This window comes from Lacticaseibacillus sp. YLM2-1, assembly GCF_056583465.1.
Window position 1 is genome coordinate 1,383,469 of record NZ_CM152617.1, and the last position, 115,343, is coordinate 1,498,811.

Here is a 115,343-nt window from a genome sequence, read left to right on the forward strand (position 1 = left end):
GGATTCAGGATGAGGTGCATCGTTTTGCGATTACCTTCCATCGGCAGCTGCACGCTAAGAACTCGTTGGCCTCTCGATTAGAAGGTATCAAGGGGGTCGGACCCAAGACGCGGCTGAAGCTGTTACGGAAATTCAAGACGATCAATAAGATTAAAGAAGCTCCCCTCGAAGATATTCAGGAGCTAGGGATTTCTAAAAAAGTTGCGCAGGCATTGAAGCTGTCGCTGACGGCAGAGCCGACACCAGCGCGGCGGGTTTAATCAAATCGTAGGAGCGTTTAGGACATCGTTCATAACCATCAGTAAGAACAAACAATTTTGAGATTTAAAGATCTAGTGCCAAGGCGAAGCAATCGTAGGCCAGATGGGGCTCAGCCGTGCAAACAACACAGCGACGGGCTCTGGAGCTGATGTTGTTAGGCGACTTCGAGACCGCGGGCTTTGCGGGCTCGAAGCGCCGTCTCCGCTCTAGCTACGCGTCGCCACCTCATCTGGTCGGAGATTGCGGAGTTTGGCACGGCAAGCGAATTTTTTGGCTAGGAATTTAACGCACCACAAGCTCTTATGTGGAATTCCGGTTCGGTCTCACAGCACAAAAAAGCTTGGCGACATTGATCGCCAAGCTTTTTGCTTACTTATTTATTTTCTTTTGCGGCTGGCCGCCAGAAGCCGAGGATTAAGGCGGCAATGATGGTCCCAATCAGAAGTGACATGATGAAGCCAAGTTTCTGGTTGGTTAGCAGCAAGGCAACAACGCCACCATGAGGAGCAGGGACGTTGACGTGCCATAACTGGGTCAAACCGCCAGCAATAGCTGAGCCGATGACTGAGCTGCCAATGATATGCAGCGGGTCAGTAGCAGCAAATGGGATCGCGCCTTCAGTGATGAAGGTCAGGCCAAGTGCATAGTTAGAAAGACCAGCGTTGCGTTCTTGCAAGGTGAATTTCTTCGGGAAGAAGGTTGAAGCAACCGCAATGGCCAAAGGTGGAATCATGCCACCAATCATAACCGCGGCCATCCACCGACCATCTTTAAAGCCGGATGCTTGATAGACACCGATGGCAAATGTATAAGCGGCTTTGTTGAAAGGACCGCCCATATCGATACTCATCATGGCGGCTAGAATGACGCCAATCAGAATCGCATTACCAGTACCCATGCCTTCAAGGAAGCTGATCAATGCGCCATTGATAGCGGCGAAAATCGGGTTGATGATGAAGAACATCAGCAGACCCATGATGGCAAGGCCGATGACTGGATAGAGCAGGATCGTGCGCATACCGTCAAGTGAATGTGGCATTTTGCTGAGCAGCTTCTTCAAGCCAACGATCATCCAACCAGCTGCGAACCCAGCAACCAGACCGCCTAAGAAGCCAGCTGGGTTTTGAGCCTTCACAACGGAGGCCGTTGCAACCGTGGCCATATAACCACCGACGAACCCAGGCATCAACGCAGGCCGATCGCCAATTGATTCAGCAATATAGGCCGCTAAAACGGGTACTAAGAAGCTAAAGGCAAAGGTTCCCAAGTTGTTGGTGAAGGTGAACCACATCGATGTCTTGCCCAGCCATTGTTCGAGGATGAACGAGATCGCCATGATAATCCCACCGCCGACAACAAATGGCAGCATGTTTGAAACACCATTCATCAGGTCTTTGTAGATGCGATTCCATAAAGTGCCGCCAGAAGCTTCTTCACTGGCCGCATCACTGTTATCGGTGCCTGCAGCATGAAAGACTTGGCCTTTGCCTTGAAGCGTTTCTTCAATTAATTCTTCAGGCTTTTTAATGCCGTCAATGACCGGCCGATTGAGCAACTTTTTGCCGTTAAACCGATCCATTGCTACCTTTTTGTCGGCAGCGACAATGACACCAGCTGCTCGATTGATATCGGAATCGGTCAGTTTGTGCTTAATACCTTCAGAGCCATTTGTTTCGACTTTGATATCGACACCGAGCTTTTCCGCTGTTTCTTTCAAGGCTGCCTCAGCCATGTAGGTGTGGGCAATCCCTGTTGGGCAAGCAGTGACCGCTACGATAAATGGCCGTTCCTGGCGCTTTTCTGCCTTGAACTCCGCTTGCTTGTCAGCTTTTTCTTGTTCTTCCTGAGCCTTTTCCTTGGCTTCTTCAGCTTTATCTTTAGCCTCTTTTTCAGCTTGCGCCTTACCAAACAAGGCTAAAACATCATCCGGTGTCTTCGCTTGTTTAAGATCTGCCACGAGCTTCGGGTTGATGAGCAGGGAAGATAATGCTGCAAGTGCTGCCAGATGTTCGTTGTTGGCACCTTCAGGGGCAGCAATCATGAAGAATAAGTGAACCGGCTGGCCGTCTAAGGCGTTAAAGTCAACGCCCTGATCGCTTTTGGCGAAAAGAACGGTTGCTCGAGTAACCGCACTGTCTTTGGCATGCGGCATTGCAATGCCTTCGCCAATCCCAGTAGTTGATTCGGCTTCACGCTTCAGAATATCTTGGCGATACTCGTTTTCGTCGGTCACAATACCTTCTGCATGGTATTTAGCGACCATTTCATCAATCACAGCCTCTTTGGACGTTCCTTTGAGGTCCATGATCATGACATTTTTTAGTAGTAAATCACGAATGTCCATTTTGTCCTCCTAAACTTCAGTTATACTAATTGTTTGTTTCACTTCAGCGATTTTGTCAGCGGTGGCAAGATCTTCAGAAAAAGCGGTCGCGGAACCGCAGGCAATGCCGACTTTAAAGCTTTCCAACGTGTCATGTGTCTGCGCAAATGTGCCGGTAAAACCAGCTAACATACTATCGCCTGCGCCGACGGAATTAACCGCTGGCTGCTTAGGAACGGTGCCATGCCAAGCGTGATCTTGGTCGATCATTAAGGCCCCGGCCCCCGCCATGGAGATCAAGACATGCTGAGCGCCAAGACCAAGTAGGCGGCGACCAGCTTTGATGATGGCATCTGTGCTTGTATATTCTGGATCGCCGAACAATGCTGCTAATTCATGGTGATTAGGTTTGACGACAAGGGGATGGTCAGGCAATGTGTCGAGTAACGCTTGACCAGTGGTGTCGATGACAAAATCAGCCTTGTGGGCATGAATCACCGGAATCAGATCCCGATAGAAAGTGTTAGGCAAGCCTTTTGGTAAACTGCCAGACATGACGACGACATCGCCGGCTTCAAGTTTGTCTAATTTGTTTTTGAAGGCGGCAATTTCAGCAGCGTCAATGGTAGGACCGCTTGCATTGAGTTCAGTTTCGGATGCTGCTTTAAGTTTGACGTTGATTCGTGTATCACCAGCAGTTTTTGTGAAGTCACAAGGCATGTCAATCGCATCGAGCCGATCTTGGATAAAGGTACCGGTAAAACCGCCCAAAAAGCCCCAAGCAGTTGTTGGCAGGCCTAATGTTTGCAAAATTCGACTCACATTGATGCCTTTGCCGCCTGGTAATTTAACGGCGTGCGTAAGTCGATTGACAGCGCCAAGTTCAAGTTCCGGTAACTCGATCACATAATCAATCGAAGGGTTGAGCGTTACTGAATAGATCAAGAATGAACCTCCTTAATATTTTCAAATCGCTGATAACTGGTTGGGAGTCCTTGTAATGAACTTGTCAGGATCGTGGCATCGGAGATATCAGCAAAACGGACGAAACTGACTTGCTCAAATTTACTTGGATCCGCCAGAATGACAGGTTTACTGGCTTGGTGAATGGCCAATCGCTTGATCACAGCTTCTTCTGGATCAGGCGTAGTGAGACCAAACTCAGGATGAACGCCGTTAGTTCCAATAAAGGCAACATCAAACCGATAATGGTTCAAGGCTTCAGCCGTCGTGGCGCCAATCAACGCTTTGGTTGTGGGCTTGACCATGCCGCCCAGCATGAGTGTAGAGATTTGATAATCAGCTAACAAAGAAGCGTTATCAACCCCCGTTGTAATGACTGTGACACCAATGTCGGCCAAAAAAGGAATTAATTGTGCTGTTGTGGTTCCAGCATCTAAAAAGATCAGATCATCGGGCTCAATCTGACGAACGGCTGCCTGCGCGATCGTTTGCTTGGCGCGCAAATTCTGTGCAGATTTGCTCGCGACATCCGGTTCATCGCCGAGGCCATTGATGCGCTTGGCGCCGCCGTGAATGCGTTTGAGCTCACCTGCTGCCTCTAGCTCGTCCAAGTCGCGGCGAATCGTGGATTCAGAAGCATCAAGAGCAGCCATAAGTGCCTTAGATTTGATGACGGTATGCTGTTGCAATTGGGCAAGAATATATTGCCGACGTTCTTCTGTAAGCACTTTCGTTTCACCTCGTTCTTCATTATACTGATGAAACCGTCAAAAGCAACCTAAAACGTGCAAAAACATTCAACAACTGTCAGTACCCCAACTGACGCGGCATATTGGCAATGTTTTCTAATTCTTGTGCATGAAGGGTGAGTACCGGCTTGGGACGTGTTAAAATAGTTGAGGTATGCGTTACGCTGTACTGAAATATAAACATCGCGTATAATCAAATGACATGTTTTTCTGAAAGGAGATCGCCAATGTTTGTCGATCAGGTTCAAGTAGAGGTTCAGGCGGGCAAAGGCGGCGACGGTATGGTCGCGTTCCGGCGCGAAAAATTTGTACCGTTTGGCGGCCCGGCCGGCGGTGACGGCGGTCATGGCGGCAGCATCATCTTATACGTTGATGAAGGTTTGCGCACGTTAATGGATTTCCGTTATCAACGGCATTTTAAAGCGTCAGCTGGTGGCAATGGCCAAGGCAAGCAAATGTATGGCCGCGCTGCTGAAGATCGGCGGATTGCAGTGCCGGCTGGTACGACAGTTACCGATGCTGACACAGGCGAGGTTTTAGGCGATTTAACTGAGCCGGGTCAAACTTTGGTTGTTGCTAAAGGAGGCCGCGGTGGTCGCGGTAATATGCACTTTGTTTCGCCCAAAAATACGGCGCCGGAAATTTCCGAAAATGGCGAACCGGGCGAGCATCGTTTCATCAAATTGGAACTGAAGGTGCTTGCGGATGTTGGGTTGGTTGGTTTTCCTTCTGTCGGTAAATCGACACTGTTATCAGTTGTAACCCAAGCCAAGCCAAAAATTGCGGCTTATCAATTTACGACGTTAGTACCCAATCTTGGTATGGTTCAATTAGATGATGGTACCGATTTTGTGATGGCTGATTTGCCCGGTTTGATTGAAGGGGCTTCACAAGGTGTCGGTCTTGGCATCCAGTTCTTGCGGCATGTTGAACGCACTCGTGTGCTACTGCACCTAGTTGAGATGGATCCTGATAATGGACGCGAGCCGCTTGATGATTACGATCAAATTCGTAAAGAATTAGGGGCTTATGACGATAACATTTTGAAGCGGCCTGAACTCGTGGTCGCGACCAAGATGGACTTGCCCGGCGCGGCTGAACGATTTGCTGATTTTAAGGCAGCGTTACTTGCTCGTGGCGTCGCGGCGGATCATATCTTTGAAATTTCTAGTCTGACGCATCGTGGCGTGACGCCACTCATGCACAAGACAGCCGAAGTACTCAAAACAGCACCGCATTTTGAGCCGAAACAAGCGGCGGTTAAAACGGCTGATTATAAGTATCAACCAGAGCCGGCTTTGAAAGTAACCCGCGATAGTGACGGGACGTTTGTGCTCACTGGTGACAAGATTGAGCGGGCGTTTAAAATGGCCAATCTTGATCATGAAGATGGTGCGATGCGCTTTGCTCGGCAATTACGCAGCATGGGGGTTGATGATGCTTTGCGTGATGCTGGTGCTGAAAGCGGCGATTTAGTCGCCATTGATGATTTTACATTTGAGTTCGTTGAATGATCTTCGGCTGAACGGCTGGGGAAGTTATTTTTAGACAGAATGGTGGGGCCGCAATTGAAACAGACGCGTGGACGAAAGCGCCGGTACATTCATGGATTTGATGGTTTAAGAACAATCGGGGTTATTGGTGTTATTTTGTATCATTTACGCCCCGAGTTGTTTCGGGGCGGATATTTAGGCGTACCGATCTTCATGGTCGTGTCCGGCTATTTGATAACGGATGGGTTGTTGATCGAATTTGACCGCAATCATCGGATTGATTTTAAAAGTTTTTTTATTCGACGATTTAAACGCCTATATCCTGGGTTAATTACCGTCCTCTTTGGGACAGCAGCCTATATCACGTTATTCTCGCAAAACTTGCTGCATAATTTGCACATGATGGTATTGACCAATTTACTTTATGTGTACAATTGGTGGCAGATTTTGAACGGGCAATCCTATTTTGCTAGATATGCAAATGGGGAATCCCCATTTACGCATTTGTGGACGTTGTCGATTGAAGGTCAGTATTATCTCATTTGGCCTTTTCTTGTGTTGGCGCTGTTACTGTTGGTTAAGAGCCGGCATCAGATTGCGAACATTGTGCTGATTCTTGCGGCTGCCAGTGGCGCTTGGATGGCAATCTTGTATATGATGACCATTGCCCATGTACAGCCAGCAGCGTTTGATCCAAGTCGGCTTTATTACGGCACTGATACCCGTGCATTCTCAATCCTATTCGGAGCAGCGCTGGCCTTTATTTGGCCAAGTGGCCGGCTTTCGCAACACTTAGGTAAAAAATGGGTGATTGGGCTTGATCTTCTCGGTACTGCCAGCTTTCTCGGCTTACTAGTCATGGTCTTCACAATTGATGCCCAGAGCAGCTTTCTTTATGAAGGCGGAATGGTATTGTTCTCAATTGTGACAACGATTTTGGTGGCAGTGGTAGCGCATCCGGCAGCTCATTTTGACCGATTGTTAAGTAATCCGTTGTTCAGCTATATCGGCAGCCGTAGTTATGGCTTGTATTTGTATCAGTTTCCCGTCATGATCTTTTGGGAGAATCGTTTTCGTAACATTGCGGATCACCCAGTATTATATCCGGTGATTGAAGTGGTGCTAATTGTTGTTATCACCGAACTTTCTTACCGCTTCATTGAACAACCGGCGGCACATTTTAATTATCACAAGACTTGGGCATTCCTAAAGGGCTTAGCTAATCCTAAAATTCGTATGGGGAAAACGCGCTGGGTTAGTTATGTGGCGCTGATTATCTTAGCTATTGGCAGTGTTGGATTAGCCAAAGCGCCTTCTGTTAAAGCAGAAGGTGACAACTCGCCTTTAGCACAGCAGTTAAAGAAGCGTGGTGTTTCCACTAAAGAGAAAGAAAAGCGGTTGGCAGCAATGCGTTCCAGTATTGCTGCACAAAAGAAGGCTGACAAGAATAAAGCGGCCGAAGAATCAAGTTCCAAGGCGCTAGAAGCCAAGTATGCTTCTCAAGCTAAAACGCATCCAGTCAATCGTGAGTATGAACAATACGGCTTGACCCAGATTCAATTGCAACAGGCACAAGATATTGGACTCACTGCTATTGGCGACTCTGTCATGCTTGACGGTGAAAATGGGCTTCAACAGCTGTTCCCTAAAGCTGTGATTGACGCAGCTGTCTCTCGGCAAATGATCAATAGTATTGATTTGGTCCGCAGTTACGCTGACCGCGGTGTGCTGGGCAATATCGTTCTGATTGGGTTAGGAACTAACGGCCCATTTTCAGATGATCAGCTAGCGCAAATGATGCAAGCCATCGGTCCTGATCGGCAAGTCTTCTGGATTAATGTACGTGTACCAACGCGCGCTTGGCAGAATGATGTTAATAGCAAATTAGCCGCAGCCCAGAAGCAGTATAAGAATCTGACGGTGATTGATTGGTATGACAAGTCTAATGGTCATCCTGATTGGTTCTACAACGACATGGTTCATATGAATCCGAATGGCAATCCACAATATGCGGCATTAGTTGCGAAAACGATTCTGGACAAGGTGAAAAATTAAGCTTCCGACAGCTGATTGATTGCGTTGATGAGACAAATATGTCGGTTGATTTCATGAGGCTGAGCGGCATCAAGTCGCTCAGTTTTTTTATTAGCGGTTGCAGTTAGCCGTCCACCTTCGTCTTTTTTAAACCTTGCAAATCTCGGCTTACCAACATTGAAACCGCGAAAATGGCGAGGAACTTGTGGTAGACTACAAAGTGAAGTTCGACAGAATAGGAAGTATGGTATGGAAATTCAATTTTTGGGCACAGGCGCAGGGTCGCCTTCCAAGTCCCGGAATGTTAGCAGTTTAGCCTTAAAATTACTTGATGAGCGCAATGAGGTTTGGTTGTTTGATGCCGGGGAAGGCACACAACATCAGATTTTACAAACCGCTATTCGACCACGAAAAATTGCCAAAGTATTTATTACTCACTTGCATGGGGATCATATTTTTGGCTTGCCAGGGTTTTTGGCCAGTCGCTCCAACCAAGGCGGCACAGATCCGTTGACGATTTACGGGCCTTCTGGCATTGAGGATTTTGTAAAAACCAGTTTGAAGGTTTCTCAAAGTCATCTCAGTTACCCGTTAAAATTTGTTTTATTACAGCATCCAGGCGTGGCTTTTGAAGATCAAACTTTCAAAGTCACTTTTGATCGCTTGGATCATCGAATTACGAGCTTTGGTTTTCGGATCGAAGAAAAACCGCATCCTGGCGAGTTGTTGATTGATAAGGTACGTGCCGCTAAAATTCCTTCTGGACCGGTTTATGCGGCTTTGAAGGCCGGCGAAACTGTAACCTTGCCAGATGGCCGGATTTTTGACGGCCACGATTTCATTGGCCCTGCGCAACCTGGCAGAACGGTTGCCATTTTCGGGGATACCCGCATGTGCAATCGCGCGCTGCCTTTAGCAGCAGGCGCTGATGTGTTGGTTCACGAAAGTACCTTTGGACCGGATGAAAGCCAATTGGCTAAGCAGTATTATCATGCGACCAATGTACAAGCAGCGGCGTTGGCTAAACGTGCAGGTGTCGGGCGGCTCTTGCTGAACCATATTTCGGCACGATATCTGAGTCCCGGGGTAGCGATGTTGGAAAAAACGGCGCGGCAGATTTTTCCAAATACGCATGTTGTCAAAGACTTCGAGGAAATTAACATTCCATTTCGGAGTGAACAATCGGAACCTGCTGTCACAGTTAAATCATAAAGCTCAGCGGTAGCAAGTGAATATCAAAACAGAGGAGGAAATCATGATGAACCAACATCCGACGGTGGTTATTTCTGGAGGATCGTCAGGCTTAGGCAAGGCGATTGGACTTGAGGCAGCAAAGCAAGGCGCAACCGTTGTCTTTTTGGCGCGGCGGCGGGAGAAATTACGTCAAGCACAGGCAGAGGCCAGCACGCTTTCCGGCCGACCAGCTTATGCTTTCCCTGTTGATGTTGCTGACCCAGTTGCAATTGAAGCGACCGTTGATCAAATTCACGAAACGGTTGGGCCAGTTGATATTCTGGTGAATGCCGCTGGGTTTGGTCATTTTGAAACAGCCTTCGATACCGATATGCAGGTAGTAGAGCGCATGTTTCGGGTGAATGTGCTGGGGATGATGTATCTGACGAAGTTGCTGGGTCGCGATATGGTCACGCGTCAGCAAGGACAAATCATTAACATTGCTTCAATGGCTGGAAAAATGGCGACGCCTAAGTCAGCTATCTACTCAGCAACCAAATTTGCGGTGCTTGGGTATAGTAATGGCTTACGTCTTGAATTGAAGCCATTCGGTGTTAAGGTGACCACGGTTAATCCGGGACCAATTGCCACGAATTTCTTTAGCGAAGCCAATGCGTTAGACTATTTGGCTAGCGTTTCTTGGCTGGTTTTGGATCCAGATAAATTAGCGCGGCGAATTGTAGCGACATTTGGTCGACCAGTTCGGGAAATCAATGCACCGTGGTTTATGAATCTTGGCGCAGATTTTTATACCTTGTTCCCGCATTTGGGCGATTGGTTAGCTGCTGGTATGTTTAATAAGAAGTAAAGGGGTAGGTCGTATGAAGGGTCAACAACGTTTTATTATTGGGTTAGTTCTGGCATTGATTTTAATTGTTTTTGCCTTGTTGAATGGGCAAGACGTTTCGGTTAATTTCTTCGGTATTCAGCTAAAGTGGCCGTTGATAGTGATTATTGCGGTTTCCGTGTTGATAGGTGCCGTTGTGACCTGGTTGATCTCAACCAGTGCCGTTTCGAGTGCTAAAAAACAGATTCGTGAGTTGCAACAGCGGATCACGGAGCTGACAAAATCCAATAAAACTGACAAGCCAGCCCCTAAGCCAGTTCAAGCACCAAAAGAGGAACCGTCCACGGATGCGACGGATACCAAAAAGTAGACCTTTGAGGATTGAACTGTCGTACCTAGCTGTCAATAGAGTAGCCCGTGACAAAATTCTCAGTCAGACAAATAAACAAATAAAAGGAACAATTTTTCGATTGTACGATTGGAAAATTGTTCCTTTTTGCCTTCGCATAGATTATTTAATGCGATTTTAAAGACCGTAGTGCCAAAACGGAGCAATCTAGGCCACCTGAGGCTCAGTTGTGCAAGCAACACAGCGACGGGCTTCCTACGATTTTTTTAAATCATCATGAAATTTAAAAAATAGTTTGACCTTAACTGACCAATGTCGTATTGTGAAAATGAAAACTATAATGTAAGACGATATTTTTCAGGGAGGCATCCGTATTCATGAACCCAGATAATTTTACGCAAGCCGTTGCCGAAGCACTTGGCGCGGCACAACAAATTGCCCAAGTTCGCCGTCATCAAGAAATTGACATCCCACATGTCATGAAAAGCCTGGTGCAGCCTAATCAATTGGCTGAACAGATTTATCGTGAAGCCGGTGTGAATGTGCAGGGCTTGAATGCTGCGATTGATGCGGCACTGGAAGCAGAGCCTGTCGTTGAAGGCGCTAGCGCATACGGACAAAGCATGTCCCAAAACCTGTCGCAGTTACTGACAGATGCCAACAGCGTGAAGGATGAATTTGGCGATACCTATATTTCTACAGAAGCAGTCTTGCTCGCCCTTTATCAACAACGCTACAACCCGATCACCCAATTCTTGTTGAACGATGCCAAGGTTGATGCAAAGCGATTACGACAGGTGATTGAGAACCTGCGCGGTGGTGAAAAAGTAACCAGCAAAAATGCCGAAGCCTCTTATAAGAGTTTAGAAAAGTACGGTACCGATCTTGTAAAAGAAGCGCGCAGTGGCAAGATGGATCCCATCATCGGACGTGATGAAGAAATTCGCGATGTCATTCGTATTTTGAGTCGCAAAACTAAAAACAATCCAGTTTTGATTGGTGAACCGGGGGTCGGCAAAACCGCCATTGTAGAAGGTTTAGCCCAGCGGATCGTCAAAAATGATGTACCTGACAATCTGAAGAATAAAACTATCATCTCACTTGATATGGGAAGTCTTGTTGCCGGTGCGAAGTATCGCGGTGAGTTCGAGGAACGCTTGAAGGCGGTCTTAAAAGAAGTCAAAAAGAGTGAAGGCCAAATCATTCTTTTTATTGATGAAATTCACAATATTGTCGGTGCTGGTAAGGCAGAAGGCTCCATGGATGCTGGTAACTTGCTGAAGCCGATGCTGGCCCGTGGTGAATTGCATCTGATCGGTGCCACGACACTGGACGAGTACCGGGAAAACATCGAGAAAGATAAAGCCCTTGAGCGTCGGTTCCAACGGGTGCTGGTTCAGGAACCTAGTGTTGAAGATACGATCAGTATTTTGCGGGGACTGAAGGAACGATTCGAAATTTTTCATAAAGTTCGGATCCATGATACCGCGTTGGTCGCTGCAGCTACTTTGTCCAATCGGTATATCACGGATCGGTTTTTGCCTGACAAGGCGATTGATTTGGTGGATGAGGCTTGTGCCACAATTAACGTGGAAATGAACTCCCGCCCGACTGAGCTGGATGTGGCAGAGCGCAAACAGATGCAGTTGGAAATTGAACAGCAAGCACTGAAGAATGAAACTGATCCTGCCAGCAAGAAGCGATTAGCAGATGCTGACGCTGAATTGGCCAACTTAAAAGAGAAAACAAATAAGCTCAAGGCTCAGTGGGAAGCAGAAAAGAAAGATATTCGTCAACTTAACGAGAAGAAGTCGGCGATTGATAAAGCCAAGCATGAATTGGAAGATGCCCAAAGTCGCTACGATCTTGAAACTGCTGCACGCTTGCAACATGGCACGATTCCACAGTTGGAAAAAGAGCTGCAGACGATGGAACACAGCGATCGTCCGCAATCTTGGCTAGTTCAAGAAAGCGTGACAGCCAATGAAATTGCTGCGGTGATTTCGCGGGAAACCGGTATTCCAGTAGCGAAGTTGGTTGAAGGTGACCGCCAGAAGTTATTGCATTTGGCAGATAATCTGCACCAACGTGTCATTGGCCAAAATGAAGCCGTCAGCGCTGTCTCGGACGCTGTTTTGCGATCCAGGGCCGGTTTACAAGATCCAAGTCGGCCACTTGGCAGCTTCTTGTTCCTTGGTCCCACTGGTGTCGGCAAAACAGAGCTTGCTAAAGCATTGGCAGAAGATTTATTTGATTCAGAAAAACACATGGTGCGAATTGATATGTCCGAATACATGGAAAAAGCCAGTGTGTCGCGATTAGTCGGGGCGGCCCCTGGTTATGTCGGCTACGAACAAGGCGGCCAGTTGACTGAAGCAGTTCGCCGCAACCCATATACCATTGTTTTGTTAGACGAAATTGAAAAAGCTAACCCGGACGTTTTCAATATCCTCCTACAAGTTTTAGATGACGGTCGTTTAACAGATGGTCAGGGACGTACCGTCGATTTCAAAAATACGATTATCATCATGACGTCCAATTTGGGCTCCGAGTACCTGCTTGACGGTGTGCAAGAAGATGGTACCGTTAGCCAACAAGCCAAGGATAATGTGCGGCAATTGGTCGGCAAAGCCTTTAAGCCTGAATTTTTGAATCGGATTGATGATATTATCATGTTCAACCCACTATCATTAGCAGATGTTGAAAAGATCGCTGTGAAGGATCTTAAGCAATTAGGCACGCGGTTGGCCGATCAACAGATATCGCTTGATATCACACCGGCAGCGCAGGAGTGGTTGGCCCATAAAGGGTATGAGCCAGCGTTTGGTGCCCGGCCACTGCAGCGGTTAATTACGAGTGCGGTTGAAACGCCGCTGGCTAAAGAATTGATTCGCGGGACTGTGATGCCGGGTCAAGAAGTCGTCATCACGGTTGCGGACGATCAGTTGCAATTTAAGGCAAAAACAGTACCGGTCAAAGCTTAAACCGGCTGACAACTGATTTTTTCTGTAAAGACCCTTGCCTTGACGCACCTTTTCATGTATGATTATCGTTGCTGTGACAGATAGCATTCTGTCCACGCGTGATGATGATTGGACTTGCATTTTGATCATCAACCGTATAAAGTTGTTTAGAAATCTTACTAAAAAAGGGGTTTTCCGCTCATGGCAGTTCCAGCACGCAGAACGTCAAAGACCAAGAAGCGTATGCGCCGCGGTCATATCAAGTTGAATGTGCCTAACTTGCAATTCGACGCAGCGACCGGCGAATACCGCATTTCCCACCACGTTTCACCTAAGGGTTACTACAAGGGTGCACAAGTGGTTAAGAAGTCCGACGATAACGCAAATGCATAATCAAAAGCCAACATCTTAGGTGTTGGCTTTTTGTGTGAGCGCTCGCCAGCCCGTTTAGAAACCGGCGTTCAGGGCCACTTACACGCAGGTTTCTGGGCTGGCGAGCGCGTTATGGTGAACGGAGTAGGTTTCTGGGCAGGTGAGCGCGTTATGGTGAGCGTGAGTACGAGCAGCTAGAAGTCGGAACATAAGCGACCTTACCAATGAAGGCTGTACTTTGATCATTAGGTAAAATATTAGCATCAATCGGTCCACGAATGGTTATCAAGTCTAGCTCACATGGTATACTCTTCTTGAAAGAGGTGGCAGCATATGGCTGATAACGAACAATTTGCCGATTATCTAGGGCAACTTCAAGAGGCGCAGTTTCCGCGCTGGACTGATCTGCCCCAATTTGACTTGTATATGGATCAAGTGATCCAGTATGTCAATGATATTGTCACACCGCTGGGGTTTGGCGAGATCACATCCACGATGGTCAATAATTATGTTAAAAAGGGGGTTATTAAAGCCCCGCTTAAGAAAAAGTATCGTCCAGAACAATTAGCCAATATTTTAGTCATTGCGATGCTAAAGCCAGTTTTTGCGTTGGATGCTATTGCGGCAGGTATTCAATTTTCACTTGCCAATCGGCCGGTTGCGCAAGCTTACGATGCGTTTATTCTCACTTTTAGCAGCGCAATTGAGCAGGCAAATTCGGATTTTAGCGATGGCTTAACCATTAGCCGCGTCAATAAACCAGATATGACGACAACCCAGCATGCCATTGTGACAATGGCCATTAATGCTGTTTTACAAAAACTGTTAGTTGAAAAAATGATTGATCTGGCTGCTGATGATTCGGAAAAGAAAGGGAAAAAATGAAACTAACCATTCTATCGACAAGTGACACGCATGGTTTTGTCTTGCCAACTAATTATGTGAAACGGGATCAGGATTTGCCTTTTTCATTAGCCAAGGCCAAAACGGTGCTTGATGCTCAGAAGGCAGCAGCTGAAGGACCAGTTGTGACGATTGAAAATGGCGATTGGCTTCAAGGATCACCACTGGCCTATTACGTTGCGAAGATCAGCAAGCAGCCAGATCAGTTGACGCGACTGTATAACGAGGTTGGGTATGATGCCGGCATTATCGGCAATCATGAGTTTAATTACGGCAGCGACTATTTGCGGCAAGCGTTGAAGACATTGACCTATCCAACCATCAACGCTAATATCACCGAAAATGGCCAACCAGCATTTGGGGCGCCTTATCAATTGATTGAGCGCTCAGGGGTCAAAATTGCCATTCTGGGTTTGACAACGAACTACATCCCACATTGGGAAGCACCGGCCCATATTGCCGGTTTGGCTTTTCAAGATGTGGTAGCGACTGCCAAGCACTATGTCCCATTGTTGCGTCAACAAGCTGACGTTGTGATTGTTGCTTATCATGGCGGTTTTGAGCGTAACTTGCAGACCGGTCAGCCGACTGAGCCATTAACCGGCGAAAATGTCGGTTATGCGCTGACCCAAGTACCGGGGATTGATGCTTTAGTCACGGGTCATCAACATCGACAATTGGCCGGATTAGTTAACGGTGTGCCGATCACTCAGCCAGGTTACCGCGGGGAAGCGATCGGTAAGATCACACTTGACTTAAATCAGACAGCGAGCGGTTACCAAGTTACTGCTAGCAAAGCCGTGTTAGTCAAAACAGGCGGATCAATTGCGAGCCCAACCATTTTGCAGTCAGCGGCTGATCTGAATCAAACTGTTGAAACTTGGTTAGACCAGCCATTAGCTCATGTTGAAGGGGATATGCGCATTCAGGATCCATTTGCTGCGCGGGTTCATGAGGTGCCGTACATTGAGTTTATTCAAAAAGTCCAAATGGCCAGCACCGATACTGACATTTCGGGCACCGCTTTGTTTAACAATGAAGGGCGAGGGTTTGGCGAAACTATCGACATGCGGGATGTCGTCACGAATTACATTTATCCCAACACGCTAGCTGTGTTGCGGTTAACCGGCGCTGATTTAAAAGCAGCTCTGGAACAGTGCGCCGAATATTTTTCACTAGATGCTGATGGCAAGTTGACGGTGACGCCCCGATTTGAGCGGCCAAAACCTCAGCATTACAATTATGACATGTATCAGGGCATTGATTATACTTTGGATATTCATCAGCCCGTGGGCAGTCGAGTAACTCGGCTGCTTTATCACGGTGCGCCAGTACAGCCCACTCAGACTTATGATGTGGCGGTTAATCAATACCGTGCGGCTGGTGGCGGTAATTTTAAAATGTTTGGTCCTGATAAAGTCATCCGAGAAAATCAAAAAGATATGACCGAATTGATTGCCGATTATTTGCAGGAACACCCATTAATCAAGGCAACTGCTGACCAAAACTTTAATGTTTTACCGTCAATGTGACAGTGAGTCATATTTCGCTTGTCAAGCAGCCAAGGAACGCTTATGCTGTTGGTCGTTATTGAATTGTGCATAGCGAAAGGATTGTTCGGTTTAATGAAAATTTGGAAATATACCATGGTCGGCTTATTGGCATTCGTGCTAGCAGGTTGCGGCCAACAATTAAGCACTACCAAAACCTCATATGGGCGTGACGGACTGGTCGCCATTGTTAAAGGGACGGCCCGCGGTGTGGATCGCGTCAGTTATACAAGTGATGCCGGAAAAGGCAGTGTGCCAGTCAATTCAGGCACGTTTGTGGTCAATGTGCCCGTTAGCGATGTGGCTCAAAAGGTGAACCTAAAAGCCGGTAGCATGCAAACTAACGTCACGGTGAAAGCCGGTCAATCGCTCGGAACTTATAGCACGATTGCGGCAAAGTTTAATCAAATGCTGGCGGTATCCAGTCTACCTAAAGCGGATCAAGCCAAGCTAAAACAGGCACAGGCTGCAAGTGCCAATGCTCAAAAGAACGCTGCGACCATGAGTCCAACTGAGAAAATGGCAATGGCTCAGCAAGCACAGCAATTGAAGACACTGATGGCTCAGGCCAATGCCAATACCAAAGCATCCCAACTGCCGGCAACGGCGAAGACGGGCATTCATTCAATCTTAAAATCAGCAAGCGGCGATTATCGCGCAAGTATTGTTGATGGCAAGGCAATGGGGTTTGCCGTTGTGGTACCATTATCAGTTTTGAAAAACAGCAAGAAGATGCAGACGTTTGCCACTGACTTCGGGTTACTCACAACTTCGGTCGGTGCTGATGCTAAGTCAGTTTTCTCGCAATTTAAGAAATTGACGAAGGATGCTAAGTCTAAAAACAATGCGACGACCATTAGCACAATCAAGAGTCACGGCGTCAAAATTGATGTTGGTTATTCCACCACAGCACTTTACCTGTATGTGACAAAATAAGCTTGCGTCACTCATTCCAAAAACGTCAGCACATGCAAAGTGCCCGGTTATTGTTAGACATGCCAGTCTAGCAATAATCGGGCACTTTGACGTCATTGACGATTTAATTAATGTTCTGGTTTTTCCGCAGGTTTTGCAAAATGCTGCATGATTGGCGGGAAGAAGAATAAAATGACAACGAAGATCACACTGATAATCGCGCTTGTCTTCGGGTCGTAGCTGCCGCCGCTCAAGGCGCTGATCAGGAAGCCGACAACTTGGCCGAGGATCACGCCCCAGATAATAGTAGGTAGATAACGCATGGAATCCCTCTTTTCTGTCGTCATCTTACCACGACCACAAGCGAATTCAACTGAAATTGTGAGTATTTCCGGTATAATAGAAGCGAGGTGGCAAGATGACGTTTACCCAATTACAGGTTCATAGCAATTATACCTTATTACACAGCCCGTTGGCACTGTCGGATCTTATCAGCGCAGCAAAATCACGCGGTTATTCGGCCATTGCCTTAACGGACACTAATGTTGTTTATGGTTTAGTCGAGTTTTATCGACAGGCGAAAGCGGCTGGCTTGAAGCCGCTATTAGGCATGCAGATTGCGATTGATGATGCCAAACTTTTAGTGATTGCCAAAAATAATCAGGGCTACCATCAGTTACTTAAGATCTCCACGCAGATTATGCTAGCAACTTCGCCGGTGGCCTTTGCGGACTTATTGCCTTTGACAGGCTTAGTCGCCATCACCTTACCGGATTCACCATTTTCGGCGGCAGTTGTTGCTAACGATCACGACAGAGCTGTCGCTTTTTTACAGGAGCTTGATAATAAACAGCCGGAAGCGGTGTATGTTGGTCTGGATGAGGCTCATTTAGATACGCCATTGCCGGCATTTGCGACTAGTCAGCAACTTCACCTAATGGCGTTAGGCAACGTTCTGTATCGTGATCCGACTGATGCTTTTACGCAAAAAGTGATGGCAGCGATTGGTGATGGCAGTCAGTTGAATTTTCGTGACCCAGTTTTAACCGATGCTGGGCCATGGTGGTTAAAACCGCCAGCAGATGCAAGTGCACCTTTTGTTGCTGCTGGACTACAGGCGGCAGTTGACAACACGGCTCAGATAGCGGATCAAACGGATGTGACGATTACGTTCAAGCAGCCGCAGCTACCTCATTACCAAACGCCAGATCAGCTTGCGTCTAAAGATTACCTGACCAAACTGGCTCAAGAAGGCCTCGCTAACCGTTTTCACGATCAGCCGATTCCGACAACCTATCAGCAGCGTTTGCAATATGAGCTGGATGTCATTATCAAAATGGGATTTGCTGATTACTTTCTGGTGGTTTGGGATGTGATGAATTACGCTCACAAGGTCAATATTATGACTGGGGCTGGGCGAGGATCAGCTGCGGGCTCCTTGGTCAGTTACGCGCTGGCTATTACAGAAGTCGACCCGATTGCTTATGATCTGCTGTTTGAACGGTTTCTGAATCCTGCTCGAGCGCAAATGCCTGATATTGATTTGGACATTCCTGATAACCGCCGTGGCGAGCTGATTCAATATGTCCATGACAAATATGGCCGAAATCACATGGCCCAGATTATTACTTTTGGGACGTTCGGCGCGAAACAGGCGATCAGAGATGTGGCACGCGTTTTCGGCATGAGTCAGTTTGAAAGTAATACTTGGAGCAGAGCAATTCCAAACTTGTTGCACATGGATTTAAAAACAGCATACGATCAGAGTCAGCCGTTGAAAAATTTGGTGGCTGATTCACCAAAAAATCGCATGCTGTTTCAAACCGCTTTAGCATTAGAGGGGTTGCCGCGACATTATTCCACGCATGCAGCCGGGATAGTGCTTTCTGAAGAACCACTAACTGACACCGTTGCCTTGCAACCCAGTGGCGATGGTCTTGAACAGACGCAGGTACCCAAAGATGATGTTGAAGCACTTGGGCTGCTTAAAATGGATTTTCTGGGTTTGAAAAACCTCAATATTTTAGCCGCCGCCAGTCATTTTGTCACCCGTGATACTGGCCGGACGTTTGATCCAAAACAGATTCCGCTGAATGATCAACTGACACTCGCTTTGTTTGCCCGCGGTGATACTAACGGCGTTTTTCAATTCGAGTCTGCTGGTATCAAAAATGTTTTGCGAAAACTGCGGCCAACTGATTTTGAAGATGTTGTGGCTGTCAATGCCTTGTATCGTCCAGGTCCAATGGAAAACATCGACACGTTCATTGCCCGCAAAAATGGGCAAGAACCGATTGCTTATCCTGATCCGGCCTTGGAGAAGATTTTGAAACCGACATATGGTGTCTTGGTTTATCAGGAGCAGGTCATGCAGGTGGCCAGTGTCATGGGCGGGTTCAGTCTTGGCGAGGCGGATTTGTTGCGGCGGGCCATGAGTAAGAAGAAATCATCAGTGCTGGCAGCCGAACAGGATAAATTCATTGAAGGTGCGGTCAAGCAAGGATTCCCTGAGGCGACTGCCAAAACGGTTTATGCTTATATTGATCGATTTGCGAATTACGGCTTCAATCGTTCTCACGCAGTTGCTTATAGTATGGTCGCATTTTGGTTAGCGTATTTAAAAGTGCATGATCCAGCCGCCTTTTTTGCGGCATTGATGAATGCTAGTATGAATAATTTGCCGAAGCTCCGGACTTACGTACAAGAAGCCAAAGCGCGTCAGGTAGCTTTATTAGGTCCTGACATCAACACCAGCAATGGTGGCTTTAAGTTGAGCGACGGGAAGATTCGCTTTGGACTTTTGTCTGTCAAAGGGATGCGCCGTGACTTTTCCGAAGCCATTTTTACCGCTCGTAAAAATGGCCCGTTTAAAGATTTTCGCGATTTACTACAGCGCCTCGAGCCGAAGTGGTTAAAGGCAGATAATTTCAAACCATTGATTCTTGCCGGTGCCTTTGATAGCTTTGATGATAATCGGGCACAGACAATTGCGAACTTAGATGAATTAATCAACTCGGTTAAACTTGCTGGCAATGATGTTGGGTTATTTTCAGTGCTAGCGCCTAAACCGATTGTGGTGCCGGAAATGCCGGCAGGCGAACGGCTTGAAGAAGAGGCTAATGTTTTAGGCGTTTACCTTTCTGGTCATCCGGTTGACAAATATGCCCCTTTGAAAACGCAATACACATTAGTCAATGTGGTGGATTTAGCAGAAGGTCGCACGGTTGATATTTTGCTGCTGGTTCGACACATTAAGCGGATCCGGACCAAAACTGGGAAGCCTATGGCGTTTGTGGATGGACAGGATGCGACTGGCACCGTTTCGCTGACGGTTTTTCCCAATCTATATCCAACATTAGAAAAAATTGAGACCGACATGGTGGTACTAGTGAACGGGCGAGTTGAAAAACGCAATGACGACTTGCAACTCATTGTGAACCGGATTCAAGATGCCGCACCGTTACTTGAGGCCTTACCAAAAGCACAGTTATTTATTCGCTTGGATGCGGATAATGTTGACGCCAGGACCGATTTACTGAAAAAATTGCAAACTGCCCATGGACCAATTCCGGTTATCACTGTCGACACGACCAGCAAGGAGAGTGTTTTGTTAGATAAGCGATACTGGGTCACTGCTGACACCAGCTTGATGGCTGATCTTGAATCGCGGTTTGGTGCGGCTAATGTGGTGTTGCGAAAACGACAAGAAGAATAGAGAAAATTGTAAAATGTTCTCATTTTCAGGGACTTTGTTTCTGAAAAGTGGTAAACTCAATGAGTATTTGTGATGGGACAAATCGCAAAAGAATATGCATGAGGTGAAATAATGAAACGCATTGGTATTTTGACCAGTGGCGGGGATGCGCCTGGCATGAACGCCGCGGTCCGCGCTGTTGCTCGCAAGGCGATGCACGAAGGCCTTGAAGTATATGGCATCAATTATGGATTTGCTGGGTTAGTTGCCGGCGACATTTTCAAAATGAATGAATCAACTGTCGGTGATAAGATTCAACGCGGCGGGACCATGTTATATTCCGCACGTTATCCACAATTTGCGCAAGAAGAAGGCCAGTTGCGCGGGGTCGAACAATTAAACAAGTTTGGCATCGAGGCGTTGGTCGTCATCGGCGGAGACGGCTCTTATCACGGTGCACTAGCTTTGACGCGTCACGGTTTCAACACCATTGGCCTGCCAGGAACGATCGACAACGATATTCCTTACACGGACTTCACGATTGGCTTTGATACTGCCGTTAATACAGTTGTGGAAGCTGTTGACCGTCTTCGCGATACCGCGGCTTCGCATGAACGAACCTTTGTCATTGAAGTCATGGGTCGTGAAGCTGGGGACATTGCCCTTTGGTCGGGCGTCGCCGGTGGTGCCGAGGATGTCATCATTCCAGAACACGACTTTGACGTTAAGAAAATTGCGTCGAAGTTGCAAAGTTCTCGTGAACGTGGTCAAAAGCATGCGGTCATTCTTTTGGCAGAAGGCGTGATGCACGCTGATCAATTTGCCAAGGAATTAGCCGCACATGGCGATTTCCAATTACGTTCGACAGTTCTGGGACACATTGTTCGTGGCGGTGCACCGTCCGCACGTGATCGCGTTTTGGCTTCACAAATGGGCTCATACGCGGTTGAACTTTTGTTGCAAGGCAAAGGCGCTTTGGCTGTCGGCATTGAGAATAACAAGATCACGGCACATGATGTTCGGACCTTGTTTGATGCCAAGCATCACGCAGAACTTTCGCTCTACACCTTAGCGGAAGAGTTAACATTTTAATCTCGTAAACAAACGACATTAACGTCTGTTTAAATAATTTCAAGGAGCGATTTCACTTATGAAAAAAACCAAGATCGTCAGCACGCTTGGACCTGCAAGTAACACCACTGATATCATCGTTAAGTTGATTGAAGCGGGTGCCAACGTTTTCCGTTTCAATTTCTCACATGGTGATCATGAAGAGCATTTGGCACGGATGAACATGGTTCACGAAGCTGAAAAGATCACGGGTAAGACCGTTGGTATCATGCTGGATACGAAGGGTGCCGAAATTCGGACAACTCTTGAAGATACCCCGAATGGTAAGATCGATTTTCACACCGGTGACAAAGTTCGCATCTCCATGGATGCAAGTCTGAAAGGCACCAAGGAAAAAGTTGCTGTTACCTATCCTGGCCTTTATGATGACACTCACGTTGGCGGCCATGTTTTGTTTGATGATGGCTTGATTGACATGAAGATCACCGAAAAGGACGAAAAGAACCGTGAACTCGTTACCGTTGTTCAAAACGACGGTGTCCTTGGTGGTAAGAAAGGTGTCAACGCTCCTGGTGTTGCCATCAACTTGCCTGGGATTACGGAAAAAGACTCCGATGACATTCGTTTCGGCTTGGACAACGGGATCAACTTCATTGCTGCTTCCTTCGTTCGTAAGCCTCAAGACGTTTTAGACATTCGTGAACTCCTTGAAGAAAAGAACGCACTTAATGTTCAGATCTTCCCTAAGATCGAATCACAAGAAGGCATCGACAACATTGATGACATCTTGAAGGTTTCCGATGGCTTAATGGTTGCTCGTGGCGACATGGGTGTTGAAATTCCATTTGAACATGTTCCGATCGTTCAGAAGCGCTTGATCAAGAAGTGCAACTCTTTGGGTAAGCCGGTTATCACGGCTACACAAATGTTGGATTCCATGCAAGAAAACCCACGTCCTACTCGTGCCGAAGTAAACGACGTTGCCAATGCCGTGTTTGATGGCACCGATGCAACGATGCTTTCTGGCGAATCTGCTAATGGTGACTATCCGGTTGAATCCGTTGCTGCAATGGCTCGGATTGACGAATACACCGAAGCAGCGATGATGGATCAGGATGCCTTCGCATTGAAGGAATACAGTAACAAGAACGTCACCGAAGCTGTTGGCCAAAGTGTTGCACACACGGCTCGCAACTTAGGGGTTAAGACCATTGTTGCTGCGACCGAATCCGGCTACACTGCCCGCATGATTTCCAAGTATCGTCCGAAGGCTGACATTCTTGCCATTACCTTCAGCGAAAAGACCCAACGCGGCCTGATGGTCAACTGGGGCGTTTATCCAATCATTGCTGAAAAGCCTGCTAACACCGATGCTATGTTCGACTTGGCAACCAAGAAGGCCCAAGACCTTGGCTTTGCTAAGGAAGGCGATCTGATCTTGATCACTGCCGGTGTTCCTGTTGGTGAATCTGGCACAACCAACGTAATGAAGGTTCAACTCATTGGCTCCAAGCTGGTTCAAGGCTCAGGTGTCGGCGACGAATCCACGATTGGTAAGGCAGTCATCGCAAGCAACGCTCAAGAAGCTGCTGCTAAGATGCAAAAGGGTGACATTCTGGTTGTTAAGACGACTGACAAAGATTACTTGCCAGCAATCGAAAAAGCAGCTGCCTTGGTTGTTGAAACCGGTGGCTTGACCAGTCACGCAGCTGTTGTTGGTATTGCTATGGGTATCCCAGTTGTTGTTGGTGCTGAAAATGCTACCAGCGTCATCTCCGATGGCCAGATCATTACTGTTGACTCCCGTCGTGGGATCATCTACAAAGGTGCTACCAACGCCCTTTAATCTTCAAAATGACCTGTTAAAGGTTAGGAAAAACTCTCAAGGAAACTTGGGAGTTTTTTTCTTCCAAAAAAACAGTAGCGTTACCTGTTTTGAGCAACTTACTGATAAATGTATGAGCAGAGGTCGTCAGGTGCGTGCGAGTGGCTTATAATAAGAAACAGTATGCAATCTCGTAAGCGATAACGCTGGCAGTTTGGTCAGCATCATGATGGAGGGAACACTTGTGGAGAGTTGGCTTTTTTTACTAGGTATTTTAGCAATTGCAATTGTCGGCAAAAATAAAAGCCTGATAATTGGGGTTAGTGCTGTGATGGTTCTCAAGCTGATCCCGCAAACTCAAAACTTTTTGAAATTGCTTCAGACGCAAGGGATCAATTGGGGCGTGACTGTGATTTCAGCCGCTATCATGGTGCCAATTGCAACGGGTGAGATCGGCTTTAAAGAGCTTCTTAATGTCATTAAAAGTCCGGCTGGCTGGATTGCGATCGGGTGCGGCGTTTTAGTCGCTGTTTTGTCGGCAAAGGGTGTCGGTCTGCTGGCAATGAGCCCGGAAATGACTGTAGCATTGGTTTTTGGCACAATTATTGGCGTCGTGTTCTTAAAGGGCATTGCGGCTGGACCGGTGATCGCCAGTGGCCTCACCTATGTTATCTTGACCGTTTTTAATCTTGTTCCTGGACATTAATGACCGGCAACTATGGCGCTGGTTTAAGGAGAAAAATAAATGAATTTTAATGGCAGTATTGTCACCGCACAAGTGACGGATCACAATGACACGGAAGTCTTTGCTCAGCATGATGGCGTCACTTTGGCCATTGATCGCAGTGAGTTGGCTGAACTTCCAGAAGTTGGCAGTGATGTTGAGGGTTTTGCCTATGAAAATAAGCAAGGGCAGGCTCGGTTAACCACAAAAGTTCCGACAGTTGGCCGCGACCATTACGCTTTTGCGAAAGTAGTCGAAGTGCGTAAGGATCTTGGGGTATTTGTGAACATCGGCTTACCAGACAAAGATATTGTGGTTAGTGAAGACCAGTTACCTGAAATCAGCCGTTTATGGCCGCAAAAAGGCGATCAATTGATGGTTGCCTTAACAGTCGACAAAAAAGACCGGATGTGGGGCAATCTGGCTGATGAAAGTATCATCCACGCGGTTGCAAATCGCGCGAAGCCTGAGCAGATGAATGCTGATGTTACTGCCACGGCTTATCGGTTGAAGATGGCTGGAACGCGTGTCTTGACCGATGATTTTTATTTGGGTTTTATCCATCCAAGTGAGCGCGATGCTGAACCGCGACTTGGGCAAATTTTGCATGCTCGCGTGATCGGGGTTAGTGCCAATGGCGAGCTGAATTTGTCGCTAAAACCACGTGCCTATCAGGCCATCGGTGATGATGCTGGCATGATCTTGGCAGTTTTGCAGCATGATCCTTCAGGAAAAATTGCTTATACGGATAAGAGCGATCCTGAAGCGATTAAGCAAACCTTTGGCATCAGTAAAGGCGCCTTTAAGCGCGCACTGGGCCATTTGTTGAAGGCTGGCTTAGTGAAAGAGGAAGCTGGGTATACGATTTTGACGGCCGCAGCCAAGGCGTCTCGGGAGTAACATCATGCATGGGTTGATCGCGGATTTTATTCATTATCTAAATGTTGAACGCGGATTGGCAAAAGCCACCCAAACTAGCTATCAGCAGGATTTGATCACTTTTTCGGCTTGGCTAGCGGCCCGAAAAAGAAGGACATTTCCTGAGGAGTTCGGTACCATCCAGTCCTTTTTAAAGGAGCAGAATGCCACCAAGGCGCCTGCTTCAGTTAGCCGCATGATTTCTGCTTTACGCAAGTTTTATCGGTTTTTACTGCGTGAAGGGGCAATTTCAGCTGATCCAATGACCAAGATTGACACCCCAAAACGTGCCCAACATTTACCAGCAACGTTGTCGAGTCAAGAAGTCGATGCTTTGATGGCCAAACCAGATACCGACAAGCCATTGGGATTACGTGATCGCGCTATTTTTGAGTTGATGTATGCCACTGGGTTACGGGTTTCAGAAGTTGTTGATTTACGTCTTGATCAATTGCATTTGGCAATGAATCTACTTCAAGTGACTGGTAAAGGGGACAAAGAACGACTGGTTCCCATTAGTCCGCAAGCCACACAATGGGTGGATCGCTATCTGCAAGAGGCCAGACCCAAATTACTCAAACGAGTACAACCTAAAAACGTTTTTGTCAATTTTCACGGTGGGCCAATGACTCGCCAAGGGATCTGGAAGAACCTCAAAGCATATATTGCAAGTATCGGCATTGAAAAAGATGTCACACCGCACACTCTTCGTCACAGCTTTGCGACAAGGTTACTCGAAAACGGTGCTGACCTGCGCGTGGTTCAAGAACTACTCGGCCACAGCGACATCAGCACGACCCAGATTTACACCCATTTAAGCAATCAACATCTGGTTGCGGTCTATCATAAAACGCATCCGCGCGGGTAGCTATTTTGACAGGGTGGTCCTTTCTAAGAATATATTTGATGACTAAGAGATTGTGGTCATCAGCATTGCCATGGGCAGTCTAGCTCGAATACTAAGATAGAAGGCAGAGCGTTGGCGGAGCCAAATCGGACAATAGAATTAAACTTGATTAGCGTAGAACCGAGAAAAACTTGACACATACGTTCATGCTCTGCCCTTTGCTACTGCCGCGTTTCTATGATAGAGTGTTACGAGAGTATCTCTTGGAGGCAAACATGCTGGTTAAATACAAAAACGACTATGAGAAGATCGCGATGGGATTGTTGTCTTTTATTCCGGATCTGAAAGATGTCGGGCATTTAAAGACAGAACTCAAGATGTACACCGAAGATGATTCCCATGCGTTGTATCTATACAAACATAAGAATGATTTTGTTGGTGTCGTTGGCATTGAACTAAGTGCTGACTTTGTTTTGGTGCGGCATTTAAGCTTTTCACCTAATTTTCGTGACCAAGCAACGGCATTTGCCGCGTTGACTGAACTGACTGAACTTTTCCCAAACAAGAAATTGATGGGTGCCCTTGAACATGCACCGCTAATCGCCGCCTTTAACAAGTTTCGAAAAGAGGATGACCATGGCACTGACACTCGTGCTGAATGACTTCTCCGGACCGTTAGACTTGCTTTGGCACTTGATTCGGACGAATGAAGTTGACATTTACGACATTCCGATCGCTGAGATCACCGCTCAATACCTAGATTACCTGCATCAAATGCAGGATCTGGCGCTGGACGTGGCCGGCGATTATTTTGTCATGGCCGCTAATTTGATGGTCTTGAAAAGTCGCCTTTTGTTGCCCCAACCTGAACCCGAAACGATGGCTCCTGATGAGGCGCCAGATCCACGAGCAGATTTAGTGGCACAATTATTGACCTATCAAGTCTACCAAGAAGCAGCAAAGGATTTGAAAGCACGCGAGGCTAAACGCGCACAAGCCTATGCCAAGCCAACCACATTGCCAGACGCCAAAATGGCTGTGCCACTTGCGCCAGGTTCAGTGAAATTAGTTGATTTACAAGCGGCCATGGCGCGTGTGATGAAGGCACAACAAGCCACTCGCCAAACCATTGCCCACATTGAAACCGAACCTGTATCCGTTGAAAAACGAATCGGCGAAGTGCTACAGACATTGCAAAAAGGCGGGCAATGTCTCTTTGCTGATTTACTGTCGGTTCAGTCGGTTGAGCAGGTTGTGACGACTTTTCTGGCTTTGCTTGAATTGATGAAAAATGATCAGGTTATTTGTGAACAAGAGGCGCCATTTGATCCAATCACAGTGACCTTGAAGGAGGCTGCTTAATGGAGCCAGCACTAGAAGCAATCCTTTACACAGCTGGCGAAAGCGGCGTGACGCTGGGCGAGCTGGCCGGCATTTTAGAAATCAGCGAAAGCGCGATGCGACAGCAATTAGACGCGTATCGACAACGGCTGGCTGCTGATGATCAGCGTGGCCTGCAATTGCAGCAGTTTGCGGACCGGTATTATTTACTGACCAAACCAGCGTACGCCCCTGCAATTAAGAAATATTTTGCCGGGCCGCCAGCTGCGGGATTATCGCAGGCTGCGTTGGAAGTGCTCGCGATTATCGCGTACCAGCAACCGATTACCCGGATTGAAATTGACGAAATTCGCGGTGTTCAAAGCTCAGGCGCATTAACTACCTTGGCTGCGCGACAACTCATCAAAGAGGCAGGCCGAAAAGAAGCCCCTGGTCGACCAATTTTATATGCGACAACTCAGTTTTTCCTTGACTATTTTGGGTTGAACCGCCTTGCTGATTTACCACCGCTAGCTGATGCGCCTGCCGATACAGGTGAGGTTGATTTGTTTACGGCATTTCGGCACGATGATGATCAAGAAGAAGCTACTATAGACGAAAAGAAAATGGAGCAAAATCAACAACATGACAACCAAAACTGAACGGCTTCAAAAAATTATCGCAAATGCCGGTATTGCTTCGCGTCGACATGCGGAAACGTTGATTGCAACTGGCCATGTCAAAGTTAATGGCCAAATTGAAACGGAAATGGGCATCAAGATTGGTCCGCATGATGAAGTCGAAGTGGATGGCGTGCCGATTGGCAAAGAGGCTAAGCGCTACTTTCTCTTTTATAAACCGCGCGGCGTGATTAGTGCTGTTCAAGATAATAAGGGACGTGATGTCGTCACCGATTACTTTAAGGATATTGCTGAGCGTCTTTATCCAGTTGGCCGATTAGATTACGATACAAGCGGCTTACTTGTGATGACAAACGATGGCGATTTAGCCAACCATTTGATGCATCCACGTTACGCGCTTGAGAAAAAATATGTAGCCAAGGTTCAAGGTGTACCGAATCGACCTGCCTTGGCTCCGCTCAAAACAGGTGTCGAGGTTGATGGCAAGATGACTGCGCCTGCTAAAGTAGACATTATCTCGACTGATAAGGCTAAAAAAACGGCGATCGTATCTTTGACCATTCATCAAGGCATGAATCATCAGGTTAAAAAGATGTTTAAAGCAGTCGGCTTCCCAGTTCTAAAACTATCTCGGGAAGCGTATGGCAACTTAACTTTGGTGGGGTTACAGCCAGGTGAACATCGGCCAATCAAGCCGCAAGAACTGCAAGCCTTGCGAAAACTAGCGGGTGAATCGGAAAGTAAGTAGTTGGTGAAATTGTTAACGTTTTCAGTGCAAACGCTTGAACTTTTCCGGTGCCTTTGCTAAAGTAAAGCTGTTAATTAAATAATCTTGGTTCGTCTTCAGGGCAGGGTGCAATTCCCGACCGGCGGTATAGTCCGCGACCCGCTTATGCGGTGGAACCGGTGTGACTCCGGTACCGATAGTGATAGTCTAGATGGAAGAAGATGGGGCTTTTTTGAATCTACATTCAATCAAGACCTATTCCCCCTGAAGGAGGAATAGGTCTTTTTAAGTTCCGGAAGACGGCCTCACGGAGGTAATGCTTTATGGCAAGTAGTTCCAAGGTTCACCGTTTGCTTGGTATCGCGTTGTTAGCGGCGATCGGGTATGTTTTGATGATGTTTTCATTTCCGATCATTCCTGCTTTCCCGTTCCTGAAGCTTGATCTATCAGATCTGGTTGTTTTGCTTGGTGGGTTATTATATGGCCCGGCTGGCGGGATCGGCGTTGCATTTATCCGGAGTCTTGTGCATTTTGCTTTAACAGGCGGCGGGGTCGTCAATTTAATTGGTGATCTGGCAGCTTTCATTGCGAGCGTTGGGTTCCTGCTTCCAGTTGTTTACACGATTCGTGGCAAGCACAGCTTGTTGCGGCAAATTGAAGGTCTGGTACTAGGTACCGCAAGCCTGACACTTGTCATGAGTGTGCTCAATTGGCTGGTGATCACACCGATGTACATGGCGGTCTTCAATTTTAACCTTGGTATGTCGCTGACGCGTTACGTTTTAATCGGCGTGGTACCATTCAACTTAATTAAAGGAATTGTGGTCTCGGTTGCATTCTTCGCGATCGCCAAGGCCTTGGCACCGTGGTTAGCTCGGCGTGAGATTCAACCTAGTCATTAATGATTTAATCAATCAACTAAAAAACATCCGTCAGCTTTGTTAAGCGACGGATGTTTTTCTTTAGCGTAAAATCGATTGTCTTGCGACGAATCACGTCAATCTTCGGATCACGTGCTATTGGTTCGCGTAATCTGAAACTATAGCAGTTAAGCTTTCCCCGTCTCAGAAAACGGGCGCGCGTTGAACGGGTGATCGCTACGTTTGATAGCGTGGGTCGGGCAGCGTTGGTAGGCCAATCGAAAGTCGATCGTGGCCTGATCATTTAAAGGCTCAGTGCCGGTGTTGCGATCTGGTTTATAATAAGCAATGCCAGCTTGATCGTAATCAAAAAGGGCAGGTGCCAACATCTGACACAAGCCGCAAGCAATACACTCTGGACGTTCTACTCTGCCATATAAAGCCATATTCAAACTCCTTTATACGATACATAACACTTAAACAGCAATGTTGAGAAATGAGGTGACAAGCTTTGCTGACCGATTTTGTGATTCAATTTTTCAGTGAGCAGCCGCGGCGTGAGCGGGCTGTTTTTGGACTCTTAACTGGTAAGCAGACCATTTCAATCCTTTACGCCGCCTTGATTCACCAACAACTGCAATGGTTGCATCTTTATCCAAGTCTGTCAAAAGAAGCTTTTTCAGCGGCCATCACGACGTTGAAAGTGCAAAGAATGCTGCGTGAAACTGAAACCGGCTTGATTTTAACGGAAAAAGGGCAGCATCTCAAGCAAGCAGCAGTTACCCAGTTACCGTTACCGACACATTATCAACCGTGGATGAACTTACCGGTGTTCGCACCGCGGTTCTTCTTAGGCGTGCAAGTGCTTTCTGAGGCGAGTTATGCGAACCGTGCTTATCAACCAATAAGTGTTAATTGGGCGACACAGCAAGTTGTGAAGCAGTGGTATCAGCAGGTCGATTATCGAGCTGCCGTTATAACATTAAGCAGCCTTTTTCAAAGACTGCCGACTGAATTAGCTGACACGTTAGCGGCTAACATGATTGGCCATGACTACGCCGGACAACTGATGCCAGCAACATTGCAGGCTCACTTTGAACGACTTGATGCGCTAGCGGCACTGGTTCAGCAACTCGCTAATACTAGGAGTATGTGGACGGCGTTGTGGGGCGGACCCCGCGATTTCGTTTCGCGACCGGCGCAGCAGACCTTGGCGCAAGCACGCGCTGGCATGGCGTTGCCAACAATTGCTCATCGCAGCCACCGTAAGCAAAGCACGATTACTGAACATCTGTTGCTCGCGGCAATTATGGGTGAAACGTTGCCGATTGAGCATTTGGTGCCGCTTAAAATTCACCGTGCACTTGATCGGGTGACGCAAATCTACGATCATCAGGCATTGTTGGCAGCCATTCCTGGAAGTACTTTTTTCCAGATTCGATTATTCCAGATTCTAAGTTTTCAAGGGAGGTGGCCGCGTGTCACAACTTGAAGCACAACTTCAACAACATTTTGGCTTTCAAGAATTCCGACCTGGACAAAAGGCTTTGATCCAATCGGTGTTGGATGGACATGACACGCTGGGAATTTTACCTACTGGCAGCGGGAAATCACTCTGTTATCAATTGCCGACTTTGATCAGTAACAAGCCAAGTTTAATTGTTGAACCGCTCATTGCCTTGATGAATGATCAAGTTGGTCGTTTGCAAGCAGCTGGAGAAAAACGGGTCATTGCCTTGTCAGCGCAAATGCCACCGGTTGCTTTTACCCAAATTCTCAAACGATTGGCAAGTTACCACTATATTTTTGTCTCACCAGAAATTTTACAACGCGCTGATGTGCTCATGGCGCTCAAACGACTGGCCCTAGGCTTATTTGTGGTAGATGAAGCGCATTGTATCTCACAGTGGGGGCCAGATTTTCGACCTGCTTATTTGCAGCTGGGACAAGTTCGCCAACAATTGCAAGCAGATGCGATTCTTGCCTTAACCGCAACCGCACCGGAGCCCGTTCGCCGTGACATTGTCCAACATCTAAGCATGCAATCGCCAGCAATTTTGGCTGGGTCAGTCGATCGACCAAATATTTTCCTTGGCGTTGAGACCGGCTTAACAGAGAAGGAAAAGGCTTTAAGACTGGATCAGTTATTGCACGAGGTGGTGGGGCCAACGATCATTTATAGTGCTACCCGAGCCGCGTGTGAGACGTTAGCGATACGATTGCAAAAAGCCGGCCATGCTGCGGCCTTTTATCATGCTGGGTTGGATCGGCACCAACGCGATCTAATCCAGCGACAGTTTCAATCGGATCAGTTGCAGATTATCTGTGCGACGAGTGCGTTTGGCATGGGGATCGATAAGGCAAATGTACGGTTCGTCGTGCATACCTATGTGCCGGAATCGCTTGAAGCTTATTATCAGGCAATCGGACGAGCCGGCCGTGATGGCAAGCAGAGTCTAGCGGCGCTTTTGGTGACCGATCACGATGTTCAGCACGGCGCTATTTTGGCGGGGATGTTGCCAGATGCGGCATTGATTCGGCTCATCTATGCGCATCCTGAGGCGTATCGCACTTTTGACGATCCGCAGATCAACCTGATCGAAGCGTATGTAGACGCTGGCTTTTCGGTAGAGGCTACGCAGCAGCAATTACAGCACAGACTAACTGAGAAACAGGCTAGTTTCGCAGCGATGGCGGCTTTTGTTAATGAATCAGAATGCCGTCGTGCTGTTCTGCTGCAACATTTTGATTCGCCAATTGAACCGCATACGGCTTTGTGCTGTGGCGAGATCACCACTACGATATTGCGCCAACTACAGCCTGAAGTGCCACAAGAACAACCAAAATTAGCTTCTTGGCAGGCAGTATTTCACCAAATCTTTAGATAACCGACGCCCTGACGCTGGTCAATATGATACAATAAGCGCAGTAGTGAGGGGGATCGTGATGGCGGAAAAAGATGAACACCAACATGACAATGAGGATCACAAGCGCACCAATGGTGAGGATCCAAGTAAACCTTGGGAAACGCTGTTTGACGATGATCGTGATGATCAAGGTAATTTGAGCCGCGTTGCCACCAAGAAAAAAAGGCAAGGAAGTTCAAAATTGACCTGGATTTTAGCGATCTTGTTAATTCTTGTGGTTTTGGCACCAATTATTTATGTCAAAATTTCTGGTGATCAAAGCCGCAATGGCGCTAACCTTTCTAATGATCGCGTTGTGATCCAAAGTACTAAAAAGAGTAGTAAAGTTTCAAAATCAAAGAAATCATCGAAGGCTTCCAAAGCGTCGAAGACTTCAGTGGCCTCGTCACAGGCAGCGTCGACTCAGCCTAGTCAAACACCAAGCGTTACTTCCCAACAAGAAGAACAGACCAGTGCATCAGCGCAGCCTAGCGAGCAAGCAAGTGCCAGCACGGCTGGCAGTTCATATACCGTTCAAGCAGGCGATAACCTTTATCGAATTGCTGTCAATCATGGAATGACCTTAGATGAGTTGCTCCAGATGAACGGTATGAGTGCGGGTTCGAGCATTGCACCGGGCACGGTTTTGAAAGTGAAATAATCATGACACGACCCTGTTCTGCATGCGTATAGGCATGAGCAGGGTCGTGTGTTGTGGAGGAAAGTATGCAAATTGCGATCGACGGCCCGGCCAGTGCCGGGAAAAGTACCATTGCGAAACGAGTCGCCAAGGAATTAGGGTTTATCTATTGTGACACTGGCGCGATGTATCGCACCGTGACCTACATGGCCATTAAAGACCAGCTGGGCTTTGGCGATGAGGCGGCTATCATGCAGCATCTCGCCAACATGACGATTCGGTTTGAACCGGGTGATCCTGAACAGCGCGTCTTAATGAATGATGAAGATGTGACCTTAGCCATTCGCGAACCAGACGTGACCAACAATGTTTCGCAAGTGTCAGCGTTGCCTAAGGTACGCACTGAACTAGTGAAACGCCAGCGGGATATCGCAGCATCCAGCAATATTGTCATGGATGGTCGCGACATTGGCACCACCGTTTTACCTAACGCCGAAGTGAAGATTTATATGGTGGCATCAGTTGCTGAACGGGCAAAAAGACGCTACAAAGAAAATATTCAAAAGGGCATTGAGACACCACTAGCTACCCTCGAACAGGAGATTGCCGAACGCGATCGCAAGGACTCTCATCGGGCCGTTTCCCCGCTACGTCAGGCTTCTGACGCGATTAGAATTGATACGACATCAATGACCATCGATGAAGTGGTGGAACGAATTTTATCCCTGATAGGCCAAGTAAAGACGAAATAGTCAAGGGCTTAAAATAATAGGTGGTAATTTGGTTCGTTTTCAAGTACAATAGATCCAGTATACAGCTGCATAGGAGGATTTTTTGGCATGAGTGATAATAACGTTAATGAGAACACCGAAACAATGGCGGACGCCCTTAAGAGTGTCACCACAGTAAAGATTGGTGATACCGTCAAGGCAGACGTTCTTGCCGTTGAAGATAAACAATTGATCGTTGGGATCGAAGGAACAGGCGTCGAAGGCGTGGTCCCGATCAAGGAGTTATCAACTCAGCCAATCGATGACATTCACGATGTTGCAAAAGTCGGCGACAAGCTTGATTTAGTTGTGCTTTCAACGGTTGGCAAAGATAAAGAAAATGGGCAGTTCCTGCTGTCCAAGCGCCGTTTGGAAGCGCAAAAGGTTTGGAAAGAAATCCAAGCTAAGTATGAAGCAGGTGAAACCATCACCGCTCCGGTTACCAGCGTCGTTAAAGGCGGATTGGTTGTTAATGCCGGTGTTCGTGGCTTCGTTCCTGCATCCATGGTTGAAGATCATTTTGTTGAAGATCTTAGCCAATACAAGGGTAAGGAACTTGAATTCAAGATCATTGAAATCGAACCAAGTGAAAATCGTCTGATTCTTTCACATCGTGCGATTGTTGAAGCCAGCAAGGCTGAAGCACGCAAGGAAATCTTTGCGAAGATTCAACCTGGCGACACCGTTGAAGGTAAAGTTGCTCGTTTGACCAACTTTGGCGCCTTTGTTGATCTTGGCGGCGTTGATGGTTTGGTTCACGTTTCAGAGATTTCGTTTGATCATGTTGACAAGCCAAGCGATGTTCTGAAGGTTGGTCAAGAAATCAAGGTTAAGGTTCTGAACGTTGATCCTGATCGCAACCGCATTTCCTTGTCCATCAAAGCAACGTTGCCACAACCTTGGGACGACATTGAAGAAAAGGCACCGGCCGGCTCTGTTTTGACTGGTACAGTTAAACGTTTGACCACATTTGGTGCCTTCGTTGAAGTCTTCCCTGGTGTTGAAGGTTTGGTTCATATTTCCCAGATCTCTCACGAACACGTAGCAACCCCAGCGGATGTCCTTAAGGAAGGCCAAGAAGTGCAGGTCAAGGTTCTTTCCGTTGACCCCGATGCACATCGTCTTGCTTTGTCCATCAAGGCTTTGCAGGAACGTCCAGCAGGCTCTGAAGAAGAATCTCATGAAGGCGGCAACAGCAGTCGTGACAATAGCGACCGTGGCGATCGTCGTCGTTCTTCACGTCCTCGTCGTGGCAATGATCGTCATCAATCCACGTCGATTCCTGCTGAATATCAGCAAGATGATTCAGGCTTCTCACTTGGCGACATCTTAGGCGATGCCTTGAAAGATGCTGCTAAGGGCAATGATGATCAGGATGATAACAAGTAGTCATCTTGAACCTAAAAAGTTGAGCCTTGGCTCAACTTTTTTTATGGGAAATAAATCCCATGACGCCGTCACAGAAAGGAGGCCGTTTTATGGTCTTACCAACATTAGCAATCGTTGGCCGTCCGAATGTGGGCAAGTCAACCATTTTTAACCGTATTCTCGGTGAGCGGGTTTCGATTGTGGAAGATACGCCCGGGGTCACGCGTGATCGCATCTATGGCACGAGTGAATGGCTTGGTAAAGAATTTGCTGTCATTGACACCGGTGGGATCGACTTAGGCGATGAACCTTTTTTGGCGCAAATTAAGGATCAAGCTGAAATTGCCATCGATGAAGCCGATGTCATCCTTTTTCTCGCTGATATTGAAAGCGGGGTAACTGATGCAGATGAACGGGTTGCCCAGATTCTTTATCGGGCTAAAAAGCCGGTCGTACTGGCAGTCAATAAGGTTGATAACCCTGAACGTCGCCAAGATATTTACGATTTTTATTCATTAGGTTTTGGCGAACCCTATCCACTTTCTGGGACCCATGGGATTGGCCTTGGTGATGTTTTGGATGCTGTTTTAGCAGCATTTCCATCCGAAGATAAGTCAGTTGAAGACGATTCGATTAAGTTCAGCCTGATTGGTCGGCCAAATGTCGGTAAATCGTCTTTAGTTAACGCCATTCTTGGTGAAAATCGGGTCATCGTGAGTCCAATCGAAGGCACGACCCGGGATGCGATTGATACGAAGTTCGAAGCAGTTGACGAAACCTTCACGATGATTGACACGGCTGGGATTCGTAAACGTGGCAAGGTTTACGAGAACACCGAAAAATACGCGGTCATGCGTGCATTACGAGCGATTGATCGTTCGGATGTTGTTTTGTTTGTCATCAACGCCGAAGAAGGTATCCGCGAACAGGATAAAAAGGTCGCCGGTTATGCCCACGAGGCCGGTCGTGGCATCATCATCGTCGTCAACAAGTGGGATACAGTTGAGAAAGATAATCACACGATGAAGGATTTTGAAAACCTGATTCGTCAGGAATTCCAATATCTGGATTATGCGCCGATTATTTTTGTTTCTGCCAAGACGAAACAGCGTTTACAGAGCTTGCCAGCCATGATTGTGGCAGTTTCAGAAAATCAAACTCGGCGAATTCAAAGCAGTGTCCTAAATGATGTCTTAATGGATGCCATTACTGTTACACCAACACCGACAGTTAACGGAAAACGCTTGCGGATTTATTACATGACGCAAGTTGCTGTCAAACCGCCAACTTTCGTGGTTTTTGTTAATGATCCCGACCTGCTGCACTTCTCGTACGAGCGATTCCTGATTAACCAATTGCGACAGGCCTTTGATTTTTCCGGTACACCGATTCACATCATCGCACGTAAACGCAAGTAGTTCGGCGATGGCTGAATATTGTCTTTTCATTTAAAAAAATATGTCAAAAATCGTGATTTTCGATAACCGATCCTTGATCAGACAGCAAAAAGTTTGGCAAAAACCTTGTCACAACGGGCTTGCTATGCTATGTTTAAACCTGAAATGGTGATACATATTATCATTGTTTCTTCATTCCTGAGAGGTCAGGAATGGGCATGTTTAGGTGTTAACGCATCTAATCAATATGGAGGTGAAATGTTCATGGCAAACAAAGCAGAATTGATCGAAAGTGTTGCAACCGCAACTGGTTTGACCAAGAAGGATGCAACCGCAGCTGTTGATGCAGTATTCGGTTCTATCCAAGACTCCCTTTCAAAGGGTGACAAGGTTCAGTTGATCGGCTTTGGTAACTTCGAAGTGCGTGAGCGTGCCGCTCGTAAGGGCCGCAACCCACAAACCGGTGCCGAGATCAAGATCCCAGCATCCAAGGTACCAGCATTCAAGCCTGGTAAAGCACTCAAGGACGCCGTTAAATAAGCGGTTCACCTGAGGCAATGATGAAACAACCAAAAACCGAGTCTATCTGGACTCGGTTTTTGCGCGTTTTGGCGTCATTCGCCAGCGACTAGGGGCGGGACGAGCGACAATAGCGGTATGCGCAGTCAAGTGTTGCTGGAGAGCTTTTGATGCTCATCAGTTCGGAATCAGTAAAACGCAATGTTAAACTAGCAGTAACGACAATCTTTAGGCTTTTTATAAAATGAAATCAACGGAGGCAGCCATGAGTTACGCAAAAGAAATGCTTGATGCCATTGAAGCTGGCCAGATGGAAACGGCGAAGCAGCTATTCACCCAAGTATTGGCCCACGATGACGACGAAACCCAATACAACCTTGCCGAAGAACTGTATGCGCTTGGGTTTAACGGTCAGGCTAAGCGGCTTTATCAGGGGCTCCTAGGGCGATACCCTGACCAAGGCGATCTGGCGACGGCTTTAGCTGATATTGCAGTTTCTGACGGAGATACAGACGCTGCCTTGAATTATCTTAGTCGCATTCAGCCAGGTGATCCTGCCTATGTTCAAAGTCTGGTGAGCGCTGCCGACGTCTATCAAACACTTGGTTTATATGAGGTTAGTGAGCAAAAACTGCTTGAGGCGAAGCGTTTGGCGCCAGACGAGCCGGTGGTGACCTTCGCTTTAGGCGAATTCTATTTTGACTGGGGTCATTTTGCCGAGGCCATTAGTGCTTATAACGAGCTGCTAGCGGCCGGTACAACTGAACTTGCTGGGGTTAACATCGAAGCACGGTTGGCGGCCAGTTTAGCGCAAACAGGGCAGTATGAAGACGCAGTGGCTGCTTATGAAGATGTCGGTGTTGATGCACTGGATCTCAATGGCCGGTTCGAATTAGGTGGTTTGTATTTACAACTTGATGATCCGGCTAAAGCGATCACCAATCTTCAAGCCGTGATTGACAGTGATCCAAGTTACGCCAATGCGTATTTGCCACTTGCTCGTGCTTATGAGGCCCAGAATCAGCCTGACAAGGCCTTAGACACGGTTCAAGCCGGCGTCATGGTCGATGATACGAACCCAACGCTATATGCCTTAGGCGGCAAATTAGCGCTTAGTGAAGACAATGTCAAATTAGCCGAGACGTATTTACAAAAGGCTTTGGCGATTGATCCGGAAGATCAAGGTAATATGCTCGCTTGGAGCAACTTTTTGGTGCAGGAAGAGCGTGATCAAGAAAATGTTGACTTTCTTGACCAAATCGATCGTAGTGGTGATGTTGACCCACAAATTTATTGGAATATGGCTAAAAGCTACGATCGGTTGGAGAATATTAAAAAAGCCCGTGAGAATTACCTTTTAGCGTTCAATCGCTTTCAGGATTCCCCGGACTTTCTCCACGATATCATTGATTTCTTCCAGTCGACTGGTGCTCGCGCCGAATTGAAAGCCGCTTTAGTGCGATATTTGAAACTGGTACCTACTGACGACGAGATGCAGGCCCGTTTGGATGAACTCAACGCCGAGACGGATTAATCGTTGCGAATCAATGACCAAATAGTAGTCGGCGGCGTTTTTTCTGGTAGGTGAAGCCTTCGCCCAAGGCCTCATGGACATCAAGGATGCTGATGAAGGCGTGCGGATCAATGGCCTCAATCAGCCGTTTTGTTTGGGCAATTTCAGTTGACGAAACGACAGCATAGACGACCTGCTTGCGATCGTGGGCGAACCCGCCTTCAGCATGTAAGAAAGTTGTCCCACGTTCCAATTCGTTCATAATGGCAGTGGCGATTTCTTGGCTTTTGTCAGAGACGATTAAAAGGCCCTTCGCCGCGTATGCACCATCCAGCGTAAAGTTAACAATTTGTGAGAACACGTAGGCACCAAGCAGAGTGTACATCATGAGTTCGATGTTCAGATACGTCAACGAGATCGTTAGCACAGCGGCATCGAAAACCAACAAGGTTCGTCCCATTGGCACGCCGGTCTGTTGTTCAACTATCCGAGCAACAACATCCGTGCCGCCGGTGGTCCCGCCATGGCGGTAAATCAAGCCGCTGCCAAAACCGCCAAACAGTCCAGCTAAAACCCCGGAGATAAAAAGATCATGATCGAGGTTGATGGTTAAAGGTACCCGTTGCCAGATCCACAGCCAAGCAGAAAGCATCAAGGTGCCAAAAACAGTGTAAGCTAGGGCGTGTTTGCCTAAAAATTTGTAACCAACGATGAGCAACGGAATGTTCAGCAGAATCGTGCTGTATGCCGGATCGAGATGCCACCAATAGCGGATTAGCAAGGTAATCCCGGTGACGCCGCCTTCAGCCAAGTGATTCGCAATATTAATATAAACAAGCCCGAACCCATATAAAGCACAACCAAGAACAATCATTAAAAGATCCCAACAAGTACGCGTGGTGCGTGACATAGGCCGCCTCCCAAAAAAGAATTTAAGCTTATTCTAACAGAAATGTCATATTTCGGCTTAATTGTGGTAATGGTGGTTGCCGGTTTGGAAAAAGGAGTTTGAAATGCGACTAGATTTGACCCAGCCAGATTTTAAGGCAGCGATTCCGATTTTAAAAAAAATCGAAGTTGCTGGTTATGAAGCTTATTTTGTTGGCGGCAGTGTTCGTGATGCGATACTGGGGCTGCCGATTCACGATGTGGATATTGCCAGTTCGGCGTATCCGGCAGAAATTAAGCGAATTTTCAAGCGGACAGCGGATACCGGCATCGAGCATGGCACAGTGATGGTGCTTGATCATGGGACTGGCTATGAAGTGACAACTTTCCGAACCGAATCGCGCTATCAGGATTTTCGCCGGCCTGATCATGTGACTTTTGTGCGCTCCTTAGCAGAAGATTTAAAGCGTCGGGATTTCACTATCAACGCTTTAGCTGTTCGGCATGATGGCACGATCATTGATTTGTTTGACGGCCTGAAAGATTTGCAGCACCACCAGCTGCGGGCAGTGGGTAATCCTCATGAACGGTTTCACGAGGATGCTTTGCGGATGATGCGGGCAGTTCGATTCGAGAGCCAATTGGGGTTCGGCATTGAGCCAGCCACCAAAGCGGCAATCGCCGACAATGCCAAACTGTTAGTGCACATTTCTGTAGAACGAGTCGCCGCAGAATTTAATCGGTTGCTGACTGGGATTGATCGACGTGCTGGCTTGCAAGATTTTATTGAGACTCGCTTGTTTGCCTACGCCCCGAAAATGGCGGCTCATGAAACAGCCTTAACGCAATTTTCTCAGTTGCCTGATACGCAGCTGACCAGTTTGGCAAGCGGCTGGGCGGCATTGATTTTCCTTTTAAGAACACAGCCGCTGGTGATGCTAAAGGCCTGGAAGCAATCCAATGAGCTGATCACCTTGGTCACGCAAACTGTCAAGCTACTGCAGGTGATGCCGAATCCGACTGCTTGGGATCTTTACCAAGCTGGTGAAGCGGCCGTGACAACGGCTAGCGAGGTTCAAAAACTGCTGACGCCTGACTTTGATCAGCAGCAGCTAGCTGAGGCTTACGCGGCCTTACCGATTCATAGTAAAAAAGAATTAGCGCTGACCGGTGCAGATTTGATTAAAGCGGGGGTCCGTCCCGGGCCAGCGATGGGCAAAGCACTCAATCAAATCGAGCAGCGTGTCGTCGCTGGAGCTTTGCCAAATGAACTAAAAAAGTTGTTGCCGATCGCAACTGAAATGTCTCAAGATCGTTTGTGAGTGTGTTATGATGAGCATGTAAGCACATTCAACAACGTCAAACAGGACGATTGATCAGCTGGGCGGCTTTAAAATAGCATAGTTGGCCACCAGTGCGTTTCCAACCCGTTCTGCATGACAGTGAAGGGGGATTTCCAATGGCAGAACATGTTTTTGAGCAATTGATTTTTCATTTTCGTAACGGTGACGAATGGACTGTTGAGCATGATGAACTGGCGGACGTCTGGATCAGTCGAGTAACCACGAGTTACGGACGCATTCACGGCGGTCAGATTCAAGAGATTCATCCTTGCAAGAGCTTTAAGGTTGAGATTTTGCCTGAAGCTGACCACGTCAAGTCAAGCGATATCAACACCGGTTCGCTGGAGATGGGGATGTTTGGTCGCGCCACTAAGTATCAAGATATTGAAAAGATGGACTTGGTCTTTAACGCGGAAGACAAAAAGCGCGTTCAAATCTACTTCCCATTCAAGCAAAAGGATCCAAGCGGGCTTGATAACGAGTACCAGAGTAGCAAGCTTGCAGCAAACGGTCATCTTTATATTGTGATCGATGAAAAACATACCGTGGATGATGAATATCCGCGGATCTAATCGTGATCACGTACGGGTCGGCATTGATGTCGGCCTTTTCTTGTGCGCTGCTTCTTGCTAAGATGGACAACGATACGAGTGAAATGAGGGACAACATGCAGACGCTAACAGCGCAAGGCCTGAGTAAGGCATATGGTGACAAACAATTATTCAATCAGATTGATTTTTTAATTAACGAAGGCGAGCGAATTGGCTTAATTGGGGTGAATGGTGCTGGGAAAACCACGCTTATTCGCGCATTAGCCGGACTTGATTCAGTTGATGCTGGTGAAATTAAAACACCCAAGCAATATCGCATCAGCTATCTGGCTCAGATTCCCGATCTTGATCCTGACTTGGCGATTATGGATGCCATTTATCATGGTGACTCACCGGTTTTTCAAGCGATTCGCCAATATGAACAAGCACTAGCCGAATATACCAAGGATCCTATGAATCCGGAAAAAACTGCCGCTTATACAAAAGCAGATGCCCGCATGACGCAAGAAGATGCCTGGTCTGCAGAAACCGATATCAAAACAATTTTGACGCAGCTGCACATTGATGATTTGAGCATGCGTGTTGGCGATCTTTCCGGTGGTCAGCAAAAGCGTGTCGGTCTGGCCCAAGTGCTGATCGAATCGCCGGACTTATTGCTGTTGGACGAGCCGACGAACCACTTGGATTTCGATTCAATCGCGTGGCTTGAGAAGTATCTCAGCAATTATCGCGGCGCTTTGGTCGTGGTAACGCATGATCGTTATTTTCTTGATCGCGTGACGAACCGGATTTTTGAATTGGACCGCGGCCGTTTATTCCAGTATCAAGGCAACTATCAGGCTTATGTCGCCAAAAAGGCTGAGCAATTGGAGGCCGAAAAGTCGGCTAATCACAAGCAGGCCCAGCTTTACAAGCAGGAACTAGCTTGGATGCATGCTGGTGCCCAGGCACGTTCAACGAAACAACAAGCGCGCATCAACCGTTTTCAGACCTTGCAAGCTGCCAAAGATGCGGCACCGGAAGCAAACCAGCAGTTGGATCCCATTCAGATTGCCAGCGCCCGCTTAGGCAAAAAAGTCATCGAAATGCATCATGCCAGTTTGCAGTTTGACAATCAGCCGATTCTAAAAGACTTTAATTGGCTGGTTCAACCAGGCACTCGCATTGGGATTACCGGCAAAAACGGCGCTGGCAAGTCAACATTGCTGAATATTATTGCTGGCAAACAAAAATTGGACAGCGGTTCTATTGAATTAGGCGAGACCGTTCATTTGGGCTACTACACCCAGATGAGTGCCAATTTGGATCCGAACAAACGCATCATTACCTACTTGCAGGAGGTTGGCGAAGAAGTCGTGCAAGCAGATGGTCAACGCGTGTCAGTGACCCAAATGCTGGAACAGTTTCTTTTTCCGCGCAGTATGCATGGTACGCTGATTGGTCGCTTGTCAGGCGGCGAAAAACGCCGGCTTTATTTGTTACAGGTGCTCATGCGTCAACCTAATGTTTTGCTTTTGGACGAGCCGACCAATGATCTAGATATTGCCACCTTGACCGTACTCGAAGATTATCTGGATCAATTTCCAGGCACCGTCATCACCGTGTCACATGACCGTTACTTTTTGGACAAAGTGGCTGATCAATTACTGATCTTCAATGGCAACGCGCAGATTGACCGAGCGGTAGGCGAGTTCTCTGATTATCTGGCTCAGCAACAAACCAAGCAGCCAGCAGCCAAACCAAAAACATCAGCTGCTGACGCTGTACCAAAAAAAGCCGCGCCAAAGAAGAAAACAAAACTGACATATGCTGAGCAGATAGAGTATGATAAACTCCAAAATGAGCTTGACGAGTTGGACGATAAACTCGCTAAAGTCAAGGCAGCTATGGCCGAAGTCAACGGCGAAGATTATGTCAAACTAGGTGACTTACAAGCCCAAATTGACGAGATCAACCAAACAATTGATAAAAAATTCGACCGATTTGCCGAACTGGATCAGTATGTTTGAACACACGCCCACTGGAGGGAAGAAGACAATGTTAGAGCAGCCATATCTCGATCTTGCCCAAAAAGTATTAGATCAAGGCCACTTCAAGCCTGATCGCACGCATACAGGCACGTACAGTATTTTCGGTCACCAAATGCGGTTTGACCTTAGCGAAGGGTTCCCTTTACTAACAACCAAAAAGGTGCCCTTTGGTCTCATTAAAAGCGAGTTACTTTGGTTCTTGCGTGGCGACACCAACATTCGTTTCCTATTGCAGCACAAAAATCACATCTGGGATGAATGGGCCTTTGAGAAGTGGGTTGCCAGCCCCGATTATCATGGTCCGGATATGACCGATTTTGGTCATCGCAGCCAAAAAGATCCTGAATTTGCCGCCAGTTATCGTGAACAGATGGCCAAGTTTGACGAACGTATTCTCACTGACGAGTCATTTGCAGCTAAATACGGTGATTTAGGATTGGTTTATGGCTCGCAATGGCGGGCGTGGCATACCAGTCGTGGTGACACCATCGACCAGCTGGGGGATGTGATTGAGCAGATTAAGACGCATCCATACTCGCGACGCTTGATCGTATCCGCTTGGAATCCAGAAGATGTGCCAACCATGGCGTTACCGCCTTGTCACACCCTCTTCCAGTTTTATGTCAATGATGGCAAACTTTCCTTGCAACTGTATCAGCGTTCTGCGGACATTTTCCTTGGCGTGCCGTTTAATATTGCCTCATATGCCTTGCTGACCCATCTTGTTGCCCATGAATGCGGGTTGCAAGTCGGGGACTTCATTCATACATTTGGCGATGCTCATTTGTATGTCAATCATTTGGACCAAATCAAAGAACAATTAACGCGGACGCCACGGCAGGCGCCAACCTTGGTCTTGAATCCAGATAAACACGATATTTTTGATTTTGATATGCAAGATATTAAATTGTTGAATTATGATCCTTATCCGGCCATTAAAGCACCAGTTGCCGTTTAAGCGAAGCACGTGCTTGGACTGCCTTGTCGGCGAGAAAGCTTATTATTGGCGATATCGAAGCTGTTTAAGTGACGGTTCTGACTGATTGCAGTACCATCAGACGTATCAAAAACGAGGGGGATTTTAAATGGTAGCATTTTTGTGGGCGCAGGATCGGGATGGTGTAATCGGTAAAGACGGCCATTTGCCATGGCATTTGCCAGATGATTTGCATTATTTCCGGACTCAGACTGAAGGGAAAATGATGGTGGTTGGGCGTCGCACGTACGAAAGTTTTCCAAAACGGCCATTACCAGATCGTACGAACGTGGTTTTGACGCACCAGGCTGATTACCAGGCACCAGGCGCGATTGTCTTGCATCAGGTTGCTGAAGTGCTTGATTATGCGAAGGAACATGCAGATCAGGCATTAGTCATCGCCGGTGGTGCTCAAATCTTTAGCGCCTTTAAAGACATGGTTGATACCTTGCTCGTGACCCGTCTAGCTGGCAGTTTTGCAGGTGACACTAAAATGATTCCACTAGATTGGGATGCGTTTACTAAAACCTCAAGCCGAACTGTCGAAGATCAAAACCCCGCTTTGACGCATACTTATGAAGTTTGGCAAAAGCAAAAATGATCTGACGCGTTTAGCAGCTAAAGAAATTTTTTAAGGAACTTAAATAGTTATGTGCATTTGTAGTTCGTTTTTTTAACTAAAATTGACTCATGTGCAAAAAAGATCGGCTTCTCCGTCTGACGGAGCGAGCCGATCTTTTTTATATAGTTAGCATTAAACGAAAAGGTAAATTGAAATGTACATGCACAGGCTGCCGAGAATGACAAACAGGTGCCAGATGACATGGATGTAGGGGATGCCTTTTTGCAGGTACAGCATAGCGCCACCTGTGTATGCTAACCCGCCAGCAACCAGTAACCAGAAGCCAATCGGTCCTAAGTGATGCCACAGTGGCACCATGCCGATTAAGCAGAGCCAGCCGAGAATGACGTAAATCATGGTTTCCAGATGCTTGAAGCGATTCAAGAAGAACAGCTTGTAGAGGATGCCGCCAAAGCAAAGCGCCCAGATGGCAATTAGCAGGCCGATCCCTAATGGTCCGCCAATCGCGACCAAACAGTAAGGCAGGTAAGAGCCAGCGATTAATATGAAAACGCCGGAGTGATCTAGGACCTGTAAGACATGGCGCGCCTTGCTAAAATAGAAACCGTGGAACGCCGTTGAAGCCGTATATAAGATGATGAGGGAGATCCCAAATCCTAAGTAACTGATTAACTCAAGCTGACTGCCACTATTGGTGCCCTTAATACCCAACGCAATCGTGCCAACCACTGCCAGCCCTAAGGCAAATGCATGGGTTATCGCACTAAACATTTCATTATTAAATTCATAATGCTTTGATTTTGCCACGCGCATCTTCTACCTCCTTGGTGCAACCGGTACAGATTTCTTTACGAGAATTGCCGGGCACGCTTCAATTCACTTACGATTTTAGCATGGTACGTTTCACAATACAACCTAATCTAGTTATGATAACTAGATAATATGTACTGACAATATTTCTGGACTTTGCTATAATGAGTTCGATAAACGAACCTAACAGAAAGCGTGGCTCAGACATGGCAAATATCAAGATCGTCACGGATTCTTCCGTTCAACTGACTCCAGAAGAGATCAGCCAACATAACATTACGGTTGTACCGCTGACCATTATGATTGATAATACCGTTTATATTGATGGCGAAACCATCACACGGGATGATTTTATGGATGAAATGGCTGCGGCGCAAAATCTGCCCAAAACCTCGCAACCAGCTGTCGGTACGTTTGCCGATGTTTTCGACAAACTGACAGCAGACGGCAGCGAAGTTTTGGCAATTCATATGACTGAAACGATCAGCGGAACGGTGAATTCTTCGCGGCAAGCGGCTCAAATTGCGAAAGGCAAAGTGACGGTGATTGACTCGCAGTTCACGGACCGAGCGATGGCTTTTCAGGTCTTAGTCGCTGCTGAAATGGCCGAAGCCGGCAAAGATATGAAAACGATTCTTGATAAGCTTGAGCAAGTGCGAGACAACACGACACTGGTCCTTGGCGTAACGAATTTAGACAATTTGGTCAAAGGTGGCCGGCTTAGTCGTGTTTCAGGCTTAATTTCATCGTTTTTGAACATCAAGGTCATTCTGCAACTGCAAAATGGCGAATTGAAAGCCTTACGCAAAGGTCGGGGGATGAAGACGATTAACAATTTCATCGCCGAAACAATTGCTAAAATGGCCAAACTCAGCAACATCAAAAGTGTTGGTATTTCAACGGCCGGCGCTAAGGAATTAGGTGAAGACATTGGTCGGCGCATCGCAGAAGTGCTACCGAGTGTCCCGATTCTGGTGCGACCGACTGATCCAGTCATTGCAACCCATACAGGGCCAGGTGCGTTTGCAATTACGTACTACGTTGATTAATTTTTAATAAAATTTAACTGGCCGGCGGAAGCGCCGGCTTTTTTAAAGCACGAACACTTGTGGCTTGAGAACGCCGTATGCACGGTTTCAGGCATGATCAAGGCAACGACAGCTGGTGATGCCTAAAACGGTTAGGCGGGCATCTGCGGCTACTTGTGCCCTGATTTTAGAGAGAAGCAAAGCCGGCACCATTTTTGAATCAAACTGGGCGCCCTTGTCGACTGTTTTTGGTCATTGTCAATGATCATTCAGACGGAGCGACTTTGTTAATTTGTACAACGTCAAGTACAATAGCCTATTAATACCAGTCATTTGACCAGAAACACAGGAGGCACCATGGCCAAGTTAAAAAGTTTTCTTATTTCATTCGGCGTCATTTTGCTAGCCGGTATAGCGGCTTTTTTAAGCTGGCAAGTATTCGGCCCTGCCGCTGCGCCCAGTCAAGTCAAACTGACGGCTGATCAGCCGAAGCAACTCAAGCTGACGGCGGTTGGCGATTCGCTGACATACGGCGTTGGTGATGCCACGAATAACGGTGGTTTTGTTGGACTCACTCAGGCCGATTTGGAAGCTACCGGCCAATATCAAGTCACGACGAAAAACTATGGTGTTAGTGGTAACACCAGCACCCAGATTCTTAGTCGCATCAATAAACAGGCGAAGATTCGTACAGATTTGAAGCAAGCCAATATCATTACCGTGACGGCAGGCGGCAATGATCTGATGCATGTGTTGCAGCAACATTTTCTTAGCTTGTCTGAAAAAGAGATCACTGCTGGTAGCACGGCTTTTCAGAAACATCTAACGACCTTACTCACAACTATTCGTAAGGAGAACGCAACGGCACCGATTTATGTTTTTGGCATCTATAATCCGTTTTATGTTTATTTTCCAAAAATGACAGCGATGACTAATAGCGTGAGCGCGTGGAATCAGGCAACGCAAAAGACCTTGCAAGGCTTCCAACGTGTCTATTACATTGACATCGATAAGGTCCTATCAAATGGGGAAACTGTCGCCAACAAGGCTTCTGCAAAAGAGGCTTTGAAGGAAGCAACATCTGGAGATGGCAACCCGCTGATCTTTTCGCAAGATCATTTTCATCCTAATAATGCCGGTTATGCGCAAATGACTAAACAATTGATGACGAAACTAACAGCCACAAAGAAAGATTGGGAGTGATTAGGGTGACAGAAAAGAAACGGCAGCGCAAACAAAAATCGATCAGCTGGTCAATGATTAACTGGTGGAAATGGGCATTTTTAATCCTGATTGGCCTTATCTTGGGTAGCGGAATTTGGTTTACCAAAACCGTCTTAGCGCCGGTTTCACTGAACACAGCCACAGAGACTAAGACGATTTCAAACGACCCGGTTTTCACGGTTAAAGTCACCAAGAGTAGTGCCAACCGAATCATGGCACATTATTTAAAAACCTATCTGAAGGACAGCCCAATTAAATACGCCGTCACCCTTGGCAATAATGAGGCGGCGTTGAATGGTTCGTTCAAATTTCTTGGCAATAATGTCAAGTTCCAATTGACCTTTGATCCGTTGGTACTTAAAAATGGCGATGTTTTGCTAAAGTCAAAGAAATTGAACGTCGGTACATTGCCAGTCCCGATTAGTTTCGTAATGAGCTATATTGGGCATAGTTATAAAATCCCTAGCTGGGTCAGTCTTGATAGTAAGGCAGGAAACGTTGTGCTAAAATTGAGCCAATTTAAACTCCAAAATGGCATGACGCTTCGGGCAACTAAACTAGATCCGACGAACGATGACTTAGAGTTCGCAGTTTACCTCCCGGATAATCAGTGATCATTGGAAAGAAGCTGAATATTTTATGAAAAAAGAAACAGCTATTTTTGCTGGGGGATGTTTTTGGTGTATGGTTGAACCCTTTGAAGAGCAGCCGGGCATTTTGAATGTAGTGTCCGGCTACACTGGCGGCCATGTCGCCAACCCCACCTATGAACAGGTTTCGTCTCACACCACTGGACATACTGAAGCCGTAGAATTCACCTTCGATGCCGACACCATTAGCTATCCGCAGTTGTTGGACATCTATTGGCAGCAAACCGATCCGACAGATGCTATGGGTCAGTTTCAGGATCGCGGCGATAATTATCGACCGGTGATTTTCGTGAAGGATGATGCCCAACGCGAAGCTGCAGAGGCTTCAAAAACGGCCTTAGCTGCTAGTGGGCGCTTCAGTGGTCCGATTGTGACGCAAATCGAAGCTGCCAAGCCGTTTTATCCGGCTGAGCCTGAGCACCAACAGTTTTATGCTAAGAATCCCCGCCGTTATGCATTAGAACATGCACAACGGCAGGCTTTTATCGACAAAACATGGAAGGATCAATAATGCATCGGACTTTTTACGAATATCTCATGACCCTGCGTAACCCCAATGACCATAGTGAAATTGCTGAATTTGCGAAAAATGCCTTTTTGGATCAAAGCTTTCCTAAGCAAGAAAAGGATTACCATCGACTAAGCGATTATCTGGAACTAAACGGCAATTATTTGCCAAGCATGGCCGTTTTTGACGAAACGTATCGCGCCTATGAGGCGAGTGAAAGCACAGGAGGCGATTCGTATCAATAAACGTAGATTACCGTGGTGGGCCGTTTTGATAATTGTCATCGTCGCACTTGGCGGTGGTGTCGCAGGCGGTTACGCGCTTTCTTATCAGCAAGCGCAACAAAGTGTTTTGAAAACAAGTGTCCCCAAGGAACTAGCACCCGTTATTGCTGCTTATGAGACGGTTACCAATAACTACTATAAAAGCGTCAATACGACCAAATTAACCGATGGCGCGATTAAAGGTATGCTGGCAACGTTAGATGATCCATATTCCGTTTACTTGCAGAATAACGATAAAACCAATCTTGATGACACGATTTCGGCTTCATTTGGCGGTATCGGTGCCACCATCCAGCAAAATCATGACAGTCTTTCCATCGCCAGCATTTTACCTGATACGCCCGCCAAAAAAGCAGGCATGCAAGTCGGCGATGTGCTGCTCAAGGTCAACGGTAAAGATGTCTCCAAACAAACCGTTAGCAAGGCAGTTGCCAAAATTCGCGGTAAAATCGGTACCACAGTGTCCGTCACTGTTAAGCGCGGCAGCAAACAAGCGACCTTCTCGATGAAGCGGCAGAAAATCACGGTTGACACTGTCACTGGTCAACTTGCTTCGGCCAACAAACAGGTCGGCGTCATTACTATTTCGACTTTTAGCGAACCAACCGTCAAACAATTCAAGGCCACTGTTAAGAAATTACGCAAAGAAGGGGCCAAATCCTTTGTCCTCGACTTACGGCAAAATCCGGGCGGCATGATGAGTGCGGCTTTGTCCATCAGCTCCATGTTCTCTAAAAACGGCCAAACCGTTCTGCAAGTCGAAGACCGCAACGGTGCCAAGGAAGTCTATAAGGCTGGCAAGAAACTCGATGACGGCTTTAAAGTCACTGAAAAAACGGCGGTCTTAATTGATGGTAATTCGGCCTCAGCCAGTGAAATCACCGCTGCAGCACTTCACCAAAACAGCAACATTCCGCTTGTTGGTGAAAAGAGTTTCGGCAAAGGCACCGTCCAAAATGTCGGTGAAATGGGCAGCAACAAAGAACTCAAGCTGACCATCGCTAAATGGTTAACGCCAAACGGCACTTGGATCAATCACAAAGGCCTGACACCTGATATCAAGGTCGACTACCCAGCCGCGGCGAAGATCACCTTGATCAACGCCACTCAGCTCAAACCAGGCGATAAAGACAGCGATGTGAAGTCCTTGCAACAAATGCTCACGGCACTTAAAGTCGGCTCCGTCACTGTCAATAGTCAATACGACGATGCCACCCAAGCCGCTGTCAAAACGTTCCAGCAAGCAAATAAGCTTGACGCAACAGGAACGGCGGATCAGGATACGTTGGCAACGCTCGCGCAAAAGTTGAGTGCACAGTTGACCAAGGATGATCCGATGATGAAGGCGGCTGTGGATGCGGTAGCCAAGTGAAAATCAAATAGGTTATGATATGCGCGTATATGCCTTTTAGGAGGTGTGTACGCGTTTTTTTCGCACGTTCAATGATCCGCATTTTCGTGTTGTCATGGTTGACTGGGAAAATTATGCCAGTGCACTTACCCAAAGTTTCGCCAATTATATAGTCGATCTCCGGATTCAAAGGCCTTATTTGAAGTTTATTCTGCGGTGAAGGATGATCCCGTTTTTAAGCAAACGTGGGATCAGCTAAAGGTCGAAGAGTTAGGTGAAGAACGATTGCTGCTCAGCGTTCCTAACGCCGGAGAGCTCTATTTCGTTGAGACTTTTCTTAAGTTTTTGTGGAATGGTGATTTTATCGGCGTGCAACTGCCTGGGGATGAAGGAACTCAAAAGAGGCTTTACGAGATGGTTAGCGACTAAAAAGTACATGACTGAGCGGCCCGACACATTTTTCGGCTATCATAGTTTAAAAACAGGCAGTTGTTACTTTTCACATAAATACAGTATGCTAGTCGTTAGGAAATAGTTCATACTGAGATTTTAATTGTCTTAGTACTAAAGGAGTTACAAAAATGGCACAAATTCAATGGTTTCCCGGTCACATGGCCAAAGCCCGGAAACAAGTTCAAGAAAAGATTAAACAAGTCGACCTCGTGCTTGAAGTTGTCGATGCGCGGACACCGGAATCGTCGCGCAATCCGATGTTGGATGAGCTGGTGGCTGATAAGCCGCGCATTATGGTGCTGAATAAGCAGGATTTGGCTGATCCGGCATTGACGGCGGCGTGGGTTCAATATTATCAGGATCAAGGGTTTGCGGCGATTGCGATTGATGCCCAGCATGCCAAGCGGTTGCAGCAAATTCCGCAATTGGCGACGAAGTTGATGGCGGAAAAGATTGCCCGGAAAAAGGCGCGCGGCATTCGTAATCCGATGATTAAGGCGATGTGTATTGGCATCCCCAATGTCGGCAAGTCGACGGTGTTAAATCGTCTGGTTCGGCGTAACATCGCGGTGACCGGCAACAAACCAGGCGTGACGAAGAATCAACAGTGGTTGAAGGCCAGTGATAACTTTCAATTGCTTGATACCCCTGGGATTCTTTGGCCGAAGTTTGCCTCACAAACAATTGGGATGCGGTTAGCCTTTACAGGTGCAATTGCCGATGCAGTTTTCCAAGAAGACATGGTTGGCTTGTATGGGCTGACTTACTTTATGGCGCATTATCCAGCTGCTTTGAAAAAGGCATACCATGTCACCGATGATGATTTAAATGAAGCGCCCCATGATCTGCTGGTTAAGTTGACGAGATCACAAGGTTTCGCTGAGGCTTACGATCGGATGGCTGAGCGCTTGATTTTTGATGCACGACAAGGAAAGTTGGGACGCTTTACCCTCGAGAAGCCTGGTGAGACAGATGCCGACGCTGAGTGAGTATAAAGCGTTGCTGGCTGCTGACGAAGTTGCACCGGCTATTTTGGCGGCACTTAAAGAAGACAGTCGCATCGGTGCTGGCAAATTACTGGCAGCGTATCAACGGCGACAGGCCCATCAAGCAGCCGAAGAGGTGGCTTTACGTTATCGTAGCAGGTATGAGCGTCAGTTATGGGGAACCTATGAGTATGTCGCTGGGTTAGACGAAGTAGGGCGGGGACCACTTGCTGGCCCTGTCGTGACGGCTGCGGTGATTTTGCCGCACCATTTTCAGTGGCCGGTGAATGACTCGAAACAGCTGACCGCACATGAACGCAATGTGCTTTACCCGCATATTTTAACTGAAGCGATTGCAGTTGGCATTGGCGTGGCTGATAATCGGACGATTGACCGTGAAAATATTTACCATGCGACTGAATTGGCGATGGCTCAAGCCGTTGACCATTTGCGAGTCGCTCCGGAATGTTTGTTGGTGGACGCAATGCACGTGCCAGTCGACTTACCGCAAAAACGCTTAATTAAGGGCGATGCCAACAGCATCAGTATCGCTGCGGCCAGTATTGTTGCTAAAGTGATTCGTGATCGGCTTATGATGATGTACGATAAAATTTATCCTGGTTATGATTTTAAGGACAACATGGGGTACGGGACAAAGGCACATCTTGCCGGATTGGCGGCGCACGGCGTTACCCCAATTCATCGCCGCAGTTTTGGGCCTGTACGTGATCGACTGCGCTCTTAGTGCTTCATTGAGTGTGTCGATGTCGTGTTTGCGTAGTTTATTTGCGGGAGGACGACCAACAATGACACTGCGCAATTTTTTACTAGCATGGCACATTGCCACACGCCAGAATCCGCGGATGGCAGTTGCTTTAGAACAAGCTATCCGAGGAAAAGATGATCTCGCACCGTTTCAGGAAGAGCTCAAGAAACGTTTGACTGACCAGTATAGTCAACAATTAATTGCTGCCAAACACGTGCCGTTTATGACGTATGTTGATGCTGCTTATCCACCACGATTGCGGGAAATTCCGCAGCCGCCGTTGGTGCTTTTTTATCGTGGGCAGTTAGGTCTGTTGAATCAATTAACGTTAGGGATTGTTGGTTCGCGGCGTGCAACCGGCTATTCAGCGACGGCGCTGGCGCAGTTATTGCCGCAACTACCGTCAATGGTGATTGCAAGTGGCCTAGCAGCAGGCGCTGATGCGATGGCGCATGAGGCAGCCCTCAGTGCCCGACTGCCAACGATTGCAGTGATTGCCAACGGCCTTGATCAGGTGTATCCTGCCAAGAACCGCGATTTGCAGGTGCAGATTGCGCATGTTGGGCTTGTTTTAAGTGAGTATCCACCAGCAACCGGCCCGCAGCGGTTTCAATTTGTCGCTCGCAATCGGATTATTGCCGGTATTGCCCATGGTGTGATGGTAACTGAGGCGGAGATGAAAAGCGGCAGTCTCATCACGGCTAACTATGCTTTGCAACATAATCGCGAAGTTTTTGCGTTGCCTAATCGAATTGATGCGCCTTTGGGAGCAGGTACAAATGCGCTGATTCAGGCAGGAGCGGCGTTGGTGACTGGTCCAGAGACGTTGGTAGAAAACTTGAATTTTTACCCTTGAGGTGCACATTTTTGCTTACTTTATAGTAGAAAAAATTTCTTTTGATTTGACAAGAGCAAAATGACTAGCTTATGATAGCAACTGTTTTGAGTCAGCAGGTGGCATTGACCATTAGACTGGCACCAGTTGCGATTGCTTTGATGGTCGCGCCGGTGGTAGATGATCCATTGCCGCCTTAGGACGCATCAATTACTGACGACGAATCGTCAGCATCGCACAAATTAATCAGGGCTTGCCTACTAGGCAATGCCACCGGAAGGAGCGCGTTCATGGCCGACAAGAAGTTAGTCATTGTTGAATCGCCAGCCAAAGCCAAGACTATTGAAAAGTATCTTGGTCGAACCTATAAAGTTGTTGCAAGTTTGGGGCACATTCGCGATCTACCTAAGAGTCAGATGGGGGTCGATGTCGATAACGACTACGAGCCAAAGTACATTTCGATTCGCGGCAAAGGCGATGTGATTAAATCCCTTAAAAAAGATGCTAAAAAAGCTAGCAAGATTTATCTCGCAGCCGATCCGGATCGTGAAGGAGAAGCCATTGCATGGCATGTCAGTCACATTTTAGGTTTGGATCCAAAAGCCAAAAATCGCGTCGTTTTTAACGAAATTACGAAAGATGCCGTTAAAAATGCGTTCAAAACCCCTCGTGGCATTGATATGGATCTTGTAGATGCCCAGCAGGCACGGCGGATTTTGGATCGACTGGTAGGCTATTCCATCAGTCCTTTATTATGGAAGAAAGTTAAAAAAGGCCTGAGTGCTGGCCGCGTTCAAAGTGTTGCGCTAAAGCTGATTATTGATCGCGAAAATGAAATCAAAAACTTCACGCCAGAAGAATACTGGTCATTAGATGCTGAGTTCCAAAAGGGCCGTAGTAAAAAGTTCAGTGCTAGTTTCTATGGCCTGAAGAATAAAAAGCAGGCTTTAAAGAACAACGAAGCCGTTCAAAAGATTTTGGGCCAAGTGGACAAAACTAAGCCGTTTGCTGTGACGAATGTTGTTAAAAAGGAACGCAAGCGCTTCCCATCCCCGCCGTTCACAACCAGTACCTTGCAGCAGGAAGCTAACCGTAAGTTGGGATTCCGCACCCGAAAGACCATGATGTTGGCCCAGCAACTGTATGAAGGAATTAACTTAGGTGGTAAGTTAGGCACCGTTGGGCTGATCACGTACATGCGTACCGACTCGACTCGCGTGTCAAATGTTGCCAAAACTGAAACCAGCCATTACCTGCATGAGAAATACGGCGAAGCTTATGCTGCCGTCAAAATTCGCCAAGGTAAACTGCAGGAAGGGGCACAAGATGCCCACGAAGCCATTCGGCCAACCAGCACATTACGGACACCGGATAGTTTGACGGCAGTTTTGGACAAGGATCAGATGAAACTTTATCGGCTGATCTGGAGTCGGTTTGTTGCCAGTGAAATGACCCCGGCGATTATTGACACTGTGGCCGTGACGTTAGACCAAAACGGTGTGACTTTCCGCGCCAACGGTAGTCAGACTAAGTTTGAAGGGTTTACCAAGTTGTATGTCTCATCACGTGACAGCGATCAAAAGGACAATATTTTGCCACCGCTTGCAGTTGGTGATTATGTCAAAATGTTGAAGACCGATCCGGCTCAACACTTTACACAGCCACCAGCCCGTTACTCGGAAGCAAACCTTGTCAAAGCGCTTGAAGAAAATGGCGTTGGTCGTCCGTCAACTTATGCGCCAACTATCGAAACCATTCAGAAACGTTACTACGTGAAACTGAATGCTCGCCGGTTTGAACCGACTGAATTAGGTGAGATCGTCAACAGCTTGATCGTTGAATTCTTCCCGGACATCGTGAATATCAAGTTTACGGCGAACGTCGAATCTGAACTTGATGGGATTGAAACCGGCGAGGCTGATTGGGTTAAGGTGATTGATCAGTTCTATAAGCCATTTGAAAAAGAAGTGGCTCACGCCGAAACTGGGATCGCGAAGATTCAAATCAAAGACGAACCAGCCGGCTTCAACTGTGACATCTGCGGTGCGCCAATGGTCATCAAAATGGGTCGCTATGGTAAGTTTTACGCCTGTTCCCGATTCCCGGATTGCCGCAACACCAAGGCCATTGTCAAAGAGATCGGGGTTGTCTGCCCGAAATGTCATATCGGTCAAGTTGTTGAACGTAAGAGCAAGCGTAACCGCGTCTTCTATGGTTGCTCGCGTTATCCAGACTGCGACTTTGTCTCATGGGACAAACCAGTCGGCCGCGATTGCCCGGTCTGCGGACATTTCTTAGTTGAGAAAAAGAGCAAAGCTGGCACCCAAGTCGTCTGCCCAAATAACGATTATAAAGAAGCCTTGCAAAAAGCATAATTTGAGAAAGCAGTGAGTATGTTATCTTTGTACTCACTGTTTTTTTCGGGTAAACTTGGGCAGAGCGCAAACAGGCGCGCTTAGAAACCGGAGCATAAGTGGCCTCAAGCCTAAATGGCTGGGCTTTGGCCATTTAAACTTGAGGTCCTTATGTGCAGGTTTCTGCGCCTGTTTGCGCGTTTCGGAACTGGAGCATCACCAGCCTTGAAGTCTAAATGGCTGAACTTTGGCCATTTAGACTTCAATGTCCTTACACGGAGGCTTCTGCGCCTGTTCGCGCCTTTAGAAAGCTTGCTCAAAGATTCAGTCTGCCCACAATAGCAAGCTGAGTCGCTACCACATCAGCAAGCCACCAAAATACACGTGCCGCAAAACTCACATTTTCTCTGAACGAACTAATTGCGCCACGCCACCACAAGGAGGAATCACTCATGCCAACAGTTAATGTCATTGGTGCCGGACTAGCCGGATCAGAAGCAGCCTGGCAAATCGCTCAGGCCGGTGTAGATGTCAACTTATACGAGATGCGTCCCGTTAAAATGACGCCTGCTCATCACACGAGCAATTTTGCTGAGCTTGTCTGCACGAATTCACTGCGCGCCAACCAGATCACCAATGCGGTGGGTCTATTAAAGGAAGAAATGCGTCAGTTACATCCAATCATTATTCAAAGTGCTGACGCCACCGCAGTCCCTGCTGGCGGTGCCTTGGCGGTGGATCGCGAACCATTTAGCGAGCTAGTGACCCAAAAGTTGACGAGCAATTGGCATATTCATGTGGTGAATGAGGAATTGTCAGCATTTCCTGATGGGATCACAGTGGTGGCTACCGGTCCGCTAACAGCGCCCGGGCTAGCACAGGCAATTGTTGATCTGAACGGCGAGGCCGGTTTGTCATTCTTTGACGCAGCCGCACCGATTCTTGATGCGAATACGATCAACGAGGACATTGTTTATAAAAAGTCGCGCTATGATCGTGGCGAAGCCGCCTATTTGAATTGTCCGATGACGAAGGATGAATTCTTGGCGTTCTATCAAGCGCTCGTTTCTGCCGAAGTTGCTGAAGGCCATGATTTTGAAAAGATGACGGTTTTTGAAGGCTGCATGCCGATTGAAGTCATGGCCAAACGCGGTATTAAAACTATGTTGTTTGGCCCGCTAAAGCCAGTTGGCCTTGAAGATCCACGGACAGGTAAGGAACCTTACGCGGTTGTCCAGTTGCGTCAAGATAACGCTGCAGCGAGTTTATATAACATGGTCGGGTTCCAAACTCATCTTAAATGGGGCGAGCAAAAACGGGTTTTCCGACTAATCCCTGGACTTGAAAACGTGCAAATCGTCCGGTATGGCGTCATGCATCGCAACACTTTCATGAAATCCCCAGTGGTTTTAGAACCAACATATGCATCAAAACGCCGGCCTGATCTGTTCTTTGCAGGCCAGATGACTGGGGTGGAAGGTTATGTTGAAAGCGCCGCCAGCGGTCTGATTGCGGGTATCAATGCGGCCCGTATGGCGCTTGGAGAAACCCCGCTGATTTTTCCCGAAACTACAGCGATGGGGTCAATGGCGCATTACATTACTCACACATCCGCCCATCACTTCCAGCCGATGAATGCGAACTTTGGCATCATGCCAGCGTTAACAGTCAAAATACGCAATAAAAAAGAACGCAATCAGCAGTTAGCTGATCGTGCATTAAAAGATTTAGCTACTTTCCAAGCAGGTATGAATCGGGTTGAACAAGTTTAAGGACGCAAAAAATCTCGGGTTACCGGGATTTTTTCATTGGTATTTCGGCGGCTTGATGGTGTTGATGCACTGAAAGCGTCAACAATGGCTGCATTTTATGTTAATGTATTATCGGAGGGATTCAATGAAGCCAATTGCAGCGTTTCAAGAGTATCTTGAAGTTGAACGGCAGTATTCACCGGAAACAGTGACGGCTTATTTGAGTGATCTTCAAGAATTTCAGGCGTTTCTCAAGGCCAACGGCGGGTTTACTGACTTTCGGCATGTGGATGATTTAGACGTTCAAACTTATTTGACTGATCTTAACAAACAGGATTTGGCACGGACATCGATTGCCCGAAAAATCAGTAGTTTGCGAAGCTTTTACCGTTATTTGACACGAATTGATGTCGTCAAACGCAACCCATTTGAGCTGGTTGAATTAAAAAAGCAGCATCATCATTTACCACAATTTTTCTATGAAGCCGAGATTCAGGAACTGTTCAAGACAGTTGCTGGCAAAACCCCGCTGGATCAACGTAATCGCGCTTTGTTGGAAGTTTTGTATGGCACCGGTATTCGAGTTTCCGAGTGTGCCAAACTGACATTGAATCAGGTCGATTTCAATACGGCATTACTGTTGATTCATGGTAAAGGCAACAAAGATAGGTATGTGCCCTTTGGACAGTACGCTCAGCAAGCACTACGAACTTATTTAAAAGATGGCCGACAAGTCTTGATGGCTAAAAGTCAGGCACAGCATCGATATGTATTCGTGAACCAGTATGGGCGTCCGATTACCTCGCGTGGCATTGAATATATTTTGGATCAGCTCATCAAGCAGACGACGCTGACAGCTAACATTCATCCCCACATGCTGCGGCATAGTTTTGCAACCCATATGCTGGATCATGGTGCTGACCTGCGAACTGTTCAAGAGCTACTGGGTCATGCAAGTTTATCAACTACACAAATCTACACGCATGTCACCATGGCACATTTAAAAAATGAGTATATGAAATATTATCCGAAGCATAATTAAGACTAAAGCATGATGCAAAAGCAGTCTGAGTTTTTTAAGCTAAGAACATTGGCGATAACAGATTAATCGCTACTTTAGCTGTTTTTATCCGACGAGATACGCAGATAACGCGCTCGCAGTCGCAGAAACCTACACATAATGACCTGCAAGCCTAAATAGCCAAAATTCAGCCATTTAGGCTTGCAGCCCACTTATGCTCCGGTTTCTAAGCGCTTCTGCTCGCGCTCACTTAAAAAGGAGCATGACTATGACAACAATTGCAGCAGTAAGAAAAGATGGTGTGACCGCTTTGGCCGGTGACGGTCAGGTAACCCTTGGCGAAAAGGTCATCATGAAAGGCAACGCGCAGAAAGTTCGCCGGATCTATCATGATCAAGTCGTCATCGGGTTTGCCGGCGGGGTGGCAGATGCTTTCACCCTGCAAGACTGGTTTGAAAAGAAGCTGGAGCATTATGCGGGCAACTTGCGACGTTCCGCAGTTGCGCTGGCTCAAGATTGGCGCAAGGATCCGACCTTGCAGAAACTTGAGGCCATGATGATCGTGATGGATGAGCATGACCTGTTACTCGTATCCGGGTCTGGCGAAGTGATAGATCCAGATGAAGACGTGGTAGCGATCGGCTCCGGCGGCAACTTTGCGCAAGCCGCGGCAATCGCGATGCTGCGGCATGCCCCAGATATGACACCAGCTGACATTGCCAAAGAAGCAGTGAATATCGCAGGGAATATCGATATTTTCACAAACCACAATGTTATTGTCGAAAGCTTTTAGTTTGTAACCGTTGGCAATTACATTGACCTACAGGAGGCTTATGATGGCAGAAGTACAAACCCCAAAACAGATCGTTGAAAAACTCGATCAATATGTCATTGGACAAGATGATGCAAAACGGGCCGTCGCGGTTGCCTTGTATAACCGTTATCGGCGAATGCAATTATCGCCAAAAATGCAAGAAGAGATTACCCCGAAAAACTTACTGATGATCGGACCAACTGGTGTCGGGAAAACCGAAATTGCACGACGACTGGCAAAAATAGTTGAGGCGCCATTTGTGAAGGTGGAAGCGACTAAGTTTACGGAAGTTGGCTACGTTGGCCGTGACGTCGAATCCATGGTTCGCGATCTTGCCGAAACTGCCGTTGCCATGGAAGAAGAGAAGCAATTTTCAAAGGTTCGCATACGTGCCGAAAAAGAAGCCAACAAGCGTTTGGTTAAAATTTTAGTGCCGGCCATTCGTAAGGAAAAGAATACCAATCCGATGGCCGAGATGATGAGCATGTTGCAAGGGATGCAAAATGGCAAAATGCCAGCTGGCGATGATGCAGACGCAGGCGGCGAAGTGACCGATGATATTCGCAATAAGCGTTTGAGCGTGGCAAAGCAACTGGAAAAAGGATTACTTGAAGATCATGAAATCACCGTTGCTGTCAATGATGAGAAAAAAGGCGGTGGCATGGGTGACATGTACGGTCAGATGGGCATTGATCTAAGCGACACCATTGGCGCTTTAATGCCTAAGAAAAAGGTTGAGCGGACCATGACCGTCAAAGAAGCTCGCGAAATCTTCATCAAAGAGGAATCTGACAAACTGGTCAATCATGCCGACATTTATCACGACGCCATTCAAAGTGCCGAGAATAACGGGATCATTTTCATCGACGAAATCGATAAAATTGCTGCGGGAAACAAGCATAATAGCGGTGAAGTTTCGCGTGAAGGTGTGCAGCGAGATATTTTACCGATTGTAGAAGGATCGCAGATTAACACTAAGTATGGTCCTATCAATACGGATCACATCTTGTTCATTGGCTCAGGTGCGTTTGCCGAGGCTAAGCCTAGTGATTTGATTGCTGAACTTCAAGGGCGTTTTCCAATTCGGGTTGAATTGAAGGACTTAACCGAAAAAGACTTTGTGCGGATCTTGACCGAGCCAGACAATGCTTTGATCAAGCAGTATATCGCCTTGATTGGTGCAGATGGCGTGAAGATTACCTTCACGAAGGAAGCGGTTGATCGAATTGCAGAGATTGCGACTCAGGTCAATCACGACACTGATAATATTGGAGCGCGGCGACTGGCGACCATTCTTGAAAAACTGCTTGAAGACGTACTTTATGAAGGTCCAGATATGGCGATGGGCGCTGTGACCGTCACCCAGCAATATGTGGATGACAAGATTGGCCATATTGCGGCTGATTCAAACATGACGCGGTATATTTTGTAGTTAACAATAATGTTGTAGGTAAAGGATGAGGATGTATGGTAACGATTGCAAATGACTTTTTGACAGTTAAAATCAGTCGGCATGGTGCTGAACTGACCAGTATCAAAGATAACCTGACAGGCAGGGAGCGTCTGTGGCAAGCAGATCCTGCGGTGTGGGGTCGCCACGCCCCGGTCTTGTTCCCGATTGTTGGGGCGCTGGCTGACAATCAATATCATTACGCAGGCAAGACTTACCACATGGGCCAGCACGGTTTTGCCCGTGATCGTGATTTCACGGTGCTCTCTGCGACACCGTTTAAAGCGAGCTTCGTTCTGAAGGATGATGACAAAACGCGGGCGATGTACCCGTTCGCTTTTCGTTTAATCATCACGTTTGCACTAGAAAATAATAATCTACATGTCACGTATCACGTTGACAATCCGGACAAAAGTGAGCCACTGTTCTTTAGCATCGGCGGCCATCCGGGCTTCAAGGTCCCAATGACGCCGGATACTCAATTCTCCGATTATTATTTGAACTTCAAACCGCGTAAGTCGCTTGTTCAGATTCCGTTGGTTGCTGGTGAAGGCATTGATTACACGCACCGGACCTTGGCTGCAACTGATGCCAATTTGGCCTTAACGCACGAAACATTTGATCATGATGCTTTAATTTTCGCGTTGCTTGGTAAGACAACCTTCAACTTGGTTTCTGACAAGACGAAACATGGTGTCAGCGTTACCATGACCGATACCCCATATCTGGGCGTTTGGAGTCCGTATCCAACCACTGGCGACTTTGTCTGCATCGAACCTTGGTGGGGCATCGCCGACACGATTGGCAGCACTGGCGACCTGACGCGCAAACTTGGGATCAATCGACTTGAACCTGGCACGGCATTTGAGAAGGGTTACATGATCAGCATTTTCTAAGGTGTCATCAGTTTGTCGATTAGGTACATGAAAAAAAAGACATCCAGTTTCGGATGTCTTTTTGGTTGCCATCAAAAGGTGACTAAGAGCGCCCCCGGTGTTGACGAAGATATTGGCCTAAGCCAAAGGGCACCATATTTTCATCTCCGGCCTTGATGCGTTTGAAGTTTGCCCGATGTTTGATCAAAAAGACAACCAGCAGCCCGCAGGCAACAGTTGTCAGCAACCAATCATGGTAAACCAGCGACCAAGCTGTGATCAACACCATACCCAGTGTGCTGGCAACGCTGACCATGGACGTTAGCAAGATCAAACTGAACCAGATGGCAAATGCAATGACAAAAAATGGCGGATTATATGCAAGTAAAATGCCAGCGCTAGTTGCCACCGCCTTACCGCCTTTAAAGCGAATGTAGATCGAAAATGTATGACCGAATACGGCCGCTAAACCCACGATCAGCACCAGCCAATGATGCTCGATGCCAAAGAGAATGGGTAAGCTGGCAGCCAACGTGCCTTTTAAGATATCCAGCACTAAGACAATTGAGCCGCCGACTGGCCCTAACATGCGATAAGCATTTGTGGTGCCAATATTGTGACTCCCGCCTTTGCGGATATCCGTGTGATAAAAGAGTTTACCAATGACCACACCAAACGGGATGGCGCCTATGAAATACGCGAGTATAAAACAAAGCACAAGTATCAAATGTGCCCCTCCTCTCAAACTAGAAACTATTTTAGCATTTTTGACTTTTGAGTGATACGTCAGTAGAATAAAACGAACGTACATTCGAATAAAACCTGTGAAGCGGGTTGTGGCGCGATTTGGTGCCGTCTTGTGCAAGGATCATGGCGGGGCACAGCGTAGATATGGTGCCAGCGGGGGATGAATTTCACGTCAAGAAGTCATAGTTATGTGCCATGCTTAGGGAAGTGCGGTTTTCTGCTGAGCTTTGAGACATTGACACGGCTAATAAAATTTAAATGAACAATGATGGTATTAGCCAACTGGGTCGATTTTGAGGAGAAAACAGGAGTCCTGAGAGCAATACGGTGAGGTCTGCTGTTGATGGTGTTGATGCTTAAGCAGGCTCACAGTCGCAGCAACCTGCGTGTAAGGACCTTGGCCGCAATGGTCAAAGCCCGACCATCACGTCCAAGGCCGCTTACATTCCGGTTGCTAACCGCTCCTGCTCGCGCTCTACTGAAACGCGCTCGCCAGCCCAGAAACCTGCACATAAGGACCTTGGGCACAATGGTCAAAACCCGACCATCGCACCCAAGGCCGCTTATGCTCCGGTTTCTAACCGGGCTGACTCGCGCTCTTATTTTTTATTTCTGAAATCTCAACGCGTGGTGTATTCTATAACTTAGTTGTTCAAAAAAGGGAGTTTACTATGGATAAAGCAACGCAAGCATATAATGATTCATCCATTCAGGTGCTGCATGGCTTGGAAGCTGTGCGGAAGCGTCCGGGGATGTATATTGGTTCCACCGATGGCCGCGGTTTGCATCACTTGGTCTATGAAATCGTGGACAACTCTGTCGATGAAGCGCTCGCGGGGTTTGGGGATGAGATCAATGTGACGATTCACGCCGATAACTCTGTGACCGTACAGGATCATGGTCGCGGGATGCCAACGGGGATGCACCCGAGTGGCAAACCGACGATTGAAGTCATTTTAACCGTGCTACATGCCGGCGGAAAGTTTAACCAAAATAGTTACAAAACTTCTGGTGGTTTGCATGGGGTTGGCTCAAGCGTCGTCAATGCCTTATCGGAGTCATTGACTGTGCGAGTTGTGCGGGATAAGCACGCATTTGAGGAGCATTTTATCAATGGCGGTCATCCTGATGGCAGTTTGCAGAAGTTGGGCAAAGTTAATGAACCTAATGGCACGACCATCACGTTCAAGCCGGACCCGACTATTTTTCAAACCACCGTCTTCAGTTATGATACCTTGGCCGAACGCTTGCGCGAATCAGCCTTTCTACTGAAAAATATTACGATTAATCTGACGGATGAACGCACCGGCAAGCATGACAGTTATCACTATCCTGATGGCTTGGTCAGTTTTGTTAAATACCTTAATGAAGGCAAAGACGCATTGTCACAGGTGATCAATTTTGAAGGCAAAAAGGACGGTATCGTGGTTGATTTTGCCGGCCAATATAACGATGGCTATTCTGAAAACCTGATTTCGTTTGTTAATAACGTTCGAACTGGTGATGGCGGGACGCATGAAATTGGCTTGCGCAGCGGCATGACCCGTGCATTCAATGAGTTTGCCCGAAAAGTCGGCTTGCTGAAGGAACGCGACAAGAACCTTGAAGGCAGTGATGTGCGTGAAGGTTTTGCAGGTATTTTAAGTGTCCGCATTCCAGAAGAAATTTTGCAATTTGAGGGCCAGACAAAGGGTAAGCTTGGTACGCCGCAAGCCCGCACTGTGGTCGATGGGATTGTCTATGACAAGCTGTCAACTTTTTTGATGGAAAACGGTGAAGAGTCGCAAGAGTTGGTTCGTAAAGCCGTCAAAGCCCGTGATGCGCGGGAAGCGGCTCGAAAAGCACGCGATGATAGCCGGACGGGACGCAAGCGCAAGAAGGACCAAGGTTTGCTTTCCGGTAAATTGACCCCGGCGCAAACCAAGAACCCTAAGCGTAACGAATTGTATCTCGTCGAAGGGGATTCTGCCGGTGGTTCAGCTAAACAAGGCCGAGACCGAAAGTTTCAGGCGATCTTGCCATTGCGAGGGAAAGTACTGAATACCCAGAAGGCCAAGTTACAGGACATCGTTAAAAACGAAGAAATCAATACGATGATTTACACCATCGGCGCTGGTGTCGGTGCGGATTTTGATCTGCAGCAGGCCAACTACGACAAAATCATTATTATGACTGATGCGGATACTGATGGCGCGCATATTCAGATTTTGCTACTAACCTTCTTTTATCGCTACATGCGGCCGCTGATTGACGCAGGCCGAATTTACATTGCTTTGCCACCATTGTACCGGCTGCAAAAAGGCGCTGGTGCTAAAACCAAGATCAGTTATGCTTGGACCGATGAAGAGTTGGCCAAAGAGACCAAAGCCATGGGCAAGGGTTACACATTGACCCGATTTAAAGGACTTGGGGAAATGAATGCCGATCAGCTTTGGGAAACGACTATGAATCCTGAGACGCGGACTTTGATCCGGGTTCGGATTGACGATGCTCAGCTGGCGGAACGACGCGTGACCACTTTGATGGGTGATCGCGTTGAGCCGCGTCGGGAATGGATTGAGCATAACGTCAAGTTTGATATGGATGACGACGGCAGTATTTTGGAAACCCCGACTGCTAATCACGAAAAATTACAGTTTGGTGCCAAGCAAATCGTCAAACAACTGGACAAGAAAGGAAAGTAAAAGCCATTGGCCAATCAGATTCAAGAACTGACCTTAGAAGAGGTCATGGGCGACCGGTTTGGCCGGTACTCGAAATACATTATTCAAGAACGGGCGCTGCCTGATGTGCGTGACGGCCTCAAACCGGTTCAGCGTCGCATTTTATTTGCGATGAACCAAGATGGCAATACGTATGATAAGGGCTTCCGCAAGTCGGCTAAAAGTGTCGGGAATGTCATGGGTAATTATCATCCCCACGGCGACAGCTCCATTTATGAAGCGATGGTTCGGCTAAGCCAGGATTGGAAGTTACGGGCCCCACTGATTCAGATGCACGGGAATAACGGTTCCATGGATGGTGATCCGCCAGCTGCAATGCGATATACGGAAGCGCGTTTAAGCAAAATCAGCAAAGAAATGCTGGCCGATATCGATAAAGAAACCGTCGATATGGTGTTGAACTTTGATGACACGGCACAGGAGCCAACTGTGTTGCCCGCAGGATTTCCGAATTTGCTGGTGAATGGTGCAACGGGCATCTCTGCAGGTTACGCGACCGAAATTCCGCCGCATAACTTGCGCGAAGTGATCAATGCGGTCTTATATTTGCTGAAGCATCCCACTGCTGATTTAGATACTTTAATGCAATACGTCAAGGGTCCCGATTTTCCAACAGGTGGGATTATTCAAGGGCTTGATGGTATCAAGCAAGCTTACGAAACCGGCCGCGGTAAAATCGTGGTTCGTTCTCGGACACACATCGAAACCATTCGTGGCGGTCGTGAGAAGATCGTGGTCACCGAGATCCCGTATGATGTCAATAAAGCGCAGATGATTAAAAAAATCGATGAATTACGCATCAACAAAAAAGTGGACGGTATCGCCGAAGTCCGTGACGAAAGCGACCGTTTTGGGCTTAGCGTTGTCATCGAATTAAAAAAAGAAGCCGATGCACATGGCATCTTAAACTATCTATTTAAAAATACCGATCTGCAAATTGCATACAACTTTAACATGGTCGCTATTGCCGACATGCAGCCGAAGTTACTAGGACTCAAGGCCATGTTGGAAGCATACGTCGAACATCGACGCGATGTGGTCACTCGGCGAACGCGTTTTGACCTCAACAAGGCCGCTGCTCGACAGCACATTGTCGAAGGCTTGATCAAAATGCTATCGATTTTGGATCAGGTCATCGCCGCGATTCGTGCTTCCAAGGATAAAGGAGATGCTAAGCGTAACTTAGTCAAGAAGTTTGATTTTTCGGAAGCTCAGGCGGAAGCGATTGTTTCCTTGCAGCTGTATCGATTGACCAATACCGATATCACGGCTTTACAGAAAGAAGCAGCACAATTGGCGAAAGCAATCGCCGAGTATCAAGATATTTTGGCCCGCCCCGCTGCCCGCGATCGGGTGATTGAAGGCGAGTTGAAGCGGATTGCCAAGGAGTACGGGGATGATCGTCGCAGCAGCATTCAAGCCAAAATTGAAACGCTTGAAGTGGCGACAACGGTGACGGTGGCTGATGAAACCGTCATGGTGCAGGTTTCTCGTGATGGCTACGTTAAACGCAGTTCACTGCGCAGTTATCAGGCGGTTGATCCGGCCGACAATGGTTTGAAGGCCAATGATCTTGCCATTTTCACTGGCGAACTGAGTACGTTGCAGCATCTTTACATCGTGACAAATGCCGGAAATGTCATTTATCGACCAGTGCATGAAATTAGTGATGCGCGTTGGAAAGACACCGGCGAACACTTAAGCCAAACAGTTGGCCTTGGCACTGACGAAAAAGTCTTGGCAGTGTTTGCTTTTGATCAACTCGATGGCGCTGGCAGTTTTGTGTTAGGGTCAAGTGACGGGTACATCAAACAAACTGCCTTAAGTGATTTGCAGCCGCAACGGACGTACAAGAGTAAGCCGATGATGGCGATGAAGCTGAAAGACCCAGCCGCGATTGTCACCAATGCATACTTCACGACTGATCAGCAACAGGATGTCTTTGTGGTCAGCCGCCACGCTTACGGACTGACATTCCCGTTAAGTGATGTGTCAACTGTCGGTGCCCGGGCAACCGGCGTTAAAAGTATGGATCTAAAGCCAGACGATGAGGTTGTCAATTTCATTCTAGTGAAGGATCCAACTACGGCTAAGGTCGGTATTTTGACCCAACGTGGCGCCTTCAAAAAGATGGCCTTAAGCGAGGTCGGGGAAATGAGTCGTGCCCGTCGTGGTTTACTGGTCTTGCGTGAGCTTAAGCGTGATCCGCATCGGATTGTCGCGATGATGTCAGTCGATGACGCTACCCGCCTGAATGTTTTGACCGATACGGGTAAGGTAACGACCCTTAATCCGGCACAACATCCAGCGGGTGACCGCTATTCGAATGGTTCGTTTGTCATTGACACTGATGTCCTTGGCAAGCCAGTTTTTGTTCAAACCAAAGAAGAACCAGCAGATCAAGTCGAATAAATGGTGATCATTGACGCCGCTGTCTGTACTAATACAGATGGCGGCGCTTTTGATTATTATAGGACAGACCAGTTGTGTACAATTTAACAAAATGCCGAAATCATGGGCGAAAAGAAGCGACGAAGCACACTTAAAAAACAATATAACGCCTATTATATGGGCAATAAAACGCTTGCATAGATTTGGTGGCGTGTTATACTGTGTTTGTAAGAACTGTCACATCTGTAATCCACTTTAGGAGGCAAACAACTATGAAACAGCTTGACGAAACCAAAGTTCCTAATTATTGGGAAGGCTTTAACGGCGGCGACTGGCAAGAAGAAATTAATGTGCGCGATTTTATCGAGCATAACCTGAACCAATATGACGGGGACGAAAGTTTCCTTGCTGGCCCCACTGAAGCGACAACAGTCCTGAACAATCAGGTTCTAAATTTAAAGAAGCAAGAACGTGCAAATGGCGGTGTTTTGGATGCTGACAACAATATTCCATCTACGATCACCTCACACGGCCCTGGTTATTTGAACAAAGATCTTGAAAAGATTGTTGGTGTTCAGACCGACAAGCCATTCAAACGAGCATTCATGCCATTTGGCGGTATTCGAATGGCTGAAGATGCATTGGAATCTTATGGCTTCAAGACAGATCCTCAAGAACACAAGATTTTCAATGAATATCGTAAGACCCATAACCAAGGTGTCTTTGATGCTTATACCCCTGATATGCGAAAGGCTCGCCATTACAAGATCGTGACTGGCTTGCCAGACGCATACGGCCGTGGCCGGATTGTTTCTGATTTCCCACGGATCGCTGTTTACGGGATCGATCGTTTAATGGCTGAGAAGTTCAAGGATTATAACTTGACCGGCGACGGCGAAATGACTGACGATGTAATCAAACTGCGTGAAGAAATCAATGAACAATATCGTGCCTTAAACGACATGAAGAAGATGGCCAAGGAATATGGCTATGACATCTCGCGTCCGGCAGCTAATGCGCAAGAAGCTGTTCAGTGGATCTACTTTGGCTATCTGGCTGCTGTTAAGACGCAAAACGGTGCCGCAATGTCCGTTGGCCGGATCGATACGGTTATTGATGCTTATATCCAACGCGATATGCGCTTAGGCAAATTGAACGAAGAACAGGCACAGGAACTGATTGATCATTTGGTTATGAAATTGCGGATGGTTCGTTTCATCCGGACTGAAGAATATAACTCACTGTTCTCAGGCGATCCAATCTGGGCAACCTTGTCATTGGCAGGAATGGGCAATGATGGCCGTCACCACGTTACCAAGACGGCTTTCCGTTTCCTGAAGACTTTGGACAACATGGGCGCAGCACCAGAACCAAACATCACCTTGCTTTGGAGCGAACGCTTGCCAGAAGGCTTCAAACGCTATGCAACCGAAGTATCCATCCAAAGTTCAACCATTCAATATGAAAATGATGACCTGATGCGCAACGAATGGGGTACCGATTACTACGGTATTGCTTGCTGTGTCTCGGCACAACCAATTGCTGATGGCGTTCAATACTTTGGTGCCCGTGCTAACTTAGCTAAGACAGTTCTGTATGCGATCAACGGTGGGAAAGATGAAATTCAGGAAGCGCAAGTAGGGCCTGAATATGCACCGATCACCAGCGATTACATTGATTACAAAGAATTCATGAATAAGTTCGACAAGATGATGGACTGGCTGGCCGACACGTATGTCAATGCTTTGAATGTGATTCACTATATGCATGACAAGTATTATTATGAAGCTGCACAGCTGGCATTGAAGGATACCCAACTGAACCGGACCTTCGCAACCGGGATTTCCGGCCTGTCACACGCAGTTGATTCCATCAGTGCAATCAAGTATGGTCATGTCAAGGCAATTCGCGATGAAAACGGTGTTGCAGTTGACTTCGTTGCTGACAATGATGACTATCCACGTTATGGTAACAACGATGATCGCGCTGATGACATCGCTAAGTGGTTGGTTAAGACCTTCTATAACAAGATGAACACGCATCATCTGTATCGCGGCGCGAAGTTGAGCACCAGTGTCCTGACCATTACCTCCAACGTGGTTTATGGTAAGAATACAGGGACAACACCAAACGGTCGTCAAAAAGGCGAACCATTCTCACCAGGTGCCAACCCGGCATATGGCGCAGAAAAGAACGGCGCACTGGCATCCCTGATGTCCACCGCCAAGATTCCGTATCATTACGCAACTGACGGCATTAGTAATACGTTTGGGGTTACTCCGAACACACTGGGCCACGATGATGAAACTCGTAAGGATACCTTGGTACACATGGTTGACGGCTATATGGAAAACAGCGGCATGCATTTGAACATCAACGTCTTCAATAAGGAGACCCTGATTGATGCTCAGAAGCACCCAGAAGAATACCCAACATTGACCGTTCGGGTTTCTGGCTACTGCGTCTACTTCGCAGATTTGACCAAGGAACAACAAGACGATGTCATTGCTCGGACCTTCTTCGAAGAAATGTAAGCAGCTTAACTCAAGACAGGAAGCCATTCCTGTTTTGCCAAAAGACGGCAACGATGCTGTTGCCGTTTTTTGGCAGAATGAAATGAAAATCAATTGAAAACGACACATGATGTTGTACATGATGTTGTAGTGGAGGCAATAAGATGAAACTCATCGATCAGTCACAAAGCCCATTAAATATCTTAGAACAAGTTGGTCAGGATCATGATGGCCCGATCAAAGGGTATGTTCACTCGGTCGAAAGTTTTGGTTCGGTCGATGGCCCTGGTATTCGCTTCGTTGTCTTTATGCAAGGGTGTCGCATGCGTTGCCAGTATTGTCACAACCCTGACACCTGGAACATTGGGGTTGGTGAAGAAATGACGGCCGATCAAATTTTGGCGGATGCCCAGCGCTATAAAGCATTCTGGGGTGACCAAGGGGGTATTACCTGCAGTGGCGGTGAGAGTTTGGTACAAATCGATTTCATTCTCGAACTCTTCACCAAGGCTAAGGCACTGGGAATTTCGACTTGCCTCGATACGTCAGGTGGCCCCTTCACGCGTGACCAACCGTGGTTTGGCCAGTTTGAAAAGCTGATGGCTGTTACTGACATCTCATTAGTTGATATTAAACACATTGATTCGGCCGAGCATAAAAAGCTCACCGGTTTTCCTAATGAGAATATTTTGGATATGGTGCAGTATATGTCGGCGCATGGTGATGACATGTGGATTCGCCACGTTCTGGTCCCGGAACGCACTGACTTTGACCCTTATCTCAAACGGTTAGGGGACTATATTGCGACATTGGACAAAAACGTGGTCCAAAAAGTTGAGATTCTGCCGTATCACACGTTAGGCGTTAAAAAGTATCACGAGCTTGGCATTACGTACCCGCTTGAAGGCATCGAACCGCCTTCTGCCGATCGCGTTAAGAATGCAGAGAATCTGCTGCACGTTAAGGATTATACCGGATGGCAAAGCTGGCGTCCGAAACCAGTTGCGAGCAACTGAATTTTTAGCTAGAACTTAACGTAACGATTAAAAACGCGGCAAATTCGTTGCGTTTTTTTTCATTGCCACTTATGATGATGGTTGAACGATATTATTAAATTATAAACGAAAGGGAAGCCGCCCTATGAAAACGAAACAAGAGCGCATTTTTTCCTCAAAGACACTAACTTATTTTCTGCAATTGGCAGAAACCATGAACTACACCCAAGCCGCCCAATTGCTTGGCATTACCCAGCCAGCCTTAACACAGCAGATCAAGAAATTGGAACGGACGGTGGGGGCACCGCTGTTTTATTCTGTCGGGAAGAAACTGCATTTATCTGACGCTGGTCAGACCATGTTAAAGTCAACCCATGAGATCTACGAGATCTTGAACCAGACAACCGACGAAATTCAACAAACAACCAGTGCAACCGTCGGAAAAATCAATATTGGGTTATTAAGCTCAATCGAGGATAGCGCCTTTATTGCGTTCATTGCTCATTACTATCAACTGAATCCTGAAGTTGAAGTGACGCTACGGATGATGACCCGTCACGAAATTTGGGAATCCTTGGAAAACAACCAGATTGATTTGGCTATCATGAATCTGCCAGATGAAACCATTAAGAACTGGAAACCATACGCCAGCAAGAAAATTATTGATGAACAATTGCTGTTCTTGCACCACGATGACGCCTTGGCTAACCGTAAGCGAATCCATTTCAAAGATACTTTAGCTGAACCTTGGGCAACTTATCCTGACGACTATTTCCTTGGACAGCTTCTGCGTGAGGCGTACAAGAATCAAATGGTTGATTTCCCGCACGTGGTCGCACATTTCACCACGCCGTATCAGTTAACCCAATTCGTTAACTTGTCAGGGGTCAACACGGCCTTACCAACCAGTTTTGTTCGGGCACGCGCTGATCAAATCAAGGCCTATGCTATTGCGTTTGATCCGGCCATTCGCTTTGAGATTTCTTTTGTTTATCGCAAAGAGAAAGCTGACATTCCGCGGATCTCGAACTTCTTCCAGACCTTTGACGATTATCTGAAGGAAAAAGATTACTTGTCGCGGGTCAGTGAAAACCGTGTTAAACTTGATAAGTAAACTATTCAGTTGAGGAGCGATCAGATAAGATGACGACTTTGATTTTTGGGCATCAGAACCCGGACACCGACGCGATTACGAGTGCCATGAGCTGGGCAGAATTTCAGAAACAGGCAGGCAACACGGATGTTGAGGCGGTAGCATTAGGCGAACCGAACGATGAGACTAAGTTCGTCCTTGATCACTTCAAGGTTCAGGCACCGCGGGTTATCAAGACGGCAGCCAGCGAGACGGATCATGTCATGTTGGTTGATCACAACGAATTTCAACAAAGTGTCAGTGATATCGAAGACGTGACGATTGATTCTGTTGTCGACCATCATCGCATCGCTAACTTCCACACGGCAGCGCCGCTGTTTTATCGAGCAGAACCGGTTGGCAGCACCAATACCGTCATTTTTGAGATGTTCCAGGAATATGGCTTCAAGATTTCACCAACATTGGCTGGCTTGATGGCTTCTGGTTTGATTTCAGACACGCTGTTGTTGAAGTCGCCGACCGCAACCGATAAGGATAAGAAGATTTTGCCAGAAATGGCGAAGATTGCCGGAATTGATTTGCAGTCATATGGTCTTGCCATGCTGAAGGCAGGTACTAATTTGGCCGCCAAGTCAGATATGGACATTATCGAAGGCGATGCTAAGAGTTTCACCATGGGCGGCAAGTCTATTCGCATCGGACAGGTCAATACCGTTGATCTGAACGACATTTACGCACGTCAGGACGAATTGATCAATGCCATGACCAAAGAGGCGCAGGCGAAAGGCTACGACGATTTCCTGCTGATTGCCACTGACATCTTGGACAGCAATTCAACTGGTTTCGCAGTCGGTGCTGACCGCGATAAAATCGCCAGTGCTTTCAACGAACAGTTCGACAAGGACGCGCGTTTGGCATTGCCTGGGGTTGTTTCCCGCAAAAAGCAGGTCGTTCCGCCAATGCAGAGCACGTTTGAAGGTTAACTTTCATCTTTAATTGCACACAATTGTTTAATTGCACACAATTGTTCTAAGAAAAGTCGCAGCTTGCCAGTTGCGGCTTTTTTGTTTGCAAAAAGTCTCTAGCCATCTTTTTGCGAAATCTGTTAAATATAAAGCTGACTAGCAGCTCGTGATGCGTGAATTTGAAATTCGTGTAGCAATTCGCGGGTCGAATCAACAGCAAGTTGTCATGGGTCATTTTGGATGATTTTGAGGCATGCTGAGAGACGCATTCTGAGACGAGTTCGGGAATTCAACTTGATAAGTTCGTCGCAAGTGACTTAACGAAAAAAACTCAAGCAAAAAATATCCAATGATTGTAGAAGCTTTTAAAGACTTGGCTGCAAGCAGCGGTTCAAAAAATGAGGCGACTATCGGGTGCTGTATGAAATTGCGAATCAAATAATCGCCAACGTAAATATTGCGAGAATGGCACGATGCCGTCTCTTCAAACACTACTTCGCATAATATATATTATGTAAACTAGAATATAAATAATTGGCTTTGCCACTTGATCTGCGAATCTGGGTGTCCCCTCTTTCAGATGGCTGTCAAAAATTTGTGGTCCGGACGTGATGTTGGTGGTGGCGATTGCATTTTTTACCAAGGCAATCAATTATGACTTGGGTTGTTGCGTTTGCGCTGAGTTGCATGCATTTGTTTGATTGAAAATGTCATGCCAGCCAAAACCAGAAAAATGCATATCAATTCAAGCTTCATGATATTGTGAGATTCTCGTCAGTTAGCCGGCTTCGAGTTGCTTGATGATTTTTTGAGTTGTGTAGTTTGAAATTGACTCAACAACAATTGAGGGTCACGTAACATTCAGCAAATTTATTTTGTTGACCAATGGCCAAAATAAATTTGCTGAATGATTGACCGAAGTGAACTCATTTAATAGCCGAATTCATGCCAGAATTATGCCAGCTAAAATTTGTCTGACCAACAACAGGCGTTTGCTGACATCTTTGCTCACCTTTGGATAAAGCTAAAACTTTATTCAATTCTGCTTCACATGGCAGAACAATGGCTGAACCAGCACCACCGTTCATTTTTCATCAACACTAGCCCTCGCCAAGGACAGTTGTTTTCGCGTATACTAACATTATCTAAAAGAAAACATATGTTCGAGGTGAAATCTGTGTCGACACAAAATTATTCGAAATTAATTCATACAATGCTACCTGCCCTGCCGGATTACATTCAGGACTATTATCAGAGCCAAAAAGCGATCCCGATCGCCGATTCGACGCTTTATCAGTATTTACATTTTTATCAAGAGTTTCTGAACTGGCTGATTAACAGTGGTGTGACGGCCGCTTCCTCACCGCAAACCGTCCTGCTGACCGTGTTAGAACATTTGTCGTTGCGTGATGCCCAGGCATTTATGGCGTATTTGCTTGAACGGCCTTCCAAGACGCACCACAACAAGCGAATGACGCGTCGCAGTGTCGCTTTGCGCTTAGTCGGGATCAAGGCGCTTTATCGATTTTTGACGGAGGAAAGTGAACCCCATGCAGATGGCGAACCTTATTTCTATCGGAATGTCTGGAACAAGGTAAAACTTAAAACCCACACTGAAACTGCGAGTTACCGAAACCACAAGCTACAGGAAATGCTGTTTGTGGACGGTGAAGATGCTAAGTTTTTACAGTGGTTGGATCAAAGTTATGCGCAACAACTGCCAGCCAAGCCGCGGCGCTATTTTGAGGCGACAAAACTGCGCAACTTGGCCATGATTGCCTTACTGTTTGGCTCAGGGGTTCGAGTCAGCGAATTGGTGAATATGAATCTGGAAGATTTGAACATGGATCGGCATACGGTCCAAGTTGTTCGCAAAGGCAACTTTCAGGATCGCGTCAATTTTGCAGACTGGATTGATCCGTATGTTCAGGCTTACTTAACGCAGCGAGCGGCTATTATCGGTTATCAAAAGCCGACTTCTCCCCTGTTTGTGACAGTTGTCGGCCAAAAAATCAATCGGATTCGCCAAAATACAATCGAAGCCTTTTTCAAGCGTTATACAACCGATTATGGTCGGCCATCAACACCACATAAGGCCCGGCACACTTTGGGAACCAATATTTATACGGTCACCAAGGATGTACAGCAGGTTGCGGATCAGCTCGGGCAGACGACCACAAGTGCGACAGATCTGTATATCAATCTCAGTGATAAAAGCGGTAAAGAAGCCTTGCGTGAGGTTTCTGAAACGGCCGCAAAAGCAACTGATCGCGGGCATGACCAAGCTTAATTGACGAGGGATGGTTACTGAAGTTGATCATCGAGTCTTTTGAAAGCTTATTTCGCCAGACCAGCCTATAATCGAGTCAGATCGAAACGGGAAGGTGGGATTGATTGTGTTAGATGTTAAAGATTCAGTGAACCGATTAGCATGGACAACGGAGCATCATTTCCTGCATATTCAGGCCCGACATGATTTTATGCGGGCATGGGCAGTTCAATTTGAGATGGCGTATACGGACTTTCGTGTGATTCAGATGGCGCTGCAACTTGGCGGCGAACAATATCATGATTTGCTAAAGCGGTTTGCGGCCGCCTATGAAGCGGTGTATGCCTATGAGTATGCCTTTGCTGCTGGCGGGTTGGCTGGTTTTGACGAGCAGTTTGCCGATAAAATGGCGGACTATCAAACAGCTGAGCAAACGCTGTTGAAGATCATTGATGAAATCAAGGCATTGCAGCCAGCTTAATTGCTGGCTTCAACTAAAAAAGCGTCGAGCGACAGTATTTTTACTGGCGTTTCGACGCTTTTTTCGTTAGCTGCGACTGGTAGCTTGGCGACGCGAGACGATGCGATAGTACACGTTACCGGTGAGCTTGTACATGAGGACATAGATGATCGCGAAGATACCAAGTGTGATGAGTGAGACAGTCAGGAAGAACTGCCAATTTGGTAAGCCAAACAATATCATGATGCGTTGAATGAATGGCAATGCAAATCCGACATGAATCCCTGCCACGAGTAATGGCAGATAAAACAGCATTAGTAACTGGCTGTTGATGGTTGCGCGCACTTCTCGCAAGCTTAAGCCGACGCGTTGTAAGATCGTGTAGCGGCGGGCATCGGCATAGCCTTCAGATAACTGTTTATAATACAAGATCAATAAGGTTGCCAAAATGAAGGTGACGCCGAAAATGATGCCGAGGAAGAGAAAGCTGCCCATGATACTCATGGTCTCATCGTAATTCACGGCTTTCGATTGAACTGAGGCCGATTCAGCGATACGACTCTTGACCACCGCTTCATAGAGCTTAAGCTGATTGGCATGGCTTCCTTGCAACATCACATCTTGACTTGTGGTGATATCAGCTTGCGCCTCAGCCGCGTTTTGATAGCGTGCATTTCTCAGATGCTGCATGGCGTCGATCATTTGCTTCTCTTCAGGAAAGGCAATAAAAAGATTGGGGATAAAAGTCGCTTGTGCATTTGGAAAGCTACCTGCACGCTTTCCGATCCTGTAAGTCTTTTGACCAATGCGAATGGTCTTGCTAGGAAAATTTTTGGATGTATAGATCAACACTTCCCCTGACTTAACGCGGGCATGATGCCCGGTAAAGCGGTTGTAGCTCTCAATGGTCATCAATTGCACCGAGCGCGCATTGCCCATACTGAACGGACCATTGACATTGGCCTGCGATTCAAGACGATTGCCATTAAGTAAAGCCATCGTACTGGACGGTCCAACAAAAGTGTGTTGCGACTTGATGATGACATGATTCGCGCTGGCCATCCGTGCCACCTTGCCGGGTGCAGTGGTGTCGTTTGCCTTGAGAACATATGACAAATCAACTGGCGTATTCGTATTGACGACTTCATTGATACCGAAGAACAACGTGGCCGTGCTGGCGAGCGTAATCAAGGTCATCGTCACCAAAATGGCAATAGATGCAAGGCCAGCGCCGTTTTGTTGCATACGATAGAGTAAATTAGCTACATTGATAAAATGCTTGGGTTTGTAATAGTAATTTTTGCGGTTTCGCAACCATTTTAAGACGAAGACCGATCCGGCGGTGAACAGTCCATAAGTGCCGCAGATGACTAAGATCACGGCAACAAAAAACATACTCATTGCTTGTAGTGGATTAGTTGTCGTGACCGCGATATAGTAGCCGGCAATTAAGGCGATAAGGCTAACAATTAACGTCACCCACTTTGTCTTGGGCTCCCGCTCACCTGCTCGTTGTGCTCGCACGATTTCGATTGGCCGTTTGCGAATGAGCCAAAGTTCATCAACTAACAGCAAAACAACGAATAAGCCGATGGTAATGATCCCGGCGATACTGAAGGCTTGCTGGCTTAACCCAAAGTCAAGATTGTGGTCAACTTTGAGCATTTTGGCGAGCGCAAGGTAGCTGATGCGGGAAAGGACGGTACCGAGAATACCACCGAACAGTAAAGTGGTTAGTAACAGCAGCAGTTTCTCCACTGCCATCATTTTGCCGAGTTCACCTTTGCCAAACCCGATGATGTTGTAAAGTCCTAACTGACGAATACGCTGTTTGCGCAGAAAATTGTTTGCATAGATGGCGAGAATCACAGAGATAATCACGATGACATCTGTGCCGAACATGAACAGTGACTTGCCAGCGGCTGCCCCCAGCTTTTTAAACAAGACATCACTACTGGCGTAAGCATTCAGCATGATTAGGTTGACGGCCATCAGGAAGCTAGTGGTGGTGACAAACGGAACAAACAGGCGGCGATCGGCTTTCAAGTTACTTGCAGCGAGCTTAAAGTAGAATTTCATTGTCCATCGCCTGCCTTTGTCAGCATGGCGGTCATCGTCTCGCTGATACGGGTTAGAAAGGCTGGTTGATCGAGATCCCCACGATAAAGTTGATGAAAAATTTGACCGTCGCGAATAAATAATACTCGTCGGCTGTGACTGGCCGCCACAGCACTGTGCGTTACCATGAGGATCGTTTGCCGGTTTTCGGCATTCACATCTGTGAGCAGATCAAGCAGTTCTGTAGAAGTTTTGGAATCCAAGGCGCCAGTGGGTTCATCAGCCAACAAAATTTCTGGCTCGGTGATCATCGCGCGTGCTGCCGCCACGCGCTGTTGCTGGCCGCCGGAAAGCTCGTAAGGATATTTTTTCAGCAAGGCATCAATGCCTAGTCGTGGTGCGAGCTTAGTTAGCCGATTTCTCATAATTTCGAGGGGCTTCTTGGCAAGGACTAATGGGAGAAAGATGTTGTCTTGAACATTGAAGGTGTCAAGCAAATCGAAATCCTGAAAGATGAAACCGAGGTGTTCTCGACGAAACTTAGCCCGGGCACCTTCCTTGACGTTGCTCAGATCCTGTCCGTTTAGACTAATATCGCCGCCGGTTGGATCGTCCAGCGTTGCAATCAGATTTAGCAAGGTGCTTTTGCCAGAACCTGATTCACCCATAATTGCCACAAATTCACCGGCTTCAACAGTGAAACTGATGTTCGTCAAGGCACGCACCGGCTGAGCCCCGCGACTGGTATAAGTTTTTTCGATATTTTTTAATTTAAGTAATGTTGACATGTGATCGTCCCCTTTCATTTATTAGCTTAGCGGGGATGATGCCCCATGCCTACTTACAGTGACTCGTAGTTGCTTACAAGCTGGTAAGGTAGCTTACTCCACTTGCCACCGCGTTTGGGGAAAATGAATGGCAAATGTGCTGCCTTGCCCAATTTCTGAGGTGACAGTTAGCGTCAGGCCAAGCTTTTCAGCGATTTGTTTGCTCAAAAATAGCCCCAAACCGCTAGCTTTCTGATTTGCGCGGCCGTTGTAGCCGGAATAACCTTGTTCAAAAATCCGCGGTAAATCTTCGGCCAAAATCCCGATACCGGTGTCGGCCACCATGACAGCATCCCCTTTGGCATAAATCTTAATTGAACCGTGCGGGGTATATTTAATGGCATTGGTTAGCAATTGTTCAAAAATAAAATGCAGCCATTGACTGTCACTAATAACAGTTGGCAATGGCCCCACAGTCACGGTCAGGTCCTTGGCGATAAACAGCTTCGCCAAGTCACGAACGGTCTCATTGACTAACGGTTTGAGTGGTAGTTCAGTTAAAACAAGATCGGTATTTAATGTTGTCAACTTCAGATAGTTCAACATGACCGCAAGATACCGATCGATTTTGCTGATTTCAAGTCGGGCATCTTTGGCGTTAACAGGTTCGACTTGCAATAGAAGATCTAACGCGGTCAGCGGCGTTTTGATTTGATGTGTCCATAGCTGCAGCGTGTCGAGCGTTTCTTGTTCTTGTTCGTGGGCAGTATCTCTGGTTGTGCGCAGCTTTTGCGTCAGCGTTTGGATTTTTTGATAATAAGCCAGGCTTAATGGATCAGTGATCTGCACAGGATCAATTGGATGATCGTCTTGCAGTTGCCGCCATTCACGGCGAAAACGCCAATAATCAATGCTCACAATCACTGCCAGTGGCGCTGTCGCAAAAAACCACATATTCAGGACAATCTCAAAGGAGTTGGCCAACAACCAGCTTGCCAAAAAACCTGTTGCCAGTAAGGTCGCTAGCAATAACCAAATTGCCCAACGCGAGCGGCAATAAGCTTTCATCATGGCTTTGTCCCCTCACTTGCCAACCGGTACCCTTTACCCTTCACTGTTTCGATTAGTTGCGCCAAACCAATTGAAGTGACTTTCTTGCGCAGACGGTTCATGTTCACGGCTAAAGCATTGCGATCAATGAAATCGTCGCCTTCCCAAAGCTTTTCGATCATCGCTTCGCGCGACACCACCTCGCCATCAGCGCTGAACAAAAGACTCAGCAATTTTGTCTCAGTCGGTGTCAGAGCAACAACCTGCTTAGCCGTTTTTAGCTGATTATCGGTCGGCACGAGCGTAAAGGCGCCGTGCGATAAATTGGTGTCGATTTGCTGATATTGATAAGTGCGCCGCAGCATCCCTTGAATTTTCGCCAGCAACACCGGCAATTCAATCGGCTTAGCCAGAAAGTCATCGGCTCCTAAGTTCATCGCCATGACAAGGTTCATATCATCCCCAGAACTTGTTAAAAAGATGACCGGTACCTTACTATGTTTGCGTAACTCACTTAGCCAGTGAAAGCCATTAAAATATGGCAGACTGATGTCCATGATGACTAAGTCTGGTGCCGCAGCTGAGATTTCCGCGTCAACTTGGTCAAACTTGGTGACCGTGTCAACGGCAAACGCCCAGCGATTTAAGTAATCACTAATCGTTTTGGCAATCACCGCGTCATCTTCGACAATAAAAATTTTCTGTGCCATCTCGTATACATCCCCTTGGGTATCTTCAACTTGTTTTGTGAGTCAGAAACTGCCATTCAAACGTGCTAATAGTTCGTCTGGGCTAGATCATAGGTTTTTACATCACTTTGATTTACACTAAGGACAGTTTCTATTCTAACTGATTTCGGGTGTTGAGAGTGTCACATAAAAATCTAGGTTGGCAAGCGCAAACAGCAGCGTTTCTTCTCAGTCAAAATTTATTTGTTTTTGGCAGTTCGACCGTGTTCTATGCTGTGTTGTGGGATATTGCGCTAAAAACGTCGTCAGGGGCATGGATGACCTATGTCTCGCTGGCGACCGCGTTGCCAGCGATTTTAATCTCGCTCACGGCTGGCGTGTTGGCCGATCGCTATAATCGTAAAATGTTAATTGTGCTCTCGGCGGCTGTTGTCACCTTACTGACATTATTAGTTGCGTCTATCTTTGCTTTTATGACGCAAGATCTTTGGCTACTGCTCGTGATTGCTGTGATTCGTAGTTTTGGCAACGGTTTAGAAAATCCCGCAGCGAATGCCTTGTTGCCACAACTGGTCCCTGCCAAGCATCTCACGCGGGTAAATGGTTACAATCAAATCCTGATGGCGGCCATGCTCGTGATGTCGCCGCTGTTGGCTGGTTATATTTTAAGTGACCTTGGGATTTTTTGGATTTTTGTGGTAGACGCCTTATCTGCCGCGTTGGCCATCCTGTTTTTGAGTGTGGTGCACGTACCAACACCGAGTGCCAGTCATGATCGAGCAGCCAAACGCGCCGATGGGATTCTCGCCGGGTTGCAATATGTCAGACGAACACCGATTTTGCTGGCCTTCATGCTATTTACTGGGTTGGCGTTTATCCTCGTTGCCCCTTCATCACAATTATCAACATTGTATGTTAATCGGACATTTGGATCAGAAGTTTGGCATTTGACGTTTAATGAGTGGTTTTGGACCATTGGCGCGGGACTTGGCGGCCTTTATATCGCCCGTCACAAACATTTTCGCGATCAACTTGGCTTGATTGCCATCGGGTTTGCCGGCAGTGGTCTTGCCTTTGCCGAGATGGGACTGCCGCAATCCTTTAGTTTCTATTTACTGTTTATGTTTGTTTCCGGAATCTTTTACCCATTGATTCAAGCCGGTCAAACCATTTATCTTCAGGAAAATGTCCCTGCTGATAAGTTAGGTCGTGTATTTTCGCTTTGGGCCATCCTATCGACAGGAATTTATCCATTAGCGATGTTGGTCTATGGACCACTGGCAGATCAGGTGCCAATTGGCCGCATTTTTGTGGTCACTGGCTTGTTGCTCATTGGTGTTGCTTACTGGTTCTGGCACCGGCTGCGCAAACTTTCGTGGTAAGCCATTCTGTTCTTTAGTTGCCGCTAGCAGCGCTAATGGGCCAAAATTCAAAACAAGATCGGTGCCAAACGTCGACATTTTTAGCTATATCTGGCCTACGACGGCTCTGCCTTGCCATGACGATCCTTAAGCCCTATTAGATTATAGACAAGAAAAAAAGAATGAATTTCCTAAAGACGGCCAATCATTCTTTTTTATATGGTCGCTGCCCGTGATGCACATCCTCAGTCGGCCGATTAATACCGGCGTTGAACCTTAAACCCAGTTGGCACCGTTTCAAAGCCGACTTTTGGATAAAAGGTCATGGCACTAGGCGCTGATAACAGCATGATCGAGACATTTGGCCCCTGCATTGTCCGTAATTGGAGAAGTAACTTGGTGGCAATGCCTTGATGTTGATAATCCTTCGTTACAGCTAATTCTGACACAAATGTACAATAGGAGCGATCTGACACGCCGCGTAAAACGCCGATTAACTGTTCATCGTCCCACGCTGTTAATAAAACGTTGGCATTGTTGAGCATGCGTTGCATGCGGCCGCGATCCTCAGTCGGTCGGTTGATGCCCGATGCTGTTAGGACATGAATGAATTGGTCAGCGGTAATGGCGTGATTAGTTGCAATTTTAATCATGGTTATCCCTCCCTGCCAATTCGAAACATGTTATCGGCTTTTAGCAATCCGATGCGTTCATAGAAGCCGATCGCCGAATCTGCTGCCTTCAATGACAGCGTGACCCGCGGCCCGATATAAGCTTGCAAAGTTGTCATGAGCTGACGCCCAAGGTGATGACCTTCATAGGCAGGTAAAATTAAAAGATCACTTAGGTAACAGCAATATTCAAAATCCGTCAGACACCGCGCAAAGCCAATCAACTTTGCGCCATCCCACATGCTCAAAACAAGGGGTGTTTCGTCAATCATCGTCTGCAAGCGGGTCGGATCGTTGATCGGTTTATTGAAATGTGTTTGCTGATACAAATCATGGACCTGTTGAACACTTAACGGTGTATTAATTTTAATGGTATAGGGCAATCAACCCAACTCCTTCTTGTGAAAACTCGTTTCGCTGTGGCATTTCTCAAACTAAAAAGCAATGACTATCGTTGACGATACCAAAAAGGCCGCGTAAACAAGCGGCCTTTTTGGTAATCATGGCAACGTCCAGCAAAATAGTTTGTGATGACGCACGCACCCACTTGATGCTGAAATCGTTGACGGCGATCATCTTTGAGTTGCGCAATGTTGTAGCACTTTATTTGAAAACAGTGATTTTGCTTGCTGGAATCCGATACAGTGAGTCCGGTGCACTCTTTGGTTTACCAACAGCAATCAGCAATGTCGGCAAGAAATGATTCGGATCCAAATCAAGTGCCGGAATAATTTTTTCGTGATCGAAACCTGTCATGGCTCCTGTTTCATAGCCATAGGCGCGGGCAGCCAACATGAACGACATTGCCGCAAGACTACTGTTTTGAATAATAAATTCGCGTAATGCTTGTTGGTTTTCTTTAAAGGTGGCAACAAGATTTTCAATCATTGGTTTTTGATGCTCAATCGCACGATCAGTCAATAAACCAGCCGCTTCCGCTCGTTTGAAGAGATCCTCCTCAAATGGTCCCAAGTCGGTTTCGCCACCAATAAGTACCACAGCGGACGCGGATAAAATTTCCGGTGCATTGGTGCCAGCAACTGCGGCGATTTTTTCCTTGGCCGCATTGCTTTGTGCGACGACAAACCGCGTTGGCTGCATATTCAAGGCACTGGGCGCTTTTGTCGCATAAGTAATCATTTGTAACAACTCGCCTTTACTAATGGTGATTTCCGGATCAAATTCACGGGCGGTGTGGCGTTTAAGGACAACTTCATCAAAATTATTGTTTTCCAACATCAAATTCACCTCTTAGATTTTTTGGACATCTTCAGAATACGCCAAATGTGGGCGCTTTCCTAGCTGTTTTTCAAAATGGTATAGGTTTTATGTGGAAAATGGAAGCGGTGACATTTTCTGCTTAGTCCATGATTAGTTGTCGCTAATGTCATCTCGTGACCGCAACGATGCGCTTAATAGCAGCATTGAAAAAATTGGTAGGTCAATAAGCATTTGATCCCCTGGTGGTGATGCACATGCTTGAAAGGGTCAGATCGGGTTCGTTGTCGTTATTTTTTTGCTTGCTGAAACGCAGTCATGATTTGTTGTACGGCTATATTTTGCGCTGTGGTACCAAAAGTGATCCGTAACCATCCCGGCTTTAAGCCATCACGAACCAAAAAGCCGTGATTCAAGAGCTGTTCCTTCAAAGCGGTCGCTTGCTTTTGCGGTGCCTGAAAAAATTGGAAGTTCGTTTGACTTTGATAATGTGGCAGACCAGCCTTCGTTAAAAACCGTTCCCAGTCCTCCCGTGCTTGCCGAACCTGTCCACGGGTTGTCTGGACAAATGTTTGGTCGCCAAGGGCAGTGAAAGCTGCTAGTTGGGCCACACTGCTCAGATTATATGGCAGGCGGACGGTTTGCATGGTCGCTGCCAGTTGCTCAGGCACAACGGCGAAGCCGACTCGAAAATTGGCTAAGCCGTATATTTTTGAGAAAGTTCTCAAGACAACCAGATTAGCAAAGCTTGGTAACAATTTGAGTGCGCTGGTAGCCGGATAATCGTCTGTAAATTCAATGTAGGCTTCATCAATCAGAACCAAAACACTTGGTGGCACTTGCTGTAAGAACTGTTCTAGCTCAGTCAGTGACAGCAAGGTGCCTGTCGGATTATTAGGATTGCAAAGCCAAAGCAGTTTGGTTTTGGGGGTAATTGCCTGAGCCAGCGCCTCGAGATCAAATGCTCCGGTCGTCGCTTGTACCGGTACGTTAACAACCTTGGCGCCTTCAATCTGGGCATGCAACTGATATTCGGAGAAAGTTGGCCACGGCTCAACCACTTCATCCCCAGCCTCTAAAAAAGTACGGGCAATGAGCTCAATGATTTCATCCAAACCATTACCAAATACAAGTTGGCTTTCAGTGACGCCCAGTTCAGCTGCGACCGCTGATCGTAAACGGCTAGCATTGCCATCAGGATAGTCACGGCTTTGGGTGAAGTCCCAGTTTTTGATTGCTGTTTGTACCTTGTCACTAGTGCCAAAAGGATTTTCGTTTGCTGACATTCTAACAATATGCGGCAATGCGCGTTCTTGCGCCAAATCTGCCAAGGGTTTTTCGGGGATGTAAGGTTGTAAATGAGTGACGGTATGTTTTAGCATGTTGGCGTCCTCCTTAAAAGCGTTTGCTGGCTCAGAACTAGCCTGTTCACGCTTTGTCTATTAACGATGCCCTCTTCAAGGCATTAATATTTCTCGATTTTTGACCGTTCTTGCAGTCGGCTCTTCTTTCCTTCGCGACTAGCCAATTCGGTGGCAATTTGATCAACCGTGATACCGCGTTCAACCATAAGAACCAGGACGTGATAAGTGAGGTCGGCCACTTCAAGGATAAACGCCGGATCATCTGGATTTTTGGCGGCGACAATCACTTCTGTGCTTTCTTCACCGACTTTTTTTAAAATTTTATCGAGTCCTTTGGTGAAAAGATAATCCGTGTACGAACCGGCAACTGGATTTGCTTGCCGTTCTTTGATGAAATCATATAGAGCTGGAATACTTTGCTTTGCTTGGGTCATGTAAGATCCTTCCCTTCCGGATAATGACGATAAAAACAGCTGATGTGGCCGGTATGGCATGCTGGGCCGGCGGGATCAACGGTGACGAGCAAGGTGTCCGCATCGCAGTCAACTGCAATTGTTTTAACCGTTTGAATGTTGCCACTGGTGGCGCCTTTATGCCACAATGTTTTGCGACTACGCGACCAGAACCAAGTTTCACCAGTTGCCATCGTTTTTGCCAAACTTTCTTGATTCATATAAGCGACCATCAACACCTGTTTGGTGGTTGCATCCTGAACGACTGTGGTGATCAGGCCATTGGCTTTTTCCCAGTCAAGTATGATCATCGAACCGCCACCTTTGCTTGTTTTAAAGCGGTTTTCACTTGCGGGACAGTTAATTCGCCGAAGTGAAAAATAGATGCTGCCAAGCCAGCCGATACCGTGGTTTGCGTAAACAACTGGACAAAGTCTGTTGTCGAACCGGCGCCGCCACTCGCAATGATCGGAACTTGAACAGCGGCAGTGAGTTGTTGATACAATCGCAAATCAAAGCCACTTTCAGTGCCATCCGCATCCATCGAAGTGACGAGTAATTCACCTGCTCCTGCGGCAACTGCTTGTTTCGCCCAAGTGATCGCATCGAGATCGACTGGCGTTCGGCCACCGTTAACCGTGACCTGATAGCGATTTTGATCAGCTTGCCAACGTGTATCAATCGCGGCAACAATCGCTTGGCGACCAAATTTTTCGGCACCGGCTGTGAGCAAACTTGGATCGGCGACTGCGGCTGAGTTTAATGAGACTTTGTCCGCACCTGCTCGCAACAAAGCGTGCATATCCGCGACCGATTGAATGCCGCCGCCAACTGTCAGCGGCATAAAGACTTGATTGGCCACTGCTTCGACCGTTTGAACCAAGGTGCCGCGCGCTTCGTTGGTCGCGGTAATATCTAAGAAGACCAGTTCATCTGCGCCTTGCTCTTGATAAGCCTTAGCAATAGCGACAGGATCGCCGACGTCTTTTAACTGCACAAAATTGATGCCTTTTTTGACCCGACCGTGATCTACATCTAGACATGGGATAATGCGTTTTGTCAGCATCTTAACCCTCCATTTGTTTGAGCATTGCTAATTCAATAGCACCTGTTTGCCATGCTTTGCCGATGATGGCTGCTTGAATGCCAGCGGTTTGCAAGCGGCGTAAGTCAGCTAATGAACTGACGCCGCCACTGGCGATGATCGTGGCTTGGGGCATCGCCTGTTGCAAGTCCGCAAGTAACTGGGCATTCGGGCCTTGCATCATCCCATCTTTGGCAATATCGGTCACGATAAATGTGGTGACGCCGCGTTGTCGCATGGCGTTTAGAAGGGCGTTGGCCGTCTGCTGGCTGGTGGTTAACCAACCGTTTGTCGCCACTTTCCCGGCGCGGGTATCAATGCCGACCGCAATTCGATTAGACCCGAATCTCGCAATCGCTTGTTCGACCAAATCAGGATCGGAAACAGCTGCCGATCCTAAAATAAGCCGGTCAATGCCTATCGTAAGATAAATTTCCATGGCAGCCAGTGTTCGAATGCCGCCACCAAGTTCAATAAAAGCCGAGGTTTGTTCACGAATGCGCGTGATGACCCTTCGATTGATCGGACGTTGTGCCCGTGCGCCGTCAAGATCAACGAGATGCAAATGGGCAAATCCGGCATCTGTCAGCCGCTGTGCCTGATAGAGCGGGTCTTCAGTTAAACTCACTTGGTCGTAATCACCTTGCGTGAGGCGAACGCTTTTGCCATTGAGCAAATCAATCGCGGGATAGAGCTTCATCTTCGGTCATCTCCTTGAACTTTTTCAAGCCGGCTAGGCCAATCGCGCCACTTTTTTCTGGGTGAAACTGGGTCCCAAGTACATTATTGCGACGAACAATGCTAGTCAGAGGTTGTCCATAATCAGTGGTTGCCAGCGTAAATTGTGGCAGCGTTGTTGCATAGAAGGAATGGACAAAATAAGTTGCTTGATCGGCAAACACCGCAGCAAATAAATCGGGTTGCGTGAGGTTGTTGGTGTTCCAACCCATGTGCGGGACGGCTAATCCCGAGTCAGTCGGGATGGCAACGACTTCGCCGGGAATGAGGCCAAGACCGGCAGTTTCGCCGAACTCGAAGCTGCGATCAAATAGCAACTGCATCCCTAAACAGATACCCAACAACGGCTTGCCAGTAGCAGCAAACGCTTGAATGACAGGCACCAGTTGTCGTTGATTTAAGGCTTTCATCGCCTCTTTAAAAGCGCCGACACCCGGCAAAATCAAACCGGAAGCAGCCATGATAATCGCGGGGTCGGCTGAGAGTTGATTGTTGACCCCCAGATAATCAAGTGCTTTTTTAACATTGCGGGTGTTGCCTGTATCGTAATCAACAATCACAATCATTCAAATCACACCCTTTGTTGAGGGAATGCCTTGCACTTCAGGATTAATGGCGACTGCAGCCCGTAAACTACGACCCAGTGCTTTGAATAAGGCCTCAATTTTATGATGGGTATTGCGGCCATACAGAACGCTGGCATGCAGGTTGAATTCACCAGCAAAGGCAACCGCCTGGAAGAAATCTTCTGTGACTTCCGTATCAAAGCCGCCTAATCGCTGATTGGTTAATTCGGCATCAAAAACGAGGTACGCGCGTCCAGAAAGATCGACAACCGCTCGCGCCAGACTTTCATCCATTGGCACAAAAGCACTGCCGAAACGCTCAATCCCGGCTTTATCGCCAAGCGCCTGCTTAAAACATTCACCTAACACGATGCCGGTATCCTCAATGGTGTGGTGCGGATCAACATCCAAATCACCTTGCGCATCGACAGTTAAGCCAAATCGACCATGTTTAGCAAATGCATCCAGCATGTGATCAAAAAAACCGATGCCAGTAGCAATTTGAATGCCACTTTGCTGATCAAGGTTGAGACTGATCGTAATCGTTGTTTCCTTGGTAGTTCGGGTAATGGTAGCTGTACGCATAAGTTAAACCTCCTTTGCGGCAGGGACACGTTTGATGATGGCTTCAGCGTGGCCATCTAGCCCTTCTGCTTGTGCCAACGTGACGATTGCGTCTGCCTGACTTGCTAGTGCTTCTGAGCTGTACTGAATGAACTGGGTACGCTTAACGAAGTCATAGACCCCCAGTGGTGAGAAAAACCGTGCTGATCCGGCGGTAGGCAAAACGTGATTGGGTCCCGCGACATAATCACCGACCGGCTCAGCAGCATTTTGACCAAGAAAAACGGATCCGGCATTTTGAATCTGAGCTAGATACGTGATCGGATCAGGCAACTGAACTTCTAAGTGCTCGGGTGCAATTGTATTCATCAATGAAAAGGCATCGTTTATGGTTGCTACAATCGCAATGAATCCTTGATTTTCAATTGCTGCTCGCGCGATCGATTCTCGAGGTAAGGTTGGCAACTGAATATCGATCTGTTCGCTGACTGCCGAAGCCAGTTTTTCACTTGGGGTTACCATCATCGCGCGCGCATTGGGGTCATGTTCGGCTTGTGATAAAAGATCGGCAGCTAATCGAATCGGATCGGCTGACTCGTCGGCAATGATGCCGATTTCTGAAGGACCAGCGATCATATCAATAGCAACGTTGCCAAAAACCTGCTTTTTAGCTTCCGCAACATAGCGATTGCCTGGGCCCATGATTTTATCAACGCGGGGGATGCTTTCGGTGCCATAAGCTAAAGCAGCAATTGCCTGGGCGCCACCGACTTGATATATAGCGTCTACGCCAGCGAGGCTAGCCGCTGCTAGTACAACTGGATTAAGGCCGCCTGGCTGCGGCGGTGTCACCATCACAATCTTTTTGACACCGGCCAATTTAGCGGGGATAGCGGTCATCAAAATGGTGGACGGATAAGCAGCTGTGCCGCCGGGAACATAGAGGCCGACTGCAGCCAACGGGGTGATTTTTTGTCCACGAATGATGCCAGGGTTTGGCGTATCGACGAAACCGCGTTCGATTTCATTTTGATGATAACTTGTGATATTGGCCTTCGCTAACTGCAAAGCTTTCAATAGTTTTGCCGGCAGTTGTGCGGGCGCGGCATCGATGAGCGCTTGGTCAACCTGAAAGTCATTAACGGTAACGTGATCGAGCTTATTGCTATAAGTACGCAAAGCTGAGTCACCTTCTGCTTTGACTTTCGCGATGATCGCCTGAACAATCGTTTGTACATCTGTATTTTGGGCAACGGCGGTGCGCCGAATGTCGACTTGTTGCTTAAGCTGGCTTAACGTGCCGGTTAAAATTTTCATAACGATGCCTCCTGAGGGCGAACTTTTTGTAAAGATTGAATAAGCTGATAAATCTCTGTGCGTTTTTGTTTCAGGGCCAAGCGATTGACAACGAGATGTGTCGAGACAGGCGCGAGTTCGGCGAACACTTTGAGGTGGTTTTCGCGTAAGGTCGTGCCAGTTTCGGTGATATCAACGATGGCATCGGCCATACCAGTGAGTGGTGCTAATTCGACAGACCCTTCAATTTTGATGATTTCAACGTCCTCGCCTTGCTTTTGAAAATACTGTTGTGCAATGTGCGGGTACTTGGTCGCGATGAGTTTACGTTTCGTCTGCTTTGGATCAAAGTCTGCGGTTGAAGCAAGAATGAAGCGGCAACGACCAGTGTTGAGATCCAACATGTCAAACTGGCGATGCCCTTGCTCAGCCAGAATATCCGAACCGACAATCCCAATATCGACGGTGCCATGATTGAGATAGGTCAGCACATCCGGGGCTTTAACCAAAATAAAGTGAAAATTCGGATCATCGGCAAAAATCAACCGTCTGCTTTTGGCTTGAATGGCCTCACAGTGAATCCCGGCAGCCGCGAGTAAGGGTAAGACTTGCGTTTCAGTTCGCCCCTTAGTGAGCGCAATGGTGAGTGTCATAGGATCGCCTCCTTTGGGGAAAGATCAATCAAGTTAGCATGCTGTTTTGTCGCTGCAGCTTGAGCCTCTGCCAAAGTATCGACCAGACACAGTCTTGCATTCGGGGTGGTGGCAACCATCGCTGCTGCGGCTTGCCATTGCGATGGCAGGCCATAGACAAATGTGAGGGGCTGGTCAGGCGCATTCGGCAATTGATCAGTCACGGCATCAATGTCAAAAGCTAAGCCAACCGCTGGCAACAATTCTTGTTGAAAACTTGCCAGCAATTTGTCATAGCGACCGCCGCTAAAAAGATATTGGTGACCGCCATCAACGTAAGCATGGAAGAAGATGCCGGTGTAATAAGATTGTGGTGGCCGGCTGGTGAGATCGATCGTCACGCGCAATTCCGGAAATTGGTCTTTGAGAAAGGCCACCGTTTGTTGAAGTGGGGCTAAGCGATCCGTAATCACATTCGACGGCAATAACCGTTTCAATTCGGCAAAGATCGTTTCGCTATCGCCAAAAAGCCATGGCCACTGTTGAAGAAATGGATAAAGCGGGTTTGTAGCAAGCGGCGCAATCAGGTCTTGATAGGTGCTTAGCTCTTTAGTAAAGAAAGCGGTTTGAAATGCATCAGCCGCGGCATCATTCAGTTGAAGCGTTCGTAAGATTTGCGGAACGAACTGGGCATCAGATAACTCTAACGTGAGATGTGTCAATCCTAGCGTGCGACAAATTTTTCCTGCTTCGCTGAGACATGCCCACTCGGCTTTGAGGGAGCGATACCCAATAAGCTCAATGCCTGCTTGGGTGATCTGGTTATAAGTACCGCTTAGACTTTTCTTAACTCGAAAAATGTCGCCGACATACCACCATTGCACTGGCGGCACGATACTCGTGGTACTAAGCAATCTCGCAAGCGGTAAAGTCAGATCAGGCCGCATAACCACTGATTCGCCAGCATCATCGAGCATTTGATAAGGTTGTTCGCCACTGACAGCTAACGGTTTAAACACATCTCGATATTCCAACAATGGGGTTTTGACCCGCTCGAACCCGGCTTGAATGAATTGTTGACTAATGGTTTGAATGAGATTCTCTTTGCGAATGGCCCGCGGCCCGAATTCGTCGCGTGTGCCAATAGGCAGATGCCGATTTGACATGAGTTAGCTCCTTTCGTTGACATGAAGTTTGGCTTGGTGCTCGCGATAACGCGCTCGCAGTCGCAGAAACCTATGCGCTCCTGGTCGCGCCTAAAAAAATCGCCCTCGAAAACGAAAAAACGTTTCCGAGGGCGATTTTTGACCGCGGTACCACCTCAATTTTGTTTAGCTCTTGCGACCTAAACCTCACCTGCCAAGTAACTGTCAGCAATTGCGAACAGCAGTTGGCAGCAGTGATAACGCAACGGATGCGTGACAGCTTACTTAGTTCAGCCGTCAAGTTCATAGATGTGTGTTCAGCTGGCTAATCGCGTCTTTTCAGCAATAGACGCTCTCTGTTGATCAGGATCAGCTTACTTGTTCTAATCACAACTTCATGTTTGTTAATGTGACTTTCATAATAGCCATCATTTTGCCATTGTCAACCTTTTTTTAATTCGGCGCGGATAATGCCACCACAAGTTGTGGCATAAAAAGGTGCGGCAGCCAGCATCAATGATGTTTTTTTATGAATATTTGGTCAAATTATTATTTTGAAAGTAAACATTTTTTTGCATAATCAGTCCACTAATTAGGGACCTCAGTATCCGTTTTAAGAAACGTCAGTAGTAATTGTCGCATCTCTGCATCTTGCGCAGGTGTTCCAAAACTTTGGCGAATCCAGCCGGGTACCATACTGTCGCGAACCAAGTAGCCATGCTGTTTTAAAAAGGCGCCAAGCGCTTGGGGATCGGCGACTTGATACAACATAAAGTTGGTCTGACTGGCATAGTGCTGAATGTGGTTGGCCTCAAAAAAAGCTGACCATTGCTGCCGTGCTGTCAATAGTTGCTGTTTCACGGTTTGAGTGAAGGCTTGATCCTGCCAAGCTGCTAATGCCGCCGTTTGACTAATACCGCTAATGTTGTAAGGCAAGCGCACATTCTGCATTTTAGCAATTATTCGCTGCGGCACGATGCTAAACCCGACGCGAAAATTAGCTAGACCGTACAATTTTGAAAATGTCCGCATGACTAGTAAATTGTTGAATTGGGTAATCAGTGACAGCGCAGACGGATTCGGAACGTCGGCGACAAAATCAATATAGGCTTCATCGACCACTACTAGCACATCAGCAGGCACCCGCTTCATAAACTGGGCGATCTGAGAAATTGGTAAATAAGTACCGGTCGGGTTATTCGGATTGCACAACCAAATCACTTTTGTTTTGGCCGTAATGTGCGCGGCTAAATCATCAAGATCAATAAGTCCGGTTGCCGGCGTTACGGCAGCATTCACCGTTGTGGCACCCGCGATAGCTGCCTGTAGTTGATATTCCGGATAAGTCGGCCACGGTTGAAGGCTTTCGTCCCCGACTTCCAAAAATGTCCGGCAAATCAAGGCAATCATTTCATCCAAACCACTGGAAAAAAGGAGCTGGTCGGGGTTTACGTGTAGTCGTTCGGCCACGGCTGTTCGTAATGGCAGTGCATCTGGATCAGGATAATTGCGTCCTTGCGAAAACGCCCAATTTGCGAGCGCTTCTTTCACTTTGGGCGATGTGCCAACCGGATTTTCATTGAATGACAAACGCGTCAGCTTGGCAAGTCCCGCTGCTTTCGCGAGTCGCTCCGGTGTGCTGTCCGAAACATAGTCCGGCAGCCTGGCAACACTTTTGCGTAACATCACGCCACCTGCTTTCTTAATTGCTTTCGAGTGTACGCGCAATTGCTTGAAAAGTAAATATATTATGCATAAATATTCATAAGATAAGCGTCGAATCAAAGTATTGGCTTTCTATTGCTGACCAAGCACGGAGAAATCCAGTTATTTTAATTAAGCTGAGGAGTTTTTCTTAAGCAAATAATCAGGTTAAACCATAACGCGAAGTCATCAAAAAAAGGCAACAATTTCCATACAAAGGAAAAACGTTGACCTTTTTCACATAGATAATTTTTATTGAAAATTTGAAGAAATCAGTGCCAAGGCGGAGCAATCGCAGGCCAGATGGGGCTCGAAGCGCCGTCACGCGTTCCAGCCCCATCTGGCCGGAGATTGCGGAGTTTGCCACGGCAAAGAACCCTTAGTCTAGATTTTTCCCGGATTATTCGAAATCTAGTGAATCACGAATTCTATGCAAGAATGAAAGCTCAGCCCCAACCTCTAATCAATATTTTAATCTTTGGCGATAAAGGCCAAATAATAAGTCACAGCCGATACCGTTTGCGCCGAACGGATTTTGCCAGCTTTGACACCCGCAACTAATTCAGAAAATGGGACTAATCGGCTAGTTACAAATTCGTCTTGATCGAAGTCTTGTTTTGTTTTATCAGCCAAGTCAAGATGTGCCAACACCAGATTGACGGTTTCATCCGTCATCCCTTCACTTGAACGGATAGCGGTCATCCACTGCAAATCGTGCGTCACGTAGCCGGTTTCCTCGCGCAATTCCCGGCTTGCGGCGGTTTGCCAGTCTTCACCCGGGTCCATCAAACCGGCTGGTAAGCCAAAGACTTCACTGTTTACCGCAACTCGATACTCGCGATTGACTAGCACGCGTCCATCATCGGTCATAGCCAACATGGCCACTGCATTGGCGTGGCGAATCAAGTCACGCTCAACTGTGAGGCCATCAGGCGTTTTAATATGTTGCGTCACAACATCGAAAATCGGCCCATGATAATGCGGGGTTTCGCTCAGAATTTTTCCTTTTGCTAGCGGTTGATCAAAAAACATATAGGCATCCCCTTCAATTGAAAAAGCCGCGCCTAAACGCGACTTCTGATTATGCTTTCGTAAAATCCTTCATCCAAGCTAAGGCGATTGCCTTTTCACCTAAGTGGGTGCCGACAACTGGGCCAAAGTAAGATAGTTCGAATGGAACTGTTGGAAACTTCTGCTGTAAATCTGCTAACCAACGATTGGCCTCGTCTGGATCATTAGCGTGGATAACAACCGCGCGAACCGGATAATCAACTCGATCAAGTTCTTCTTGAAACAAAGTCTCAACGCGAGAGTAAGCCTTTTTGATGGAGCGAATTTTTTCGATCGCCACGATCTTGTGACTTTGATCGTCAAACGTTAACAATGGCTTGATCTTTAACATGCCACCGATAAAAGCCGAGGCATTGCTGAGTCGGCCGCCGCGAACAAGGTTTTGCAGATCATTAACGATGAAATACTCACCCATGGTTGTGCGTAAGTTATCTAATCGAGCCAAGATCGCCTCAGGATCATCACCGGCTTCGGCCATTTGTGCTGCTGCCAAAACCAGCCAACCCATCAAAATAACGGTAATTTGTGAATCATAAACATAAACCTTTGCGCCTTGAACCTCATCTACGGCACCTTTCAATGTATTCACAAAACCGGAAATTGTGCTGGCCAGATGAATACTGATGATAGTGTCATAGCCTTCATTAGCAAGATTCTCGTAAAGCTTCAGCATCTCGCCCAGCGGCGGCTGCGTGGTGCTGGGGAACGTTTTGGCAGTCTTTAATTTGGCATAGAATTCTTCGGTGGTGATATCCTTGCCTTCGTCGTAAACCGCGCCGTCAAGAATAACCGGAATCGGCACCACAGTGATGTGATGTTTGTCGATTTCGGCTTGCGGCAGATAACAGGTACTATCCGTCACGATAGCAATTTTCATGTACAGACACCCACTTTTTCAAAAATGATTGTCTACATCATACCATAAAAAACAAAAATGTAGCGGGTGCGCAGTCCCCCACCAATCGCTTTTTGCTATGACACCCAAAAACCGGTAAAATGATTGGTACAATTGGAAAGCGAGCGGATCAACATGTCATTTGACGGAATCTTTACCCATGCCATGGCCAACGAGCTAAATGCAACTTTAAGCGGCGGCCGTGTTGCTAAAATTCAACAACCTTATGAAAATGAAGTTGTGATCACTATTCGAGCGGGACGAAAGAATCATCCCCTCCTTCTGTCAGCCAACCCTCAATATGCGCGGGTTCAGATCACGCATATTCCATTCACGAACCCTGATGTTCCCGCAACATTCACCATGACTTTGCGGAAGTATTTTAATGCGGCCACCTTAACTGCCGTGCATCAGGTGCAAAATGACCGGGTGCTCCACTTTGAGTTCTCAACCCGTGACGAACTCGGCGATGAACTCGGCTTGCGGTTGATCATCGAAATGATGGGTCGCCACAGCAATATTTTCCTTGTCAGTGAACGTACTGGTAAAATTATTGATCTCATTCGGCATGTGTCGGCCGATCAAAATCGTTATCGTCCCCTGATGCCAGGTGCCCCTTACGTTGAACCGCCTAAGCAAGACAAAACCGATCCTTTTCACGATCCAGACCGGCGTTACCACGCATTAGAACGCGAGGTCACGCCCGCCTTAAGTCGCGCAGCGCTGTTACAACAGCATTATCAAGGCTTAGCTAAAGATTCGGCTACTGAGCTTGCGTTACGACTCAACCAAGGCGATGCAGGCTGGGATGGTTTCTTTGCCGCACTGGCGACACCCGTGCCGACCATCACGGCACAAGGTAAAAAGGCCGTTTTCACGGCAATCCCCTACCTGTCATTGACTGGTGAGCAAAGCCAATATCCGACCCTCAGCACGATGTTGGATGCTTATTATGAACAAAAGGCCGAGCACGATCGCGTCTTGCAGCAAGGTGGGAACCTGATCCACGTCATCAAGAACGTCCTTGATAAAGATCGCAAAAAACAGCGTAAGTTGCAGCGGACCTTAGAGGAAACGGAAAAGGCCGATGATTACCGAATTCGTGGCGAAGTGTTGACGACTTATTTAAGTCAGGTCGAACGCGGCATGACCAGCATCGAGCTGCCTAATTTCTATGATGACAATCGGCCAATCAAAATCACACTATCCAACCAACTGACGCCGTCTAGAAATGCTCAGAAGTACTTCGCTAAATATACAAAACTGCGTAATGCCGTTGCCCATGTCCATCAACAAATGCAGGAAAATCAGGAAGAAATTGATTATCTTGAAGGTATCATGGCCCAGATCGACGTCGCTAGCCCGAAAGATTTGGCCGATATTCGGCTCGAACTGCAGCAGCAAGGCTATTTACGCAAGCAAAAGACCAACAAAAAGGGGGCTAAACGCCAAAAGGTCGCAAAACCTGATCAATTTTATGCCAGCGATGGCACCAAAATTTGGGTGGGCAAGAATAACTTGCAGAATGATCAATTGACCTTGCACACTGCTAAGAAAACCGATATCTGGCTGCACGTGAAAGATATACCAGGCTCCCATGTTATCATCGATAGTCATCAGCCAAGTGAGAAAACGTTGCTCGAAGCGGCTAAGTTGGCCGCCTATTTTTCAAAAGCCCGTGACAGTGCTAATGTACCGGTGGACTGGATCGAAGTCAAAAAGATTCGTAAACCTAATGGCGCCAAGCCAGGATTTGTGGTTTATGAAGGGCAAAAGACGGTCGCTGTCACGCCTGACGTCGAGCTGGTCGACAAGTTACGCAACCCGCCTACCAAGTAATCGTCACGTTCAATTGATGTCAGTGTCTAGGGGGCAATCAGAACGATGAAAGCATCAGACATTCCTTCATCCAAAACCGTTCAGGCGCATATATTAGCTAACAAGATCAAACATGGCTGGAACACCACTGATACAAATTTCGAAATGTTATTGGCCTACCATGAAATGGCTGAATTAACGACGGCATTATTAAAGGACGATCACGCCAACATCGCGGAAGAATTGGCTGATGTCACCATTTATCTACTTGGCATTGCCGAGATGACAGATGTTGATTTAGCCCAAGCTGTCCACAAGAAAGTCGCCATTAACGACCACCGCGTGTATGATGCGCAAGGCCATAAACATCTTGAATAACTTGTTCTGACGGCACCAAAAAAAGCTCACGTCGCAAAACGTGAGCTTTTTTGATGCTGTTTAACCTTGGAACTTAAACACAACATTGCTATCGAAAAGCTTGAGCATTTTTTCAAACAATAACTTACTTAGCAAGGCTGCTGCAACTGGAATCACGATCCAGCAAAGGACAACCAGCGGGATCGCTAGGCCAGCCTCCATGGATGCCAGCGGTCCGACTAAACCGACAATCCCGAACCCAGAAGATTGCGGCGTACCGCTGATAGAAAGCAGTGCAACTGGAATTGCCGAAATGATCGCGGTGAACAAGCACGGTACTAAGATAATCGGATATTTGAACAAGTTCGGCATCATGAGTTTCATGGCACCTAAAGCAATTGCCAAGGTCACGCCAGATTTGTTCACGGTCCATGAATAAACGACAAGCGCAAGTGCTGTTGCTGCAACCCCCATCGCCGCTGCACCAGCCGAAACCCCGTTCAGTTGGATGGCTAGGCCAATGGCAACAGTCGAAATTGGACTAATGATAATCGTGGCGAAGGAGCAGCAAATTAAGATTGCCATGAAAATCGGCTGTAAGGTCGTAAAACTGTTAATCACATCGCCAATCGCTGCGGTAAATGCTGCAATAAACGGCAACAGTAAGACCCCGATATAGGCGACCCCGCACCCAACCAAGATCGGCATGGCAACCACTGCTGTGGAGCCGAATTTATCTTTGACCCACATCAGAACCAGCACAGCAATCGAGGCGGTGATCATGGTGTTGATCAAATCACCAGTGCCGGCACCGACATAGGCTTTCATGGCAGGATTAAATTTCACAACCCCCGAACCAACAAAGGAAGCACCAGCCGTTACCATCATCTGCATTGGATTGAATTCAAATTGCAAGGCGATCAAACCGCCAATAATCAACGGTGTCGCAAGTTGAAAAATCACGGCAATTTGCGTCAACGTGACCGCAAATGTGTTGGTGCCGAAGTATTTCAGAATGCCGGATAGAACAGCATTGGGGATGAGGCCGATAATAACGCCCAAGGCCGTTCCTGATAAAACCTTATTAAGAAAAACGCGTGGCGTCATTTTCTGGGACTTTTCAGGTGTTTTGTTGTCTTCAACAAGCCCGCCTGCTTTCCCCTTTTGTTCGTCTACAAGTGCATCTGCAGCCGCATGGGTCATCTCCTTGTTCGTCGAATCAGCCATCATGTGTCACCCCTTCATTATTTTGCGTGCAGCAACTGTTCCTTGGCGTGGACTAGTTGGGTTAAGAAGGTACAATATGGGGTCGGAATACCGTACTTCTTACCGCGCCGATCAATCACACCGTTAATATAATCGATCTCAGTCAAGCGGTGATTGGTAATCAGGTCTTGATGCATGGACGGATAATGATGGCCGATCGTGTTTGGATCCCAGGTTGTTTTGATGTAGTCCACCGTGTCAGGCACATTCAAATCAATGCCTTCTTTTGCGGCAACTGCCGAGAATTCTTTGACGATTGCGACAACCATGTCCTCAGCGGTTGAGGTGCTGCCAAATTCACTCATATTGCAGTCCAGAATCGTGCATAAGCCGTTCATTGTGCCATTGACCGTTGCTTTCTTGTAGATCGTATACAGAATATTATCAGAGTATTCAGCATTTAGTCCAGCGTCTGATAACAATTTCACGATCTTTTTTGCAGCCGCGGTTGCTGCTTCGCCGTCTTCGACGTTGCGCAAGGCGACTGAACCGCTGCCGAATAGCTTTAATTTGCCTGGTCCTTCCATTCCGGCGGTCCACATCGTATTACCAATAAAAATATTGTCGCGTGTGACATATTTTTCGATGATTTCTTCATGACCGATACCATTCATTAAACACAGAATTTTAGTATGGTCAGTGATCACCGGCTTTAATGACTGCATCATACCGTCTAGTTGCATGGATTTCGGGAAGAGGATGACGAGATCAGCCACTGCACTTGGATCAATTTTGGTTTGTTCATAGGCTTTGATCTTAGCAACAACTTGTTCGCCATCGAAGTTGGCCTGCAGGCCATGCTCATTGATAGCATTCACATTGTCAGCCCAGCCGTCAATACCGTCGACATCATTGCCTGCGCGACTGAGCATCAATGCATAGCGGCCACCCATGGCCCCGACACCAGCAATTGTAATTTTCATGATCTTTTTCCTCCTGTCATGGCACATCTCTACAGCTGTTTTGAAAATCTGTGGAAATTCAATGTTCTCAACGCAAACATGTCGTACTGTGCTTTAGTAAAGATCCGACTCGATGTTGTATTGACTTAAGTTCAATTTGACATCGTTCATAAATCGTCCGGCTTGCAGGCCGTCGAGAATACGGTGATCCAGCGACAGACACAGATTGACCATGTCAGCGATCTTAATGCCGTCATCGGTGACGATCAGTTTCTTGTTGATGCTTTCGACTTGCATAATCGCTGCCTGCGGATAATTAATAATCCCCATAGAGGCAACTGAGCCAAACGATCCGGTATTGTTCACGGTGAAGGTGCCATCTGCCATATCAGCCGACGTCAGTTTTCCAGCGCGCGTGAGTTGCGCTAGACGGTTGATTTCTTTGGCAATCCCGGTGATGGACAGCTGGTCGGCATGTTTTATCACGGGTACATAAAGATAATCATCGGTTGCAACGGCAATTGAGATATTGAAATCCTGATGATAAACAATATTCCCGTCTTGCCAGCTAGTGTTGATCTTCGGATGTTTCTTCAAGGCTTGAACGACGGCTTTAATGAAGAATGGGAAGTAAGATAAGGAAATGCCTTCCTGCTGTTTAAAGTTGTCCTTCATGCGGTTACGCAGTTTAACCATGTTCGTCACATCTGCTTCCACTAACATCCAAGCATGCGGAATTTCGGTGGCACTTTGCACCATGTGACGAGCAATTGTTTTACGAATACCATCAGCCGGGACAATTTGATCATGAATGCCAGGTTCAAAGTTGATCGTTTCAGGTGCTGGCTTTGGTGCTTCCGGTATTGCTGATGCGGGCGGTGCGGTTGGCGCTTGGGCGGTTGCTTGAGCGGGAGCTGAAGGCTCAGGCACTGAGGTTGGCGCGCTGGCGCTAGGCGTGTAATTGAGCACATCCTTGCGGGTGATTCGGCCATTGTTACCGGTGCCGATGACATCATTAAGGTCGACGCCTTTTTCTTCAGCTAAGGCCAACACGGCGGGTGAAAAACGCTTGCCGCCAGCGGCACTAGGTTTGCTTGGCGCTGCCGGAATTGGTACTGGTGCTGGTGGCGATGCCGGTTGTGCAGCCGGTGAACTGGTGGCGGCAGCTGGTTCAGGCGCACTTGCTGCGCCTTCAACTTCGATGCTCATGATCGGTGTACCGATTGGAACCTCTTTATCAAGGTCAACGAGATAGGCTTTAATGACGCCAGCAAAATTCGATGGAATTTCGGTCGTCACTTTATCTGATACGGTTTCAGCTAAGGGATCGTATTTTTTGACATGATCGCCTGGTTTGACCAGCCAATTAATGATGGACGCTTCGTGAACACTCTCGCCTAAACCGGGCAGTAAGATTTGTTCGATCGCCATGCTATTTTCCCCCTTCATCAATATGCTGCGAGCGCTTTCATTTCGTTGTAAACTTGTTCTTCGTTAACTAAGAATGCTCGTTCCAGCCCAACAGCATATGGCATTGCCGGCACATCAGGTCCTGCTAACCGTCTGATTGGTGCATCGAGATCGAAAAGGGCATCCTCGGCAATCATGGCTGCAACTTCACTCATGATGGTGCTTTCCTTGTTATCCTCGGTGATTAATAAGACTTTACCGGTTTTCTTTGCTGCTGCGACTAAGGTTTCCCGATCAAGTGGATAAAGTGAGCGGACATCAACGATTTCTGCACTGACGCCTTCACCGGCCAGCTTCTCCGCAGCAGTTAAGGCATGTTGGAGCACCGCCCCATATGCAATCACGGTCAAGTCGTCACCTTCGCGAATCACATTAGCCTTGTCAATTGGCACGGTGTAATCCGTTTCCGGCACTTCCGCTTTTAGCAAGCGATATAGACGTTTGTGTTCATAGAAAATCACCGGATCGTCACTACGAATCGCGGTTTTAATCATGCCTTTTGCGTCGTATGGATTTGACGGGGTGACGACCCGCGAACCTGGTTGCCCAGCAAAGATCTTTTCCGTTGATTGTGAGTGATAAAAGCCGCCGCGCACGCCGCCGCCATATGGAGCGCGGAAAACTGCCGGCACGGTCCAGTCGCCTTTGCTGCGGTACCGCATGCGGGCCGCTTCGGAATTGAGCTGGTTGACAGCTGGTAAAATATAATCCGCAAATTGGAATTCGGCGATTGGCCGGAAGCCAACTAGTCCAAGGCCAACGCCCATACCACCAATAGCAATTTCCGTTAAAGGTGTGTTGAAAACCCGTTTATCGCCATACTTGGCAGCCAAGCCTTTCGTGACGCCAAAGACCCCGCCTTTGTCACCGCCGACATCTTCCCCGAAAATAAGGACGTTTTCATCTTTCGCCATTTCTTCGTCAATACCTTGTTGGATCGCCTCTAAATAAGTTAATTCAGCCATGGTTCTTCATCCTCCTTTAAACGCGTTCACCAGCCCAGAAACCTGCGTGTAAGTATCTTGGTCGCAATGGTCAAAGTCCGACCATCCACGTCCAAGGATACTTTTACTCCGGTTCCTACCCGTGGCAGTTCGCGCTCTCCTATTCTGCGTACAACTGGTCGGTGATCTTGGCTGGATCTGGATCAGGCATGGCTTCTGCCTCATCGGTTGCTTGGTTAATCTCGGTTTCAAGTTCCTTTTCAATGCGATCAATGTCGGCTTCGTTCAGGTACCCTTCGTCGATTAATTGTTGTTGGAAAAGTTTCACCGGATCGTTTTCTTTGATTTCGGCAAGTTCTTCGGCACTACGGTATACCCGCTGATCATCGTCGGAAGAATGACTGGTGAGTCGTTCAACCATGATCTCAATCAAGGTCGGACCGTTGCCTTGACGGGCATCCGTCACTGCTTGCTTGAACGCCAGATAGGTTTCCGCAAAGTCGCGGCCGTCTACTCGAACGCCTTTAAAACCAAACGCTGGGCCGCGGTCAGCTAACTTTTCAACGGCATATTGTTCTTTGTCTGGCACCGAAATAGCGTATCCATTATTTTCAACGACGAAGACTACTGGCATCTTGTGCACGCCTGCGATGTTCATGGCTTCTGCACATTCACCTTGACTAAAGGAGCCATCCCCAGTGGTAACCACGGTGACATAGTCTTCACCACGCATCTGAGCACCATAGGCAATCCCAGCGGAAATTGGATACTGGGTGCTGACTGGCGAGGAGTGACTCACAATGTTATGCGCCTTGCTGCCGTAATGACTTGGCATTTGACGACCATGTGAAGCTGGATCGGCTTCTTTCCCAAAACCGGCCAGCATAATATCTTTTGTCGTCATCCCCCACATGAGCACTGCGGTGAGATCCCGGTAGTAAGGCAGAAAATAATCTTTGTCATAATCAAACGCCAACGCCATAGCAGCTTGCCCGACTTCAGCACCTTGTCCGGAAATGTTAAACGAGAATTTACCAATTCGGGTCAGTTGCCATAAACGTTCATCGACGCGGCGGCCACGCATAACGGCCTTATAGACGTCAAGAATGGTCTCGCGACTCAATCCTGTCGTTTTCAGTTTCCCTGTCGTTTTCATTTTTTGCATCAGACTCACTCGCTTTCTTATTTGTGAATGGCTATCTTGTGGGTATCTAAAGTTGCTTCTTGAATGGCTTCCGATAGTGATGGATGCGGATGAACGGCATCACCAATCTCTGTAGCAGAGGCATCGAGGTACATCGCGTCACTCATTTCGGCAATCATGTCGGTGGCGTGGGCACCAATGATGCTGACGCCGATAATGTCATCGGTTACCACATCTCGCAGCACTTCGACAAAACCGGCTGTATCGCCCAAAATGATCGCTTTAGCATTGGCATTAAAGTTGAACCGGCCAATTTTCACGTCGCGATCTTGCGGATAATTGGATGAGGTATAGCCGACACTGGCAATTTCTGGATCGGTGTACGTACAACGCGGTACATCATTGTAATTAAGCGGTGCAACTGGTAGACCGGCCATGTGTTCCACCGCGATGATGCCTTCTTTCATCGCCACATGCGCCAACTGGAGGGTATCGATGACATCGCCAATCGCATAAATGTGATCTTCCGTTGTTTGATAAAACGCATTGTGGGTGATGCCCTTTGCCGAATACTTAATCGAGGTATTTTGTAGTCCAATGCCTTCAACATTTGGCTGGCGGCCAATCGCAACCATGACTTTGTCAACGATTAAGGGATCGGTTTGTTCAGCGATGGTCAGTGCCACCTGCTTATTTTTGATCGTTGCCTGTTCCACTTTGGCGCCGAGTTGGATGTGAATGCCGCGGTTTTCGAGTTGTTTCTGTAATTCACGGGCAATCGATTGACTTTCGTTGATCACCAATTGATCCAAAAATTCAACGATGGTGACATCCACCCCAAAGTCATTAAGCAGAGAAGCCCATTCGACGCCGATGACACCGCCTCCGATGATTGCGACTTTCTTCGGTAAAGCCGTGAGTTCGAGCATGCCGTTGGAGGTCAAAATCATCTTTTCGTCAATTGGCAGACTCGGCAAAGTCTTTGGACTAGAGCCAGTTGCGATGATGACGTGTTTAGGTACGATCATCACGTCTTCTTTGCTTTTGTCATCGAAGGTTACCGAGACAGTTCCAGATACCGGTGAGAAAATCGATGGGCCTAAAACCGCGCCAGTTCCGTTAAGAACGGTGATCTTATTTTTCTTCATCAATCCTTGAACCCCGCGGTAAAGCTGGTCCACAACAGTTGCCTTACGCGCTTGAATCTTGGCAAAATCAATGCCGACTTTGCCTTCGATGATCCCGCCAAATGTCGCAGCTGATTGCATCAGTCGCAGTGTTTCACCGCTATGCAACAGTGACTTGGTGGGGATGCAGCCTTTGTGCAAACAAATGCCGCCGACTTTTGCCTTCTCTACTAAAACGACCTGCATGCCTAACTGTGCGGCCCGAATGGCGGCAACATAACCGCCGGGTCCGCCACCCAGGACCACCAGATCTGTGTTCATTGTCATCTGCCAGTTCCCCCTTTGATTGTTGACGCGTCTGATTGATAAACGCGGACGGGTTCTTCATGATTCAAAACGCGCATCACCCCCTCATAGAGTGCCTGCATTTCCATTTCTCCTGGTCGCACTACCACCGGTGCGATCCAGGCTAAATCATGTTGCAGCGGGGCTGTCACAGCAGTGGCATAAGCAGCGCCGCCAGTCAAAATAATCACATCAACCTGACCATTTAAAACGCCCGCCATTTCGGCGATCTGTTTTTTAATCTGATAGATCATGCCATCTAAGTAGAACTTAGCGGTTTCGTCACCCTCAGCAATCCGAGCGACAATGTTTTTGATACTGATATCGTTTAGGTACGAGCGCAAACCACTTTGACTAGCCAATAATTTTTTGACTTGGTCTAGCGTCAGCCGCTCAGCTAACACTTTGGCAACAAAATCAACTAGTGGCAGTGAGCCAGCTCGTTCGGGTGAGTACGGTCCTTCACCATCAATGCCGTTATTGCCGTCAATCATGCGGCCGTTTTCATGTGCATGAATGCTGAGACCCCCGCCGATGTGCGCGACGATCACACGGCTTGTGGCATAGGTCTTGCCCATAGTAGCCAAAACTTGCCGGGCCATGGCTTTTTGATTTAAAACATGGGCCGCACTGTGTCGCTCGATTCCTTTTAAACCACTGATACGAGCGAGCGGCTGCAATTCATCTACCACGGGTGGATCCACCACATATGCCTTGACGCCATATTGATCAGCGACTTGCTGTGCTAGTCCTGCACCAAGGTTACTTGCATGTTCGTTGCGTTTGGCTGCGGTTAAATCATCCAGCATCGCCTCATTGACAGCATACGTACCGCCCGGAATTGGTTTTAACAATCCTCCGCGTCCAGCGACTGCCAGCACTTCGCTTGCTGAAAAGTCCTGATCGGCTAAAAATTCTTGAATGGCTTGCATCCGAAAATCTTTTTGTGCAATAACGGCATCAAATTGACTTAGCTCGGCTAAGGAGTGGTTAAGTGTGCGTTCGGCGACCATTTTACCAGCCTTAAATAAGGCGATTTTGGACGAAGTTGAGCCAGGATTGATCACGATGACAACATCGCGTTTTGGATGCATGGTCATGAGGCACCGCCTTTCAGTTGTGCAATCGCGAATGCCAGCGCCGTTAGTTTACTATCAACGGAATCACTGCGCGAAGTTAAAACTATCGGCACTTTCGCCCCCACAATCGTGCCGCCTGAGCGAGCATCCGTGAATAGCATCAACGCCTTATATAAAACATTGCCAACATCAATGGTTGGGACAATTAACACATCGGCATCACCTTGAATCCCGCCTTCATAATGTTTATGCGCCACAGATGCTGGTGATAATGCCAAATCAAGCGAGATTGGGCCGGCAATCACGGCATCTGAGCGCGTTTCAAACTGTTTTGCGACCGCCTGCGCCAAAACTGAGGAAGGCATTTTCGGATTAAAGTTCTCGGCTGCACTGAGTAGCGCAACTTTTGGCTTTGGCAAACCAATTTGATGCGCAACGCCTACTGCATTTTCGACAATGGCGGCCAGCCTGTCTTCGTCGGGATCAATATTCATACCAGCATCGCTCAAAAGAAGTGGCCGGTTTAGTTGTGGCAGATGAATAATCGCAACATGAGACAAAACTTTCTGAAGCCGCAGTTGATAGTCAGGACGAAGCAGTTCTTTCAGTAATGTATGCGTTTGCACAATGCCCTTTAGTAAAATATCGGCCTTACCTTGAGCGACTAAACCAACCGCTTGCGTCACCGCGTCCGCTTCATCGCGCGCCTGATGAAAAGTCCAAGTGTCTGCTTGGTCAACGTTCGAACCGCTATCAAACACAACAAATTGCAGTTTGTCCGCCAAGGTCGAAGCGAGCTCACTGCGAGCACGAGTTACAAGGGTTAGTATGTCTGGTTGCGAACCCATTGGAATAGCAACTGTGATCATCCTTTCACCTCCAAAGTTGATAAACGGTATCTTGCCAGTGGCCATCTAAATTGTGAACAACTGTTGTATAACAATTAACCTGATGACGTCTATTTTCCATAAATTTTACTCATAAATTAATGAAACTAAGTATATAAGCTTTAATTGCCCCTATCTGTAGTATAACAGTTGGTATCGATACAGCAAGAAAACGCGGCTCGATTTTCCTGAATTCTCATGAAGCTATTTTGATGAAACCTGAATTCAACGCATTGTGCATATAAATGCAATCAAATCATTTTCTAATAAATCAGTTTAAAATGGATTTTACTGCTTAATTAATCCAATATCAGTAAAAATAATTTTTTTATTTGCCACTATGTGAATCAACGATCATATTCTGGAATTCTCATTTCCTCATGGATTGCTTAGATTGCTCACCAATGCGACTTGGTTCCCATAAATTAACGAATGCAGCTTCACGTCATCGGCAAGGACAAAAAAGCACGGTTACTTCAAAATATTTTTTGAAGTAACCGTGCTTGGCTTTTTCGATTTGAACATGGGACTCAATTGGGGCGGCTTATTGAAACTGTGCGCCCCACTTGACCGGATCTTCTCGCCATTGATGCAGTGAAGCGAGTTGCGTACTAGTGATGGCGCCTTGTGACTCGGCTGTTTGGATCAAAGCCGTATAGTTTGTCAGTGTGAAGAACGGTAAGCCAGCATCGGCAAAATTAGTTTTGACCGCGGCTAGTTGATAACTAAAGATTGCAGCGACGCCTAAAACTGTAGCACCATCTTTTTGAGCGGCTGCAACCGCGCCTAAGACTGATCCGCCAGTTGAGAGCAAATCATCGATGACCACCAGCTTAGCATCGGCTGGCAGATGCCCTTCGATTTGCCGTCCTTGACCGTGATCCTTAGGCTTACTGCGAATGTAAACCAGCGGTAGGTTCAACAAGTTTGCGACCAAAGCCGCATGTGGAATCCCAGCAGTAGCCACGCCGCCAATCGCGGTAACATCAGGATAGTGAGCCACAATTTGCTGCGCCAAACCAGCTGCAATTTTACTGCGAACGTCTGGGTAGCCAATGGTCAAGCGATTATCGGTATAAATTGGACTTTTCATGCCGCTGGCCCAGGTGAACGGTGCATCAGGACGCAAGGTGACTGCCTGAATACGGAGTAAGTCGCTGGCAATTTGTGTTTCTAATTTAGTCATGTGCTGTTTCCCACGCTTCCTTAATTGATTGATAAGCCGCCACCGGATCATCAGCCTGCGTAATCGGCCGGCCAACAACAATCGCTGAACTGCCTAAACGCTTGGCTCTGCCCGGGGTCACGACTCGTTTTTGGTCGCCGACTGCCGCACCATGCGGTCGAATTCCCGGGGTGACTACCAGAAAATCAGGTCGCGTCACACTTCGAATGAGTGGTGTTTCCAAAGCACTTGCCACCACGCCATCGGCATTACTTGCCTGCGCGATGGCAGCAAGATGCTGAACCGCTTGACTGATCGGAATCTCAATCGAAAGCTGATTTGTCAGCATCGTCTGATCTGTAGAAGTTAGCTGCGTGATCGCAAGCATTTTTGGTGCTGGATGACCAGCTGCCTTTGCGCCAGCCAATAGCCCGCGTTTGGCTGCGATCATCATGTCTTTCCCGCCTGCTGCGTGGACAGTGGTCATCGCCACACCTAGTTTACCCAACTGCCAGGCCGCTTTTTCCACGGTGTTAGGGATGTCGTGAAGTTTTAAATCGAGAAAAATCGACACCGGTCGGGCTTGTTGAATCTCGGTGATAATTGCTGGGCCTTCAGCATAGAAAAGTTCCATGCCAACTTTAACGAACAAATGTTCTTCTTTTGGAAATTGGCTTAAAAAATCAAGAGTTGTGGTCTTATCCTTAAAATCCAGTGCGATAATAGGCGTCATTAAACTGTCTGTCCTTCCTGTATGGCTGCCAATTCAGCTGCGATCTTCGGAATGGCTCGCTTTTGATAATAATTGGCTGAACCAACTGCAAGTGCCGTGGCGCCGGCCGCCAACATTTCTGCTGCATCATGGCCAGAGCTGATCCCACCCATCCCAATCAACGGGACTCGAACGGCATGAGCCACTTGATAAACCATGTGGAGTGCCATTGGCAGCAAAGCCGGACCTGAAACGCCGCCAGTCACATTGTCGAGAAGCGGTTTGCCAGTAGCAATATCCAGCCGCATGCCGACAAACGTATTGATCAGTGAAAGACCATCGGCCCCCGCTTGTTCGACTGCTTCAGCAATGGCAGTGATATCAGTCACATTCGGCGTCAGCTTAACGAAAATCGGCACCGAGCTCGCGGCTTTAACCGCACGCGTCACGGCCGCAGCGACTTCTGGGTCTGTTCCAAACGCCATCCCGCCTTGCTTGACATTCGGACAGGAGATGTTGACTTCTAGTGCCTTAACATTAGGAGCGGCACTCAATTTTTTCGCCACTGCTGCGTATTCGGCAACATCCACCCCGGCAATACTAGCGATAATCGGCAAGTCAGGATACTGCGTGGCCAACCATGGCAGCTTTTCGTGCAGCACGACATCAGAACCGTGATTCTTTAGACCTACTGCATTCAAAGTACTGTCAGGGCCGTCGGCAAAAATAGTCCCTTGATTGCCGATGCGCGGTGCGAGTGTCGTCGATTTTGTGACTAACGCTCCCAGTAAATTGAGATCATACTCTTTGGCGTAACCTTCGCCAAAACCAAACGTCCCACTCGCGGGCATTAACGGATTTTTCATCGTGAAACCCGGCAATTGAATGGCCATGTGGTACCTCCTTATGTGTAGGCTGCTGCGACTGCAAGTGCGTTAAAGCGTGCCCGTCATGCTATAAAAGCTGAAATAACAGCGTTAATAACGCAACGAGCATTTTGATGGTGATCATACCTAGATAGTGTTGTAAAAATCACTTTGTATGGCAAGGCGCTCAACTTTTAATCGGCGATATTGAAAATGCTTGTAATTCTAGAACTTTCAAAATGGCTCCAGCTGTGTCTAGACTGGTCATCAATGGCACGCCATGTTCGATGGCAGCTTCTCTAATTCGGAAACCGTCACTTGAAACCTTCTTATCTGCACTCATAGTGTTAATCACTAATTGAATTTTCCGATTGGCAATGTCTTCAAGAATCGTCTCCTGGCCACTATCAAGTTTTTCAATCGTTGACACTGTGATACCGGCTTTCTCAAAGGCCTTAGCAGTGCCGCTTGTTGCCACTAGTTGATAACCAACTTCGCGGAATCGTTTTGCTAGTGCCGTTGCTTCAGCCTTGTCAGCGTCTTTAACCGTGATCAATGCCCGGCCAAATTGTGGCAAGTGCATGCCAGCCGCTTCAAAAGCTTTGTACAACGCCTTCGCAAGGGTGGTGTCGCTGCCCATGACTTCACCGGTCGATTTCATTTCCGGCCCAAGCAGACTATCAACGTGATTCAACTTCGAAAAACTAAACACCGGTGATTTGACGTGAATACCTGGCTGATTCGGCAACAAGCCTGTTTCAAAACCTTGTTCCTTCAAACTTAAACCAAGAATTGCCAATGTTGCGACTTGTGCCAGTTTGATGTTGGTCACTTTACTCAAAAACGGCACGGTTCGACTGGCGCGCGGATTCACTTCGATGACGTAGGCTTTACCATCGTGAATGATGAATTGAACGTTCATCAAGCCAATGCAGTTTAGTGTCCGCGACAATTTAATCGTGGCATCGGTGATTTGATCGATAATGTCTTGACTAAAGGTCTGCGGCGGATAAACAGCCATCGAATCGCCGCTATGAATGCCAGCGCGTTCGATATGCTCCATGATCCCTGGCAAAACAACGGTGTCACCATCAGAGATGCAATCCACTTCGCATTCCTTACCGACTAGATAGTGGTCAATCAGCACAGGATGATCATGTGAAACGGACACCGCCCGATCAATATAATTGTCAAGTTCAGTTGCGTCGTGAACAATTTCCATCGCCCGGCCGCCTAACACGTAGCTAGGCCGAACCAAAACCGGATAACCAATCTTATCAGCGACCGCTAACGCACCGGCCTTATCCGTGGCGGTACCGCCTTCTGGTTGTGGTAACTTAAGTGATTTAATCACCTGATCGAACAAGTCACGATCCTCGGCCCGATTAAGGTCTTCAACTGAAGTGCCAAGAATCTTAATGCCACGGTTTGCCAACGGTTCAGCCAAGTTGATGGCGGTCTGCCCGCCAAATTGGACGATGACCCCTTCTGGCTGTTCCAGATCAATGACGTTGAGGACATCTTCAAGGGTTAATGGTTCAAAGTACAGCTTGTCAGCAATCGAAAAGTCAGTCGACACCGTTTCCGGATTACTATTCATGATAATCGCTTCATAGCCGGCTTTTTGAATGGCCTTAACACTGTGCACAGTGGCGTAATCGAACTCCACCCCTTGACCAATCCGAATCGGACCCGAGCCAATCACGAGCACACTCGGCTTGTCGCTTTTAACGCTTTCGGTGCTACTTTCATAGGTGCTGTAGTAATACGGCGTGTCGCTGGCAAATTCACCGGCGCAGGTATCGACCATTTTGTAAACTGGTAGTATCTTTTGTTCCTTGCGCATCTGTCGCACTTGGTCAGCGTGCAGGCCCCAGAGTTTGGCAATCTCTTCGTCGGCAAAACCGTACCGCTTTACTTCGGCGAGCAACCCCAGATCAGCTTTATGTGCCGCCAGTTCCCGCTCTAATTCCACAATATGTTTGATCTTGTCGAGGAAGAATGGGTTCATTTTCGATAACTCGGCGACTTCTTCAATGGTGTAGTCGCGACGGAAAGCTTCAGCGAGATAGAAAAGTCGTTCATCGTTGGCTTGAATGATCTGTTTGCTCAGTTCATCGTCGCTCAACTTGGCAAAAGCTGGCCGTTCTGGATGAATTAGTCCAACTTCTAATGAGCGCACCGCTTTTAGCAGACTTTCTTCAAGCGTTCGACCAATTGCCATGACTTCGCCAGTGGCCTTCATTTGGGTGCCTAATGTGCGGTCACCGTTTTCAAACTTATCAAACGGAAAGCGTGGCAATTTGGTGACAACATAGTCTAAAGCCGGTTCGAATTCGGCCCAAGTTTTTTTCGTGACCGGATTTTTGATTTCGTCTAAGTGCAGGCCAACTGCGATCTTGGCAGCCATTTTCGCAATTGGATAACCAGTAGCTTTGGAAGCCAGTGCACTGGAGCGCGACACCCGCGGATTGACTTCGATGACGTAGTACTTGAAGCTGTTACGATCCAAGGCAAATTGGACGTTGCAGCCGCCTTCGATCTTCAACGCGCGAATGATTTTCAAAGCAGCATCGCGCAACATCTGGACTTCTTTATCGGTCAACGTTTGGGTTGGCGCAAAGACCATCGAATCGCCGGTGTGGACACCGACAGGATCAAAGTTTTCCATGTTGCAGACGACAATTGCAGAATCCGCTGCATCGCGCATAACTTCAAACTCGACTTCTTTGAAGCCGGCAATGGAGCGTTCAACCAACACCTGCGTCACGGGGCTCAGGTTGAGACCGTTTTCCGCAATTTCTGCCAATTCTTTTTCGTTGTTCGCAATCCCGCCGCCGGTGCCGCCCATGGTGAAGGCCGGTCGAATGATAACCGGAAACCCGATTTTATCGGCAAATTGTTGTGCTTCTTCAATGTTATTAGCGATGGCTGATTCTGGCACCGGTTCATGCAACTTCTGCATCAGGTTTTTGAACAATTCACGATCTTCGGCTTGATCAATGGCCGTCAGCTTAGTGCCCAGCAATTCAATGCCCAATTCATCCAAAATGCCAGTATTGCTAAGTTTCATCGCTAAATTCAAGCCGATTTGGCCGCCGATGGTTGGTAAAATCGCATCAGGTAACTCTTTACGTAGAATCTGGCTCACAAATTCGACTGTTAAGGGTTCAATATAGACGCGATCGGCAATTTCCGTGTCGGTCATGATGGTTGCTGGATTGGAATTGACCAAAACCACTTCATAACCTTCTTCGCGTAAAGCAAGGCAGGCTTGCGTACCAGAGTAATCAAATTCCGCGGCCTGACCGATAATAATTGGACCGGAGCCGATCACTAAGATTTTATGAATATCTTGACGTTTTGGCATGATTATCCTTTCTGCGTGCGATTTGAGAATGCATCCATCATTTCCATGAACTCATCAAAAAGATGATCGGCATCGTGTGGGCCAGGAGCGGCATCTGGATGGAACTGGACAGTAAAGGCCGGATACAATCGGTGCCGCAAACCTTCTACTGTACCGTCGTTGATTTCCACGTGGGTGATCAACAAAGTATCTGGATCAATGCTGTCAGGATCAACCGCATAGCCGTGGTTTTGACTGGTAAAATCAATTCGGCCGGTGGCAATTTCACGAACCGGATGATTGAAACCGCGATGGCCATACTTCATTTTAAAAGTGTTGGCGCCATTGGCGAGTGCGAATAGTTGATGCCCTAAGCAGATACCGAACAGCGGAATTTTGCCTTCCACGCCACGAATCATGTCCAGTGCTTCAGGAACGTCTTTTGGATCGCCAGGGCCATTGGTGAGCATCACCCCATCTGGCGCTAATTCGAGAATTGTTGAGGCGGTGGTGGTGGCAGGCAGCACGGTAACATTGCACTGCCGTTTGGCAAGTTCGCGTAAGATACTATGTTTGAGTCCGAAATCAATGACGACCACGTTGCGGCCTGTGCCAGGAGCTGGGTAAGCCTGTTGGGTAGAAACCTGCTGGACTTGATTTTTAGGTAACACGAGGGCTTTCAATTGATCGAATGCGTGCTCATCGGCTGCGTCGACAATACTAGCCTTCATTGCCCCAACTTCACGAATCTTCTTAGTTAAGGCGCGGGTATCAACGCCACTGATGCCAGGAATGTGTTTGCGTTTCAGAAATTCATCTAAGGTCATTTGACTGCGCCAATTGCCGGTCACTCGGGCAACATCGCGTACCACAATCCCCTTTGCGGTTGGATCGATACTTTCATAATCGTCACGATTGATCCCGACGTTGCCTATCAGTGGCTGGGTGAAGGTAATGATTTGGCCGTTGTAACTTTGATCGGTGATGGTTTCCTGATAACCACTCATCCCGGTGTTAAAAACGATTTCGCCCGTTGTGACAGTTTCCGCACCGAAACCGACGCCAGGGAAAACGCTGCCGTCTTCAAGAATTAAATAGCGCTTCATGCTTGTCCTCCTCTAAAGGCGTTCACTAGATCAGAAGCCGATCTGGTGAGCGCTTTGCTTAAACCCGTTTGCCTGATGCTAATCGCGTTTGTTCATACTTTCTTAAGGGCTGGCTGACGCTCTTTTAAACGTGCTTGCCAGCTAGAAGCCCAAGCTGGTTCACGCTCTTGCGTAAGCAATTTGCCCCTGACTGATCGTGTACAGTGTTTGACCGTTGACTTTATCGCCAACAAAAGGTGAATTTTTGCCTTTGGAGAACCAGTCGGCTGGGTCAATGGTGTAAGGCGTATCGAGATCCATAATGGTTAAATCGGCAGGTCCACCGACTGTGATATGGCCGCCTGGCAGATCAAATTTCTCAGCCGGAATCGTGCTCATGCGTGCGATCAGCTGTTTTAGGGTGAACATCTTTGATTTAACCAGCTTGGTATAGAGCGTTGAAAAGGCCGTTTCTGACCCAACAATGCCAAATGCCGCTGTTTTGAAGGAACCGGTTTTTTCAGCAGCCGTATGTGGTGCATGGTCAGTCGCAATCATATCAAGCGTACCGTCTTGCAAGCCTTCAAGTAAGGCTAAGTGGTCGGCACGTGAGCGCAACGGCGGATTCATTTTAAACATTGGATTGTCGCCCGGAATGTTATTCTCATCCAATAGCAGGTGATGCGGTGAGACTTCAGCGGTGACGTTTACCCCGCGTTTTTTAGCTTCGCGGATTAGGTCAACGCTTTGCCGAGTCGACACGTGGCAAGCATGGTAATGCACGCCGGTTGCAGCGGCAAGTTCAAGATCGCGCGCTAACTGACTGCTTTCGGTTTGATTGATGATCCCCGGTAAATTCAGTTTCTTGGCAACTGGACCGGCATTGATCACCCCGCCATGCATCAGACTTGCATCTTCAATATGAGCAACGATAGGCGCATGCAACTTAGCAGCCTGTTGCATGGCTTGATACATGGTGTCGGCATCCTGAACCCCGACCCCGTCGTTGGAAAAGCCCAGCGCTCCAGCAGCTTGTAAGGCTGCCATATCAACGACCTGATCAGAATGCAGGTCATGCGTAATCGGTGCAAACTGCAAAACCGTGATCTTCGCATCAGTTTGATTTTTCTCAAGCAGTGGTTTTAAGGTTTCGACAGTGTCTGGTACCGGTTTGAGATTG

Annotated in this window: 103 protein-coding genes, 1 pseudogene, 1 riboswitch and 1 other annotated feature (2 of these 106 only partly in view); of the genes and pseudogenes, 62 read left to right on the forward strand and 42 right to left on the reverse strand. The window is 47.4% G+C overall.

All coding sequences use genetic code 11. The features are described 5' to 3' along the window. Positions 1-260, forward strand: partial view of an excinuclease ABC subunit UvrC gene (gene uvrC, locus AC07KQ_RS06750; RefSeq protein ID WP_003565294.1) — the 3' end only. Its footprint begins 1,549 nt before the window's first position; only the last 260 of its 1,809 coding nucleotides appear in the window; its start codon lies off the left edge, out of view; its stop codon occupies positions 258-260. Positions 261-634: 374 nt separating this feature from the next. Here the strand turns inward: uvrC and AC07KQ_RS06755 are convergent, their stop codons facing one another. The 3 genes from AC07KQ_RS06755 to AC07KQ_RS06765 are packed head-to-tail and all read right to left on the reverse strand — an operon-like array spanning position 635 to position 4,275. After that, positions 635-2,605, reverse strand: a complete 1,971-nt coding sequence (locus tag AC07KQ_RS06755) for a PTS fructose transporter subunit IIABC (protein ID WP_003574975.1) — start codon at positions 2,603-2,605, stop codon at positions 635-637. Between the two features lie 9 nt (positions 2,606-2,614). Next, complete coding sequence (pfkB, locus tag AC07KQ_RS06760) at positions 2,615-3,529, reverse strand: 1-phosphofructokinase (protein WP_003565298.1); 915 nt, start codon at positions 3,527-3,529, stop codon at positions 2,615-2,617. Further along, positions 3,526-4,275 (reverse strand): DeoR/GlpR family DNA-binding transcription regulator, encoded by a 750-nt coding sequence (locus tag AC07KQ_RS06765; protein ID WP_003565300.1) that lies wholly within the window; start codon positions 4,273-4,275, stop codon positions 3,526-3,528. The genes pfkB and AC07KQ_RS06765 overlap by 4 nt, the downstream gene beginning before the upstream one ends. 248 nt (positions 4,276-4,523) lie before the next feature. On the opposite strand from AC07KQ_RS06765, the gene obgE reads away from it, so the two are divergent. From obgE to AC07KQ_RS06815, 10 genes are all read left to right on the forward strand, one after another. Next, the gene (gene obgE, locus AC07KQ_RS06770; protein ID WP_003565302.1) at positions 4,524-5,810 is read left to right on the forward strand and encodes a GTPase ObgE; all 1,287 of its coding nucleotides are present in this window, start codon (positions 4,524-4,526) and stop codon (positions 5,808-5,810) included. A 39-nt stretch (positions 5,811-5,849) separates the two neighbouring features. Then, positions 5,850-7,844, forward strand: a complete 1,995-nt coding sequence (locus tag AC07KQ_RS06775; RefSeq protein ID WP_003565304.1) for an acyltransferase family protein — start codon at positions 5,850-5,852, stop codon at positions 7,842-7,844. Positions 7,845-8,072: 228 nt separating this feature from the next. Continuing rightward, complete coding sequence (gene rnz, locus AC07KQ_RS06780; RefSeq protein WP_003574983.1) at positions 8,073-9,035, forward strand: ribonuclease Z; 963 nt, start codon at positions 8,073-8,075, stop codon at positions 9,033-9,035. Positions 9,036-9,078: 43 nt separating this feature from the next. Continuing rightward, a complete protein-coding gene (locus AC07KQ_RS06785) occupies positions 9,079-9,864 on the forward strand; it encodes an SDR family NAD(P)-dependent oxidoreductase (protein WP_003565308.1) in 786 nt (261 codons plus the stop codon). A 13-nt stretch (positions 9,865-9,877) separates the two neighbouring features. Further along, positions 9,878-10,213 carry a LapA family protein gene (locus tag AC07KQ_RS06790; RefSeq protein WP_003565311.1) on the forward strand — a complete coding sequence of 112 codons (336 nt, stop codon included), beginning with the start codon at positions 9,878-9,880 and terminating at the stop codon, positions 10,211-10,213. A gap of 356 nt (positions 10,214-10,569) precedes the next feature. Next, positions 10,570-13,176, forward strand: a complete 2,607-nt coding sequence (gene clpB / locus AC07KQ_RS06795; RefSeq protein WP_003587840.1) for an ATP-dependent chaperone ClpB — start codon at positions 10,570-10,572, stop codon at positions 13,174-13,176. A gap of 180 nt (positions 13,177-13,356) precedes the next feature. Then, complete coding sequence (rpmF, locus tag AC07KQ_RS06800; RefSeq protein WP_003565316.1) at positions 13,357-13,548, forward strand: 50S ribosomal protein L32; 192 nt, start codon at positions 13,357-13,359, stop codon at positions 13,546-13,548. A 312-nt stretch (positions 13,549-13,860) separates the two neighbouring features. Further along, complete coding sequence (locus AC07KQ_RS06805; protein ID WP_003565318.1) at positions 13,861-14,412, forward strand: DUF1836 domain-containing protein; 552 nt, start codon at positions 13,861-13,863, stop codon at positions 14,410-14,412. Further along, positions 14,409-15,962, forward strand: coding sequence for a bifunctional metallophosphatase/5'-nucleotidase (locus AC07KQ_RS06810; RefSeq protein WP_003565320.1), 1,554 nt, complete (start codon positions 14,409-14,411; stop codon positions 15,960-15,962). The genes AC07KQ_RS06805 and AC07KQ_RS06810 overlap by 4 nt, the downstream gene beginning before the upstream one ends. Before the next feature lie 93 nt (positions 15,963-16,055). Next, complete coding sequence (locus AC07KQ_RS06815) at positions 16,056-16,916, forward strand: hypothetical protein (RefSeq protein ID WP_003565322.1); 861 nt, start codon at positions 16,056-16,058, stop codon at positions 16,914-16,916. Positions 16,917-17,023: 107 nt separating this feature from the next. Here the strand turns inward: AC07KQ_RS06815 and AC07KQ_RS06820 are convergent, their stop codons facing one another. Then, the gene (locus AC07KQ_RS06820) at positions 17,024-17,218 is read right to left on the reverse strand and encodes a YjzD family protein (protein WP_003565324.1); all 195 of its coding nucleotides are present in this window, start codon (positions 17,216-17,218) and stop codon (positions 17,024-17,026) included. Between the two features lie 95 nt (positions 17,219-17,313). On the opposite strand from AC07KQ_RS06820, the gene dnaE reads away from it, so the two are divergent. The 11 genes from dnaE to AC07KQ_RS06875 all read left to right on the forward strand — a co-directional run bounded on the left by dnaE (position 17,314) and on the right by AC07KQ_RS06875 (position 29,564). Next, positions 17,314-20,610, forward strand: coding sequence for a DNA polymerase III subunit alpha (gene dnaE / locus AC07KQ_RS06825; protein ID WP_480156634.1), 3,297 nt, complete (start codon positions 17,314-17,316; stop codon positions 20,608-20,610). Positions 20,611-20,721: 111 nt separating this feature from the next. Beyond that, positions 20,722-21,681 carry a 6-phosphofructokinase gene (pfkA, locus tag AC07KQ_RS06830; RefSeq protein WP_003565329.1) on the forward strand — a complete coding sequence of 320 codons (960 nt, stop codon included), beginning with the start codon at positions 20,722-20,724 and terminating at the stop codon, positions 21,679-21,681. Positions 21,682-21,739: 58 nt separating this feature from the next. After that, positions 21,740-23,506, forward strand: coding sequence for a pyruvate kinase (gene pyk / locus AC07KQ_RS06835; protein WP_003565331.1), 1,767 nt, complete (start codon positions 21,740-21,742; stop codon positions 23,504-23,506). A gap of 223 nt (positions 23,507-23,729) precedes the next feature. After that, the gene (locus AC07KQ_RS06840) at positions 23,730-24,191 is read left to right on the forward strand and encodes a DUF441 domain-containing protein (RefSeq protein WP_003565333.1); all 462 of its coding nucleotides are present in this window, start codon (positions 23,730-23,732) and stop codon (positions 24,189-24,191) included. Between the two features lie 39 nt (positions 24,192-24,230). Beyond that, on the forward strand, positions 24,231-25,109 hold the full coding sequence (locus AC07KQ_RS06845) for a CvfB family protein (RefSeq protein ID WP_003565335.1): 879 nt from the start codon (positions 24,231-24,233) through the stop codon (positions 25,107-25,109). 4 nt (positions 25,110-25,113) lie between these two features. Beyond that, positions 25,114-25,995, forward strand: a complete 882-nt coding sequence (gene xerD, locus AC07KQ_RS06850) for a site-specific tyrosine recombinase XerD (RefSeq protein ID WP_003565337.1) — start codon at positions 25,114-25,116, stop codon at positions 25,993-25,995. 254 nt (positions 25,996-26,249) lie between these two features. Continuing rightward, the gene (locus AC07KQ_RS06855) at positions 26,250-26,636 is read left to right on the forward strand and encodes a hypothetical protein (protein ID WP_003565339.1); all 387 of its coding nucleotides are present in this window, start codon (positions 26,250-26,252) and stop codon (positions 26,634-26,636) included. Further along, entirely contained in the window at positions 26,611-27,336 is a 726-nt protein-coding gene (locus AC07KQ_RS06860) for a segregation and condensation protein A (RefSeq protein ID WP_003565341.1), read from the forward strand. Before AC07KQ_RS06855 ends, AC07KQ_RS06860 begins: the two co-directional genes overlap by 26 nt. Next, a complete protein-coding gene (scpB, locus tag AC07KQ_RS06865; protein ID WP_003565342.1) occupies positions 27,336-27,956 on the forward strand; it encodes an SMC-Scp complex subunit ScpB in 621 nt (206 codons plus the stop codon). The genes AC07KQ_RS06860 and scpB overlap by 1 nt, the downstream gene beginning before the upstream one ends. After that, the gene (locus AC07KQ_RS06870) at positions 27,940-28,683 is read left to right on the forward strand and encodes a pseudouridine synthase (RefSeq protein WP_003565344.1); all 744 of its coding nucleotides are present in this window, start codon (positions 27,940-27,942) and stop codon (positions 28,681-28,683) included. Before scpB ends, AC07KQ_RS06870 begins: the two co-directional genes overlap by 17 nt. Before the next feature lie 87 nt (positions 28,684-28,770). Next, a riboswitch (FMN riboswitch) is annotated at positions 28,771-28,889 on the forward strand. Positions 28,890-28,985: 96 nt separating this feature from the next. After that, positions 28,986-29,564: an ECF transporter S component gene (locus tag AC07KQ_RS06875; protein ID WP_274990937.1), complete on the forward strand. Its 579-nt coding sequence runs from the start codon at positions 28,986-28,988 to the stop codon at positions 29,562-29,564. A 146-nt stretch (positions 29,565-29,710) separates the two neighbouring features. On the opposite strand, the gene AC07KQ_RS06880 is transcribed toward AC07KQ_RS06875, so the two are convergent. Beyond that, positions 29,711-29,968 (reverse strand): ferredoxin, encoded by a 258-nt coding sequence (locus AC07KQ_RS06880; RefSeq protein ID WP_003565348.1) that lies wholly within the window; start codon positions 29,966-29,968, stop codon positions 29,711-29,713. Positions 29,969-30,033: 65 nt separating this feature from the next. Between AC07KQ_RS06880 and AC07KQ_RS06885 the strand changes: the two genes are divergently transcribed. The 8 genes from AC07KQ_RS06885 to AC07KQ_RS06920 all read left to right on the forward strand — a co-directional run bounded on the left by AC07KQ_RS06885 (position 30,034) and on the right by AC07KQ_RS06920 (position 38,656). Beyond that, a complete protein-coding gene (locus AC07KQ_RS06885) occupies positions 30,034-31,014 on the forward strand; it encodes a helix-turn-helix domain-containing protein (RefSeq protein WP_003565349.1) in 981 nt (326 codons plus the stop codon). After that, positions 31,001-32,410 (forward strand): RecQ family ATP-dependent DNA helicase, encoded by a 1,410-nt coding sequence (locus AC07KQ_RS06890; protein WP_003565351.1) that lies wholly within the window; start codon positions 31,001-31,003, stop codon positions 32,408-32,410. The genes AC07KQ_RS06885 and AC07KQ_RS06890 overlap by 14 nt, the downstream gene beginning before the upstream one ends. Before the next feature lie 58 nt (positions 32,411-32,468). Next, entirely contained in the window at positions 32,469-33,089 is a 621-nt protein-coding gene (locus AC07KQ_RS06895) for an SAG1386/EF1546 family surface-associated protein (RefSeq protein ID WP_013245711.1), read from the forward strand. A gap of 65 nt (positions 33,090-33,154) precedes the next feature. Next, on the forward strand, positions 33,155-33,820 hold the full coding sequence (gene cmk / locus AC07KQ_RS06900) for a (d)CMP kinase (RefSeq protein ID WP_003565355.1): 666 nt from the start codon (positions 33,155-33,157) through the stop codon (positions 33,818-33,820). Positions 33,821-33,907: 87 nt separating this feature from the next. Next, positions 33,908-35,227 carry a 30S ribosomal protein S1 gene (gene rpsA / locus AC07KQ_RS06905; protein ID WP_003565358.1) on the forward strand — a complete coding sequence of 440 codons (1,320 nt, stop codon included), beginning with the start codon at positions 33,908-33,910 and terminating at the stop codon, positions 35,225-35,227. A gap of 89 nt (positions 35,228-35,316) precedes the next feature. Continuing rightward, complete coding sequence (der, locus tag AC07KQ_RS06910) at positions 35,317-36,624, forward strand: ribosome biogenesis GTPase Der (RefSeq protein WP_003570284.1); 1,308 nt, start codon at positions 35,317-35,319, stop codon at positions 36,622-36,624. 243 nt (positions 36,625-36,867) lie between these two features. Further along, on the forward strand, positions 36,868-37,143 hold the full coding sequence (locus tag AC07KQ_RS06915) for an HU family DNA-binding protein (RefSeq protein ID WP_003658248.1): 276 nt from the start codon (positions 36,868-36,870) through the stop codon (positions 37,141-37,143). A 244-nt stretch (positions 37,144-37,387) separates the two neighbouring features. Next, a complete protein-coding gene (locus tag AC07KQ_RS06920) occupies positions 37,388-38,656 on the forward strand; it encodes a tetratricopeptide repeat protein (RefSeq protein WP_003565365.1) in 1,269 nt (422 codons plus the stop codon). Between the two features lie 10 nt (positions 38,657-38,666). Here AC07KQ_RS06920 and AC07KQ_RS06925 read toward each other — a convergent pair whose 3' ends face one another. Continuing rightward, positions 38,667-39,545 (reverse strand): YitT family protein, encoded by an 879-nt coding sequence (locus tag AC07KQ_RS06925; RefSeq protein WP_480156635.1) that lies wholly within the window; start codon positions 39,543-39,545, stop codon positions 38,667-38,669. A gap of 103 nt (positions 39,546-39,648) precedes the next feature. Between AC07KQ_RS06925 and AC07KQ_RS06930 the strand changes: the two genes are divergently transcribed. The 5 genes from AC07KQ_RS06930 (at position 39,649) to AC07KQ_RS06950 (ending at position 45,024) form a co-directional block, all read left to right on the forward strand. Beyond that, complete coding sequence (locus AC07KQ_RS06930) at positions 39,649-40,845, forward strand: CCA tRNA nucleotidyltransferase (protein WP_013245712.1); 1,197 nt, start codon at positions 39,649-39,651, stop codon at positions 40,843-40,845. Between the two features lie 137 nt (positions 40,846-40,982). Then, positions 40,983-41,438, forward strand: a complete 456-nt coding sequence (locus AC07KQ_RS06935) for a hypothetical protein (protein WP_003565371.1) — start codon at positions 40,983-40,985, stop codon at positions 41,436-41,438. 95 nt (positions 41,439-41,533) lie between these two features. Beyond that, positions 41,534-43,426: an ABC-F family ATP-binding cassette domain-containing protein gene (locus tag AC07KQ_RS06940; RefSeq protein ID WP_013245713.1), complete on the forward strand. Its 1,893-nt coding sequence runs from the start codon at positions 41,534-41,536 to the stop codon at positions 43,424-43,426. Positions 43,427-43,454: 28 nt separating this feature from the next. Further along, complete coding sequence (locus AC07KQ_RS06945) at positions 43,455-44,405, forward strand: thymidylate synthase (RefSeq protein ID WP_480156636.1); 951 nt, start codon at positions 43,455-43,457, stop codon at positions 44,403-44,405. Between the two features lie 127 nt (positions 44,406-44,532). Beyond that, positions 44,533-45,024, forward strand: coding sequence for a dihydrofolate reductase (locus AC07KQ_RS06950; RefSeq protein WP_003579093.1), 492 nt, complete (start codon positions 44,533-44,535; stop codon positions 45,022-45,024). 153 nt (positions 45,025-45,177) lie between these two features. On the opposite strand, the gene trhA is transcribed toward AC07KQ_RS06950, so the two are convergent. Next, a complete protein-coding gene (gene trhA / locus AC07KQ_RS06955) occupies positions 45,178-45,819 on the reverse strand; it encodes a PAQR family membrane homeostasis protein TrhA (RefSeq protein WP_003598633.1) in 642 nt (213 codons plus the stop codon). Positions 45,820-46,022: 203 nt separating this feature from the next. Here trhA and AC07KQ_RS06960 point away from each other — a divergent pair, with 203 nt between their 5' ends. From AC07KQ_RS06960 to AC07KQ_RS07035, 16 genes and pseudogenes are all read left to right on the forward strand, one after another. Then, entirely contained in the window at positions 46,023-46,865 is an 843-nt protein-coding gene (locus tag AC07KQ_RS06960) for a DegV family protein (RefSeq protein WP_003565381.1), read from the forward strand. Positions 46,866-47,201: 336 nt separating this feature from the next. After that, a complete protein-coding gene (locus AC07KQ_RS06965; protein WP_003570297.1) occupies positions 47,202-48,047 on the forward strand; it encodes an SGNH/GDSL hydrolase family protein in 846 nt (281 codons plus the stop codon). A gap of 5 nt (positions 48,048-48,052) precedes the next feature. Next, on the forward strand, positions 48,053-48,682 hold the full coding sequence (locus AC07KQ_RS06970) for a YpmS family protein (protein WP_003570299.1): 630 nt from the start codon (positions 48,053-48,055) through the stop codon (positions 48,680-48,682). 25 nt (positions 48,683-48,707) lie between these two features. Continuing rightward, positions 48,708-49,229 (forward strand): peptide-methionine (S)-S-oxide reductase MsrA, encoded by a 522-nt coding sequence (gene msrA / locus AC07KQ_RS06975; RefSeq protein WP_274990936.1) that lies wholly within the window; start codon positions 48,708-48,710, stop codon positions 49,227-49,229. Continuing rightward, the gene (locus AC07KQ_RS06980) at positions 49,229-49,471 is read left to right on the forward strand and encodes a YozE family protein (protein WP_003565389.1); all 243 of its coding nucleotides are present in this window, start codon (positions 49,229-49,231) and stop codon (positions 49,469-49,471) included. Before msrA ends, AC07KQ_RS06980 begins: the two co-directional genes overlap by 1 nt. After that, entirely contained in the window at positions 49,440-50,882 is a 1,443-nt protein-coding gene (locus tag AC07KQ_RS06985) for a S41 family peptidase (RefSeq protein ID WP_043925838.1), read from the forward strand. Before AC07KQ_RS06980 ends, AC07KQ_RS06985 begins: the two co-directional genes overlap by 32 nt. A 58-nt stretch (positions 50,883-50,940) precedes the next feature. Next, positions 50,941-51,290, forward strand: a pseudogene (locus AC07KQ_RS06990) (MmyB family transcriptional regulator); the annotation flags it as partial. Positions 51,291-51,442: 152 nt separating this feature from the next. Next, the gene (ylqF, locus tag AC07KQ_RS06995) at positions 51,443-52,303 is read left to right on the forward strand and encodes a ribosome biogenesis GTPase YlqF (protein WP_013245717.1); all 861 of its coding nucleotides are present in this window, start codon (positions 51,443-51,445) and stop codon (positions 52,301-52,303) included. Beyond that, positions 52,287-53,045 carry a ribonuclease HII gene (locus AC07KQ_RS07000; RefSeq protein WP_003575040.1) on the forward strand — a complete coding sequence of 253 codons (759 nt, stop codon included), beginning with the start codon at positions 52,287-52,289 and terminating at the stop codon, positions 53,043-53,045. The genes ylqF and AC07KQ_RS07000 overlap by 17 nt, the downstream gene beginning before the upstream one ends. A 61-nt stretch (positions 53,046-53,106) precedes the next feature. Next, the gene (gene dprA / locus AC07KQ_RS07005) at positions 53,107-53,922 is read left to right on the forward strand and encodes a DNA-processing protein DprA (protein WP_003590695.1); all 816 of its coding nucleotides are present in this window, start codon (positions 53,107-53,109) and stop codon (positions 53,920-53,922) included. Between the two features lie 269 nt (positions 53,923-54,191). Next, positions 54,192-56,276, forward strand: a complete 2,085-nt coding sequence (gene topA / locus AC07KQ_RS07010) for a type I DNA topoisomerase (RefSeq protein ID WP_013245718.1) — start codon at positions 54,192-54,194, stop codon at positions 56,274-56,276. A 431-nt stretch (positions 56,277-56,707) separates the two neighbouring features. Then, positions 56,708-58,027 carry a methylenetetrahydrofolate--tRNA-(uracil(54)-C(5))-methyltransferase (FADH(2)-oxidizing) TrmFO gene (gene trmFO, locus AC07KQ_RS07015; protein WP_480156637.1) on the forward strand — a complete coding sequence of 440 codons (1,320 nt, stop codon included), beginning with the start codon at positions 56,708-56,710 and terminating at the stop codon, positions 58,025-58,027. Between the two features lie 124 nt (positions 58,028-58,151). Continuing rightward, positions 58,152-59,048, forward strand: a complete 897-nt coding sequence (gene xerC, locus AC07KQ_RS07020; RefSeq protein WP_003570336.1) for a tyrosine recombinase XerC — start codon at positions 58,152-58,154, stop codon at positions 59,046-59,048. Between the two features lie 247 nt (positions 59,049-59,295). Beyond that, positions 59,296-59,820, forward strand: coding sequence for an ATP-dependent protease subunit HslV (hslV, locus tag AC07KQ_RS07025; protein ID WP_003565422.1), 525 nt, complete (start codon positions 59,296-59,298; stop codon positions 59,818-59,820). 43 nt (positions 59,821-59,863) lie between these two features. Beyond that, entirely contained in the window at positions 59,864-61,273 is a 1,410-nt protein-coding gene (gene hslU / locus AC07KQ_RS07030) for an ATP-dependent protease ATPase subunit HslU (RefSeq protein ID WP_274990935.1), read from the forward strand. A 35-nt stretch (positions 61,274-61,308) separates the two neighbouring features. Beyond that, complete coding sequence (locus tag AC07KQ_RS07035; protein ID WP_003565426.1) at positions 61,309-62,187, forward strand: aldose 1-epimerase family protein; 879 nt, start codon at positions 61,309-61,311, stop codon at positions 62,185-62,187. 82 nt (positions 62,188-62,269) lie between these two features. On the opposite strand, the gene plsY is transcribed toward AC07KQ_RS07035, so the two are convergent. Beyond that, positions 62,270-62,893 (reverse strand): glycerol-3-phosphate 1-O-acyltransferase PlsY, encoded by a 624-nt coding sequence (plsY, locus tag AC07KQ_RS07040; RefSeq protein WP_003565428.1) that lies wholly within the window; start codon positions 62,891-62,893, stop codon positions 62,270-62,272. Positions 62,894-63,584: 691 nt separating this feature from the next. Here plsY and parE point away from each other — a divergent pair. From parE to AC07KQ_RS07080, 8 genes are all read left to right on the forward strand, one after another. Further along, on the forward strand, positions 63,585-65,597 hold the full coding sequence (gene parE / locus AC07KQ_RS07045; protein ID WP_003565430.1) for a DNA topoisomerase IV subunit B: 2,013 nt from the start codon (positions 63,585-63,587) through the stop codon (positions 65,595-65,597). A 6-nt stretch (positions 65,598-65,603) separates the two neighbouring features. Then, positions 65,604-68,048, forward strand: a complete 2,445-nt coding sequence (parC, locus tag AC07KQ_RS07050; RefSeq protein WP_003565432.1) for a DNA topoisomerase IV subunit A — start codon at positions 65,604-65,606, stop codon at positions 68,046-68,048. A gap of 251 nt (positions 68,049-68,299) precedes the next feature. After that, entirely contained in the window at positions 68,300-70,561 is a 2,262-nt protein-coding gene (gene pflB / locus AC07KQ_RS07055) for a formate C-acetyltransferase (protein ID WP_003565434.1), read from the forward strand. A gap of 143 nt (positions 70,562-70,704) precedes the next feature. Further along, entirely contained in the window at positions 70,705-71,556 is an 852-nt protein-coding gene (gene pflA, locus AC07KQ_RS07060) for a pyruvate formate-lyase-activating protein (protein WP_003570339.1), read from the forward strand. A 124-nt stretch (positions 71,557-71,680) separates the two neighbouring features. Next, positions 71,681-72,649, forward strand: a complete 969-nt coding sequence (locus AC07KQ_RS07065) for a LysR family transcriptional regulator (protein ID WP_003565438.1) — start codon at positions 71,681-71,683, stop codon at positions 72,647-72,649. Positions 72,650-72,678: 29 nt separating this feature from the next. After that, positions 72,679-73,611, forward strand: coding sequence for a manganese-dependent inorganic pyrophosphatase (locus tag AC07KQ_RS07070; protein WP_003575051.1), 933 nt, complete (start codon positions 72,679-72,681; stop codon positions 73,609-73,611). A gap of 1,159 nt (positions 73,612-74,770) precedes the next feature. Further along, positions 74,771-75,883 carry a tyrosine recombinase XerS gene (gene xerS / locus AC07KQ_RS07075; protein ID WP_003575053.1) on the forward strand — a complete coding sequence of 371 codons (1,113 nt, stop codon included), beginning with the start codon at positions 74,771-74,773 and terminating at the stop codon, positions 75,881-75,883. A 106-nt stretch (positions 75,884-75,989) separates the two neighbouring features. Next, positions 75,990-76,343 (forward strand): hypothetical protein, encoded by a 354-nt coding sequence (locus AC07KQ_RS07080; protein ID WP_003565443.1) that lies wholly within the window; start codon positions 75,990-75,992, stop codon positions 76,341-76,343. 66 nt (positions 76,344-76,409) lie between these two features. On the opposite strand, the gene AC07KQ_RS07085 is transcribed toward AC07KQ_RS07080, so the two are convergent. The 4 genes from AC07KQ_RS07085 to AC07KQ_RS07100 all read right to left on the reverse strand — a co-directional run bounded on the left by AC07KQ_RS07085 (position 76,410) and on the right by AC07KQ_RS07100 (position 80,907). After that, positions 76,410-78,401: an FtsX-like permease family protein gene (locus AC07KQ_RS07085; RefSeq protein ID WP_003575058.1), complete on the reverse strand. Its 1,992-nt coding sequence runs from the start codon at positions 78,399-78,401 to the stop codon at positions 76,410-76,412. Continuing rightward, positions 78,398-79,168: an ABC transporter ATP-binding protein gene (locus tag AC07KQ_RS07090; RefSeq protein ID WP_003584392.1), complete on the reverse strand. Its 771-nt coding sequence runs from the start codon at positions 79,166-79,168 to the stop codon at positions 78,398-78,400. The genes AC07KQ_RS07085 and AC07KQ_RS07090 overlap by 4 nt, the downstream gene beginning before the upstream one ends. A gap of 93 nt (positions 79,169-79,261) precedes the next feature. Further along, positions 79,262-80,218 (reverse strand): sensor histidine kinase, encoded by a 957-nt coding sequence (locus tag AC07KQ_RS07095; protein ID WP_003575061.1) that lies wholly within the window; start codon positions 80,216-80,218, stop codon positions 79,262-79,264. Continuing rightward, positions 80,215-80,907, reverse strand: a complete 693-nt coding sequence (locus AC07KQ_RS07100; RefSeq protein ID WP_003575063.1) for a response regulator transcription factor — start codon at positions 80,905-80,907, stop codon at positions 80,215-80,217. Before AC07KQ_RS07100 ends, AC07KQ_RS07095 begins: the two co-directional genes overlap by 4 nt. A 158-nt stretch (positions 80,908-81,065) precedes the next feature. Between AC07KQ_RS07100 and AC07KQ_RS07105 the strand changes: the two genes are divergently transcribed. Then, complete coding sequence (locus AC07KQ_RS07105) at positions 81,066-82,268, forward strand: MFS transporter (RefSeq protein WP_003565453.1); 1,203 nt, start codon at positions 81,066-81,068, stop codon at positions 82,266-82,268. 236 nt (positions 82,269-82,504) lie between these two features. On the opposite strand, the gene AC07KQ_RS07110 is transcribed toward AC07KQ_RS07105, so the two are convergent. From AC07KQ_RS07110 to AC07KQ_RS07185, 16 genes are all read right to left on the reverse strand, one after another. Then, positions 82,505-82,900: a GNAT family N-acetyltransferase gene (locus tag AC07KQ_RS07110; protein ID WP_003575065.1), complete on the reverse strand. Its 396-nt coding sequence runs from the start codon at positions 82,898-82,900 to the stop codon at positions 82,505-82,507. Positions 82,901-82,902: 2 nt separating this feature from the next. Next, positions 82,903-83,301 carry a GNAT family N-acetyltransferase gene (locus AC07KQ_RS07115; protein WP_003575067.1) on the reverse strand — a complete coding sequence of 133 codons (399 nt, stop codon included), beginning with the start codon at positions 83,299-83,301 and terminating at the stop codon, positions 82,903-82,905. Positions 83,302-83,521: 220 nt separating this feature from the next. Then, entirely contained in the window at positions 83,522-84,157 is a 636-nt protein-coding gene (locus AC07KQ_RS07120; protein WP_003565458.1) for a nitroreductase family protein, read from the reverse strand. Positions 84,158-84,426: 269 nt separating this feature from the next. Continuing rightward, the gene (gene hisC / locus AC07KQ_RS07125; protein ID WP_016368850.1) at positions 84,427-85,518 is read right to left on the reverse strand and encodes a histidinol-phosphate transaminase; all 1,092 of its coding nucleotides are present in this window, start codon (positions 85,516-85,518) and stop codon (positions 84,427-84,429) included. A gap of 83 nt (positions 85,519-85,601) precedes the next feature. Beyond that, positions 85,602-85,934 carry a phosphoribosyl-ATP diphosphatase gene (gene hisE / locus AC07KQ_RS07130; protein WP_003565462.1) on the reverse strand — a complete coding sequence of 111 codons (333 nt, stop codon included), beginning with the start codon at positions 85,932-85,934 and terminating at the stop codon, positions 85,602-85,604. Then, positions 85,931-86,263: a phosphoribosyl-AMP cyclohydrolase gene (hisI, locus tag AC07KQ_RS07135; protein WP_003575073.1), complete on the reverse strand. Its 333-nt coding sequence runs from the start codon at positions 86,261-86,263 to the stop codon at positions 85,931-85,933. Before hisI ends, hisE begins: the two co-directional genes overlap by 4 nt. Next, positions 86,260-87,018 carry an imidazole glycerol phosphate synthase subunit HisF gene (gene hisF, locus AC07KQ_RS07140; RefSeq protein WP_003575075.1) on the reverse strand — a complete coding sequence of 253 codons (759 nt, stop codon included), beginning with the start codon at positions 87,016-87,018 and terminating at the stop codon, positions 86,260-86,262. Before hisF ends, hisI begins: the two co-directional genes overlap by 4 nt. Position 87,019: 1 nt before the next feature. After that, complete coding sequence (gene hisA / locus AC07KQ_RS07145) at positions 87,020-87,736, reverse strand: 1-(5-phosphoribosyl)-5-[(5-phosphoribosylamino)methylideneamino]imidazole-4-carboxamide isomerase (RefSeq protein ID WP_003575077.1); 717 nt, start codon at positions 87,734-87,736, stop codon at positions 87,020-87,022. After that, positions 87,714-88,340, reverse strand: coding sequence for an imidazole glycerol phosphate synthase subunit HisH (gene hisH, locus AC07KQ_RS07150; protein WP_003565472.1), 627 nt, complete (start codon positions 88,338-88,340; stop codon positions 87,714-87,716). The genes hisA and hisH overlap by 23 nt, the downstream gene beginning before the upstream one ends. Beyond that, on the reverse strand, positions 88,341-88,925 hold the full coding sequence (hisB, locus tag AC07KQ_RS07155; protein ID WP_003565474.1) for an imidazoleglycerol-phosphate dehydratase HisB: 585 nt from the start codon (positions 88,923-88,925) through the stop codon (positions 88,341-88,343). A 3-nt stretch (positions 88,926-88,928) separates the two neighbouring features. Next, complete coding sequence (gene hisD, locus AC07KQ_RS07160) at positions 88,929-90,221, reverse strand: histidinol dehydrogenase (RefSeq protein WP_016387822.1); 1,293 nt, start codon at positions 90,219-90,221, stop codon at positions 88,929-88,931. Further along, on the reverse strand, positions 90,218-90,853 hold the full coding sequence (hisG, locus tag AC07KQ_RS07165; RefSeq protein ID WP_003575083.1) for an ATP phosphoribosyltransferase: 636 nt from the start codon (positions 90,851-90,853) through the stop codon (positions 90,218-90,220). The genes hisD and hisG overlap by 4 nt, the downstream gene beginning before the upstream one ends. Then, entirely contained in the window at positions 90,850-91,998 is a 1,149-nt protein-coding gene (locus tag AC07KQ_RS07170) for an ATP phosphoribosyltransferase regulatory subunit (RefSeq protein ID WP_016387821.1), read from the reverse strand. The genes hisG and AC07KQ_RS07170 overlap by 4 nt, the downstream gene beginning before the upstream one ends. 124 nt (positions 91,999-92,122) lie before the next feature. Beyond that, positions 92,123-92,377: a binding site (T-box leader), on the reverse strand. A gap of 188 nt (positions 92,378-92,565) precedes the next feature. Beyond that, entirely contained in the window at positions 92,566-93,663 is a 1,098-nt protein-coding gene (hisC, locus tag AC07KQ_RS07175) for a histidinol-phosphate transaminase (RefSeq protein WP_003575088.1), read from the reverse strand. A 489-nt stretch (positions 93,664-94,152) separates the two neighbouring features. Further along, a complete protein-coding gene (locus AC07KQ_RS07180; RefSeq protein WP_003565484.1) occupies positions 94,153-94,713 on the reverse strand; it encodes an NUDIX hydrolase in 561 nt (186 codons plus the stop codon). Between the two features lie 49 nt (positions 94,714-94,762). After that, a complete protein-coding gene (locus tag AC07KQ_RS07185) occupies positions 94,763-95,629 on the reverse strand; it encodes a DegV family protein (protein ID WP_003565486.1) in 867 nt (288 codons plus the stop codon). Positions 95,630-95,782: 153 nt separating this feature from the next. Here AC07KQ_RS07185 and AC07KQ_RS07190 point away from each other — a divergent pair, with 153 nt between their 5' ends. Next, the gene (locus tag AC07KQ_RS07190) at positions 95,783-97,486 is read left to right on the forward strand and encodes an NFACT RNA binding domain-containing protein (protein WP_003590829.1); all 1,704 of its coding nucleotides are present in this window, start codon (positions 95,783-95,785) and stop codon (positions 97,484-97,486) included. Between the two features lie 45 nt (positions 97,487-97,531). Continuing rightward, entirely contained in the window at positions 97,532-97,843 is a 312-nt protein-coding gene (locus tag AC07KQ_RS07195) for a MazG-like family protein (protein ID WP_003575091.1), read from the forward strand. A gap of 60 nt (positions 97,844-97,903) precedes the next feature. On the opposite strand, the gene AC07KQ_RS07200 is transcribed toward AC07KQ_RS07195, so the two are convergent. The 14 genes from AC07KQ_RS07200 to AC07KQ_RS07265 all read right to left on the reverse strand — a co-directional run. Then, complete coding sequence (locus AC07KQ_RS07200; RefSeq protein ID WP_003594488.1) at positions 97,904-99,052, reverse strand: PTS sugar transporter subunit IIC; 1,149 nt, start codon at positions 99,050-99,052, stop codon at positions 97,904-97,906. Positions 99,053-99,066: 14 nt separating this feature from the next. Next, positions 99,067-100,011 carry a 2-dehydropantoate 2-reductase gene (locus tag AC07KQ_RS07205; protein ID WP_003565495.1) on the reverse strand — a complete coding sequence of 315 codons (945 nt, stop codon included), beginning with the start codon at positions 100,009-100,011 and terminating at the stop codon, positions 99,067-99,069. A gap of 93 nt (positions 100,012-100,104) precedes the next feature. Then, positions 100,105-101,421, reverse strand: a complete 1,317-nt coding sequence (locus AC07KQ_RS07210; RefSeq protein ID WP_016387820.1) for a dihydrolipoamide acetyltransferase family protein — start codon at positions 101,419-101,421, stop codon at positions 100,105-100,107. Between the two features lie 17 nt (positions 101,422-101,438). Next, positions 101,439-102,425 (reverse strand): alpha-ketoacid dehydrogenase subunit beta, encoded by a 987-nt coding sequence (locus tag AC07KQ_RS07215; protein ID WP_003575101.1) that lies wholly within the window; start codon positions 102,423-102,425, stop codon positions 101,439-101,441. A 139-nt stretch (positions 102,426-102,564) separates the two neighbouring features. Then, the gene (locus tag AC07KQ_RS07220) at positions 102,565-103,569 is read right to left on the reverse strand and encodes a thiamine pyrophosphate-dependent dehydrogenase E1 component subunit alpha (protein ID WP_016387819.1); all 1,005 of its coding nucleotides are present in this window, start codon (positions 103,567-103,569) and stop codon (positions 102,565-102,567) included. 17 nt (positions 103,570-103,586) lie between these two features. Next, complete coding sequence (gene lpdA, locus AC07KQ_RS07225; RefSeq protein ID WP_003575104.1) at positions 103,587-105,002, reverse strand: dihydrolipoyl dehydrogenase; 1,416 nt, start codon at positions 105,000-105,002, stop codon at positions 103,587-103,589. Beyond that, the gene (gene buk / locus AC07KQ_RS07230; protein ID WP_003575106.1) at positions 104,999-106,120 is read right to left on the reverse strand and encodes a butyrate kinase; all 1,122 of its coding nucleotides are present in this window, start codon (positions 106,118-106,120) and stop codon (positions 104,999-105,001) included. The genes lpdA and buk overlap by 4 nt, the downstream gene beginning before the upstream one ends. Beyond that, complete coding sequence (locus AC07KQ_RS07235) at positions 106,117-106,968, reverse strand: phosphate acyltransferase (protein WP_003575109.1); 852 nt, start codon at positions 106,966-106,968, stop codon at positions 106,117-106,119. The genes buk and AC07KQ_RS07235 overlap by 4 nt, the downstream gene beginning before the upstream one ends. A gap of 562 nt (positions 106,969-107,530) precedes the next feature. Next, a complete protein-coding gene (pyrE, locus tag AC07KQ_RS07240; RefSeq protein ID WP_003575111.1) occupies positions 107,531-108,172 on the reverse strand; it encodes an orotate phosphoribosyltransferase in 642 nt (213 codons plus the stop codon). Further along, positions 108,165-108,884: an orotidine-5'-phosphate decarboxylase gene (pyrF, locus tag AC07KQ_RS07245; RefSeq protein ID WP_003575113.1), complete on the reverse strand. Its 720-nt coding sequence runs from the start codon at positions 108,882-108,884 to the stop codon at positions 108,165-108,167. The genes pyrE and pyrF overlap by 8 nt, the downstream gene beginning before the upstream one ends. Next, positions 108,884-109,756: a dihydroorotate dehydrogenase gene (locus tag AC07KQ_RS07250; protein WP_480156529.1), complete on the reverse strand. Its 873-nt coding sequence runs from the start codon at positions 109,754-109,756 to the stop codon at positions 108,884-108,886. The genes pyrF and AC07KQ_RS07250 overlap by 1 nt, the downstream gene beginning before the upstream one ends. Before the next feature lie 160 nt (positions 109,757-109,916). Next, positions 109,917-113,099, reverse strand: a complete 3,183-nt coding sequence (gene carB / locus AC07KQ_RS07255) for a carbamoyl-phosphate synthase large subunit (RefSeq protein WP_016387817.1) — start codon at positions 113,097-113,099, stop codon at positions 109,917-109,919. Positions 113,100-113,101: 2 nt separating this feature from the next. Further along, positions 113,102-114,184 (reverse strand): carbamoyl phosphate synthase small subunit, encoded by a 1,083-nt coding sequence (locus AC07KQ_RS07260; RefSeq protein WP_003570893.1) that lies wholly within the window; start codon positions 114,182-114,184, stop codon positions 113,102-113,104. A gap of 159 nt (positions 114,185-114,343) precedes the next feature. Then, positions 114,344-115,343, reverse strand: the 3' portion of a protein-coding gene (locus AC07KQ_RS07265) for a dihydroorotase (protein ID WP_003575120.1). It continues 266 nt past the right edge of the window; 1,000 of the gene's 1,266 nt are visible here — the last part of the coding sequence; the start codon falls outside the window, past its right edge; it ends in the stop codon at positions 114,344-114,346.

Bases quoted from the DNA above. Each gene is read 5' to 3' on its own strand.
- AC07KQ_RS06755 (WP_003574975.1), bottom strand. From the start codon at position 2,605: ATGGACATTCGTGATTTACTACTAAAAAATGTCATGATCATGGACCTC.
- obgE (WP_003565302.1), top strand. From the start codon at position 4,524: ATGTTTGTCGATCAGGTTCAAGTAGAGGTTCAGGCGGGCAAAGGCGGC.
- AC07KQ_RS06775 (WP_003565304.1), top strand. From the start codon at position 5,850: ATGGTGGGGCCGCAATTGAAACAGACGCGTGGACGAAAGCGCCGGTAC.
- rnz (WP_003574983.1), top strand. From the start codon at position 8,073: ATGGAAATTCAATTTTTGGGCACAGGCGCAGGGTCGCCTTCCAAGTCC.
- AC07KQ_RS06785 (WP_003565308.1), top strand. From the start codon at position 9,079: ATGATGAACCAACATCCGACGGTGGTTATTTCTGGAGGATCGTCAGGC.
- AC07KQ_RS06790 (WP_003565311.1), top strand. From the start codon at position 9,878: ATGAAGGGTCAACAACGTTTTATTATTGGGTTAGTTCTGGCATTGATT.
- clpB (WP_003587840.1), top strand. From the start codon at position 10,570: ATGAACCCAGATAATTTTACGCAAGCCGTTGCCGAAGCACTTGGCGCG.
- rpmF (WP_003565316.1), top strand. From the start codon at position 13,357: ATGGCAGTTCCAGCACGCAGAACGTCAAAGACCAAGAAGCGTATGCGC.
- AC07KQ_RS06805 (WP_003565318.1), top strand. From the start codon at position 13,861: ATGGCTGATAACGAACAATTTGCCGATTATCTAGGGCAACTTCAAGAG.
- AC07KQ_RS06810 (WP_003565320.1), top strand. From the start codon at position 14,409: ATGAAACTAACCATTCTATCGACAAGTGACACGCATGGTTTTGTCTTG.
- AC07KQ_RS06815 (WP_003565322.1), top strand. From the start codon at position 16,056: ATGAAAATTTGGAAATATACCATGGTCGGCTTATTGGCATTCGTGCTA.
- AC07KQ_RS06820 (WP_003565324.1), bottom strand. From the start codon at position 17,218: ATGCGTTATCTACCTACTATTATCTGGGGCGTGATCCTCGGCCAAGTT.
- dnaE (WP_480156634.1), top strand. From the start codon at position 17,314: ATGACGTTTACCCAATTACAGGTTCATAGCAATTATACCTTATTACAC.
- pfkA (WP_003565329.1), top strand. From the start codon at position 20,722: ATGAAACGCATTGGTATTTTGACCAGTGGCGGGGATGCGCCTGGCATG.
- pyk (WP_003565331.1), top strand. From the start codon at position 21,740: ATGAAAAAAACCAAGATCGTCAGCACGCTTGGACCTGCAAGTAACACC.
- AC07KQ_RS06845 (WP_003565335.1), top strand. From the start codon at position 24,231: ATGAATTTTAATGGCAGTATTGTCACCGCACAAGTGACGGATCACAAT.
- xerD (WP_003565337.1), top strand. From the start codon at position 25,114: ATGCATGGGTTGATCGCGGATTTTATTCATTATCTAAATGTTGAACGC.
- AC07KQ_RS06855 (WP_003565339.1), top strand. From the start codon at position 26,250: ATGCTGGTTAAATACAAAAACGACTATGAGAAGATCGCGATGGGATTG.
- AC07KQ_RS06860 (WP_003565341.1), top strand. From the start codon at position 26,611: ATGGCACTGACACTCGTGCTGAATGACTTCTCCGGACCGTTAGACTTG.
- scpB (WP_003565342.1), top strand. From the start codon at position 27,336: ATGGAGCCAGCACTAGAAGCAATCCTTTACACAGCTGGCGAAAGCGGC.
- AC07KQ_RS06870 (WP_003565344.1), top strand. From the start codon at position 27,940: ATGACAACCAAAACTGAACGGCTTCAAAAAATTATCGCAAATGCCGGT.
- AC07KQ_RS06875 (WP_274990937.1), top strand. From the start codon at position 28,986: ATGGCAAGTAGTTCCAAGGTTCACCGTTTGCTTGGTATCGCGTTGTTA.
- AC07KQ_RS06880 (WP_003565348.1), bottom strand. From the start codon at position 29,968: ATGGCTTTATATGGCAGAGTAGAACGTCCAGAGTGTATTGCTTGCGGC.
- AC07KQ_RS06895 (WP_013245711.1), top strand. From the start codon at position 32,469: ATGGCGGAAAAAGATGAACACCAACATGACAATGAGGATCACAAGCGC.
- cmk (WP_003565355.1), top strand. From the start codon at position 33,155: ATGCAAATTGCGATCGACGGCCCGGCCAGTGCCGGGAAAAGTACCATT.
- rpsA (WP_003565358.1), top strand. From the start codon at position 33,908: ATGAGTGATAATAACGTTAATGAGAACACCGAAACAATGGCGGACGCC.
- der (WP_003570284.1), top strand. From the start codon at position 35,317: ATGGTCTTACCAACATTAGCAATCGTTGGCCGTCCGAATGTGGGCAAG.
- AC07KQ_RS06915 (WP_003658248.1), top strand. From the start codon at position 36,868: ATGGCAAACAAAGCAGAATTGATCGAAAGTGTTGCAACCGCAACTGGT.
- AC07KQ_RS06920 (WP_003565365.1), top strand. From the start codon at position 37,388: ATGAGTTACGCAAAAGAAATGCTTGATGCCATTGAAGCTGGCCAGATG.
- AC07KQ_RS06925 (WP_480156635.1), bottom strand. From the start codon at position 39,545: ATGTCACGCACCACGCGTACTTGTTGGGATCTTTTAATGATTGTTCTT.
- AC07KQ_RS06930 (WP_013245712.1), top strand. From the start codon at position 39,649: ATGCGACTAGATTTGACCCAGCCAGATTTTAAGGCAGCGATTCCGATT.
- AC07KQ_RS06935 (WP_003565371.1), top strand. From the start codon at position 40,983: ATGGCAGAACATGTTTTTGAGCAATTGATTTTTCATTTTCGTAACGGT.
- AC07KQ_RS06940 (WP_013245713.1), top strand. From the start codon at position 41,534: ATGCAGACGCTAACAGCGCAAGGCCTGAGTAAGGCATATGGTGACAAA.
- AC07KQ_RS06945 (WP_480156636.1), top strand. From the start codon at position 43,455: ATGTTAGAGCAGCCATATCTCGATCTTGCCCAAAAAGTATTAGATCAA.
- AC07KQ_RS06950 (WP_003579093.1), top strand. From the start codon at position 44,533: ATGGTAGCATTTTTGTGGGCGCAGGATCGGGATGGTGTAATCGGTAAA.
- trhA (WP_003598633.1), bottom strand. From the start codon at position 45,819: ATGCGCGTGGCAAAATCAAAGCATTATGAATTTAATAATGAAATGTTT.
- AC07KQ_RS06960 (WP_003565381.1), top strand. From the start codon at position 46,023: ATGGCAAATATCAAGATCGTCACGGATTCTTCCGTTCAACTGACTCCA.
- AC07KQ_RS06965 (WP_003570297.1), top strand. From the start codon at position 47,202: ATGGCCAAGTTAAAAAGTTTTCTTATTTCATTCGGCGTCATTTTGCTA.
- msrA (WP_274990936.1), top strand. From the start codon at position 48,708: ATGAAAAAAGAAACAGCTATTTTTGCTGGGGGATGTTTTTGGTGTATG.
- AC07KQ_RS06980 (WP_003565389.1), top strand. From the start codon at position 49,229: ATGCATCGGACTTTTTACGAATATCTCATGACCCTGCGTAACCCCAAT.
- ylqF (WP_013245717.1), top strand. From the start codon at position 51,443: ATGGCACAAATTCAATGGTTTCCCGGTCACATGGCCAAAGCCCGGAAA.
- AC07KQ_RS07000 (WP_003575040.1), top strand. From the start codon at position 52,287: ATGCCGACGCTGAGTGAGTATAAAGCGTTGCTGGCTGCTGACGAAGTT.
- dprA (WP_003590695.1), top strand. From the start codon at position 53,107: ATGACACTGCGCAATTTTTTACTAGCATGGCACATTGCCACACGCCAG.
- topA (WP_013245718.1), top strand. From the start codon at position 54,192: ATGGCCGACAAGAAGTTAGTCATTGTTGAATCGCCAGCCAAAGCCAAG.
- trmFO (WP_480156637.1), top strand. From the start codon at position 56,708: ATGCCAACAGTTAATGTCATTGGTGCCGGACTAGCCGGATCAGAAGCA.
- xerC (WP_003570336.1), top strand. From the start codon at position 58,152: ATGAAGCCAATTGCAGCGTTTCAAGAGTATCTTGAAGTTGAACGGCAG.
- hslV (WP_003565422.1), top strand. From the start codon at position 59,296: ATGACAACAATTGCAGCAGTAAGAAAAGATGGTGTGACCGCTTTGGCC.
- hslU (WP_274990935.1), top strand. From the start codon at position 59,864: ATGGCAGAAGTACAAACCCCAAAACAGATCGTTGAAAAACTCGATCAA.
- AC07KQ_RS07035 (WP_003565426.1), top strand. From the start codon at position 61,309: ATGGTAACGATTGCAAATGACTTTTTGACAGTTAAAATCAGTCGGCAT.
- parE (WP_003565430.1), top strand. From the start codon at position 63,585: ATGGATAAAGCAACGCAAGCATATAATGATTCATCCATTCAGGTGCTG.
- pflB (WP_003565434.1), top strand. From the start codon at position 68,300: ATGAAACAGCTTGACGAAACCAAAGTTCCTAATTATTGGGAAGGCTTT.
- pflA (WP_003570339.1), top strand. From the start codon at position 70,705: ATGAAACTCATCGATCAGTCACAAAGCCCATTAAATATCTTAGAACAA.
- AC07KQ_RS07065 (WP_003565438.1), top strand. From the start codon at position 71,681: ATGAAAACGAAACAAGAGCGCATTTTTTCCTCAAAGACACTAACTTAT.
- AC07KQ_RS07070 (WP_003575051.1), top strand. From the start codon at position 72,679: ATGACGACTTTGATTTTTGGGCATCAGAACCCGGACACCGACGCGATT.
- AC07KQ_RS07085 (WP_003575058.1), bottom strand. From the start codon at position 78,401: ATGAAATTCTACTTTAAGCTCGCTGCAAGTAACTTGAAAGCCGATCGC.
- AC07KQ_RS07090 (WP_003584392.1), bottom strand. From the start codon at position 79,168: ATGTCAACATTACTTAAATTAAAAAATATCGAAAAAACTTATACCAGT.
- AC07KQ_RS07095 (WP_003575061.1), bottom strand. From the start codon at position 80,218: ATGATGAAAGCTTATTGCCGCTCGCGTTGGGCAATTTGGTTATTGCTA.
- AC07KQ_RS07100 (WP_003575063.1), bottom strand. From the start codon at position 80,907: ATGGCACAGAAAATTTTTATTGTCGAAGATGACGCGGTGATTGCCAAA.
- AC07KQ_RS07110 (WP_003575065.1), bottom strand. From the start codon at position 82,900: ATGATTAAAATTGCAACTAATCACGCCATTACCGCTGACCAATTCATT.
- AC07KQ_RS07120 (WP_003565458.1), bottom strand. From the start codon at position 84,157: ATGTTGGAAAACAATAATTTTGATGAAGTTGTCCTTAAACGCCACACC.
- hisC (WP_016368850.1), bottom strand. From the start codon at position 85,518: ATGCTAAAACATACCGTCACTCATTTACAACCTTACATCCCCGAAAAA.
- hisE (WP_003565462.1), bottom strand. From the start codon at position 85,934: ATGACCCAAGCAAAGCAAAGTATTCCAGCTCTATATGATTTCATCAAA.
- hisI (WP_003575073.1), bottom strand. From the start codon at position 86,263: ATGATCATACTTGACTGGGAAAAAGCCAATGGCCTGATCACCACAGTC.
- hisF (WP_003575075.1), bottom strand. From the start codon at position 87,018: ATGCTGACAAAACGCATTATCCCATGTCTAGATGTAGATCACGGTCGG.
- hisA (WP_003575077.1), bottom strand. From the start codon at position 87,736: ATGAAGCTCTATCCCGCGATTGATTTGCTCAATGGCAAAAGCGTTCGC.
- hisH (WP_003565472.1), bottom strand. From the start codon at position 88,340: ATGATTGTGATTGTTGATTACGATACAGGCAACACCCGCAATGTTAAA.
- hisB (WP_003565474.1), bottom strand. From the start codon at position 88,925: ATGCGTACAGCTACCATTACCCGAACTACCAAGGAAACAACGATTACG.
- hisD (WP_016387822.1), bottom strand. From the start codon at position 90,221: ATGAAAATTTTAACCGGCACGTTAAGCCAGCTTAAGCAACAAGTCGAC.
- hisG (WP_003575083.1), bottom strand. From the start codon at position 90,853: ATGACACTCACCATTGCGCTCACTAAGGGGCGAACTGAAACGCAAGTC.
- AC07KQ_RS07170 (WP_016387821.1), bottom strand. From the start codon at position 91,998: ATGTCAAATCGGCATCTGCCTATTGGCACACGCGACGAATTCGGGCCG.
- hisC (WP_003575088.1), bottom strand. From the start codon at position 93,663: ATGTTACGCAAAAGTGTTGCCAGGCTGCCGGACTATGTTTCGGACAGC.
- AC07KQ_RS07180 (WP_003565484.1), bottom strand. From the start codon at position 94,713: ATGTTTTTTGATCAACCGCTAGCAAAAGGAAAAATTCTGAGCGAAACC.
- AC07KQ_RS07185 (WP_003565486.1), bottom strand. From the start codon at position 95,629: ATGAAAATTGCTATCGTGACGGATAGTACCTGTTATCTGCCGCAAGCC.
- AC07KQ_RS07190 (WP_003590829.1), top strand. From the start codon at position 95,783: ATGTCATTTGACGGAATCTTTACCCATGCCATGGCCAACGAGCTAAAT.
- AC07KQ_RS07195 (WP_003575091.1), top strand. From the start codon at position 97,532: ATGAAAGCATCAGACATTCCTTCATCCAAAACCGTTCAGGCGCATATA.
- AC07KQ_RS07200 (WP_003594488.1), bottom strand. From the start codon at position 99,052: ATGATGGCTGATTCGACGAACAAGGAGATGACCCATGCGGCTGCAGAT.
- AC07KQ_RS07205 (WP_003565495.1), bottom strand. From the start codon at position 100,011: ATGAAAATTACAATTGCTGGTGTCGGGGCCATGGGTGGCCGCTATGCA.
- AC07KQ_RS07210 (WP_016387820.1), bottom strand. From the start codon at position 101,421: ATGGCGATCGAACAAATCTTACTGCCCGGTTTAGGCGAGAGTGTTCAC.
- AC07KQ_RS07215 (WP_003575101.1), bottom strand. From the start codon at position 102,425: ATGGCTGAATTAACTTATTTAGAGGCGATCCAACAAGGTATTGACGAA.
- AC07KQ_RS07220 (WP_016387819.1), bottom strand. From the start codon at position 103,569: ATGCAAAAAATGAAAACGACAGGGAAACTGAAAACGACAGGATTGAGT.
- lpdA (WP_003575104.1), bottom strand. From the start codon at position 105,002: ATGACAATGAACACAGATCTGGTGGTCCTGGGTGGCGGACCCGGCGGT.
- buk (WP_003575106.1), bottom strand. From the start codon at position 106,120: ATGACCATGCATCCAAAACGCGATGTTGTCATCGTGATCAATCCTGGC.
- AC07KQ_RS07235 (WP_003575109.1), bottom strand. From the start codon at position 106,968: ATGATCACAGTTGCTATTCCAATGGGTTCGCAACCAGACATACTAACC.
- pyrE (WP_003575111.1), bottom strand. From the start codon at position 108,172: ATGACTAAATTAGAAACACAAATTGCCAGCGACTTACTCCGTATTCAG.
- pyrF (WP_003575113.1), bottom strand. From the start codon at position 108,884: ATGACGCCTATTATCGCACTGGATTTTAAGGATAAGACCACAACTCTT.
- AC07KQ_RS07250 (WP_480156529.1), bottom strand. From the start codon at position 109,756: ATGGCCATTCAATTGCCGGGTTTCACGATGAAAAATCCGTTAATGCCC.
- carB (WP_016387817.1), bottom strand. From the start codon at position 113,099: ATGCCAAAACGTCAAGATATTCATAAAATCTTAGTGATCGGCTCCGGT.
- AC07KQ_RS07260 (WP_003570893.1), bottom strand. From the start codon at position 114,184: ATGAAGCGCTATTTAATTCTTGAAGACGGCAGCGTTTTCCCTGGCGTC.